Consider the following 115,343-nt stretch of genomic DNA (forward strand, 5'->3'; position numbering starts at 1 on the left):
GGAACTCCGGAAGCGCTGGACCCTGCAGCCCAAGCCCGCCGCTCCGTTTGACAAGCCGGCGAACCGCAATGCGGTGGAGGATCTGCCGCTGTTGTATGAACTGATCACACTCGCCCTGCAGACGGACAGCACGCGCATCGCCACGCTGGAGATCGGGGGCGATTTCATGCCGCAACACCTGGGCATCAAAAAGGATTACCACGGTCTGTCCCACCACGGCAATGACCCGGAGGCGATCGCGAACCTCATCGCCCTGGAGCGGTACCAGATTGAGCACTTTGGCAAATTCGTGAGCCGCCTGTCCAAGGTAAACGACGGGGATCGCACCCTGCTGGACTCCACCACGGTGCTCTTCGGCAGCGGCATGGGGGACGGGAACTCACACAAGAACTCGGATCTTCCCATCATCCTTGCGGGCGGCGGCTACAAGCATGGCGAGTACCGGCAGGTGCCGCGTGAGGGAATCAACAAGGTGCCACTGTGCAATCTCTTCGTGGATATCGCGCAGAAGATGGGCGTGGAGACCGACCGCTTTGGCAGCAGCACTGGCCGTTTTGCTTAATGCGCGTTTTTCATTCCCTCTGTCTCCTCGCCGGAGTGTCGGCGATGGCTTTCTGTGGTGCGGCTGCGCAAGGTGACGACAAGCCACCGGCTCCCTCACCGAACCCGCAGCCTGCGGCGAAACCGGAGCCGGCCCCCATGCCTGTACCTGCGCCTGCGCCTCAGCCCCCGGCCGCAGTGGCCCCGGCACCCGCACCCACTGCTGTCGCAGCACCCAAGCCGCAGCCTGCCCTGACCCCACCTCAACAGGTGAATCATTTCCTGGGCAAGTACTGCATCGAGTGTCATGACTCCAGCATTCAGAAAGGCGACCGGGATTTCGAGTCCTTCAGCCTGCCCTTGAAGTCCGTCGCCGACCTGATCTCGGCCAAGGAGATCATCGATCAGATCACGCTGAAGGAAATGCCGCCGAAGAAGGCGGACCAGCCATCCGACGAAGAACGTCTCGCCATGCTGCGTGCGTTGCGGGAGGGCACCGTGGCGGCGCGCAGCAAACTGGAAAGCTCCGGCTCGCGCACCGTGATGCGGCGGCTTTCCAGCCGCGAGTATGAAAACACCATCGCGACGCTCTTCGGCCGCCGCGTGGACACGCTGGGGCTGACCGCTGATTTCCCGAAGGAGAAAACGAGCCGGCACATCGATACGATCGGCCAGACGCTGGTGACGTCCGGGTTTCTGGTGGACCAGTATTTCCAGGCGGCCAACCGGCTGGTGGAGACGCGGCTGGGCAAGCCCGTGATGGAGCCGAAGGAGTGGCGCTTCAACGGCCACTTCGTCCAGTACGAGGAACTGTATGGCTCCCACAAGGATGCCTTCAATTTCGGTTTCCTGAACCTCTATGAGCAGCCGAACACGGACACCCGCCAGGGCGGCTATGGTCATATTGAAGACTTCCTGAAAGGCGTGCCCGTGTCTGGAATGTACGACATCGAAGTGGAGGCACAGGCCAGGCACCGCGACACGCACTACGATCCCGCCATCTTCGGCATCGATTTTTCTGAGCCGTTCATCCTGGGCATCGTGCCCGGGGATGTGACCAAGGGCCACATCCACTATCCCCAGGCCATCGAGCCCGTGCTGGCGACGAAGACCGTGCCAGATGACAAACCGACGCGGCTCTCTTTCCGGGTGTGGCTGGAGGCGGGGCAGACACCGCGCTTCATCTTCCCGAATGGTCCCTATGAGTCGCGCGCCTCGGTGATCACGATCAACCAGAAGTACAAAGACGAGTTCAAGGAAAAAATTCCAACCTCCCTCGTGGGCCGCGCCCACATCCTGCGGGAGGGCAAGCTGCCGCACATCCGCATCAGTGAGGTCAAGATCAAGGGCCCCGTGACGGAGAAGGGAGGCAGCGCGGAAGAAGCCGCCGTCTTCGGAAATGAAGGGTTCAAGGAAGATCGCGCCATGGATCAGCTCTTTGCCTTTGCGGAGAAGGCGTATCGCCGGCCATTGGCCGACAGCGACCGCAAGCCGCTCCGTGCGCTCTATGAAAAACGCCTGGGGGAAAAGGCCGCCCCCCGCCAGGCTGCGCTGGATGTGGTGAAGCTCATCCTGTGCTCGCCGTCTTTCCTCTACCTCAGCGAGATCACGGATGAATCCTCGAAGGCATTGAAGCCCTACGATCTCGCCTCCCGCCTTTCCTTCGCCTTGTGGGCCGGACCGCCGGACCGGGCGCTGCTCGACGCTGCCAAATCAGGGCAACTCACCCAGGATGCCGAGCTGAAAAAGCATGTGCAACGCATGCTCTCCGACGAGAGAAGCACCGCGTTTATCAATGGTTTCCTCGACAGCTGGCTGAGCCTGCGCGACCTGGGCAGCCAGCCGCCGCCGCGTGAGACGAACCGCTCCTACTACGCCGAGAATCTGCCAGATTCCATGAAGACGGAAGTGCGCCTCTTCTTCCGTGATCTGCTCAAGAACAATGGTTCTGCGGCACAGTTCATCAGCGCGGACTACACCTTCGTGGACAAGAAGCTCGCGAAACTCTACGAGTTGCCCGAGGCGAAATCGCTGCGTCTTGCCGATGGTTTCAAGAAGGTCAGCCTTCAGGGCAACCAGCATCGCGGCGGCCTCATGGGCATGGCCGGCGTGCTCACCGTGAGCGCCAACGGGGTGGAGAGCTCCCCCGTTACCCGCGGCGTCTGGGTCAGCGAGAACATCCTTGGCATTCATCCCCCTCCGCCGCCGGATGAAGTGCCCGCCATCGAGCCCGATGTCTCCGGGGCCACCACCATCCGCGAGCGCCTTGCGAAGCACAGCACCGACAAAACGTGCGCAGAGTGTCATCACAAGATCGATCCCCTCGGCTTCAGCCTGGAGGCCTTTGATCCCATTGGCCGGTGGCGTACCACCTATCCCAAGCCCAAGAAGAAAGACGCACCTGCACCTGTCATCGATACCACAGGGGAGTTCCCCTCTGGCGAGACCTACCAGGACTTTGCAGGCTTTAAAGAAATCCTGCGCAAGACCCGGGAAGATCTCTTCATCCGCCACCTCATCGGTGAGATGCTCAGCTACAGCACCGGCCGTCTCATGGAATCCACCGATGACTTCGTCATTCAGGACATTCACGACAAGGCGAAGCAACAGGGCCTCGGCCTGCGCGCGATCATCGCAGAGTGCCTGACGAGTGAGATCTTCCGTTCGAGGTAAAGCTCGCTGCGCGAGAGACACAAGACGACAAGATGCCAGACACAAGACCTGAGCTGGCGCGGGAGGACGCGCACAGCAAAAGGGAAGGACATTCTTGTCCCTGCCCTTGGTCGTTCTGACCGTATGGGACAAGGTCCACCCCAGCAGGCGTTAAGGGGGGGGCAGAGATCCTCCGATTTAACGGGATAAAGTGCAGGAACTAACTCGGGTTGAGTCAGTGCTGTCCCGTCATGGACAAAACCGCCAAACCGAGCACCTATCCAAAAGGATAATAGATTGCAAAAGCTATAATACCCATCAAAACAATGTTTTCGATTTTTGATTGCGCATTTGTTAAATACATCGTTAAAAATAACAAACTCATGCATCATAAATTCTGCATCATGCTGGCGCAAGTCAGCCGCGATCTGGTAAATGAGACAAGAAGTGGCGTCTGTTCCTCGAATTCCCGTTCTCTGGAGAAGGGCATGCCTCTGCGAACTCTTTACGGGAGCGGAAGGGGCATGTCGGTGGCATCGCTTCTGAATGGTGCGATTGCTGGCCTCACCATGCTCACGATGGGAAGCTGCTCCCCCAAGTCTGAGCGTGACACGAACGTCCTCTCCAAGGCGGAGCCGTCAAATGTCGCAGCAGCCCCTCAGCCACTGACCCAGGGATCAGGGGCCACAGCGGCCCCCGTGTTCGTGGTCCAAACCTCACCCTCGATGACGTCTCGAACCCTCGAGGCAAGATCCAGCATCATCCCGGGCCGCGAGGCTAAATCTGGTAGTAAGACCTTGAGAGCCCAGGATGTGAAAGCCGACCAGACCGTGCAAGTCTCTCCTGTGGTGCTCGACAAGCAGAATCGTGAGTTGATGGACGCACTCACTGTGAAGCCCCGCTAGTCCTGAGGCAAGCCCACCCCCAATCCCCCCGAAAATCCGTCATGAAACATCGCCTGCTATTTTTTTTCGATATCGATGTTAATAGGGTTCGCGTGCCCTTTCTCGCATGTCACGTGGGCGCAGGCTCCCAATCATGCGCCCGATGCCCTTGGGATTGTGCCTGACTACCTTGGCGTGTATTATAGTGACAGCACCAGCGACGATGTCACCAGCTTCGACGGGGTGGACGCGGACAGTTCCAAAGACGGCGAATTTGCAACTTCTTCCGCGGGGACCTATTGGTTCAAGAGACACACGCCTGATACTCCCTCTGGGGCGCTGCCTCTGGATGAAGTGGACATTTTTCTAAAGGGGAGCAATGGGAGCTGGACCTACCAGACGACCCTCCAGCCTCCTCTGGCGGCGGGCAGCACCTCGGGTTTTGGGACCAGCATCACCGCGGATGGTTCGCGGATCTACATCGGCGCGCCAGGGGCTCTCAATGCCTCGTCTGTGGCGAGTGGCGCAGTGTACATCTACGAACTCAGTGGCAGCTCGTTGTCCCTGGTGGATACCGTCGAACCGACCGGTGGCGTGGCGGGCGATCAATTCGGTTTTAGTCTGGCAGTGGATGGCACCAGGATGCTGGTGGGCTCCCCTGGGCGGGACCGGACCACGCCCTACACCATGACGGATGCCGGGGCTGTCTTCTTCTATGAATACAGCAGCTCCTCCTGGTCCGTGGTGCATACGGCGTGGAGTCTTGCCGGGCATCAGGACGGGCGTTTTGGTTTTTCTGTCGCGCTGAATGGCCGGGTGCTGGCGATTGGTGCTCCCTATGAGCAGGGTTGGATCACGGTCGGCAACACCACGTATGTGATGGGGGAGGGGGGCACCATTCACGTGGGCCAGTGGGATCGTCCCAATGACCTGCTCGGCTTTTACAATCTGTTTTCCCTGTTCTCCCCGGTGCAGGCCCAGGTCCAGGGGCTGGGGGGATCACACTTCGGCTGGTCCGTGGCGGTGGATGACAAGTTGCGGGTGGCGGTGAGCATGCCGGACTCCTCATGGGTTCCTACCGACAACATGACGGGATGGGATTCCGGCCTGGTGATGGTGATGAACTGGAATGGCTCGGTTGACAATTACTCATTCAATATCAACGGCTTCTCCCACGGGGCCATGGTGCCGGGGGACCGGTTTGGCGAGTACCTGGAGACGGCTAATGGTTCGATGGATTTCGGTGTCAGCACCTCGATCCGTGACACGGACAACCGGGCGATGCACTATTATGCGGTGGCGGCGGTCCAGTTGCAGCCGGGGGTGCCGGGCACCCCTTTCCGCGTGGGGGATGTGTTCGGCATGGATATCGATCTGGACCCGCTTACTTTTTCGATTCCGACCCTGGACAATCCCAATGGCACGCATTTCTCCCTGACGCCTGGCGGTGAGCTCCTGGCCGGAGAGAGTCTGCAATGGGTGGCGAACGGGCTGCAATCTCTGACCTTGAGCGTGGCGGACGGTGATGGGGCTCACACGGAGAGAATGTTCACCCTGGACGTGAGCGGGGCGTCTCTCGATACGGATGGGGACAGGATGCCTGACTGGTGGGAGACGGCCCACGGCCTTGCCGTAAATGATCCTGACGATGCCGGTGAAGATCCGGACGGTGATGGGTTGAGCAACCGCAGTGAATTCCAGGCAGGGAGTGATCCTGTGGATTACTACAGCCAGGGCGGGGCGCTGATCGTGCCGGTGCTGGAGATTGTTTCCGGCAACCACCAGCATGCCAATCCGCTGGACTTCACCAGCAGCCCTCTGGTGGTGAAGGTGAAAAACCTGGCCACGGGGGTGGAGTTGGTGAATGCCCCGGTGGAGTTCGCCGTCACGGAGGGGGACGGCAAGCTGGCCCCGACGAGTGCGGGAACTCCCACCCTGAGCGATGTGCTGGAGGTGCGAAGCAGCAGTGCAGGCCTGGTGGAGGCCTGGTACAAACAGCCGGAGACAACGGTGCCTGAGGCGCAGATTACTGCCAGCTCAGGCACGGGCTCTCCCGTGGAGCTGAGTGTGTACGCCACCATCATCACGGGCAGTCCGAATCCCCTGGAAGCCACCGTGACTGCCAACAGCACCAGCGGGCCCAGGACGGTGACGCTGACGAACCGCGGGACGCAACCGTTGGATTATAACATCGAACTTCTGAAGACGGAGGTGCCCGGTGGGGGTGACTACCAATACAGGGACTCTGATGCGCCGGGAGGGCCTGTCTTTGCCTGGAATGACATCCGCACCACGGGCACCCACCTGGTGGGACTCTCCAGTGAGGACGATTCCTCTGCCCCGGTGGGTCTGAGTTTCCCGTTTCCGTTCTACGGCCAAACGTTCGCAGAGCTCCATGTGGGGAGCAATGGCTATGTCACGTTTGGCAGTGGTGCCTCGACGCCTTCCAACGGGGCGCTTCCCAATGCCTCACTTCCGGTCAATCTCATCGCCGCGCTTTTTGACGACCTTCATCCGGGGAGCCATGGGGACATCTACTACCAGGACAATGGCACGGAGTTCATCATCCAGTTTGAGGAAGTGGCCTTTTACAGTGGATCGGGCAATGCCACGTTCCAGATCGTGCTGAAGCCGGATGGTGAGATCCTGCTGTACTACAAAACGCTGACCGGCGCTGTGGATGCGGCCACGGTGGGGGTGCAGAACCTGCTGGGGGATCAAGGGCTCACGGTGGTGTCAGATGCTGCGTACCTGAAGGACAGCCTGGCTGTCTCCATCAAGTCCCTGGCTCCGTGGCTGGCGGTGAGCCCTCTCTCTGGCCAGATCCCGGCGGGCCAGAGCGTGAATGTGACGGCCACTTTTACAGCACCGCCTTATGCTGCGGTGCCGCTGGAAGGCACGATCAGGGTGGCTCCTGACGCTCCGGGTGAGGATGCACTGCATCTGCCGGTGGTGCTTTCCGTTAACCCGCGTCCGGTGGTGCAAATGCTCGCGCCCCCCGTGGGCAAGATCTATCTGGAAGGCGCCAACATCCCGTTGTCTGCCTCTGCCGTGGATGAGAGCGGCGTCATCACAAAGACGGCGTTCTACTCAGGGGCGACGCTCCTGCAGGAGCTGACCTCCCCGCCGTACCAGTGGACGTGGAGCAGCGTGCCTGCGGGCACCTACAGCGTGACCGCGCGTGCTTATGATGACCTGGATGCGGAGGGCGTCTCTGCGCCGCGGACGGTGATCGTGCAGGCAGACTCGGACTCTGACGGTCTGGGGGATGACTGGGAGGTGCTCCACTTTGGGGGGCTGGGTGAAGATGAGACGGGGGACTATGACAATGACGGGGCGACGAATCTGGAGGAATTCCAGGCAGGTACGAACCCGGCCAGCGAGGACTCTGACGGGGACGGGATCTCGGATGGTGATGAGCTCGACCACGGGCTGAACCCGCTGCTGGCGGATGCCTATGATGATGAAGACGGGGACCGCTACCCCAACATCTATGAACTGCGCAACGGCAGTGATCCCAATCTGGCTTCCTCTGTGCCTGTGCCGCACTATGTGGTGGATGCGCTGGGCGGGGGCAGCCACACGACCATCCAGGAGGCGCTGGATGCGGTATCCCAGGACTTCCAGATCGTGCAGGTGGTGCCGGGGGTGTATACCGGGACGGGGAACACGTCCCTGTATCTCTACAACTACAGGACGCTGCTGATCTCAGCGGAAGGGGCCGCGGAGACTGTTGTTGACGGTGAGAACCTTTCCCCGGGGCTGACCATCGGCAGGGAGTCTGTGGTGGACGGGTTCACTTTCAAAAATGCTGCGGGCTACTCTGGGGCGGCGCTGAACATCAGCTACGCCAATGCCTGGATCACCGGATGCGTCCTGGTGAACAACCATACCAACGCCAATGGTGCGGCGGTCTATGCGAGCGGGGGGGATGTGGTGATGGTGCACTGCACGCTCACCGGGAACTCCACGGCTGCGGGCGGGGAGGCGGTGCATGTGTACGGTGGGAATCTCACGCTGGCGAACTCGATCCTCTGGAACCCCGGCAGCGGGGTGGAGCTGACCCTTGGCTATGGCAGCGCCACGGTCACGCACTCCTGCGTCCGCGGTGGTCATGCGGGCGCGGGGAACATCAGCACGGATCCGCTGCTGCGGCCGGACGGGCACCTCAGGGCGGGGGCTCCGGGGATCAATGCTGGAGAGCTGGTGAATTCTTCGAACTATGACATGGACGGAGAGCTGCGCCCGGCGGGCGCGGGGGCCGACATCGGGGCGGATGAGTGGGTGGATACGGACAACGACGGCATGGCAGACTGGTGGGAGATCAAGCACTTCACCGATCTGAGCCGGAACGGCCTGGGAGATGCTGACGGCGATGGGCTGGCGGATGCGCAGGAGTACAACTTCTCCGGCAACCCCAACGTGGCGGATACCGACGGGGACGGGGCCGGGGATGCCGCGGAATACACCGCGGGCAGTGACCCCAATCACTCTGATACCGACCGCGACGGTATGCCCGATGGCTATGAGCTCACGCACAGTCTCGATCCGCTGACGGATGACTCGTTTGCCGACAAGGACGGGGATCGCGTGCCCAACCTCTGGGAGTACAAGCGCGGCCATTCCCCGAGCAATGCTGCTGACAAGCCGGCGGCTGATGCCGTGGTGGCGGCCTCCGGGGGCACGCACACCACCATCCAGAGCGCGCTCAATAGTATGACCTCGAACTGGAGCACTCCGTACTACAGCATTGTGCGGGTGACTCCGGGCGTGTACCAGGAGCAGATCTCTGTAAACGGGGGGCAGAAGATCCTCCTGCTGGCGGATCTGCAGTCTGCTCCGGTGGAGATCCGCGCCAGTGCCACCGGTTACCAGGCGGTCTCGCTTAATGGCGAAGCCGTGGTGGATGGATTCCGCATCACCCGCACCAAGGATGTGGACGGCGATGACTTGAACGGCTACACCGGGGTGACGGTATCCCTCTCTGAGCCGGACGATCAGGCGAGGCTGGTGAACTGCTTTATCAACGGGCACGGGAGCGCAGGTGAGGCGGCAGTCCACCTTGGCCAGGGCCGTTTGGAGATCTCGCACTCCACCCTGTACAACAACAAGACGGGGGTGGATGGCTCCATCCTCTACGCGTCCTACAGTGCCTCTCTGCGGGTGGTGAACTCCATCGTGTGGAACCCCAATGCGGCGGGATATGCTGAGATCGCCAAGGACTCCACTGGGACGGTTTCTGTCATCGGCTCGGTGGTCCGGGGCGGCTCCTTCGGTGGGGCGACTGCGGATCCCCTCATCAATCCCCGGGGGTATCTGACGGGCGCGTCCCCGGCGGTGGATGCGGGCTCAACCACAGCCGGGGTGCTGCGGGACATCCAGGCTGAGACCCGGGCCTCCTCCCCGGACGCTGGTGCCGATGAATGGCGGGATGCTGACAGCGATGGCCTGCCAGACTGGCTGGAGGCGCTGGGCGTGACGGACCCCAACGGGGACAATGACGGAGACGGTCTGACCAACCTGGACGAATACTCCCTGTATGGGACGGATGCGCTGCTGGCAGACGCGGACGGGGACGGGCTGGACGACAGTGACGAGATCCTCGCGCAGACCAGCCCCTTTGACAGTGACACCGATTCCGACGGGATTCCTGACGGCTATGAGTCGGTGCATACCTTGGACCCGCTCCTAGATGACGCCCTGGCGGACAAGGACGGTGACCGGGTGCCGAACCTGTGGGAGTACAAGCGGGGCACCTCTGCCAGCAACGGCAGCCTGCGCCCGGCGGATGACTATGTGGCGGCCCAGGCGGGTGGGGGCTCTCACACGACGATCCAGGCGGCGATCAACAGCACGACGATCAGCTTCAGCAACCCGTACTACAGCATCGTCCGTGTGAAGAGCGGGGTGTACCAGGAGAGCCTCAGCATCACAAGCGGGCGCAAGGTGCTGCTGCTGGCAGACCGGGAAACGGTGCCGGTGGAGATTCGTGCGACGACGGGAGGCACCTATGCGGTGAGCCTGTACGACGAGTCGGTGGTGGACGGTTTCCGCATCACCCGGGTCAATGACGTGGACGGCGATCCCTACAACGGACTGAGCGGCGTGCTGGTCTCACTTTCCCCTGCGCAGGTCCGTGCCCGTCTGGTGAACTGCTTCATTCACAACCATGGCGCCAATCAAGGAGGCGGCGTCTATGTGAGCAACGGGAGATTGGAGGCGGAGCATGTGTCCATCTACGGCAACAAGACGTCCAGCCAGGGCCGTGGCATCTATGTGGGATATTCCTCCAGGCTCAAGCTGGCGAACTCCATCGTCTGGAATCCCGAGGGGTCTGGCACGGCGGAAGTGTACTCGTCCAATCCCGCCGCGGTGTCGGTGGTGAACTCGATCATTGCGGGTGGCGAGCATGGCGGCCTGGGGGTCAATCCTTTCCTCAATCCCAAGGGGTATCTGAAGATCGCTTCACCTGCGGTGGGTGCGGCGGCGGGCTCCTCCCTCGTGAAGGACATCCAGGGGGAATCGCGCTCGGGAGTTGCCGACATCGGCGCGGATGAGTTTGTCGATTCTGACAATGACGGTCTGCCGGACTGGCTGGAGGCGCTGGGCGTGACGACGCCTGGGGGTGACCCGGATAACGATGACCTGGACAACCTGACGGAGTACAACCTGCATGGCACGAACCCGCAGGTGGCGGATACGGACGGAGATGGCCTGGATGATGGTGACGAAGTGACGGCCGGGACTGGACTGCTCGTGACTGACACCGATCTGGACGGCATGCCGGACGGCTTTGAGGTGACCCACGGGCTGAACCCGCTGGACTATCGCGACGCCCTGGATGACAAGGATGGCGACCGTTTGCCCAACCTCTTTGAGTATGTGCGCGCGAAGGACCCGAGCAGCGCCGGCAGTGTGCAGGCGGCGGACTTTACCGTGGCCCCCACGGGCGGCTCGCACACGAGCATCAATGCGGCAATCAACACGGCGTACAACACCGGAGGCGACTGCAAGATCATCCTGGTCAAGAAGGGCACGTATGCGGAAGACGTGTATCTGAGCGGCAAGCGCATCCTGCTGCTGGGTGAGCAGGGGCACACCCCACCGGTGGTGTCATCTGATTCAGGAGACTACAGTCTGACGATCGTGGAGGACGGCTGCGTGGTGGACGGTCTGGTGCTCACCCACTCTGCCGTGGCGACCAGCAGCGGCGGGGTGAATGTGTCCGTCGGCACGCATCAGGGGCATGCCAGGCTCGTCAACACCGTCATCCGGGGGAACCGCAGCCTTTCTGGTGCGGGCATCCTGGTCTCTGAGGGGCTGGCCACGGTGGATCACTGCACCGTGGCGGGCAACACAGGGCTGCCTGCCTCCTCCGCCACCCAGGGCTGGGGCATTCACATCGGCACCGGGGCACTGCGCCTGCGCAACTCGATCGTGTGGAATCCTGCGCTCCCGGCTGCCCACCCGCAGATCTACAAGAGCGTGGGTGCATCGTGTGAGGTCTTGAACTCCATCGTGTACGGTGGTGGATGGGGCGGCCTGCCTGCTGATCCGGTGCTCACCCCCGCGGGCTTCCTGCGCCATGGCAGCCCGGCGATCAACACGGCCAGCACGCCGGTGCTGCCGGTCTCTGCCAAGGACATCCATGGTGAGGTCCGCGGTGCGAACCCCGATCTGGGCGCAGATGAGTACGTGGATTCCGACACGGACCATCTGCCTGACTTCTGGGAGATGGCTCACCTGGGCAGCCTCGCTGCCAATGGCGCCACCAACAGTGATTCCGACGGGCTGACCAATGCGCAGGAGCTCGTGTACGGCAGCCATCCCGGCCTGACGGACACGGACGGTGACGGGGTGAGCGACTCTGTGGAGTACGGGGCGGGCAGCAATCCCGCGGCATCAGACACCGATGGTGACGGCATGACGGACCTGTATGAGGTGACGCACGGACTGGATCCGCAGGATTCGCGGGACGCGCTGAAGGACAAGGACGGTGACCGGATCCCGAACATCTATGAGTTCCAGCGCGGGACGCAGGCCAGTGTGGCCGGCAGCCTGCCTGCGGCGGATATTACCGTGAACCCGGCCTTTGTGACGGAGAATGCCACCCAGAAGAAGACGATCATGGCCGCCGTCAATGCCGCCGATGCGGCGAGCGGCACGCACAAGATCATCCTGGTTAAATCTGGAACCTACGATGAGTCCGTCTACCTGGGGACCAAGGCCATCTTGATCCTGGGTGAGGCGGGGGCCACGCCGCCGACGATCGCCAACTCCAGCAGCTCTGCCAGCCTGAGCCTGCAGGTGGAGCACGCCGCCGTGGACGGTCTCGTGATCTCTCATGACCCCGGCGCGTATGAGGGGCGTGGCGTCTATGTGTACCCATCGGGGAACAGTGACCAGGTGCGGGTGGCCAACTGCGTCATCAAGCAGAACTTCTCCCCCAACGGGGCGGGCATTTACCAGGCTGCCGGGGACCTCCTGGTGCAGCACTGCACCCTCTTCAACAACGAGAACACTTATCAGTACGGGGGTACGGGCATCCATGTGGAAGGTGTGGGCAGGCTGCAGCTGCTCAACTCCATCGTCTGGAATCCTGAGTACGACCCGGAGGAAATCCAGGTTCATGCCGCCAACGATCTGGTGGAGATCGAGGTGAGGCGTAGCATCATCCTGGGGGCGGAGCACGCTGCCTCTGGTGCGGACCCCCTGCTGGACAGCGCCGGGGTCCCGGATCCCGCCAGTCCGGCCGTGGATGCGGGCGTGGTTACTGCGGCGACCAAAGTGCTGCGTGACATCACGGGCAAGCTGCGGGATGTGCCGCCAGATCTGGGTGCCTTTGAAGCCTCTGTGGACACGGACACCGACGGCCTCTCTGACGCGTGGGAGACGGCCCACTTCGGCGGGCTGAGCCAGACGGGCACCGGGAATGACGACAATGACGGACTGGACAATCTGGGCGAAGCCGCCCACGGCACGGATCCGGGGCAGGCGGACACGGATGGCGATGGCTTGAGCGATGGCAATGAGGTCATCCTGCACCACTCTGACCCGGCCCTGGCCGACACGGACGGAGACGGCATCCCGGATGGCTATGAAATCGCCCACGGCATGAACCCGCTGGTGAACGACAGTTGGATGGATGATGACTTCGACGGGCACAGCAACCTGGATGAGTACCTGGTGGGAACGGATCCCCATGACGCGGCGTCCGTCCCTGCCGCGGTCACCTACAGCCGCCCGGTGCAGGGTGAGAGCAATGTGCCTGTGGACAAGGTGCTGGTGCTCGGGCTGAGCCGTCCTCTGCCCGTGGGCGCGGTGGCGCCTGACTTCCTGCTGAAGCGCTCTTCAGACGGGCAGGTGGTGACCGGATCCTCCCAGATCCTGCATGGGCGCCAGCTCGTGGCCTTCGTGCCTGATTCCCCGCTGGATGTCAATACCATCTATGAATGGGAGGTGGCGCCTGATCCGGCGAACGACTTCCTGGTGGCGCCCTTCGGGCCGCAGATCTTCGAGACCAGCGCCAACAGCACGGCGGTGAGCAAGCCGGAGGTGCTGGAGGCCCTGCCCGGGCCGGACTACATCAATGTGTCTGCCGCAGCCGTTGTTTCCACGTACTGGAGTGAGCCTCTGGATGCGGCGACGGTGTCCAGCAGCACCTTCACGGTGTATGATGACCAGCAGAACGTGGTGCCGGCTACGGTCACCTATGATCCCTACTGGTACCGTGTGGATGTGACGCCGGTGGCGGCGATGACCCTGGGCAAGGCCTATGAAGTGGTCGTGGAGACGGGGGTGAACAACCTCAGAGGTGAGCATATGGCCGCGGAGCATCGCTGGAGCTTCAAGACGGTGGATCCGCCGCTGGTCCCGCCGCTGACGGGGCCCTATGTCACCTCCACCTACCCGGTGAACCGCTATGTCAATGTGAGCCCGCAGCTCACCGTGAAGCTGACCTGGAGTGAGGCCATGGACGCCTCGACCCTGACCAGTGCGAATGTGAAGCTGATCACGGGGTGGACGGGGCAGACAGTGCCCGCGGTTCTGAGCTACAACAGCCTGCTCAACCGGCTGGACATCATCCCGCTGGCCCCGCTGGTGGAAGACACGGCCTACATTGTGCGCGTGAGCTCAGAGGTGAAGAGCCTGGCAGGGGCGAACTTCGAGCAATCCGGGGATTGGGAGCTCCACTTCCGGACCAAGGCGGCCAGCCAGGGCACCGGTGGCTCTACTGGCGGTGGCACCGTAGGAGGAGACGGCAGTGGCGGCCAGCCTGGCAATCCGCCCGGCAGCGGCAACCCAGGACCCGGGGGACCGGGCGGTGGTGGTGGCAGTGGTGGCAGTGGTGGCAGTGGTGGAGGCGGCGGTGCTGGCGGCAATCCGAATCCCGGTGGCCAGGGGAATCCCAAGCCGAGTGATGAGTACAAGGTGAAAGTGACCTGGGGCGATGACAGCGGCAGCCAGTCCGAGTCTTACTCTGTCACGTTCAAGGGGGGCAAGACCCTGGATGGGTCTAAGCCGGGCTACCTTTCCAAGGAGACAGTGACCCTGAATCGCAAGATCTCTTATGAAATAACGCTGAACCACAAGAGCACGACTCTCAAAGAAGGGCCGGACTATGACGGGACCCTGTATGTCGATGTGTTGACCTCGGAAGGTGGCAGCACGCTGCCGAACCCCCGGGTGGTGAAGGTGGATCCAGACCGGTTGCTGACCTCGTTCTCAGACAGCGCCGACTTCAAGAACAAGAAGGCCTATCTGCTGTCCGCAGATGTGACGAAGGTGAGCTTTGGCGGGACCAATTATCACGAGCTGAAGTCTGACAATGGCACGACCACCTACAGCGCGCCTCAATGGGTGGATGGCAATGCGGACGGAGTCGCCGCTACGGGTATAAGTGCCGCCGGAGGGGACAAGAACTATCCCGTGGCGTACACCCGCAATACCAAGCCGCAGGTGGGGGCTGAGCTGCAGATCAAGGACCTGCCGTCTGGCCAAACCGTGAAGGTGAAGGCCACGTCAGCCCAGGGCCTGCAGATACCTGAAACCACCGTCACGCCCGGCAGCGGAGGCACGCTCAATCTGGCCCTTACCACGGCACAAAACAACCTGACGAACTCCATCCAATACCACAGTGCGGACGCGGGTTCCGCATTCAAGATTGACTGGGAAATCAAGGTGGGGAACGGGGACTGGAGCGCGATCGGCAGCACCAAGCACACGGTCTATATCGTGATGGCAGACCCGATCAAGACGGCGGCGGCGGAGAAGAGAGAAGGCTTCTTCAACATCAGTTGCCGCAATGCGCAAGGCAAGGGGGCGAACGCGCAAGCGGTGGTGGATGCCATCTATGCGGACTTCACGGATCGAGATGTGCAGACCGTGAAACCTGGCACGGGTGAGCTAAGCGGGACTGTCATGAAGTATTGGGGCAATCCGGCCACCGTCACGCCCAGTCCTTTTGACTTGCTAAGCACAGGTGATGGGAAGTGCGGTGCCTGGGCCACGCTCTTCATCAATCTCTTGCGAGCTCAAGGGATCGACTCGGATATCTGCACCGTCACTGCGCCCACGCCAGATTTGAACAAACTCCAGGCAGATCTTCTGGCTCATAGTGTACTCCCGAACGGAACGCCTATCAAATGGGAAGCAATCATCCTGGTCAAGGACTGGACGCTAAATGCGAACCCCTTCACTCCGACAGATGGGAACGGTGTGGCAGGGCAGGGGAATGGCAATCCTCAAGCCATTTTCGCCAATCACGATATTGTCAAATACAATGGGAAGTACTACGATCCCTCCTATGGTCCGGCAAACCCCTATCCAAGTGTGCAAGATTGGGAGGACGCTTCGTTGGATGCATTCGGTGCCTTAATCACGGTGCTGCCGAGTGGGCCAAGTTTTATCTGGGTGTGGAAAGCCGATCCAAAAAGCACAAAAGAAGTAGGGGAACCTACAGTAAGCTACTAACATGAGAACTGCCATTTTGCTCCTGCTCCTGCTGATGTCCGCGTCCAGTTATGCGAAAGATATCAAGGAATTGCCGCTGGGTAATTCTGCCAGCATGGTCCTGCAGTCGGAAGAAGCCGACCAGAAAACCACCTACAGCCTGCAGCTTCGCCGGGAGGGGCGTGCTCCTGCTGAGTTCTGGAGAAAGGAAGTGGGGACGGAGAAGGTTCCCGGGAAGCTTCAGGAATGGGTGAAGATGGTCGATGGGATCGATGCGAATGGCAGGGTGACCGTGCTGGTGCAGACCTATGTTGCGAGCTTTGTGCTGCTCCAGGGTGGAGAGAACGGCCAGGTGGAAAGTGAAGTCTCATTCCTTTCCGGTGCCCTCGAAGCTGCTGAGAATTCTGTGGCAGGCAGTATCAAGCTCAAGTCTCCCACTGAGGTGGTCATCACCTCCAGAACCTATCCGACCCCGGTGACTGCCACCATCACTCCCAAAGGAGAGCTGCTGGTGGATGGCAAACCGATGGTGCAAAGTGGCGGCACGTTGACGGTTGGCGGTGGGGAGTCGCAACCAAGCGCGGCAGCAGCTGATGGAGTTGCCACAGGTGCTGCGGTACAGGGTAAGGCTTCCTCTGCGGCTGGTCAGAAGGGGATGCAATCGCAAGCGACAGCTCCCGAGGTGAATGGCCTGTCGTACACGCGATGGGGGATCGGGGCAGTAGTCGCCTTGCTGGGCCTGGGGGTGTTGCTTTGGCTGGTGAAGAGGTAGAGTCTCTGTGATGGGGTGAGGTCTGACCAGATGAGGCTTCCGGGTGTCGCTGCGAGGAGGTGCGGACTGGTTTCGCATTAGTCTTATGTGCCTCTGACCGCGTCGGGCGGTGCCACATAGGGGCAGGCAAATCCTCCAACATACGAGTGTGACCACGCTCACCAAGGATCCTTGTTAAGATATGAAGTTTGCGATTTTTGCAGCTTTGTTCTTTGCCTGTGCTGAGTGTGTGGCCAAAGATATTGTCGAGAAGAAGCTGACTCCTGCTTCCCAACTGGTCCTGCAGTATGATGAGACGGATGCGAAAACCACCTACAGGTTGCAGCTGCGAAAATCCGGCCAACTGCCGGTAGAGTTCTACTTCAAAGAGGTCGCCAAGGAGGCGGGGAAACACTCGGAATGGCTCAGCCTTCTGGATGCGCTGGAGTCAGACGGGAAAGTCACCGCCCTCGTGGCCACGGGCATTGGGTCATTCATCCTCTTGCAGGGGGCGGAGAATGGGAGACTGGAAAGCCAGCAGTGGGTCCACTCCCAGGCACTTGCGATGACCTTGAATTCAGGTGATGGAATCGTGCGCCTCATCTCGCCTCACGAGATTGTCTTCCGCCCGCCTACGTTCACGGAGTCTGTCACGGCGATGATCATGCCAGACGGGGAATTGCATGTGGATGGCAAACTTTTTTGGCCCTCTGGCGGCCCGTTGAAGGTTGGCAGCGGGGCATCGCAATCGGGCACCGCAACACCTGACGGACCAGCCACGGGTACAGGTAAAGGTGCGCAGACGCAGACATCGGCCCCAGTCCCCGCGCCCGAGGCCCGGGCGCGCAAGGAGATCGTGCGCAGAATCAATGGCGGAATCATCAAGGAGGTCCAGACGCATAAAGACGCCGAGCACTATGTGGCCACGCTTTACTGGATGCCTGATGGGGGCGTGCCGGTGGTGATCGATCGCTCTGAACGAAGCCTCAAGTTTGATCCGCACTGGACCTTGCGAGCGGGCTACTTTGAGGGAAACCGGATCGCGCTGTGGAGAACCAAGGCCACAGGCATGACGGAGTATTGGGGGTTCACTGAGAAAGAGGGAAGGTGGCAGCTGACCGACCGTGCCTTTTTGGGCACCACTTCCGGAGAGGGTTTTGACAATGCACAATTTACCTCGGTTCGCAGGCTTGAATTTCTAAATGGCAACAAGGTATCCGTGCGGTTTGAGATTACGGAGCAACCGCGCAGTGGGGATGCCGTTTACCGCAAGGTGATTCGCAATGGGGTGGAGTGGGCAGCCCCGGGGACTTTCGTGGGTACAGAAACGGAGGAATCGCTGGCCGCTCTCGCAGCGAAGTCCAGCCCCCATGGCGAGCTGCTGCTGATTATCAAAGGGGGAATGATCGTCCAAACGCGGGAACCGAAAGGCGGTGACCGGTATGTTACCACGCTCTATTGGCAGGTCGATGGAGGGGATCGGGTCGTCGTCGATCAATCGGAGCAGAGTGCGAATGAAGAAATGCGATGGACGCTGGACGCTGGCTACTTTGACGGGGAAAACATTGCGCTCTGGAGGGGCAACGCTGGCGGCATGACGGAGTACTGGTGTTACACCAAACAAAAGGACTCGAAGTGGAAGCTGACCAAGCGGGCCCAGTTGGGCTCGTTCGCGGGAACGGGCATTGATGATGCGCGATTCAACTCCCTGAGGGCCATTGAACTCCTGAAGGGAGATGTGGTGAAGGTGAGGTTCGCGGTGACGGATACTCCGAGGGGTGGAGATCCCGTCTATCGCAAAGTGCTTCGTAACGGCGTGGAGTGGGCACCCAAAGGATCCGCGATCGGCACGGAGCTTCAGGATCTGGCTGAGGTGCAGAAGCGAAAGACAGGAATGGTGCCCTCTGATCAGCATCAACCCAATAACCGGTCACGCCTCCCTTGGGTGGCTGGGGGAGTGGTGGTGCTGCTGGGTGTGGGATGGTTGCTGTGGAAGGTCGTTAGGAGGTAAGGGGGCGGGTTCTTGGTTCTTTTGTTGCGCGTCATGTCATGAACCCGGAGGGTTCGCCATGCGTAGCCATGGGTCGGCCGAGTAGAGCGAGGACTACCCATGGCGGACAGAGTCTGCGTGGTGGGTTGGCGGGAATGGCGTCAGGGGGGTGCCATGCGATGGGCCTACCGCTTCGCGGTAGATCGGCAGGCGGGTGTGTCCAGTGGTAGCCCTCGCTATGCTCGGTCAACCACTGGCTATTCATGGTGAACCCTCCGGGTTCGGAAAATGCGGAATGCGAAATGGGGAGTGCTTGGTTTTTGATTGAGAGGTCCGCATAGCGCAGCGTACTGTTGCTGGCATCCAGTGGCTTGCGATTTTGACCGCCCTGCTCTTCGCCTGTGCTGAGTGTGTGGCCAAAGATATTGTCGAGAAAAAGCTGTCGTCTGATTCCCAACTGGTGCTGCGGTAAGATGAGACGAATGCCAAAACCTCGTACACGTTGCAGATTGTCCGGTGGTCGTGTATCCAAGAATACTGACAAGGGGGGGGCTCCCTTTTGAGCGCCGTTGTTTCAGCAGGGTGCTTGTCCGGCCGAAATCCTGGACATGACTTGCGGAGGTTGAACCTTGTCTTTCGGCTCCTGCCTGACTATGGATCACGATGGAATCGGTCCTCCCTCAAGTCATCATCCACACCGACGGCGGCTGCCTTGGCAACCCCGGCGTGGGTGGATGGGCGGCGGTTCTGGAGTCGTGCGGACGTCGCAAGGAGATCAGCGGGGGTGAGCCAGCCACGACGAACAATCGGATGGAGCTGCGCGCGGCCATCGAGGCGCTCTCCCACCTGAAAAAAACCTGCGCTGTGGAGATGCACACGGACTCCCAATACGTCCGCAACGGCATCACCAAATGGCTGGCGGGGTGGAAGAAAAACGGATGGAAAACGGCCAGCAAGCAGCGCGTGAAGAATGAAGATCTCTGGAGCACACTCGATGCCGCGGCACAACGGCACCAAGTGAGCTGGCACTGGGTCAAGGGGCATGCCGGGCATGATGACAACGAACGCTGTGACCAGCTCTGTGGGGAGGCGATGGAGGCGGTCAAGAAACAGCACACCCGCCAGCAACTTGCTGCTGCGCTGGTGGCTTTTAAAGACACCGGGAGGTGACCATGAGCACGACGAGATTCCCGATGAAGCTTCGCGACATCCGGTCCGCGGGTCGGACGTTCTGGCATCTCGGCATCCTGTTGTTGTGGGCGCTCATCATTGGCCTGGATCTGCTTCACGTCCGGTTTCCGTCGGATGAGATGAGCTCGCTGCGAGATGGCCCGGAAGCGAACAAGCTTCACAGTATCAAACAAGCGCTGGAACAGGCGGCGTCCATCTACCGCACTCGCGACATGAGTGTCCCGACAGATCGGGTGATCGGGATCTGGCCGGATTTCGACGCGACCAAGCTCGGTGGGAAGCCAATCTTTTCAGGTGCAGATCCCCAGTCGATAACGGACCCCCAAATCAGGGCTGCTTACGTGCAGGCACTGGTGGATCATGAGAAGCTCTTGAGCCGGCTGCCCATCGAGCTGCACAAGCTTCAAGAAGGGGACCATTGCGCGAGCGGGGCATTGCGGATCTTCCAAACTTCCTCGGACCCTGCGAGTTTGATGAAAGCTGTCGCGAATCAAATCGAATCCATGCCGGAGGCTACCTGGATCAAGGAGCGCTTGAGCAAGGTCATGTTTCTCGGAAGCCCCTCCAAGAAGCCATCAGCGTCTGCTTCAGACACAAAAGGGTAGAAGATGAAAACGCCGCGCACTCGAGCTTTGCTCTGGGCTGGAACAATCACCGTCGGAGGCGCGGCAGAACCGGCGGCGTGCCAGGGGTGCTCTATGATTTCAAGCAGGATCGCAAAGGGAAACCGCAGCCCTACAACGCCAACGGATACTTCCAGCTCGTGAAGGCGTTCGCGGACAAGAAGTTTGGAGCCTCGGAGATGAAAGGTTATTTCCAAGCTCCGCAGCAGATGAACTTCACCTTCCTGGCCGTGCCCTTGCTGGCGGCAGAGGAGGGGCCCAAGGCCTTCGCCGTGGAGAAGGACGTGCAGCCCCGCGGCTGGCTGGTGCACTACACCGGCATGGTGACCCCGCCGGAGAACGGGGAGTGGCGCTTCGTCGGTTACTTTGATGATCTGCTGGCCGTGTACATCAACGGTGAGCCGGGTGATGGCTTCTCGCCCTCATGGTTGACGCCGGTCAGGCCGGGCATGGAGTGCAAGCATACGGTAGTACGAAAGTAACCACGGCGGAGCCAAAGACCCCGTGACCCTCAAGGATACGTTGGCAAACCCAGGGCCCCTCGACAAACACTTGCCGCACGCAGCGCCACCAATTTTGGGGTGCTCAGGGTCTTCGGGGACGGTGCGTGATTGTGTGAAAGTTCCGCCCCTGCCTCCGCCGTAATGCAAGCCGTGGTCCTATTGCAGCAATGGCTCTTGATCGAGGGGATGAAACTGGCGCGCAGCGCCCTCTTCCTGGGGCTGTGCGTCACGGTGACAGCACGCGGGGCCGAGACAGCACGCGGGGCCTCATCTCCGGATGACAATGGGGGAATGCCGCAGCCTCTGAAACAGGAGCTCTTCGAGGGCCTTCTCGCGAATCCGCCTTTCACCCGCTCCTTGGGGTTGTCAGATACGTTGATTCTCACCGGGGTTGCCCGCTTCGACAGCGAGGTGTTTGCCACCCTCCTGGACACGAAGACCATGGAATCCCAAGTCGTCTCGCAGAAGCCCAATCGGGAAGGCTGGCAACTTATTGGCATCGGCGGCGATCCCGCCCTGATGCACACCTGGTCGGCCAAGATCCAGATCAAGGGGGGCGAGGTCGCGGTGATCCGCTATGGGAAGCCGCCACCCAAGCCCAAACGGCCTATCGGCGGTGGAGGAGGGTTTGGTGGCGGCCCGGGTGGATCCCCGGCTCCGCTGAGTCCGTCTGAGCAGGCGGAGGCCAAGCAAGCCGCCGTAAACTATCGCGAAGGTTTCTCCTCGGACGGGTATCCGCGTCAGCCACCGCCCGAGATGGTGGAGAAGCTCTCCCGCATGAGCGTGGAGCAGCGCGAGGCGATCAACCGCGAGATGATCGGCATCCGCAATCGCGGTATGAGCATGGAGGAGCGTCGTCGCATCTACGAGGACATGGTGAACCGGACGAGCCGCGGTGGACGGTGAACTGATGCAAAGGATGAAGGATTGACGCCCGTGAGACGTTCATGAGGGGCGCGCCGTTCAGGTGCGCCTGATTCCCCGGCCGCCTCTGACCACCACCCCTGCTACCCCGGGAGACTGTCGTTCGTCCCATCCTTCCGCCGGTCAACACCCCACCACCACCCACTGTTGTACCGGAAGGCTTGTGCTTATGCCTCCGTTCACATGAAAACCTCTCTACTGACTCTTTTGGCGACGGTCTGCTCCGTTGCTGCCGCCGCCCCCTCTGAAAGACCCAACGTCGTGGTCATGCTGGTCGATGACATGGGCTGGTCGGACATTGGCTGCTATGGCGGCGAGCTGAAGACACCAAACCTGGACGCTCTGGCCAAGGGAGGGGTGCGTTTCACCCAGTTCTACAATGCGGCACGCTGCTGCCCCACGCGCGCCTCCCTCCTCACCGGGCTGTATCCGCACCAGGCAGGTGTGGGCCACATGACCGATGAACGGCGCGATGAGAAGGGCAACGCTCTCCCAGGATATTCAGGCCGGCTCAATGACACCTCCGTCACCATTGCCGAGGTGTTGGGCCAGGCGGGCTACTTCACCGCCATGACGGGCAAATGGCATGTGGGCCAGAACTTGGGAGTGGTGCCAGACAAGCGCGGATTCCAGCGCACTCTGACGGCCGCCGCCGGTGGCTTCTACTTCCCCGAGGCCAAGAACGCGCGCCTTTTCTACAATGGCGAGGAGGTTGCCAAAGACAAAGAGGGCGGGCCAGTGTCCAAAGAATGGTACTCCAGCGATCTGTGGGCAGACTTTGGTCTGAAGTTCGTGGATGAGGCGCTCGCCGCGAAGAAGCCGTTTTTCCTCTACACCGCCTTCAATGCCCCGCACTTCCCGTTGCAGGCTCCGGAGGAGGACATCGCCCGCTGGCGTGGCAAGTTCAAGGCAGGCTGGGACAAGCTGCGTGAGGAGCGCTATCGTCGCCAGATCGCCGCTGGGCTCATCGATGAGAAGTGGCCGCTCTCTCCCTGCCCCGCAGAGGTGCCTGCGTGGGAAAGCCTCACGCCGGAGCAGCAGGACCGCTATGACCACCTCATGGCCATTTATGCCGCCGTCATCGAGCGCATGGACCGCGCGGTGGGGCAACTGGTGGATGGGCTGAAACAGCGCGGCCAGCTCGACAACACGCTCATCCTCTTCCTGAGCGACAACGGCGGCAATGCGGAGGCTGGTGTGCCGGGGCGCTCCAACGGAAAGAATCTGGGCAGTGCGGACTCTGACGTCTTCATCGGCCAGTGCTGGGCCACGCTCAACAACACCCCGTTTGTGCGCTACAAGCACTACACGGACGAGGGCGGCATCTCCACACCGCTGATCGCCCATTGGCCGGGTGGCATCCCTGCGGCACGCCGTGGCGTCCTGGAAAAGCAACCCGGCCACTTGATCGACATTCTCGCGACGGCGGTGGATGCCTCCGGCGCGGAGTACCCGAAGGAATTCAACGGCAAAGCCATCACCCCCAAAGCGGGCATCAGTCTGCTTCCGGCGCTGAAAGGCGAATCCCTGGCCCGCAGCCAGCCGATCTTTTGGGAGCATGAGGGTAATCGTGCGGTGCGTGACGGTGATCTCAAGCTCGTCGCTCTGGAGAATCAGCCCTGGCGTCTCTATGATCTGGCGGCAGATCGCAGTGAGCAAAACGACCTCGCGGCCGCACGGCCCGACGTGGTGAAGGCCCTTGCGGACAAGTGGCAAACCTGGGCGGCAAGCTCGAATGTGCTTCCGTTGGGAGGGTGGCGGGCTGGCCCGCGAAAGAAGGGGCCCAACCGTTTCACCCTGAAGAGCGGTGACCACCTCGATGGTGAGAAGGCCCCGGGCGTGGCGGGCAGAGGGTTCACCCTCACCGCGAAGTTTGAGGCGACAGATGGCGACAGTGAGGGCGTCCTCGTCGCTCATGGCGGCACGGCCCACGGATACTCTCTCTCCTTCCAGCAGGGCAAGTTGACGTTCGCGGTGCGCCGTGATGGCAAAATCACCCAGGTGGGCGTGCCGGAAGCCGTCAAAGGACCGCAGACCGCCGTCGCCACCTTGGGAGCGGATGGAGCGATTTCGCTCTCGGTCGGCGGGAGTGTGGCCACTGCGAAAGCAGAGGGCGTCATCGCGGCCAATCCCAAGGACGGTCTCGATGTTGGCAATGACCTCGGTGCCCCTGTGGGGCCCTATGCGAAGGCGGCTCCCTTCAAGGGCAAGATCGACTCCGTAGAGATTGTGATTTCCAGGAACTGACCGGCCACGGATTGGCGGGGGTCCGGGCAGTCTTCCCGCCGGTGCTCTGCAACGGGTGCCGGCGGTCCAGGGGCTTGGCTCCCCCGACATTTGTTGGGGGTAGAACATCTGGCGGAGGTTCGTAGGAGAAAGCGTCCCATTTTCCTGCCGTGTTTACGAAATACCTCCTGCCGTCCTCCCTGCTGATCCTGTGGTGTGCTCCCTCAATCTCCGCTGCTCCTGACAGCCCAGATCCGGTCATTGTCTCAAGCCTGGCTGAGCTCTCCCAAAAGGCGGCCGAAAGCGGCCTGGGGGTGAAGATGACACCCGGGGTGTATCGCCTGGCGGACTACCTCCCTCTGGCGACCATGCGGGAGCGGGCCCAGCGGAAGGCATGGCAGTTCATCACCTTCAGCGGGAGCAACAACACCTTCGACCTCACCGGCGTGACCATTGAGCTGGACACGTCGTTGAGGGCGGCCCTCCGTTCACCCATTCACACCGATGAGTTCCTCATCAACGGCAGCAATGTGACTCTGAAGGGGCTGACGATCACCAGCGTGGGTGATGGCAAGGCGAATGGCGGGGCAGTGCTGGGCGTGGCAGGTCAGGGCACCACCCTGCGCGATTGCACCATTCACGTGCAGGGGTCAGCGCCGTACGGCTATGGCGATCTGTTCGGCAAAGGGGGGCTCAAGCACAGCGGGGTGCATATCACCGGCAGCCAGACCACCATCATCGGCTGCAGGATCTACTCGCGCTCCTTCGGCCACGGCTTCTACCTGCAGGAGGATTGCCATGACGTCCGCTTTGAGGACTGTCATGTGGAGGGGGTGATGCGATCAACTGACGAGATGCTGAAAGAGACGGACGGCCTCGCGGTGAAGCGCAACTTTCAGACCGTGATCAAAACGCATGCTGGAAACTACCAGATCCTTCCGGGTTATATGAAAGCACTGGGGGAGGACGCCTTTCGCACCTATGGCCAGCACAGGAATCTGACGGTGAAGAACTGCACTGCAAAGAACATGCGTGGCGGGTTCGAGCTGCGCACCCAGACCGCGCCCCGGGTGGAGGGTTGCACAGCGCTGGGTTGCGAGCGTGGGTTTTGGGTGTCCACCGGAGCGACCCTCCTGCAATGCAAAGGCGATGTGCAATACGGGCCGCTGCTCTTCGTGGAAGGCGATGACGCCACAGTGGAAGTGAGCCTGGTGCCCTCGGACGACAGCAACATCAAGGTGCACCAGACGGCCGCCATCTACGGCCGCAGAAACAAGATCACGATCACCTCCCTGGGCGATCCGGCGCTCCTCCCGCCCATCCTGCTTGGCTTTGCGCCTCCCGGCATGGGCACCGGCTTGTCTCCAGTCAGTGAGCGGGATGCGCGCGAAATCGTGCTGTGCAATGAGACTGCCCTGCCGGTGGTCATCGGATCGCGGGCGGCCAAGTGCGAGGTGGCCACGCGGGGACCGGTGTTGGAGAACAAGGGCAAGGACATCAAGATCACGAGCCTGAGAGAGATCCAGGCGGCTCCGGGAGAGCGGTGAGCTTGCCGAGAAGCGGCGCAGAGGCCGGGGGCGCTGGGTGTCGGGCATTGTCACCTGATATTCGGCCAAAAAAGGAAGCGATTGAGCGCGTAGTCTCGAGTCGCCTTGTTTGTCAGGTGGTCCGGCAGTATCATCCCGGCCCTTTTCCGCTCCCCCAGCCTCATGTTCTGCTTCCGATCCGCGCTTATACTTGCTCTACTGGCTCTCTCTTCGCTCCCCACGGTGCGAGGCCAGACGTATTGGGATGCCAACGGAGACGCCGCTGGCTCAGGGAACCTCGGGGGTGTGTGGGGGACGGATGCCTTCTGGTCGAGCAACGCCAATGGCCTGACGGCGACAGGCGCGTATGTCTCTGGGAGTCAGGTGGTGTTCTCCGCAGGCACGGATGGCGTCGGCACTTACACCATCACCCTGTCCAGCAACCAGAGTGCTGCCGGGCTCAATTTTCAGGAGGGGCATGTCACCCTGGCACCGGCCACGACGGTGGACTTCGCCTCCACCCAGGTGCTGACCCTCACGGGAGCGGTGCCCGGTGTGAACGTGCAGAACATGGATTCGGTGATCTCCAGCAGGCTCACCTCGTCAGGATTGACCAAGACCGGGCTGGGCAAGCTCACGCTCAACTACGGCACCTCGGGCAGTGCCAGCTACTTTAACCTGGCGGGTGGTGCCATCACAGTGAACGCGGGTACGCTGGAGCTGGCCGGCACGGGTACCAGCGCGAACCAGCTGAATGCCGCCAATGGCATTGTAGTGAACTCCGGCGGCACGTTCCTGTGGAGCAGCGGGGTCAACAACATCAGCGATGGTGCCAAGTTCACCATCAACACCGGCGGCACGTTGATCACGAAGGTCAACGACCAGATTGGCACCTTCGAGGGGAGCGGTCTCATCTCCGTGCAAAACGGCTCCGTCAATCTCTCCATGGGGGCCAACGTGACCACCTTCTCCGGCCTCATCACCGGCAATGGCACGCTACAGGTGAACAACTCGACGGGCAGCCTGACCCTGACCAACGCCAACACCTTCTCCGGGGGAATCACCTCCCAGACCACCATCACGAACTCCGGTAGCATCCGGTTGGGGCACAATCGGGCGGCGCAGAATGCCACACTCAGGCTCAACAACTACGACACGTCGAAGATCAACATCAGCTTCGCCACCGGCATCGGCACCTTTGTGACAGGCGGTCTGGAGGGCATCAGCAAGCTGCTGCTGCAGGACACGACTGGTTCCGCCATCACCTTGCAGGTGGGAAACAACGATGTCTCCACGGTGTACCGGGGCGCTCTCAGCGGGAGTGGCGGCCTCACCAAGATCGGCAGCGGTACCCTGACCCTGACCGGGGAGTTTCTCACCGTCACCGCCACGACGGGCGGAGTCCCGACCACGTTGACCTCGCCCGGTGCGGCTTCGCACACCTACACCGGTGACACGACCATCCTCTCCGGCCCGCACACCAACGGCGGCGTCAGCTCCACCAGCGTCAGCACGTTGAAGCTGGACTTCAATGCTCTGGCAGACGTGTCCGCCGTCAGCGGAAGCACCACCTATCTGACCACCGCGACGGCAGCGACCTCGAACATCGTAAGCAGTTCCAGCCGCCTGGTGCTCGGGACCGGGAGGCTTTGGGTGGCGGGAAACAACGCCGGCGGCACGGCCAGCCAGACCTTCAACAACACCCGGCTTCTGACCGGTCGCAGCTATGTGACCGTGACCCAGGGGACGGTGGCCGGCCCCACGGTGGTGAATCTGGGCACCATCACCCGGGAGGTGGTGGGCATTCTGGAGTTCACCCTGCCCACAGGCACCCAGAGCCTGACCAACGGTATCACCACCACCACGGCCAACGGTGCCAGTGGCATCCTCGGTGGCTGGGCCATCGTTGGCAACGAGTGGGCGGTGAAGAACACCGCGGGGAGTGACATCGGAAACGTCGTTGCTGCCGGCGCAGGGGTGTACACCGCCTATGCAGGCGGCGATGTGGCGGGCACAGCCATCACCAATGTGTTGATCAATGACGCGTCCACCACCGTCTCCACCGGCACCGGCACCACGGATGTGAACACAGTCATGGTCAGAAATCTGGCCGCGGACAATAGCGTGGTGAACCGCACGATCGACATCGCGGCAGGGGAAACCCTCCGCCTGGGGGAATCTGGCAGCATCTGGAATCAGGGGGGCGGGACCCTGGCGATCGGGACTGCCGCGAATGTGGGTGTGCTCACGGCTGGCGGTGCGGATAACACGGCAGGGGAGATCATTCTGCATCAGACGGGTGCGGGCGAGGTCACCCTGCGGTCATCCATCCGGGACAACGGCACCGGTGCGGTCACGTTCATCCGCACCGGCGCGGGCGGGCAGGTGGTCATCTCCGGGGTGAACAACCACACGGGTGGCAGTGTCTTCACGCAGGGCCGCACCCGGGTGGACAATGTGGGCGGTCTGGGCTCCGGCCGGGTCACCGTCACGACTGGGGGGCAGCTCTGGATGAATGCCTCGGGCACGTACGCCCAGGCGTTTTCCCTCTCGGGTTCAGGTTATGGGGAGTCGGGCATTCCTGGTGCGCTACGCCTCGCTGGCGGGCAGGTGCTCAGCGGCATCATCACGCTCACGGGTGACACACGCATCGGGGCTGTGAATGCGAGCTCCGCCAGCACCCTGTCGGGCAAGATCACCGGGGACTATGCCCTGGATCTCTCTGGCGGCGCCAGTGGCACCAACATCATCGTGCTCAGCAACACGACGAATGATTTTACCGGGAACCTATCGCTCAACACCAATCTCAACGGCACCACCGCCTTTAACGCCGCGCTGGTGACCGTGCGGCTGGGTGCATCTGAAGTCATCCCCAACGGCTTTGGTAAAGGCAATGTAGTGCTGTCCGGTGGCTCCTCGGCGGTGACGCTGGATCTCAACGGGTTCAGTGAAACCATCAACAGCCTGATTTCCTATGGCACGCACGCCAACACCTTTGTGACCAACAACGCCACGGGCACCACCTCCACCCTCACCCTGGGGGACAACAACACAAGCACGCTGGTCGCCACGAATGCCGCCTACAGCACCTACTTCGGCGGGGCCTTGAAGGACGGTCTGGGCATTCTGGGCCTGACCAAGGTGGGAGAGGGCACACAGACCTTGAGCGGGGCCAATACCTACTCTGGCGTGACCCAGATCAACAAGGGCATCCTCCAGGCCGGGGCGGTCAACACGCTTTCCGCGAACTCCGATGTGGTGCTGATGAATGATGCCACCGTGATTCTCGCTCTAACCAACGGCATTGCGGATTTTTCGCAGGTCATCAAGTCCCTCTCAGGAGGTGGCAGGGTCAACCTGGGCACCATCGCCGCCGCCGACACGGTGGCAACGCCCGGCACGCGCCTCACCACGGGCAGTGCCGCAGACACCACGTACTCCGGCCAGATGGTCGGTGCGGGTGGTCTGGTGAAGCAGGGCGCAGGCCGCTTCACCCTCACCGGGGCGAATACGTATGTCGGCACCACCACCATCACGGCAGGGAATCTGCAGGTGGGGCTGTCAGGAGCGGGACAGACGGGCACGGGGCAGGTCACGGTGAATGCGGGGGCCACACTCTCCGGCACCGGCGTGGTGCAGGGGGCCACCACCGTTCAGGGCTTGATCAGTGCCGGGGACAATGGCGGTCAGGACCTGGGCAAGCTCACCTTCAGCAATGCGACCTCCGGCAGCCTGGTGCTGGCAGGGGGCGGCTCCGCGCTGGATCCGCGCGTGCTCTTCACCCTCGGTGGTGCCACCGGGAATGAGGCCGATCCCATGGATGGCATCCAGACCACAGGATGGCTCAATGGCGGGACCGGCAACCACGACCATGTGGAGGTGCAGGGTTCTTTGACGCTGACGAGCGGCAGTGTGATCAAGGTGGTGCTGGCCGATGCCTACACCCCCATGTGGGGAGATGTCTTCAACCTCATCGACTGGGCGACCGTGACGGGTGCGCTCAATGCCGGAACCTTCAATGTTGCCACCGACTTGAATCTCCAGGTGAGTGACACCATGACGGTCAATGGTTGGTACTGGGAAACAAACCAGTTCCTCACAGATGGCATCATTTATGTGGCTCCGGAGCCTGCGCGGGTGATGCTCATCTTGTTGGGCATGGGGTTCAGTGTGATGGGGCGTCGTCGCCGGAAAAAGGTGTCAGCCCGAACGACTCTCGAGCCTGGCATAGTAAAGGAGGCGGGGGTTCCCAGCCCCGCTCAGTCGAGCGTCTCGTGAGCGACATCGCCGGGAAACTCGGGGAGCGCAGGCGGCCCGCCTGCAGCTCACTCAGTCACCCTCACGCAGAGCGCACTCTATAGCTCCGACGCTGAGTTCCCGGCGAGCCGACTGCGCTCCCCAAGGCATTAATGCGTTGGCATCAGTCGAAGCTTGGGGGGCGCACGCACCTGCAAACTTCACACGTCAGGGTGCCGCAGAGGCAGCGGCTGATTTACCTTTATCCTTCGCGAACTGATCCGTGCCATACACCGCCATTTCGTTGAAGGACCAGAAGCAGCCTTTGTCGGAACCCGTCTGGGTGATGCGCACAAAGCGGGTGACGGTGTTGGGCGGGAATTGGACGGTGGTCATGGCCGCGCCTTTGCCGGAGACCACGGGCTCGGACCACTTTTCACCGTCGGTGCTCACCCGGACCTCATATCCACGGGGGTAGTCGTCCTTGGAGGCCAGGGAGTCGAGGGTGATCCTCGTGAGCAGATGGTCCCGCTGCATGTCGAACTGGAACCACTGGCCGGGCTGCTGCGGGGTGCCGGTGGACCAACGGGATTTGGCATCGCCGTCCCACGCGTGTTTGGTGTCCTTCTCCTTGAGGGAGGCGCTGAAGGCCCAGGCCTTCATGTTGTCGCGCGGCACGGTCAGATAGGGCCCCAGCTCAGCCAGGGTGTAGGGTTCCAGTCGGTCGGACTCGGCGCGAATGGCAGCCACCTCCGCAGGGGTGATGGTGGGCGCGTTGTTGCCGAAGTTGTTGCGGATATAGGTAAGAACCTCCGCCACCCATTGGTCATCGTTGGCCTTCATCGGCACCATGGCACCAGGGTAGGTCTTGCCATCCACTTCGCCCATGAGGCCATGCAGCAGGATGCGCACGAGGGCATCCGGACTGCCTGCCACGCGCGGTGAACCGGAGAGCGGCGGGGCGAGATGGAGACCATCGGAGGTCACCACGCCCTTGCCGTCCGGGCCATGACAGGCAAAGCAGATCTGGGCATAGTGCTCGCTGCCCTTGCGCATGAGCGCCATGCCTACCGGATCGATCTTGACGGAGATGCCGCTGGGTCTGGCCGGATCGAACTGCAGGCCCTGTCTGGCGGAGGCGGTGATGATCTCGTTCCAGGGATGCGAAGTGGCGGCCGCCTGCATCGCGGTGTGTCCGCCTTTGGCAGGAACGTAGCGCAAGGAGTTGACAGCTTGAACCACCACGTCAGGGGAGGGGTCTTTGACCATCGCCTCCACCTGGGTCAGCACTTCCTTGTCGGCCTTCTGCAGATAGCCTTCGCTGATGCGGATGGCCGTGGCGCGCACGCGTTCATCTTTGTCTTTGAAGGCGTCCATGAGAAGCTGCCGGTCCGTGGCACCCAGGCCGTCCAGCGTCCAGAGGGCGTGCATGCGGCCCAGAGGCTCCTGGCCCTTGTGGACGAGTTCGGTGAGGGCCGGGACCACGCTCCGGTCTCCTTTGAGCACCAGGAGCTTCTGCGCGGTGTCGCGCCACCAGCCGTTGGGGTGGGAGAGATGGCGGACCAGTTCAGCCGGTTTTTCCTGCAGCATGCGAGGCTGTGCGCCCGGTTGGTGGTCCTTGTGCACCAGGCGGTAGATGCGGCCATGGCCCACATACTTGTCATAGCCTTCGTTCACGATCGCGCTGTGCAGGTAGCCGCCCTGGGGCACCCAGGCGCTCTCCTGAATGACGCCGTGGTGCATGTCCACGATGTACAGGCAGCCATCGGGCCCGGTGGCGGTCCACACCGGGCGGAAGGCCAGGTCGGTGGAGGTGATGAACTCGTCGCCCGGGGTGGCATTGGTGAGCACACGCTTGCCATCCACGTTGTTCACCTTGGCCCGGCGGATGAGGCGACCCACCGGCTCCGGCAGGATGTAGTCGCCCCGCATTTCCTGCGGCAGTTGATCACCGCGAAAGATGGACTGCCCGCAGCAGGCGCTGAAGTGATTGAGCGTGCCCTTGGTGTTGTGGATGCGGTTGAGGCCGCTTTGGGTGTCCAACGTCTGCACGCCGGGGAAAGTCTCGGCAAATCCAGGCTCGGTTTCGTCTGGCAACGTCAGGCTGCCGTAGGTGGGAAACTGCTGGAAGCCAAAGGCCGGGTTCTCCCCGCCGGCAGCAGAGCAGAAGAAGCGCCCTTCATCGTCCATGGCCAGACCCCACTGGGAGGTGCGGCCGAAGATCTGCACGGGCTCCATGGCATTGCCTTCGCGGGTGAGTCGGAAGCGGCGGGAGAGATTGCCGCTGTACAGGTGATTGTCGATGCCCCACTGCAGCGCGGTGTCCTGGTGCTCCAGGTTGTTCTTGGTCGGTTCCCCGTTGTAGAACTCCTTCTTCTCATCTGCGATGCCGTCGCCGTTGGTGTCCTGATAAGTGGCGAACTTGCCGGTGTAGGTTTCGGCAATGATGACGCGCCCGTCCAGGGGTAGGACCATGCGCGGCAGCACCAGCTTGTCTGCGAAGACCGTGGATTGGTCGAGGATGCCGTCCCCGTTGGTATCCGTGAGGCGGGACACCCGCGAGACCGGTTCGTCCTGGCCGGTGGCCTTGAGATCATGCATGTAGCTGCGCATCTCCGCCACATACATGTGCCCGTCTCCATCCCAGGTGCAGAGCACGGGATGCACGATGGTGGGCTCTGCGGTGACGAGTTCAAGGCGATAACCTTCCGGCACTTTGATCCGGTCCATGGCCTGCTGGGTGGTGAGATCCATCATAGGCACCTTGGGCACGCCACCGGGGAAGTTGCGGCTGGTGCGCTCCTCCGTGGGGAAGTCCTGAGGAATGGCCGTCGGGCATTTGCCGGTCACCAGCCATTCGATGGAGCGCAGGAATGTCGTTTGAAAACCAACACAGGCCAGCGGGCCGGAGCTGTCTCCCACGTGGCCCATCACATTGGTCATGACTTTGCCCTTGCCGTAGGGCACCCACCAGAGCACGGGCTCATGCTTGCCTGTGCCACCGTACTTTGCGTCATCGAATGCGCTGAGGAGGATGTTCACGTTCTCGGCCGGTCCGCGCTGGCCGTGGTAGAGCTCGTCCTTCACATGCTTCCAAACACGGGGCATGCCTGCGGTGACGGGGTGTTGCGCATCGCGCACGGTGACCTGCCAGTCCCACTGCTTGCCGTGGCCGGAGGAGCGGCCTTTGCCCGCGGGCTCGCGCACCACAGTGCCGTCATCTTCCAGATAGAGCCCTGCACCATAGACGGTGTGACGCCAGAGGAGGCCCACCATTTTTTCGTATTCCTTCCAGCCGGTGAAGCTGTTGTTGGCGGCATGAACCAGGGCCACGGAGCCGCCTTCAGCGACATATTTCTCAAAAGCCGTCTGCACCCGCTGCGGCCACATGTCCCCGTTGTAGTCGAGCACGATGCACTGGTACTTGTGGAACTGGGGATCCCACTTGTCCCACTCCGTCGCAGGCGCGCCTTTGGCAGGCGTGTTGGATTCTCCGGCGATGAATCCTGGCAGTCCATTCAGGAGGGTCAGCAGGAATTCATTGCCGATCTTCCAGTCGTGATTGTTCTGTCCTCCAATGACGAGCACGGAGATGGCATCCTTCGATTTCGCGACGGTCGTAGCCGGAGCGGGCGCGGAAGGTTGTGCGGCAAGAGGGTGCGCGAGCGGAGTGGACGTCAGCAGCAGCACAGCCAGCCGGAGGCCTTGGGTGAATGACGGTAACTTGATCACGGAGATGAGGAGCGGTGGTTGAACTGAAGCGCGATGGTCCCGAAAAGCCGGGGGTCCTCATTCAAGTTGCACGCACTCCCTCGGCTCGTCACTTCCCGCCGTATCCCCTAAAGCGGGGAGGTCATCCCCTGCCCGCGGAGGGTCAGGATTCGCCGGAAATATGCTTCGCCACCGCTTCGGTGCGGTTCTTTACCCGCAGTTTCACGCAGATGTTTTTGACATAGGTGCGCACCGTTTCGGTGCCGATGCCCAGCTTGTCCGCGATCTCCTTGTAGATGTATCCGGAGGCCAGCAGCTCAATGACCTCCCCCTCGCGCGGCGAGAGTTTTTCGCTCTCGTCCACCGGTTTCGTGGGCCCGCGAAAGTACTGCACCACCCGGCGGGCGATGTGGGCGGAGAACTGGGCTCCACCCGAGTGGACATCACGGATGGCCTCGAACAGTTTCTCCGGGGCGCTCGATTTTACGAGGTATCCGCTCGCCCCTGCTTTGAGGGCGCGGAAGATGCGTTCGGCATCTTCATAGACGGTGAGCATGATGAACTCCATGTCCGGCAGGCGCTTCTTGAGCACCGCCACGCATTCAATGCCCGACATCCCTGGCAGTTGAATGTCCATCAAGACCACATCGGGTGGGTTGGTGGGGATCTGGCGGACGGCTTCTTCCCCAGACTTCACGGCGTAGAGGCACTCGATATCGCGGGCGCTTTTCAGCACCAGGAGGAGCTGCTCGCGCAGCCCTGGATCATCCTCCACGATCACGACCGTTTTCTTGTCTTTCATCAGCTTAGGTCGCAGGAGAAGAGGATGGTGATGACCGTCTGGAGGGCCTGGCAGGAATGGGCACTTCGAAACGGACGGTGGTGCCCTTGGCGGGCGTGCTGTGGAAGGTAACGGTGCCTCCCAGGGGATTCATGCGGCGCTCCATGTTGTTGAGACCGTGCCCTGGTGTCGTGTTTGCGGAATCGAATCCGCTCCCATTGTCGGTGATGGTGATCGTGAGGGTCGGATCGGTGAACTCCATGCGCACGGTGATCTCGGTGGCCGCAGCGTGCTTGATGGCATTGTGCAGGGCTTCCTTCACGGCCAGGGTGATGTTGTGACGCACCTCACTGGTGACGCGGCGTTGGCCCGGCACCTCGCAGGAATGAATGCGGCAGCGGATCCGTGCGGTGTCGCAGAAGTTCTGCGTGAGCTGGCAGATGTAGTTCACCAGCGCCTCCAGGTGATCGTGCTCGGGATTCACGGTCCATACGGTTTGGTAGAGTGCGCCCACCAGCTCGCGAGCCATGGCGGAGATGCGTTGGAAGCTCTCCCGCGAGGACTCGCTTTGGGGCTCGTTCTCGGCGAGCCCGCTCATGAGCGAGATGTGAGTGAGCCTCGCCCCGAGGTCGTCATGCAGATCCCGCGCAATCCGCAGGCGTTCCAGCTCGACCAACCGCTCTTGCTCGGCCCGGGCGAGGTGTTGGCGGATGCGCCGCCGGATGACGGCCCGGCATGCCCACCAGAGCACCAGCCCGCCGGTGATGGAACTGCTGATCCAAAACCAGACGCTGCGCCACAACGGTTTCAGCACCACAAACTGAAGCTGGCGGGGCCCTTGGAGGGAGTTGCCCGTGGCATCCAGTTCATCACTCCAGAAGGTATAGGTACTGGCATTCAGCCGACCGTAGTTCACATCAAAGCGGTTGCCCATGCCGATGTTGTACATCTCGGACCACTCGACGGTGAGGGTCTCGCCGGGAGTGACGCGTGGTGCCCCCGTGCGTAGAAGATTCCACTCTGCATGAGCTCCAGCATCATCATCCAGGATGCACAACGCTTCTCCCGCAGGGGTGGTCACCAGCCTGGCCATGGAAGGGCGGGTGCCGCTCCGCGTCCAGCCAGTGGCGAGGGAGTGCTGCTCATCAAGACCGGAGGCCGTTTCATAGACGAGCCTTGCTGTCGGCTTGGCCGGGCTCGAGAGCTTCAAGTCTCGAACGGCATAAAGTCCCATGGCCGTGGGAGGGCCGGACGAGGAAATAGCCACTGTCACGGTGGCGGCATCCGGTGGCACCCGTAAGGATTCCCGTCGCAAGGTGAAGGTGGAGGTCCCGGTCTCACCCCGCCATCCTGCACTGATGCCGTCCACCGGGAAGAGGCGCTGCCCCACCTGGTCTCCCGCTGCATCGGCGAACCGTACGATGAGGCACATCTCGCTCTCGATCTGACGCCAGGATTCATCCACTCCATCCAGTTTGAAGCGAATGCGGCGGCAGTTCTCTGGATCCTCCTGGGCGGATTTGCCAAGGCGGAAGCTGACCGTTTTGGCGAACGCCGGAACTCGAAAGCCAGTTGGACCCGCAGAGAACGGTTTGCCATCCACCAGCAACACCACCGGGGCGGGGTTGGGGAGGTATTCAGCATGGACTGCGGGCAGGGCCAGCGGCGAGACCAGGTAACCCCAGAGGATGGGTGCCATCCGCCACGGACCCCCACGCCGCTGGAGTGAGGCGGGTTGGGGGAGAATGGAGAGACGCGAAGGCACCACAGACGCTACTGTATCTGGAAGCAGTCTCAAATGCGAGGTTGGGTGCAGGGGGAGGACGGGGAGGTTTCGTGAGCTTGCCTCAAGTGGCAGGGGTTTTAGTGGGGTGTTGACTACGTTAGGCAAACGAACCAACCGCGCGATTGGGGGGCAAGGAACCACTTTGAGGTGCCCGCCACAGACCGAAGTTGATCCCAGTATGGGATCTGTAGCACAGCCCAAGGTTGGACGAGTCCCGCAAGGCGGGACGAGTCAACCTTGGGTAACGCCGAAGGAGATGATCAGGTGGGAAGGCCGGCAGCATTCGCTTCCTCCCAACCGCCTTCAACACCTCCACGTCAGCGCCTCAGGTTCCTTGGCTGGCGCAAATTTTCCCGTATGGCATGTCCGCCGCGCGGAATGCAGCCGCATACCCAACGGGATATCAGTGCCGCCGGGTAGTACCTTCAACCGTCTCCCGACACCCCACTCCTACGTCCCGCAAAAGGTCTGGTAATCACCAGAGGGCGAGCCTGCGAGGTACTCCTCCGGAGGCGGCTGCACGTGTTCATACGGCTGCGCCAGCACGGCCAGCAGGCGCTCCAGCACTCCCAGGTCCTCACGCTCCACGGCGGCGGTGAGGGCTTCCTCCACCTTGTGATTGCGTGGGATGGCCACCGGATTGTGACAGCGCATGATTTCCTGAACCGCTTCTGCCGTCTGCGGCTGGCGGGTCAGACGTTCCTGCCAGCGCTGGTGCCAGGCGAGGAAGTCCGGGTCGGCGGAGAGTGATGCGGAACCTGGAGACGACAGAGCCCGGAAGGTGTTCGTGAAATCGGCTTGAGTTTCCTGCATCCATTTCAGAAGGGAATCGATCAAGGACAGGTCATCCCCTTCCTCTGTGAGGAGGCCGAGCTTGCCCCGCATGCCGGTGAGCCAGTGCTGCTTGTAAATGGGCTCGAACCCGATGATGGCATCGTTGGCCAGCTCCACCGCCTTCTCTTCGACGGGATCCAACAAGGGCAGAAGAGCCTCGGCAAACCGGGCCAGATTCCACTGGGCGATGAAGGGCTGCCTGCCGTAGGCGTAGCGGCCCTGGTGATCGATGGAGCTGAACACCGTGGCGGGATCGTACGCCTCCATGAAGGCGCAGGGTCCATAGTCGATGGTCTCGCCGGAGAGGGCCATGTTGTCCGTGTTCATGACGCCGTGGATGAAGCCCACGTGCTGCCAGCGGGCGATGAGGGCGGCCTGGCGCTCGATCACGCCCTGCAACAGGGCCAGATAGGGCTGGGCGGCGTTTGCCGCGTCCGGGTAGTGCCGCTGCAGAGTATGGTCTGCGAGCGCCTGGAGCAGCGCCTGTTCGCCACGTGCGGCGGCGTACTCAAAGGTGCCGACCCGGATGTGGCTGGCCGCCACGCGGGTGAGGACGGCTCCGGGCAGCATCCCATCGCGCCGCACCAGCTCTCCGGTGGTGACCACAGCGAGGCTGCGTGTGGTGGGGATGCCCAGGGCGTGCATGGCCTCGCTGATGATGTACTCCCGCAGCATGGGGCCCAGCGTGGCCCGGCCGTCCCCGCGGCGTGAGAACGGTGTCTGGCCGGAGCCTTTGAGCTGGATGTCAAAGCGCTGCCCCTTCGGGGTGATCTGCTCGCCCAACAGGATCGCGCGGCCATCTCCCAGCATGGTGAAGTTTCCGAACTGGTGGCCTGCATAGGCCTGCGCCAGGGGCTGTGCTCCCGGTGGCAGGTCGTTTCCGGAGAACCACGATGCGTGGTCCAACTGAGCTGCATCCAGCCCCAGAGATTCGGCCAGGGCACGATTCAGGATCACCAGCTTCGGCTGCCGCACCGGCGTGGGCTGGAAGGCGACGTGAAAGGCCTCGGGAAGTTGGGCATACGAATGTTCCAGGTGCCAACCGGCGGTCAAAGAGCGGGTGGAGGAGGCGGATTCGGGGCTGGGCATTGATCGGAGGAGGGGGCAGGATTGGGCGGCGGCAAGCGTGCTGTACGCGAGAGAACTTACGCCGCCAATGGATAAGCGGGGACTGCCGATGGCGTCGGGCCGGATAGAGGCCCCTGAGATGGTCCGTTTGTAGCACGGTGCTCTTTCTGAAGCTCAAGATGACTGTTTCCGAGATTTTTCAACGTGGCATGAAGGCCAGGCTCCTGCTCAGTGTAGGCCTGGCGATGTCATGGGCTTTTCCGTGTGCCGGGCAGGAGATCGCCTCCGCGACCCCGGCAGGGGCAGGTGCGGGGGCTCCTGCTGCCAAGGCTCAAACAACTGCCCCTGCGCCAACGCCCAAGCCTGTCTCCGCGCTCGCTCCCGCTCTGTCGGCAGAGGATGCGGAACTGGTGGCGCTCCAGGCCGAGATCAAAAAGTCGTTCCGCGAGAGCGTCACGCCTTTCGTCAAAAACTACTGCCAGCAATGCCACGGGAACCGCCGTTCCAAAGGAGGCATCAATCTTGAGGTTGCCTTGAGGAATCCCGGCGGAGTGGCGTTTAGCAAGCACTGGAAGGCGGCCATCGCCACGGTGAACAGCAAGGACATGCCGCCAGATGATGAAGACGCCTTGCCGAGCGATGCCGAGCGGCAGGCCTTCGTGGACTGGATTGCCAAGCTGAAATTCCTCAGCCCCAAGGACCCCGGACCCTTTGTGATCCGCCGCCTCACGAAGGTGGAGTACGGCAACACGCTGCGGGATCTCTATGGCGTGGATCCGGCCATCGCCCATGCGCTGCCGGATGAAGTGTTCGGCGAGGGGTATATGAACACCCTCTCACCGCTCCATCTGGAGGAATACCTTGGGATCGCCAACGAGGTGCTGGACAAGGTGCTCGCGCCTCTGGACGCGCCGCCTACGGAGATGCAAAAGCGCCTCTTTGGCGATGCTCCGGCACCAGGGGCGGACCCGCGCGCCGCTGCGCGGAACGTGGCGCGCTCGCTGGCTCGCAACGCCTTCCGCCGCCCGCCCACCGAGGCAGAGCTGGACACGCTGGTGGCCGTGTTTGATCTGGCCACGCAGAACAAGCTGGCTTACCCCGCCGCGTTGCGCCTCATGTACAAGGCGGTGCTGGTGTCTCCCCAGTTCCTCTTCATCACCCCGGCGACAGAGGCCCCGGCGGGGAGCAAGATCGTGCCGCTGGATGATCACCAGCTCGCCTCCCGTCTCTCCTACTTGCTGTGGGCCACCATGCCGGATGCGGAGCTCATGGAGCTGGCAGACAGTGGTAAACTCCACGAACCCGCCGTGCTCAAGGGGCAGGTGAAGCGCCTCCTGCTGGATCGCCGGTCGCGGGCCCTGTTCGATGGATTCGGTGCCCAATGGCTGCAGCTTGGGGAGCTGGAGAGCAAAACCTTCGACACCACGAAGTTCCCGCTGATGACGGGTGAACTACGGGCCGCCATGTATGATGAGGCCCGTCTCTTCTTCGAGAGCGTGGTGCGGGAGAATCGCAGCGTGGTCAGCCTGGTGGACAGTGACTACACCTTCCTCAACGGCACTCTGGCCAAGCTGTACGGCATGGAGAAGACCGTCACCGGGCCGGAGATGCGCAAGGTGAAGCTGACGGATGCAAACCGCGGCGGCATCCTGGGCATGCCCGGCGTGCTGGCCACCACTTCATTCCCCAACCGCACCAGCCCGGTGAAGCGCGGCGTGTGGGTGCTGGAGCAGGTGCTTGGGCAGCATGTACCACCCGCTCCGCCCAATGTGCCGGCCCTGGAGAAGCAGGACCAAAAAGCGGTGGCCAACATGACGCTGCGTCAGCGCACGGAGATGCACCTGACCAACTCCGTGTGCGCGAACTGCCACAAGGTGCTGGACCCCATTGGATTCGGCCTGGAGAACTTCGACGCCATCGGCCGCTGGCGGGATCAGGATGACACGGGCGGGGCCATTGATGCCGCGGGAGAACTGCCTGGCGGCAAGCGCTTCACGACCCCCAAGGAACTGAAGGGCATCATCGCAGCCCGCACCGATGACCTCGCGCGGAATCTGACGGAGAAACTGCTGGCCTATGCGCTGTGCCGCCAGATCGAAGGCTATGATGACATCGTGGTGGACCGCCTCATGGAGACCATCGCCAAGGATGGCTACCGCATGCAGACGCTCATCACCGAGGTGGTGACGAGTTATCCTTTCCTGAACCGCCGCGTGCAAAATTGACCCCGCCCAACCCTTCCCCCACCTGCTATGAGAAACCGCTTTCTGATCGACCGTCGCACCTGCTTGAAGGGGCTGGGTGCCTCCCTCGCGCTGCCTCTCCTGGAGACAATGGGCTGGGCAGATGCCCTCAAGGGCAAGGCCGCGTACAAACCCCCGGTGCGGATCGGATTCATGTACATGCCGCATGGGGTGATCATGGATCAGTTCTGGCCCGCGAGCCCGGAGAGCTTTCTCACCGCCCCGCCTCCCGCGCTGGAGTCCCTGCGGCCAGTGCTGGACCAGTGCTTGTTGATGAAAGGGATCTCCGGCGTGCCCATCGCCCCGTTCAACGGTGCGCCTCATGCGCTGGAGCTTTCCACCTGGCTCACTGCGACCCTGCCCGATGCCAACCGCCGCAACCAGATCAACATTGCCATCTCGGCCGACCAGATTGCCGCCAACTATGTGGGCGGGCTCACGTCGCTGCCCTCCCTGGAGCTGGCCACCATGCCGCAGACGCACAAGGAGAACCAGGAAGGCCTCAATGAGGGGTACTACTCGCATTGTAGTTTCCGCTCACCCACCCAGGCTGTGCCGGCGGAGATCAACCCGCGCAATGTGCTGAACCGCCTTTTCAAGAGCAACGACTTCAGCGGTCAGGGGCGGGGCGGGCGCGGTGCCGGGCAGTCGGATGCGCTGGACCGCAGCATGCTGGATCTGGTGATCGGCGGTGCCAAAGACCTGCGCCGTACCCTGCCGCAGAACGACCAGCACAAGCTGGATGAGTACCTGGACAGCGTGCGTTCCCTGGAGCGCCGCATCGCCTCCATTGAGTTCCGTCAGAAGGAGGCCGCGCTGGAGAAGGCGGGTGTCAGCACCAGGCGGCGCAACGATGCCGACTCCCCGCCCATCGAGATCAGGATCCCGGAAGGCGACCGGCGCAGCGAGTACATGCAGGTCATGTGTGACCTGAACGTCCTGGCCTTCCAGACAGACACCACCCGGGTGAGCACCTACATCGGCTCCACCCCCAACGGCGTCTCCTACCCCGAGCTCGGGTTCAAGGACGAACACCACTCCCAGACCCATCACAACAACCAGGGCGACAAGGTGGGCAAGGTGGCCGCCATCACCGCGTTCAACATCTCCCAGTTCGCCCACATGGTGAAGAAGATGGCCAGCCTGAAGGAGGGCGACGGCACCCTGCTGGACAACTGCATCATGATGTGGGGTTCCGGCCTGGAGGATGGCAACAAACACTCCCGCGAGAACCTGCCCTTCATCATCGCCGGCAAGGGCGGTGGCTCCATCAACACGGGCCGCTTCCTGGCCGATACCAAGGGCAACCAGGGAGACCTGCTCACCACGCTGCTGGCCTGCGCGGGCGTGCCGCTGGACCGGCCCATCGGCATCGCGACCAAGCAGATCACGGAGATGATGGTGAAGGTGTAGAGAAAGGAGAGGGGAACTGGCGCGTACCTACACGCCATGAAGCGTTTCCTCCTCCTTCTCGCGGTCCTGCTGGTGCCGCTGGCGATCCGTGCCACCGCCAGCGCCGCCCCTCCGGCCAAGCTCAAGATCTACCTCCTGGCAGGCCAGTCCAATATGGAAGGGCACGCCAGGGTGGAGACCTTTGACTACATCGGGGATGACCCCGCCACCGCACCGCTGCTCCAGCAGATGCGGGGTGCAGATGGCAAGCCAACCGTCTGCGACCATGTCTGGATCTCCTATTTTACCGGCACTGGTAACTCGAATGGCGAAGGCTTGGGGAAGCTCACCGCAGGTTATGGCTCGCGACAGGACCCCGCGAAAGATGGCGGCAAAATCGGGCCTGAATTCACCTTTGGCCTGACCCTGGACAAGGCGCTTCAGGAGCCGGTCCTCATCATCAAAACGGCGTGGGGCGGCAAGTCACTGTACCACGACTTCCGCTCTCCAAGCTCCGGGGTGTACTCGCGCACGGCCAAGGACATCGAGAAAGGGCAGCATGCCGAGGCCCAGTCCGGCGAGTACTACCGCCTCATGATCGGGCACGTGAAGCACGTGCTGTCTGACCTCAAACGCGTGTGCCCGGCTTATGATGAAAAGCAGGGCTACGAGATCGCCGGGATGGTCTGGTTCCAGGGCTGGAATGACATGGTGAACCGCGAGGTGTACCCCTTGCCGAAGCCGGGCGATGCCACGCCGCGTTACGCAGAGTACAGCCGACTGATGGCCAACTTCATTCGCGATGTGCGCAAGGACATCAACGCCCCCCAGATGCCCTTTGTCATCGGGGTGATGGGCGTTGAAGGAAGCAAGCCGAACGAGCACATTGCCGCCTTCCGCGAGGCCATGGCGGCTCCAGCAGCCCTGCCAGAGTTCAAAGGGAATGTCATCGCCGTCCCAACCGCGCCATTCTGGTCGGAGGAACTGGGGGCCATTGCCAGCAAGCGTGATGAGGTGCGGCAGATGGGCTATTACCTGAAGACGAAGAGCGCCAAACACGCGAATGCGGATGGCTCCATGAGCGAACCGCAGCAGCGGGAGTACTTGAAGAAGTTCGAGGCGGATCTGATCTCGCCTGCGGAAGAGGCGCTTTGGAAGAGAGGGGCCTCCAACGGAGGGTATCACTATCTCGGCTGTGCCAAGACCTTCGCGTTGATGGGCAAGGCGTTCGCGGAGGCGTTGTTGCGGACGGGTGGCCAGCATTGAGTCAGCTGAATGTAGTCCAGAGCTTTAGCTCGGTATGGAGATACGGGAGCCGTTCGACTGACGCGCTGGAGTGCTGGACTACTTTGCCTGCGAGTCCTCTCGTTTCGTGGGTTGATGCGGGCAGAACGAAATTTTCTTCGCGGGGCGTGGGAGTTCGGGCGAGGGCCGCGGACTCCCCTACATCCAAACCCGTACTCGAACCGAACTTGTGCTCGGAGAGCCAGTATTCTTATACTCGACCTGCTGCCGCATGCCCCCTGATGCCATGAAACTCCCCCGGCCCCTGCTCAGCCACGGATTGGCGTCTGTCGGTCTGCTCGTATTTGCATTTGGCTTCCAGCTCCAGGCCGCTCCGCCTGTGGCGGTCAATGATTCGGTGGTGATGCATCACCTGCAGAAGGCGCGGATCGCAGCGCTGGCGAACGATACCGGGAACGTGAGCAGTCCCACCGTCGCCATCATGCAGGCTCCGCAGTGGGGCAGTGCCGTTGCGGACAGCAGCGGTCGCATTCTCTACACGCACCAGTCAGGCACCCCGGCCAGCGACTCATTCACCTACCGGGTGACCAGCGCTGAGGGCACGTCGAACGCGGCCACGGTGACGGTGGCCTTCTCCAACAGCCTGCGCATTTCTGGCGGCTTCAATATTCCTGCCACGCCGCCCCCGTTGGCCGTGCAGCTCACACCGGTGGTCACAGGGTTGGCCTCGCCTACGGCGATCGCCACACCACCCGGGGAGACGCGGCGGGTGTTCGTGTGTCAAAAAGGAGGGCTGTTGCGTTTGGTTCAGGACATAACGGCATCCACGCCAGCCGTGTCCACCTTTTTGAATCTTGCCAATGTGCTGACCCTGCGGGGCGAATCTCTCAGCACCACCAGCGAGCAGGGCCTCCTGGGTCTGGCCTTTCATCCCAACTACGCGACGAATCGATACTTTTACCTCTTCTATTCTGTCACCGCCGGCGGCATCACCTACGAGCGCGTCTCCCGCTTCACCACCAGTACGACAGATCCGAATCTGGCGGACGCCGGTAGCGAGGTGGTGCTCATTCAGCAGCGGGATGATGCCTCCAATCACAATGGCGGAGATCTCCACTTCGGGCCGGATGGGTATCTGTACATTTCCCTGGGGGACGAGGGCAATCAAAACGACTCGCTCAACAACAGCCAGACCATCACGAAGGATTTCTTCTCCGCCGTGGCGAGGATTGATGTGGACAAGAAACCCGGCAGCCTGCCGCCCAACGCCCATGCGGCGGTGGTCCTGACGGGAGGGGTGGCGGGCTACGCCATTCCTCCGGACAATCCCTATGTGGGGGCGACTACCTTCAATGGGGTGACCATCGCCAACACCTCAGCGATTCGCACGGAGTTCTGGGCGGTGGGCTTTCGCAACCCGTGGCGCTTCTCCATTGACTCTCTGACCGGTGAACTCTGGCTGGCGGATGTGGGGCAGGACACCTACGAGGAGATCGACATCGTGGCCAAAGGAGGCAACTACGGCTGGGCCTACCGGGAGGGGGCACACAGCGGAGCCAAGTCGGGCCAGGCCCCGGTGAATTTTGACTCCTTGTACCATACACCACCGCTCTATGAGTATGTGCACACCGGTGTGAGCGGCGGGGACGCGAACTTCAAGGGCAACTCCGTCTCGGGCGGTGTGGTGTACCGTGGTACGCGCCATTCCAACCTCATCGGCGCTTACATCTTCTCCGATCACGTGTCCGGACATATCTGGAGCCTGGTACGCAATGCAACGGGACCCCCGACCGTCACCCGCATCGCGGGCGAAGGCAATGTCGTGGCGTTTGGCAAAGATCCTTCCAACCAGGATGTGCTGCTGGTGGACCACAATGACGGCCGTCTGCTGCGCCTGACCTCCACTGCAGGCACGGGCACCTATCCAGACACGCTGAGTGCCACGGGCCTCTTTGCGGATCTGACCGATCTGTCTCCCTCACCTGGTCTGTTGCCCTATGTGCCGAATCTGGCCTTCTGGAGCGATCATGCGGTGAAGAGCCGCTGGTTCAGCATTCCCACCGCTGGGGTCGCCATGACCTGGAGCCGGGACGGGCAGTGGACCTTCCCCGACGGCCAGATCTGGGTGAAGCACTTCGATCTGCCGCTCAACCGTGATAATCCCACTACGAAGAAGCGGCTGGAAACACGGGTGCTGGTGAAGAACGCCTCAGGGGCTTACGGCGTGAGCTACCGCTGGAACGATGCTGGGACGGAGGCCACCCTGGTGCCGGATGCGGGTGTGGAGTTTGATGTCAACATCACCGTGGGAGGCAATCCGGCTGTGCAGCGGTGGCGCATTCCCAGCCGCGCCGAGTGCATGATCTGCCACACCTCCCAGGCAGGGCATGCGTTGTCCTTCAGCACCCGCCAGCTCAACCTTTCCCAGACGGTGAACGGCTTCAGCGGGAACCTGCTCACCCTGCTCAGTGGCGCAGGTTATTTCACCAATACCCCGGAAGCGCCCAATGTACTGCCCCGGCACGTGCGCCTTGATGAAGTCAGTCAGCCGGTGGAATCCCGCGTCCGCAGCTATCTGGCGGTGAACTGCGCCTACTGTCACATGGCGGGGGGCTCTGCGGCACCCGCCGCATGGGATGGCCGCATTGAACTGGCATTGGACCAGACCGGGCTCATCAACGGCACTGCTGTGAACAACGGCGGCAGCACCGCCAACAAGCTGGTCGTGCCGGGAGATACCGCTCACTCCGTGCTGCTCAATCGCGTGGCAGTGACCAATGGCTTCACCCGCATGCCCCCCATCGGCAGCAATCAACTGGACACCCAGGGGATTGACCTGCTCACCACCTGGATCAACAGCAGCCTGCCCGCCCGGCAGACCTTTGCGGACTGGCGGTTGCAGCAGTTTGGCTCATCGAACTCCACCAACGGCGACCCGCTTGCCGACCCGGACAATGACGGCGTGAACAACAAGGCCGAGTATCTGGCCTCTACCTCGCCTCTGGATGGAGCAAGCTTCTTCAAGGTGGAACCCGCCGTGACCGGCCCCGCCGGAGACACCATCACGGTCACCTTCAGCGTCCCGCCCAACCGCTCCGCTGTGGTGGAGACCTCCACGAACCTCTCCGACTGGTTCTACTGGGACGTGCCCGGCAACAGCGGCCTTCCCCAGGCGGGCGGACCAGTGACCCTCACCGGCCCCGTTGAGGGCAGTCGCCAGTTCTTCAGGGTGAGATTGAGGGAGCATTGAACGGCGGGGGATTTGCATTCGAGCCTTGGAGCAAAGGGGCGCGCTGGGCCGGTTGCAGGCTTATGCAGACTGGATGGGGCGTGGGATCCGGCGGCTGGCGAAGGGTTCGAGGCGTCACGAGGCCTGGCAAAAGCGATGTCATGTGCTGTCTGACATTCACGGCAAGATGCCGCGAACAGCACGCAAGGATGCGTGCGCTCCCCGAGCTTCCCAGGTATAGGTCGTTTTGAGAACTGTCAGACCGCCACAATTCCAACACCTGTTCCCAACGTAGACTCGCTGGAGACTCGCCAACGTTGGGCTTGTAGCCCCATCCTCTTCGAGGAAGAGCTTCGACTGAGTGTCTTAGGGGTGAGCTGCCATGTATTCCACCAGCAGATGCGGTGTGCCAAAGCAGATCGCGGCTGCATAGATCGCATCAAACCAGACAACGGACAACACGGCCCCGAGGAAGATGAGGCCACATATGGGCGTGGCGAGCAGTCGCAGAGCCCAGCCGGTGTCCGGTGCCTTGATGGATTGCCAGAGGCTGCTTGCATCGCCCGTGCTGGGGAAGGCATGCATGCCGACGGAGATGCCGAGCCAGCCGAGCAGCATTTCGATGAGGCCAGGCTCCACATTGCCAGCGGCTCCCAGACCGACGGGAAAGGCGATGGCTATCGCGAGAAGGGTATTGACCAGAAACGGGGCGACCGAAATGAAGAAGTGCTTCCACGGGCCGGAGGGGCGTGCGTGAATCACATACCCAGAGGGGTTCTCCATCTGGAAGTACTTCACATCCAGCACCGGCGTGTCCGTCAGGCGGCATGCCAGCTGGTGGGCGGCCTCATGCACGACCACACCAGGAAAAGTCAGGGCGGCGATGATCGGGGCGGGAATAAAGATCATGGGAGAGATGAGGCTGGAGGGGGTTAGTCCTGCAAGGTGCGGTTGGAGGTTGCATTCTTGGCCTCCCTTTTCAGAGCGAACTCCAGCGCATCGCCAACCTGATTGGCCTTGTCCATCTGGTGCTGGGACACTCTGCGACCTTCGAGTGTGTTCATCGTCTCAATGGCTTCGCGCAGGTGATGGCTTTTCACGCAGGCCTCCGCAAAGCGCAGCTGCATGTCCGTGTCATCGCGATGATTGATGGCGAGGGGCTTGTATGAGGCGTAGGCCGCATCCCAATCATTGCTCTGTGCGTATTGACCCGCTCCGGCGTAACTCATGGCTGCCTGCCATTTTTCCGGGATCTGCACCAAGGCGGCAGCCAGCAAGGCGACGACCAAAGCGGCGCAGACCTTCACCCATATGGGGAAGGGAAAACGGACCATCGCATGACGGCACGGCTCGCAGACGGGCAGACGCGTGCGGTCGCTCAATTGGGGGTTGCCGCAATTGGCGCAGACCGCCGGGTCGGTTTGGTCAGCAGGGGGAAGAGGGGGTGGAGCGTCCATGGATCCAGATCGTGGCCGCCATGCTGCTTCATGGCGCAACGGAGGCAAGTGGAAAAACTAGTCTGCGCGATTATGTCAGGAGCGCGTTCATGTCATGGATTATTCATGCCGAAGGCATCATAGGAGGTAGGGGTTGAGCGTAGCGATACCCCTGGAGAGCAGACCCAAACAAGGGCACCGTGAAAGGGTGGCAGCAACGTCGCTACCGTAGAGAGCCTTTCTGGCATCCCTTCAGGATGCGGGTGTATTTGTGGCTTCCCGGGGGCTGGACTCGTCGAACTCGCCCGGCCCCTGGCTACCATCTGGGAGGCCTTCGGCATGGAAACAATCTAAGAGGCGCGGAGGCTCTGAAAGGATGACTTGTTGACCTCCACCCCTGAGAGGTAAGCGTGGTATTTCCCAACGTAGACTCGCTGGAAGCTCGTCAACATTGGCTTTTCGAGGGAAGAGGAATTACTCCGAAGGAGTTTCGGCGGTCTGACTCTGACCTGCCGGATCTGGTGGCGGAGAGACGCCTGAGCAGCTGGCGGCCCACAGCGGGCCGCCAGCTCAGAAGGGCCATCACAAGAACATCCCGCCAGAGGCTTCCACGCGTTGTGCATTGACCCAGCGTCCTTCCTCAGAGCAGAGGAAGGAGATGACGCCGCCGATGTCATCGGGCACACCGACGCGGCCGAGGGCGGTCTGGGAGGCGAGGAAATCACGCAGGCCGGGATGGCTGAGGGCGTCTTTGGTGAAGTCAGTCTCGATCGCTCCGGGTGCCACAGCGTTGGCGTTGATTCGGCGCGGCCCCAGCTCCTTGGCCAGGTAGCGGGTGAAGACCTCGATCGCCCCTTTCATGGAGGCATAGGCGGCATAGCCGGGGATGGAGAAGCGGGCGAGACCCGTGGAGGTGTTGACGATGCGGCCGCCATCAGCAATGAGCGGGAGCAGTTTCTGGGTGAGGAAGAACACACCCTTGAAGTGCACATTCATGAGATCGTCAAAGTCGGTCTCCGTCGTCTCCGCGAAGGGCGAGGCGCGATCAATGCCGGCGTTGTTGATGAGGAAGTCGAAGTCCTTCCGCTGCCAGACTTCATGGAGCACTCCCTCCAGGGACTGGCTGAAGGTTTCGAAGCCCGCGGTCATTGCCACGTCGATTTGCAGGAGGGCTGCCTTCCGGCCGAGCGTCTCGATCTCAGCTTTCACGGCTTCGCCCTCCGTCTTGCCCTGGCGGTAGGTGAGGATGACGTCTGCACCGTCGGAGGCGAGCTTGAGGGCGGTGTTGCGGCCCAGGCCCCGGCTGCCGCCGGTGATGAGGGCGATCTTTTGGGTGTGTTTCATACGCCCTATCAGTGCCCCCACCCGGCGTCTCGCTCCATACCTGGAACTCCGGGAGATTTGCCTGATCCTCCAATGGGAGGGGTGGGCGGCGTATTTTGATTGGAGGCTGACCAGGCCTACTTCATCTTGTCGCCGTCGCTCTTCTGTTCCGTATGATCGATCTTTCCGTTCCGTGTTCAAACCCGCGCCTCATCGCCCTCTTGTCCGAGCTGGCAGCGGGGCAGGGGTTTAGTGATTCTCGGCTGCCGGAGGTCAGGTTCATGCGCTCCACCCAGCATGTGCCGAACAGCCCCATCGTCTATGATCCCAGCATCGTGATCATCGCCCAGGGGCGCAAGACCGGCACCTTTGACGGGCGGAAGATCATCTACGACCCCAGCCACTATCTGGTGCTGGCGGTGCCTCTGCCTTTTGAGTGTGAGACGGAAGGCAGTCTGGGCGAGCCATTGCTGGGCGTGTCTATCGCGGTGAAGCCCGCGACGGTGGCCGAGTTGCTCCTGCAAATGACCTTCATCCGGGACGAGGATGTGGCCCCCCATGCCATTGATTCCGCCGGTCTTGATGAAGCACTTAGCGAGGCCACGGTACGCCTCCTGGAGAGCTTGCGAACTGAGGAGGATGCCCGGATCCTGGGGCCGCAGCGGGTGCGGGAGGTGGTTTACCGGGTGCTGCAGGGGCCGCTGGGGCACTGTTTGCGTTTGCTCGCGGCCCCGGACAGCCACTTTGGCCAGATCAGCCGCGTGCTGAACCGCCTGCACCTTGACTACACCCAGAATCATGATGTGACGTTCCTGGCTCAGGAGGCGGGCATGAGTGTCTCCACCTTTCATGCCCACTTCAAGGCGGTGACCTCGTCCTCCCCGTTGCAGTACTTGAAGAACATCCGTCTGCACAAGGCCCGGCAGCTCATGGTGCATGAAGGGGCCAACGCAGGGGTGGCCGCCCTGCAGGTGGGCTATGAGAGTGCTTCCCAGTTCAGCCGGGAATTCAAGCGTCTGTTTGGCGAAGGCCCCGCCGCTGAAGCGGAACGGCTGAGGAAAGCCCTGGTCCGCCTGGCCTAGTGAAGGGGGCCCTCTCCCGCCAAATGCCTCCCGGCCAGGAGGTTGCACCTGGCGTTGTCAGGGATCTGCTTGTGTGCAGGCATTATTTTTGCCATATTTCCGGCTTATGTGGCAGGCGGCGCGTGGTTTCTCGCGGAGATAATCTTTGGGTACCAGGTCTGCTGGCTGGGGCGATGGCCCGGTCCGGTCCGCATCGTGTGGTGCTGCCCCAGTGTTTTTCGTTCTCTTATCGTCCTGTTTCCTTCATCTATGAACTGGTTCACCAATCTCAAGACGCGTGCCAAACTCCTGCTCGCCTTTGGTTTCATCTTGTTGCTGCTGGTGCTGGTGGTGGGGGTGGCCTTTCAGGCGCTGAAGGCCGTGCGGCTCGACTACAATGTGGCGGCGGATGTGGCGCGGCTGGAAAGCAACATCAACGCCCAGCGGGGTGCCCTGTTGTCGATGATGCACGAGACGGACCGTGCGGTTCTGGACGCTGAGCTTGCCACGCTGAAGACCCGGAAGGAGCTGAACTCCCAGATCATCACCGCACTGAAGGAGGTGGCCCGTGACAACCCCGGGCTTCTTTCGCGGATCAATGAATGGGTGACGCAACGCGATGACTACAACAAGCTCCGGGACGAGCAGATCATTCCCGCTCTCCTCTCCGGGAAGGTGGAGGAGGCGCGTGGGCTGGTGATGGGCACCCAGTCAGACCGCTATGAACGCATGCGTACCCTGGGGGAGGAGGTCTCCAACCTGGCGCGTGCCGATGCCGACTCCCGGGTGCATGACGCCATGCTGACGGTGATCACGCTGGGCATTGTCGCCCTGCTGGTGGGACTGGTGCTGGTGGGGGTGTTGAACCGTCTCATCGCCATTCCGCTGGGCAACATCTCCCGGGCGGCGGAGCAGATCGCCCTGGGGGATTTGGACGTGGTCACGGCCATGCCGGGACGCACCGATGAGGTGGGCCTGCTGGGGGCCTCCTTTGACCGTATGACGACATCCCTTCAGGTGATGGCGCGCGGGGCAGAGCAGGTGGCATCAGGTGACCTCACGGTGGCCATCCAGCCGCAGTCTGCGAAGGATGTGGTGGGCAATGCCCTCGCCACCATGGTGCAACAGCTCTCCGCGCTCATCAGCCAGGTTCAGAAGTCTGGCATCCAGGTCACCACCTCTGGCACCGAGATCGCCGCCACCGCCCGCCAGCAGCAGGCCACGGCCAGTGAGATCTCCTCCACCACCACAGAGATCGGTGCCACCGCAAAGGAGATCTCCGCCACGGCCAAGGAACTGGTGAAGGCCATGAAGTCCGTCACGGAGACGGCCGAGGAAACAGCCACCCTGGCCACCAGTGGCCAGACCGGGCTCACTCGCATGGAGGCCACCATGATGCAGATCATGGAGGCCTCCGGCTCCATCAACGCCCGGCTCGCTGTGCTCAGTGAGAAGGCGGGGAACATCAACAAGGTGGTCACCACCATCACGAAGGTGGCGGACCAGACCAACCTCCTCTCCCTGAACGCTGCCATCGAGGCGGAGAAGGCGGGCGAGTATGGTCGCGGCTTCGCCGTGGTGGCCACAGAGATCCGTCGTCTGGCAGACCAGACCGCAGTGGCCACCTCTGACATCGAGCAGATGGTCAAGGAGATGCAGTCCGCTGTATCTGCTGGCGTCATGGGCATGGACCGCTTTTCTGAGGAAGTGCGCCGCGGCGCGGAAGTGGTGGATCAGGTGGGCACCCAGCTCACGGAGATCATCGAGAAGGTGCAGACGCTCACGCCCAGCTTCGAGACCGTGAATGAGGGCATGCAGTCCCAGTCCCTGGGCGCGCAGCAGATCAGCGAGGCGCTGGTGCAACTGGGTGAGGCGGCGCAGCAGACTGTGGAGTCCCTGACGCAGTCGAACCTGGCCATCCAGCAGCTTACGGATGTCACGGCTGCCCTCCAGAGCGGGGTGTCACGGTTCAAGGTGACAAGCTAGGCAATCGTGGGAGGTGTGGTCATGTTGCTTCTCGTCTTCCAACTGGGTCAGCACCGCTTTGCGCTGGATACGCGCCAGGTGGCGGAGGTGCTGCCCCTGGTGCAGCACCGGCCCCTGCCGCAGGCTCCGGCCGGAGTGGCGGGTGTCTTTGCCTACCATGGCCGTCCTGTGCCGCTTATTGATCTGGCAGCCATCGCCCTGGGGGAACCCTCCCAGCAGCGCATGAGCACCCGCATCATCCTGGTGAATTATGAGGATCGAGGGGAGAGCCACCTGCTCGGCCTGCTGGCAGAGAAGACCACCGAGACCCTCCGTCGCACTGAGGCCGACTTTGCCACGACGGGCGTGACGCTCGACTCCGCCCCCTACCTCGGGCCCGTGACGCATGACGCCCGCGGCATGATCCAGCGGGTGGAGGTGTCCGCCCTGCTCTCTGAGGAGGTCCGTACCGTGCTGTTCCGGCAACCGCTTGAAATCCCCTGATGCCCCACAGCCACAATCATATCACGAATCTCCTGAAGGAATCGATCGGCGTGGATGCCGCCACGATGGGGAAGTCTGTCGTGACGAATGCCGTGCGCCAGCGCATGGCCGCCTGTGGGTTGCAGGAAACAGGGGCCTACTGGAACTTGCTGCGCCGTTCGGATGAGGAGCTGGCCCAGCTGGTGGAGCTGGTGGTGGTGCCGGAGACCTGGTTCTTCCGTGATCCGGCGGCCTATGCCGCGCTTGTGCATCATGTACGGCAGGAGTGGGGGCCCGCCCATCCCACCGGGCGGCTGCGTGTGCTCAGTGCCCCATGCTCCACCGGAGAGGAGCCCTACACCATCGCCATGGCACTGCTGGATGCAGGCCTGCCAGCGATGCGGTTTCAGATCGATGCCATCGACATCAGTGAGCGTGCCCTCGCCCGGGCGCGCCGGGCTGTCTATGGCCGCAACGCCTTCCGCGGCAGTGACGTCGGTTTCCGCGAACGGTACTTTCGGGAGGAGCAGGGGCTGCACCGTCTCACGCCGCTGGTGCGGGAATGTGTGGATTTTCGTCAGGCCAACCTGGTGTCCGATGACCCGCTGCCGGGGGCCGGCAGCTATGATGCCATCTTCTGCCGGAACGTGCTCATCTACTTCGATGCGCCGACCCAGGAGCGCGTGATCCGGGCGCTTGACCGGCTGCTCGCACCCGAGGGCCTTCTCTTTGTGGGTCCTGCGGAGACCTTTCTCACCCGCAGTGCCGGTTTCACCTCGGTGGATTTTCCCTCCGCGTTCGCCTGCCGCCGTGCGGCCAGGAAGAGCGGGGTCCAGCTTTCCGGGGCTGCTGCCAGCGTGTCGCCCGCCTTCCGTCCGTTCACGATGCCTCCCCCAGGCCGGGGTGAGCCCCGGAATCCCGTGCCTGCCAGGGCGGCAAAGCCTGCCGCCAGGAAGTTGGCTCCTGCACCCGCTCCCGTCCCGGCTGCCCCTGCGCCGTCAGGGCCGGCCACCGCTCTCGCGGCCATCACCCGGCTGGCGGATGGCGGCCATCTGGCGGAGGCCCTCACCGCATGTGAGGGGCATCTGCGTGATCACGGCCCCTCAGTGGAGGCGTACTACCTGCTGGCGCTCATCCGCGACATGCTAGGCAGCCATGCCGAGGCCGCCAAATGCTACCGCAAAGTGTTGTACCTGGATCCCAACCATTCCGAAGCCCTGCTGCACCTCGCGCTGCTGGCAGAGAACCAGGGCGATCTGGCAGAGGCCCGCCGCCTGCAGCAACGCGCCCGCCGCAGTGAGGAGGTGGCCCGATGACCCGGCCGCCCGCAGATGCGCCCGCACCGCCCCCGGCTGGCGGCGGCACCTCAGGTGCCCAGTTCCTGCTGGATCGTGCCCCGCCGGAGGACTACCTGCGCGAGTGGACGGAGCGGATCGCCAGTGAAAAACGGGCGGCCGATACCGGCACCACCTCCGCATTGATCTTCCGCATCGGCGTGGAGTGGCTGGCCCTGCCCACGCAGATCTTCCAGCAGGTGGCAGACCAGTGCCCGGTGCACAGCCTGCCGCACCGGATGGACGGCATCGTCCGCGGGGTGGTGAACATCCGCGGGGAGCTCCTGGTGTGTGTGTCCCTGGGCTCGGTACTAGGTATTGACAAAGAGCCTGCCACCGTGAGTGAGGGGGGGCGCCGGGTCTATCCCCGGCTCCTGGTGGCCAACCGCGGCGGCAACCGCCTGGCGTTTCCCGTGGATGAGGTGCTGGGGGTGCACCGCTACCATCCCGGCGTCCTGCGCCCCGTGCCGACGACCCTGGCGGAGAGCCGTGTTTCCTATACCCAGGGACTGCTCCCCTGGCGGGACCGCACCGTGGGCTGCCTGGATGACGAGCTGCTCTTCTACACCCTCAACCGGAGCCTTTCATGAGCGCAACAGATGGCGGTGACCTGGGCGACTTCTCCCTGGCGGATCTCTTCCGCATGGAGGTGGAGACGCAGACGGCCGTGATGACGGAGCACCTCCTGGCGCTTGAGCGCGAGCCGGAGGTTGCCCGCCACTATGAGGAGCTCATGCGCAGCGCGCACTCTCTGAAGGGCGCAGCTGGCATTGTGGACAACAAGGCTGCGGCACGCATTGCCCACAGCATGGAGGACTGCTTCGTCGCGGCGCAGCACGGCCACATCACCCTGCCGCAGGAGCGCATTGATCTGCTCCTGGACGGCGTGGACCTGCTCTCCCGCCTGTCAAAGGTGGCGGAGGACGATCTGGAGCGGTGGCTGGTCACCCATCATCGGGAGATTGCGACCTTCTTGGACTCCCTCGCCTCCTCCCTCAAGGTGCCGCCGGGCTCTGCGGACCCTGCGCCGCAAGCCCCGGCAGCCGGTGAAGTTGTTTCATCGCCTCCCGCTGAGCCGGTCGAAATTGCGGACGACCGGAGTGCAGTTCAAGGAAACACCGCCACCGGCGCCGGGCGCGGGGCGGATGCCGCCGTGCGGTCCCTGCGGGTGACGGCGGAGAACCTCAACCGCCTGCTTGCATTCGCCGGGGAATCGGTGGTGGCCTCCCGCTGGGTGAACACGTTCGCGAGCGACCTGCTGCGGATGAAACAGCTGCAGAACACGATCAGCCAGACCGTCGCCAACCTGCGTCAGGCGCTGGCCGGTGCCGGCTTGGATGAGCGCGTGCAGGCCCAGTGCATGGAGCTGCAGCGCCGCACCGGGGACTGCCTGGATCTGCTGACCGGGCAGCTCACGGACCTGGACCTGTTTGACCGCCGCTTCTACAACCTCTCCAAGCGCCTCTACCAGGAGGTGCTGGACTGCCGCATGCGCCCTTTCTCAGATGGTTTGCAGGGTTTCCCCCGGCTGGTGCGGGATGCCGCCCGCTCGCTGGGCAAGGAGGTGCGGCTGGACATCGTGGGCGGCTCCACCCCGGTGGACCGTGAGGTGCTGGAGCGCGTGGAGGCCCCGTTGGGCCATCTGCTGCGCAATGCGGTGGATCACGCCATTGAGTTGCCGGCGGACCGGTTGCAGGCCGGGAAACCCGCCTTGGGTACCATCCGTCTGGAGGCGCGCCACAGCGCCGGCATGCTCATGATTGAGGTCACGGATGACGGTCGCGGCATTGATCTGGAGATGATCCGCTCCGCCGTGGTGCGGAAGAATCTCACCACCGCCGCACTCGCCGCTGAGCTGTCTGCCGCGGAGCTGCTGGAGTTTCTCTTCCTGCCCGGCTTCAGCATGAAGGACACCGTCACCCATCTCTCCGGCCGCGGGGTCGGGCTGGATGTGGTGCAGGCCATGGCCAAGGAGGTGGGCGGGGGAGCCCGGATTTCATCGAACCTCGGCAGCGGCACGCAGTTCCAGCTCCAGCTGCCGCTCACGCTTTCCGTGCTGCGCACGCTGATCGTGGAGGTGGGCGGGGAGACGTATGCCTTCCCGCTGGCCCGCATCGCCGGGGCCTTGAAGGTGCCGCGGGATCAGATCGAGTCGGTGGAGGGGCGGGAGCACTTCCGCTTTGGCGATCAGCAGGTAGGGCTGGTCACAGCGCACCAGGTGCTGGGCGTGCCGGACGCGCCTGCCGCCGAAGCAGAGGTGCCTGTGCTGGTGCTGGGGGACAAGAACAGCCGCTACGGCGTGGTCATTGATCGCTTTCTGAACGAGCGGGAACTCGTGGTGCTGCCGCTGGACCCGCGTCTGGGCAAGATCAAGGACATCAGCGCCGCCGCCCTCATGCCGGACCAGTCGCCCGTGCTCATTGTGGATGTGGATGACATGGTCCGTTCCATAGAGCTTCTCGTCTCCGGCGGGCGGCTCGCTCATGTGTCCCGTGGCGATGCCACGCAGGGCCGGAAGTCCCGCAAGCGGGTGCTCGTGGTGGATGACTCCCTCACCGTGCGGGAGCTGGTGCGCAAGCTCATCAGCAGCAAGGGGTATGTCGTGGAAGTTGCCGTGGACGGCATGGACGGCTGGAACGCTGTACGCACGGGGAACTACGATCTGGTGGTAACAGATGTGGACATGCCCCGCATGGATGGCATTGAACTGGTGAACCTCATCAAGAAAGACACCCGCCTGCACTCCCTGCCTGTCATGATTGTTTCCTATAAAGATCGAGAGGAGGACCGACAGCGCGGCCTGGAGGCCGGGGCGGACTACTACCTCACGAAGGGCAGCTTCCACGATGAGACGCTGCTCCGCGCCCTGCAAGACTTGATCGGGGAGGCCGGCGCGTGAGGATTGCCATCGTCAACGACATGGCCATGGCGGTGGAGGCCGTCTCCCGCGTGCTCACCAAGTCTGGGGAGCACCAGGTGGCATGGATTGCCCGGGATGGAGCGGAGGGCGTGCGCCGCTGTGGGGAGGACCGTCCCGACCTCATCCTCATGGATATCTTCATGCCTGTGATGGATGGCGTGGAAGCCACCCGGCAGATTATGGTGCAGTCGCCATGTCCCATCCTCATCGTCACCGCCAGTGTAGAGAGCCACACGTCCAAGGTGTTCGAGGCGCTCGGGGCCGGGGCCCTGGATGTGGTGACCACCCCGGTGCTCGGGCCGGATGGCCGGGGGGACGGTGGACCTGCCCTGCTGGCGAAGATCGGCGTGCTTAGTCGTCTCATTACCGGTCGTGCTCCCAAGGCCCATGCCGCCCCGCCCCCAGAGACGCCAGCGCTGGCTCTGGCGCAGAACCGGCTGGTGGTCATTGGAGCCTCTGCGGGTGGTCCCGCCGCCCTGGCGGAAGTGCTGGGAAACCTCCCCCAGGACTTTGCCGCCTCCCTCATCATTGTGCAGCATGTGGATGCCCAGTTCTCCGGCCTCATGGCCAAGTGGCTGCATGGGCAGGCCCGCATCCCTGTGCGTCTGGCGGAGGATGGCGACCGCCCGGAGCCCGGCGTGGCCCTCCTGGCAGGCACGAACGATCACCTGGTCTTCGACGGGCCCCGTCTGCTCTGCTACCATTCTGAGCCGCGCAACTGCTCCTACCGCCCCTCCGTGGACGTGTTCTTCGAAAGCGTGGTCCGCCACTGGAAAGGCGAGATCGCGGCCGTCCTGCTCACCGGCATGGGCCGGGACGGGGCCAAGGGGCTGAAAGCCCTGCGGGACCGCGGAGCATTCACCATTGCGCAGGATCAGGCCAGCTGCATTGTCTATGGCATGCCCAAGGCGGCAGTGGCGCTGAATGCCGCGGTGGAGGTTCTCCCTCTGAGCCAGATCGGCCCCCGCCTGACCCGCCATTTCCCGCACGTCAAAACTCCCTCCCCCGCCTGATGAGTACTGAAGCTTCCCCACCAGAGAACTCTGATACGCCCCCCCCCACCGGCACCATCACCGTGCTGTTGGTGGACGACCAGCGCATCATCGGGGAGGTGGTGCGTCGCATGTTTCTGGACCAGCCGGACATTCGCTTCCACTACTGCGCAGATGGCACCCAGGCCGTGGCCCGGGTTCAGGACATTAATCCTGATGTCATTCTCCAGGACCTCGTCCTGCCGGAGATCGATGGCGTCGAACTCGTCCGTCAGTACCGCGCCCAGGAGTGCTCCCGCACCACCCCGGTGATCGTCCTCTCCGCCGCCGAAGACGCAGCCACCCGCACCCGGGCCACCGAAGCCGGGGCCAACGAATTCATGGTCAAGCCTCCGCCCAAGGCCGCTCTCATCGAGCGCATCCGTGCCCTGCTGGGGTCCGCGTGAGGGAGGAAGGTGGTAGTTTCGGGCAGCCGGAATTTATCTGACGAGAAGCCGCGTCTCTTCAGGCGTCATCCGGCCCGTTCGTTGCGGCGAGCTGAAACCATTTCCCTTTGACAAAACAGACAGGTCTGTCTATGATTTTGGCATGTCAGATGCCCGCAACCAGATCCTCAGCACCGCCGCCATGCTGTTTGCGGGTCGCGGGTATGAGCTGGTGGGCATCAATGAGATCATTGAGAAGTCCGGCGTGGCCAAGGCGACGTTCTATGCACACTTCAAGAGCAAGGAGAAGCTGTGTCTGGAGTGGCTGAAGGCTGATGCCGCAGAAACAGCGGCAGCGCACGAGAAGCTCCTGGCGGATCCCCGGCCCCCCGTGGAGAAGGTGGTGAAGAAGTTCGATGGACTGCGCCGGTATGTAAAGAGCTCCGACTTCCGAGGCTGTCCGTTCTCGATCACGGCATCGATGCTGGAAACATCCAGCGAGGTCCGGGAAACCATCCGTCTGCACAAGGCAGGCAACCGGGAGTTCTGGCAGCGCCTGGCGGCGCAGGTCAGAGGCGGCGCTTCGGCAGAATCGCGTCTGCTCGGTGACACGTTGTTTCTGCTCTACAGCGGGGCGGTGATGGAGTCCCAGAATGCCCGCAGCACCTGGCCGGCGGAATCTGCCAGGACGGCTGCGCTGGCCTTGTGCGAAGGGCTTCCGGCATGAGCAAAAAGAGTTTTTTCATTGAACATAAAACAGACAGACCTGTCTGTACGTATTAAGCCCTCAAGATCAATCTCAACTGCGAAAGCACCAAAAGCATGAAAGCCATTGAACTCAGTTCCCAATCCTTTGACCGCACGCTTGCCTCCACCTCCCAGCCGGTGCTGGTGGACTTCCACGCTGAGTGGTGTGGACCTTGCCGCATGATGAGCCCGGTCATCGAGCAGGTGGCGGGTGAACAACAGGGCAGAGCGGTGGTGGCCAAGGTGAATGTGGATGACGCTCCTGACCTGGCACAACGCTACGGCATCAGCAGCATCCCTACGCTGATCGTCTTCAAGGACGCGCAGCCCGTGGCCACGGTCCGCGGCGCGCAGTCCAAGTCGGCGATCGAATCCCTGATCGCCCGCGGTGCCTAAACTACCCATCCCACCGTATCAGTCCCCATGAAAGCACCTGATCTCACGCAAGCCCCGCCGCGCAGCCCGCGAGTTCGCCTGGGTGGATACACCATCCTCCCGCGCATCCTCGACAAAGCCCGTGCGGCGATTGCGGGCACTCTTGGGGAGTACCGCTACGGCAACCCCACGGACTGGCACTTCTACCGCTTCACGGGCATCGATCCCGATGCCCTGCTCGAGAGGGTGAAGGCTGGCGGCGGGGACTGGGCGATCCTCCAATGGGTGCAGGAAACGGCACCCATCAAACGGAGCCCGTTCGAAATCGCCCAGTGGGCGGCCTGGACGGAAACCTTTGCCTACCATGGCGCAGAACGCCGTGACTGGTTCACTGCCGAGATCCGGCGGCTGAATCCGGAGCGGGATGACATTGCCACCGTGTTCGACCGCCTCGATCTAGACGACTATGTGGCCTTCGGCGGCGAGGCCTGATCTGAAACTCTCACCTGTATCCCTGCCATGGCTGAACGATATCGTGAAATGGTCAGCACTCCCGCCGTGCTGGAGGCGCAGCAGCATTACTTTGGCAAGGCCCGGGTGCCTGCCCCTGCCGGCCAGGATGATCGCCTGACCCGTGAGGAGGCGGTGTTCATTACCACCCGGGACAGCTTCTACATGGCCAGTGTGACTGAGACTGGCTGGCCGTACCTGCAACATCGCGGGGGTCCTCCAGGATTTCTGAAGGTTCTGTCTCCCTCAGAGCTGGCCTTTGCGGACTTCCGCGGAAACCGGCAGATGCTCAGCACCGGCAATGTCTCGGTGAACGACCGGGTGAGCCTGTTCCTGATGGACTACCCCAACAAAGAGCGTCTCAAGATCATGGGCCACGCCCGGGTGCTGGACGCCCGCGAGCATCCGGATCTGGTGGAAAAGGTGGCCCCACCCGGCACGGCCGCCATCACGGAGCGCGTGTTCGTCATTCAGGTTGTTTCCTTTGACTGGAACTGTCCGCAGTACATCACCCCGCGCTATACGGCTGAGGAGGTGGAGGCGGCAGTTGCGCCGATGAGAGCCCGCCTCGCTGAACTTGAAGCCCAGCTCGCAAGTCAACCAAAAGTAAAATCATGAATCCAAGACCTCCCCTCCCTCCCTTCACCGAAGAGTCTGCCCGGGCCAAAGTCCAGGCCGCCGAAGACGCCTGGAACAGTCGTGACCCGGAGCGAGTCTCCCTGGCCTACACGGAGGACACCGAGTGGCGCAACCGTGCCGAGTTTGTCAACGGCCGGGCGGCGGTGGTGGAGTTCCTCCGCCGCAAATGGGCCCGGGAGCTGGACTACCGGCTGAAGAAGACCCTCTGGGCCTTCACCGGGAACCGCATCGCCGTGCGCTTTGAGTATGAGTGGCACGACGACAGTGGCCAGTGGTACCGCAGCCACGGCAACGAGAACTGGGAGTTTGATGAACTGGGGTATATGAAATATCGATACGCGAGCATCAATGACCAGCCCATTGCGGAGGCGGAGCGGAGGCTTTGAGGTCGGCGCGTCGGTCGGGGGTGGACGGCTGCTGTGCATCCGGAAGAACTGCCTTTCAGACGCGAACACTGCACTCTCTCATCCAAAAGGAGGAGGCGCTTCCCATCCGTCTGGCGGGCAGTAAATCCCCCCGCCCGGGCGATAGCGGACGAGGCAGTCGTGGAGCAAACTAGACGCGGTAAACTGAGGTCCCACCTCCCCGGGAAGGGAATGACAAAATGACTGTGAGCACCACCGACAAAAGCCTGCTGACTGCGGACAACTGCACGGTGAATTTTATCACCTTGGCGGGAGGGCGTGATGCCGCATCCTGGCTGTCGAGGGCGTTTCCTGAAACTCCGGTGATCTCGCGTGCCCGCACCCATCCCCGGGACTGTCCCAGGTTTCAAACGGCGCTCCCGTTTGTGCTGGAGCGGCAACGTGACTGTTGCAACGATCCCCACGGCGATGCGGTGAGGTCTCTCTTGGCCAATCAGGAGAGGCGGCTGCCTGTCCCCCGTATCTGATTTCTGACTCCATTTCCAGAACACTCCTTCAATCGAGCGAACAAAACCATCAACGATCAATCCATCCATCCACCATGAGCAAGTTCATCACCAAAGACGGCACGGAAATCTACTACAAGGACTGGGGCAAAGGGCCGGTCATCACCTTCAGTCACGGCTGGCCGCTCAGTTCTGACGCGTGGGAGGCGCAGATGTTTTTCCTCGCATCCCATGGATTTCGCTGTATCGCGCACGACCGCCGCGGGCATGGACGTTCCAGCCAGCCTTGGGATGGCAATCACATGGACCAGTATGCTGACGATGTGGCGGAGCTGTTTGAGCTGCTGGACCTGAGAGACGTGGTGATGATCGGTCACTCTACAGGCGGCGGGGAAGTGGCCCGCTACATCGGCCGCCATGGCACGGCACGGGTTTCCAAGGCTGTGCTCATGGGAGCGGTGCCACCGATCATGCTCAAGACAGAGGCCAGTCCCGGCGGTCTGCCCATGGAGGTGTTTGACGGCTTCCGCCAAGCCTATCTGGCTGACCGGGCGCAGTTCTTCCTGGACGTGGCCAGCGGTCCCTTCTTCGGCTTCAACCGTCCGGGGGCCAAGGTTTCGCAGGGCCTGATCCAGTCCTGGTGGGCGCAGGGGATGATGTCCGGGCACAAGAACGCGTATGACTGCATCAAGGCTTTCTCCGAGACGGATTTCACAGAAGATCTGAAGCGGTTCGATGTGCCTACTCTCATCGTCCACGGGGATGACGACCAGATTGTCCCCATCGGTGCCTCCGCTCATGAGGCGGTGAAACTCATCCCAAACGCCGAACTCAAGATCTATCCCGGCGGCACCCACAGCCTGGGAGACACCAGCAAGGATCGGCTCAACGCCGACCTGCTCGCCTTTGCGCAGAGCTGAGATCGCTCTCCGCCCGGAACTTTCTTTCATCCGATTACCATCTCATGCCCACTTCATCCAAGCTGTCTGGCAGGACTGCCATCGTCACCGGAGCCTCCAAAGGCATCGGTGCCTCCATAGCCAGGCACCTCGCCGCAGAAGGCGCGTCCGTCATCGTCAACTACTCGTCCAGCAAGGAGGCTGCGGATCAGGTGGTGGCAGAGATCATCGCCGAAGGCGGCAAAGCCGCAGCCGTGCACGCCAACATGTCCAAGCAAGCTGACATCGAGCGGCTCTTTGCCGAGACCAAGGAGCTCTACGGCCAGCTCGACATCCTGGTGAACAACGCTGGGGTGTACGACTTTGCGCCGCTTGAGCAGATCACTGAGGAGCACTTCCACAAGATGTTTAACCTCAACGTGCTCGGGCTCATCCTCGCCATGCAGGAGTCGCTCAAGTACTTTGGCGGGGATGGAGGCACCATCGTGAATGTGAGCTCGGTGGTGGCGACCTATTCCCCGCCCAACTCCGGCGTGTACAACGCCACGAAGTCTGCTGTGGATGGCCTGACTCGCACGTTCTCCAAGGAGCTGGCTCCCAAAAAGATCCGGGTGAACTCGATCAATCCGGGGCCCATTGAAACGGAAGGCGTGCATGCCCAGGGGCTGACTGACAAGTTCCGGGAAATGGGGGCGGCGCTGCCCTTGGGGCGTGTGGGCCAGCCTGCGGACATCGCCACCGGCGTGGTGTTCCTCGCTTCCGACGACTCGTCCTGGATGACGGGAGAGACTCTCTACATCACGGGCGGTCTGCGGTGAGTTCAGGAGTCAACGCAATCTCTTTCAACATCAAGCAGAAAGGGCAATGACATGGGACTTACCACATTGGGAATCATTCACACCGCCATCAGTCTGGTGGCGGTCTTTGCCGGGATCTTCGCCTTCATCAGGGACCGGCAGATCATCACCGGCAATACGGTGGGCCAGATTTACCTCTGGTGTACCGTTCTCACCTGCCTCACAGGATTTGGCATCTTCCAACATGGCGGCTTTGGGGCTCCTCATGCACTCGGCATCATCACCCTGGTGGTGCTGCTGATTGCCTGGGGCGCTGGCACCCGCGGCTGGTTTGGCAAGTCCGGCAAGCTGGTGGAAGTGGTGAGCTACTCCGTCACCTTTTTTTTCCACATGATCCCGGCCATTACAGAGACCACGACGCGTCTGCCTGCGGGCAATCCGCTGGTAAAGGATCGTGAGGGGCCGGAGCTGCAAGCCGCGGCAGGCGTGTGCCTGGTGCTGCTCTTGATCGGTGTCGTTTTACAGGTCCGGCGTTTGCGACGCAGGACCCTCCCTGGCGTGCGCTGACCTTTCTCGGGCAGGCTCAGGCCTGCCCGCTTCGCATTGGGGTGGTGACAGCGCTCTTGGCGGGATTCAATACTGCGGGGTGGGAGTGACTCAGCGAGGCTGCATACCCCGAGGGGGACAGTTTGGCTGTCAGTCCTGCCACCACGGCGATGCAACCCAGATGCACCAGCCAGCCTGCGGTGAAGCCGTCTGTAGAGTCGTGCAGCACGGCAGCCAGCCATGGAGCAATGGCGGCGAGAAAAAACCCGCCTCCTTGCATGACGGCACTGAGGGCAGCGGCGTGTGCGGGACGGTGGTCATGGTCCAGAGCCACCACCATAAAGAGGGCGAAGAATCCGCCCAATCCTGCGCCGCCGACTGCGGCCCAGAGCTTGGGGGAGAGGTCAGGCCATGCTGCCAGGCCGGTGAAAGCAACAGCCTGCAAGGCCAGTGAAAGCCAAAGCCAGGTGCGGCGGTCGAGGTTGCGACGCGCAAGAGTGGGTAGCAACAGGGCGGCCGCTGCTTGGGAAAGGGTCATCACGGCCACCAGACTGCCGCTGCCCGTCGCACTCCAGCCATGGGTCTGGTAGAACGGGGCGAGCCAGGCCACCAGGGACGAGTAGCCGCCGTTCACCAGACCAAAGCAAAGCATGAGCAGCCAGGCGCGCGGACAACGCAGGAGAGGCGCAAGAGGAACCAAGCGGGTCCTTGCGCAGATATCAGAAGCCGGCAGGGCAATCCATGCCAGCCCCAAGGCCAGCAAACAGGGCAGTCCCAAGACGGCGAGGGCGAGGCGCCAGTCTCCCAGAGCGTGTGCCAGCAAAGGCGAAAGCTGTGCACCCAAGGCACCGCCACCCATCATGGCAGCAGAGTAGAGGCCCATCACCGGGGCCAGCCAGAGGGGCATTTGCGACTTGATCACAGCGGGGAAAACCGCCTGCACCACGGCCACACCCAGCCCGCACAGGGCGGCGGTGCCAATGAGGGTGAGCCCACTGTGAGCCTCAAAGCGCAAAAGAGAACCCAGCCCAAGCATGGCGAGAGCGATCAGGATGGCGCGCCGCGAGCCAAGCTTGCGGGCCACCCAGGGTGAGGCAAAAGCGCCGGCCCCCATGAGGGCCACTGGCAGAAAGGTGAGCCAGGCCATGCCCTGTTGGGAAAGGCCTGTGCTGCGCTGGATGTCCGCGGCCAGCGGGCCGGCGGCGGTGAGGAAGGAGCGCAGATTTACACCCGTCAACACCACCGTGGCCAGCAGCAGAAACGTGCGGGCCGGGCGGGTGGTCAAAGTTGTTTCCGCGTGAGGGCGCATCACGGGGAGGTGGTGATCTGGATGCCCCGGGCAGTGGCCCATGCCTCGTAGGGATGGTGCCCCGTCAATTCTGTAGGGAAGTGCACCAGGCGGAGATGGCGCAGGCTGGTCGGCAGGCCCAGCTCCTCATAGAGGCAGGTGGTGGAGAGTCCATAGGGCTCCGCCTCCGGGTTGGTGAAGGCGTAGAACACATCCGTGACACCTGCCATCCGCATGGCGGCCAGGCACATGGGGCAGGGGTGACCGCTGGCATAGAGGGTGCAGCTCTCCAGCAGCGGAGACTGTAGCACCTGGCTGGCGGCGCGCACCGCCAGCATTTCTGCATGCGCGGTCGGGTCGTTGGAGAGGTGTGTTTCATTGACCCCCCGGGAGATGACCCGCCCGTACTTCACCACCACGGCACCAAACGGCCGGCCACCCTCAGAGATGTTGGCCACAGCCAGATCAATCGCTTCCTGGAGAAAGGCGGCCGGTGCGACAGAGGTGGGGGTGACAAAAGTCGTCGTCATGATTTTGAGCAAGGCGCAGCGATGACCTCAGCGACCACCGGCGGCCAGCAGCAGTCTGGCCATTTTCGTCTGCCCACGCTGGGTCGCGTGTTTCAAAGCCGTGACCCCCTCGCCGTCAGGAAGGTTCACATCGGCCCCTGCATCCAGCAGGAGGCGGGCGATTTCTACATAAGCTGCGCTACCATCGCCAAAGATCACTGCCAGGAGCAGGGCGGTCCAGTCGAGCCAGTTGATGTGATTCACCGCGACCCCGCTCTTGAGCAGCAGCCCGACCGTTTCCACGTCCCCTCGTTCCGTGGCGGCCATGAGGGCGGTGCTTTCAAAGCGGTCGGTGCTGTGGACATTGGCTCCATGTTGGAGCGTCAGCGCCAGGAGATCCGGCCGACCTTGGGAGGCGGCCGTCATGAAGGGACTGGAAAGCACCGCGTCCCGGGCGTTCACGTCCGCTCCGGCTTCCATCAGCAGGCGGGCTGTTTCCACATGATTGCCCTGCACGGCTGCGAGGAGGGCGGTGCGACGTCGATGGTCACGTGCCTCCAGCGGCACTCCTTCATGGAGGGCTGCCAAAACCGCCTTGCTGTCGCCCCGGTCAGCTGCCGCGACGAGTCGCACCGCCGATGAAGAATCGGTGGTGGCCGAGGCATGAGCGGAAAAAGGGTCCGAGATCATAGCACAGAGCGGGAAGCAATGGTGACCAGGACGGCAGAGGAATAGGGGTTTGGGAGTTCCCGTACCGTTTCGGACACTACTCAAACGGCTTAGTATTTGGAAATTAAATCATGACATGCTATCTATTGCATTTGTGAATGTCTCCCTGCTCGACCCGGAGCTGCTCCGCACGTTTGTGTCGGTGGTTGACTGCGGCAGCTTCACGGTCGCGGCGGGGCGCCTGAGTTCCACCCAGTCCACCGTGAGCCAGAAGATCGCCCGGCTGGAGGAGCAGGTCGGCCATGCGGTGTTGGACCGGAGCCGTCGCGATGTGCGTCTGACAGCGGCCGGCGAGAGGTTGATTGGTTACTCACGCCGCCTGCTGGCGCTGAACGAGGAGGCGGTGGAGGCCCTCTCCCGCGGGGTGGTGGAGACCACCATCCGCCTGGGAGTACCGGAGGACTTCGCCGCCGGGCGGCTCACCGGTATGCTGGTGGAATTCACCGGCAGGCACCCCAACTTGAAGCTGGAGATCACCAGCGGTCTGAGCCGGGACCTGCGACGGCTGTTTGAGCGAGGTGAACTGGATTTGGGCCTCATCAAGCAGCGCAAAGGGACTGAGGAAGGCGTCCAGCGGTGGCGGGAACCGCTCTGCTGGGTGGACAGCCGGGCGAACCCAGCTTTTGACCGGGATCCGGTGCCCTTGGTGGCGTTCCCTCCCCACGGACTCTACCGGGATGACATGATCCACACGTTTGAGACTCTGGGGCGAAGCTGGCGAATTGTCTATTCCAGCTCAAGTCTGGCGGGCATTCAGGCGGCCGTGGCAGATGGGCTGGGCATCAGCCTGTTACCAGTACGCACCGTGCTGCCCGCGCATCAAGTCTTGGGAGAGGAGCATGGGTTGCCATTGATCGACAACATGGAGATTGCCACCTACCACCGGACGGATGCCGGGGAGTTGATCACTGAACTGGCGCATCAGCTCTCACTGCTGATCTAGGCCTGGTAAAAAGAACGCCCCGCCGGGGTGCGAATCCAGCGGGGCGCTGCGCCTGTCAGAGTGAGGAAGCTGGGCGGACGGTCCTGTGGGGCCGGCCACCCATTCTGGCGGACGAATTGTTGTCAGCGACTAGGCCTTGAGCCAGCCGTCGCGATAGGAAGCGCGCTTGATGAACTTGTTGGCCGCGTCGTCGTTGGTCACCTTCATGGCGTCCTTGTCCCACTGCACGGTCTTGCCGGAGCGGATGGCGAGGTTGCCAAGGAGAACAAACTCCGTGAGCGGGCAGGAGTAGTCGAAGTTGGAGCTGGGGGTGCCGCCATTGACGATGCAATGAGCCCACTCGCCCTGCGGATTGTTCGGCTTCGGACTGCGGGCCTCAGTCTTCTTGATGGTGCCGGCGGCCATGGCTTTCTTGGTGTCCATGAACTTGGCGCTTGGGTAGATGGAGGGGCTGGCGCAGTAGGCGTCGCCTTCGTACACCACGGCTTCCGTGCCCTGGAAGATCATGCCGCTGCTGGCCTTCTTCCAGCCGTCTTCACTAAGGTCGGCCATCATTTCTGGTTTGGCAGGCTTGTTGGCCTGGCCGTCCTTGACGCCATCCTGCCAGCTCACCACGAGCGGCTCGGGGTTGTTCTTGCCGGGAGCGAAGTGGTACTTCAGGCTGCTCCAGGTCGGGGCGCAATGTTCGCTGACCTCACCGCTCTCCACCTCGATCTTCACCGGGATGGCCTGGCCGAGGATGCTGAAGGTGGCGTCCATGATGTGGCAGCCCATGTCGCCCAGGGCACCGGAGCCAAACTGCCACCAACCGCGCCAGTTGAAGGGATGCACGCTCTTGCCGCGCTTGTTGGGCTGGCCGGTCGGGATGTCGAATTCAAAGTAAGGCTCGCTGGCCTCGCTGGAGAGCCAGAGGTCCCAGTCGAGCTCTGCCGGAGCCGTGGCGGCGACTTTCTTGAGGGGGCCTTGGGGCCAGATGGGGCGGTTCGTCCAGAGGTTGATGCCCTTGAGGGTGCCGATCGCGCCCTGTTCGATCCATTCCTTGGCGAGGCGCTGGCCTTCCATGGTGCGGCCCTGGTTGCCCATTTGGGTCACCACGCCAGCAGCCTTGGCAGCCTTGTGCAGTTCACGCACTTCCCAGATCGTGTTGCAAAGGGGCTTCTGCACGCATACGTGCTTCTTGTAGCCGAGGGCCCACATGGCGGCCACGAAGTGGGTGTGGTCCGGGGTGCTGATGACGACGCCGTCGATGTCTTTGTGGTTCTCGTCCAGCATCTTGCGGAAGTCTTGGTAGAGCTTCGGCGCGGTGGAGGGAGCCGTCTGGCCAGCGTCGGTGAAGTACTTGGCGTGTTTGGCGGCAGCTTCTTCCACGCGCTTCTTGTCCACGTCCACGAGGGCTACGATGTTGTGGTCCAGAGCGATGGCCTGGGTGTCAGACTGGCCTTTGCCAAGCGCACCGATCACCGCGATGTTGAGCTTCTTGCTCGCGGTGTTTTGACCGTGGAGGAGCAGGTTCGGGAAGGTGAAGGCGCCCCCGGCCAATCCGGCGGTCGTCGTGAGGAAGCGGCGACGATTCAGTGCTTTGCTTGACATGTGTGTGGTTTGGTTTGGTTTGACGGTGAAAAAGTGTGCAAAAACGGTCAGAAAAAGATCAAAAGCCTAGGCGAAACAAACGGGGCTGACCAGAGGTTATTGCGCGCCAGACCGTGAAAAATTGAGGATTATCGGGGCATCTTTGTCTGGGGATGCCGTCATTTGCCCAAGATTTTGCATGGTAAAAATTCGCCAGGTGCCGGACAGAGTATCGTGCCACCCTGCCGCTTTGGTTGGCGGGAAATTCAATCCGTCCCAGCCTGATCAGCGCACCTTCATCTGGAATGTTCCCCCCATTTGTGGGTCGCTCCGCGAGAACGTGGATTTGCAGGTGAGAGATGTGGGAGAGTATGGTAATTTCAAGAAACAATGAAGCATCAAGTTCTTTTGGCTGAGGGAGTTACAGAACGCTGCCGGGTGACTGGTGAATGAACATGAGCGGGCTGTCCTATCTCTCCGTCTTGATCCTCCTCCTGACGGCCATCTTGGTCGGATTGGCGGTGTGGGGTGTCCGCATCTGGCGCAAGCGTCAGGAGGACGCTGTTGGCCGTCGGCGTGAGCAGTTCTCAGATGCGTGGCTCCAGGAGTTGCTCCCGGTGCTGGAGGGGCAGAGCCAGATCGCCGTCCTGCCTCTTCCCGGGACGGCGGAGGAGATGCGCGAGGCCCTGCATTTGATCCTCGAACTCCTGGAGCGCGTGCGTGGCCAGTATCGCGACCGGCTTCGACTGGTATTGGACCATCTCGGAGCGGAGGCCACCGCCTTGCGCGATCTGGTGTCGGGCCCGTCGGAAGCCAAAATTTCCTCATGCCGTCTGCTGGCGCTGACCCAGGCGGATTCCAATGTGGATCTCCAGCTCTCCCGGGCATTGTACGATGCTGATTGGAAGGTGCGGCTGGAGGCTGCTTACGCGCTTTCCGTCCGCCAGCCGCTGGGGCTTGCTTTGGAGTCCCTGCTGTCTCCCTTGCGGGCGACACCTGCCTTTGACACGGAACTGGCGCAAAAGGTAGTCAAGCAGTTCGCTCCGCTACCCGGCCGTGGAGATGAACTGGCGCGGGCTCTCATGGGTTCAAGGAATCCGCAAGAACGAGTGGTCCTGCTCGCGGGAATTGCGGATGCCGATGATCTGATGCTGGGGGATGTGGTGGCCTGGCAGCTCTCAGACTATTCTTCAGCTGTACGACTGGAGGCCATCCGGACCCTGGAGCGCATGGCAGATCCCGTGCAGATCATGAAGGTGACGTCTCTGACGGCAGATCCTGAACCGGCGGTGCGGCAGGCAGTCGCGGCCTATGCCGGCTCCATGGGCGGTGGGGCAGATGCACAACTTGCTCTCCAAGCCCTGGCAAACGACTCCTCCCCAGAGGTCAGGCGGGTCGCAGAGGCTGGACTCAGGCGTTGGCAGTCGGGAGGGCGTGTGACCGGGGCGACCGACGTCCATACATGAAATTCGGTGGCAGCCCCCTCCTCGTTTGAGGGGTGGCGGTCTCGGATTCGAGGATGTAACATACCTGGTTTGATGACAACTTCTACTTCGATGACACATACAGTGCTTCTGGCCGATGACGATCCGCTGCTCCATCGTGTGGTGGGCTTCAAGGTGGCCCAGCAGCAGTGGCAGCTGATATCTGCCTACAATGGCGCAGAGGTGATCGAGCAGGCGCGGCTCATGCGACCGTCTGTGATCATTCTGGACGGCATGATGCCGGTCATGGATGGCTTTGAGGCACTGCAGGAATTGCGTCGTGACCCCATCACCGCGTCGATCCCGGTGCTCATGCTTTCCGCCCGCAACCGGGACGCCGATGTGGTGGGAGCCCTGGATCAGGGCGCGAATGATTACCTGACGAAGCCGTTCAGTCCGGCGGAACTGGTGGCCCGGGTGAGCAGACTCATTCCGGGAGGTGCTGTTGCATGAGGGGGGCTGCGCCCCCGCACCGGTGAATAAGTTGTTTCCTTGAGTCCGCGCCTCATGAGGCCTGGGCCGCAGAGGGGTAGCCGAGTTCGTGCAACCGGTTTTCGAGCCGGGCGACGGCTTCGTGGAGCTCCGCAAGAATATCAGCCCGGTCGGCTTTCTGAATGGTATCGAACTCCGCACGCTGAAAGAGGGCGGACAATTCGGTGAATCCCATGGTAGCTCCGGAGCCCCGGCCCAGGTGGGCAGCCTGCTGCCAGGAAGTATTGGCATCCTCACGGAGGGCAGCATCCAGCTGGTCAAGCACCTCCGTCATCTGCTCTGCGGCCATGCGCACAAGCTCGCGGTCAAGACTGCGGTCCCCCGTCAGGCAGTGCTTGAGCTGGGTCTCATCCACCACCGGAGGCTGGGAGTGGGGGAGGGTGTTGTTTCCTGCGCCAGCTTCCGGTGCAGCGGTCGTCGGCGTGCCCGGGGCGAGCCAGGCCAACAGGGCCTGCTGCAAGCGGTCCACCTCCACCGGCTTGGGCAGGTAGCCGTCCATGCCTGCCTCAAGACAGAGTTCTGCATCCCCCGCCATGACGTGGGCCGTGACGGCGATGATGGGCACGCGTTTCGCTCCTGTGAGGCTCTCCCACTCGCGGATCTTTCGGGTGGCCTCGAACCCGTCCATGACCGGCATCTGGCAGTCCAGCAGGATCACTTCGTGGCCCCCTTCCCTGGCAAGCTTCAGGGCCTCAGCACCGTCGGAACATGGGGTGACTTGCATCCCCAGGTATTCGAGCTGATTTTTCAGCACACGCTGGTTCACCGGGTTGTCATCCGCCACCAGGATCCGGGCAGAAGAGAGCTCCAGGCGATCTGCCAGCTTTGCGGCGGGGGGCACAGGAGTGCCGGAAAGGAAACCGTAGAGTTCTGAAGGACGGAAGGGGTACGTCAACAACCCGGCAACGCCGATCTTCTCCACGAATTCATCATCTAGGCCCTCACCATCCGACATGAGGTAAACGGGGCACCGGGTCCACCCTGATTTCTGCCGGAGTACTCGCACCGTCTCCTGCCAGCTCTCCCCCTGGGGACTGCCCACTACTACTGCACATAGTGGAAGCGGCTGGCCGTCTGAATCGACCCCAAAGGAATCCGGGAGGTCTTTGGTGCTGGTGGCGATGACGGGATGCAAGCCCCAACTGCTCGCATGGGTGCGGACGGACTCTGCCGTCAGCGCCCTGTTTTCCACTATCAGTAGGGCCCCTGGCACCAGTTTCTGTGCGGCGGCTGGTTCAGCCACTGCTTCGAACACCACAGTGAACCAGAACTTGGCCCCTTGCCCGGGAGTGCTCTCCACATTCAGGGTGCCGTTCATTCGTTGCACGAGCTCTTGGGAAACGGCCAGCCCCAGGCCGGTGCCGCCCTGACGCCAGCCCCCTTTGCTACTGGCCTGGGCGAACGGCACAAAGAGACGTTGTTGGGCTTCGGGCGTGATGCCGGGTCCGGTGTCGCGTACATCGATGCGGAGGCAGATGCGGTTCTCTGACTCCATCTGACGCCGGCGCATCACGTGAATTGAGACACTGCCGGCATTCGTGAACTTTACAGCGTTAGAGACAAGGTTTTGCAGCACCTGCCGGAAGTGTTGCCGGTCTCCCATGACCTGCGCAGGCAGATCGGGCTCCAGATGGGAGGTCAGCTCCAGGCCTTTCTTTGTCGCACGATCTGCATAGTGCGTGAGCACATCCTCCACGATCGCTGAGGGCGAGAAACTCTCGGTGACGAAGCTCATCTCTCCCGCCTGGAGTTTGGAGAGGTCCAGGATGTCATTGATGATCGCCAGCAGCGTCTTTCCAGAAGTGCGGATGGTTTCCACGCCATCTCGTTGTCTGGCGGAGAGAGACGTGTCTCGAAGCAGCAGATCGGCTGCTCCCAGCACCCCGTTCATCGGAGTGCGGATCTCGTGACCCACAGAGGCCAGAAAGACTGAAGTGGTCTTCACGGAATCGAGCGCCGCATCACGGGCTTCCGCCAGCCTCGCCTCGTATCGCATGCGGTTGCGACACTCCCGGAACACGATGCCAGCCCCGGCCACCACCGCAAGGAGTCCTACCACGCAGGAGATGCCAGCTATGCGCTGGAACTGGCGACGCTCATCCAGAAACCGGTCCCGACGGGTATCCAGGAGCTGGAGCTCTGCTGTCTTGACCCCGGAGATCTGGTGGTCAAGTTCAAGGGACTTTCCCGCGCTCTTCTCCAATTGGACGGCCAGCGTGGTGCTGCCGATGGTGTCTGCATTGTTGACGTTCTCATCCAGAAGATTGAGGTGCTCTGCGAGCACTTGGCGGAGGGGTTCCATCTTCAAGGACTGGAGCGGATTGTCCTTCACCAGGCGGGCCAGTGTTTCCAGCGCCCGGGGGGCGTCATGGCGGTGCAAATGGTAGTCACTGAAGCAAGCTTCGCTCTTGGTCAGCATGAAGGCGCGTTGCGTGCTCTCAGCTTCACGTGCCAGGTAACGTACTGCATCCACCTGGCTGAGCACTTCGTGGGTGTGCTCCACCAGCCTGTAGCTGGCCATCTCTTGTCTGGCTTGGTGCAAAAGTACCCCACCGAGCAGGAGAGGCACGGACACAACGATCAAAATGCCTGTCGCCAAGACAAGCCATATCCAGGCGCTGACGCGATAACTCACCGGGCGAATCTACCCGGATGCCCTTTCCAGTCAATTTCCCGAGGGACCAGTGAGATACGCAGGAAATCCATCCCGGGTGTTAGGAAGGAATGACCTTCTATTGCCTGGCATAAATATTTTGGATTGTAAAACCACCAAACTTTTTGCGTTATTGAATCAATGAAAACCACCCTTCCCCTGAGTCGCCTGTCTTTCGTTGGACTGGCTGTGATGATGATGGCCGCGCTTGCCGGCTCGTGCCTCGCCCAGCAGCCGGACCGTAAACTGGATCTCTTGAAGAACGGCTCGTTTGAAAAGGGTCTGGAGGGATGGCAAACCACCAGCCACCGCAAGAACAGCAAGATTGAAATCGACAAGGTGGAGCTCTACAAAGGGCAGCCGACGCTCAAGATCGATAACTTGGGAGCGGATGATTCCCTGGTGATGCAGAAGGTGACCGTGAAACCTGTGACCCGCTACCGCCTCACGGGTTTTGTGAAGACCAAGGACATCAAGCCTGGCGAGAAAGAGGCCACGGTCGGGGCCAATGTGTGCCTGCGAGGTGGGTTCGAGCGCTCAGAGAACGTCATGAAGACGCGGACCTGGGGGCGGTTGACGCTTGAGTTTGAAACGGGGCCAAAGACCGAGGTGGAAGTCGGGCCGCGGTTGGGCTTCTTCTCCTCTGTCGTGACCGGTACCGCATGGTTTGCCGATTTGTCGCTGGTGGAGTTGGGGCCGGCGCGGCGGTGAGGGGCAATGGATTTAGGTGAGAGTCTGGGAATGGGTGTCCGCGATGCCCGGTTCCATGCCTGAATGCCCGGAGTGTGACATGCCCAAGGTGGACTCGATCAAGGTGGACTCGATCAAGGTGCTCGTCGACCCTTTGGATGTGTTGCAAGTTCTGCGAGTAAGGCCCCTCCACGGATTGTCCTCGAACCGGAGGGTTCACCATGAATAGCCATAGGTGAAACGAGCGTAGCGAGTGCAACCCATGGATGGTTTGCGCAGCTTCTACCGCGCAGCGGTAGGCCCATTGCAACCACCGCGATCCCCGACGCCCTTTGCGCAACAATTGTGGTTGAACAATCGAACGTGATTGGCCTACCGCTCCGCGGTAGAAGCTTCTGGTCGGGCATCCATGGGCAGACCTCGCTACACTCGGCCGGCCCATGGCTACTCATGGTGAACCCTTCGGGTTCGAGGAATCCCGTCTGCGCCACAGTAGGTAGGCAATCATGATGAGACTCGTGTGCTGACGGGGACAACCATGAATGAGTTGGGTGTAGCGAGGATCGGCAACGGCGCGTCAGCGTCTTGGAGTACGGTGGCTCGACACCGTTTTCTGGCCGCGATGCGATGTGGTCACGATGTGACAGCGAAGCGAAGCGGGTTCTCCCGTTCGCTTGCAAGGCGTCAATCCAACCCTAGATCTCTCACGAAGTCGGCCTCTGGAGTGAACACGTCCGGGGAGACGCCGATTTGCCCGAAGACGATGGCTCTTAGCTTCTGCATCACCTCCCCCTCGTTTGGATTCAGGCCCATCCCTCGCAACGCCCGGACAATGAGATCGCGGAAACTGCCGACGGTAGTGATCTTCGACGCATCCTCATCGGAGATGACGATGTCGAACTCCTTTTCCACCGCCATGACAAGCTCAACGGAATCCAGGCCCATGTGGCATGGAATGCGGCGGTCCTGGTGGCCGTCAAGCAAACGTTTGGCAACAGATTCCCTTTTCGTGTTGAGGGTTGGAGGCGATGAGTCAATCCACCCCTGAAGCGGCCAGTCACGATTCAGTGGACTTTCTCTATGGGCGTGCAAATTTGAGGAATGAAGCAGAGTTTGTCAGGGGCGTTTCTTGCCAGATTGGTTCGATCTACCTATTTAGTGGCGGGTTTCATGGCGATGATGAGTGCGTCCGCTCTTGCGCAGGCCACCCCTGTAAAGATGCCGCTCTCCACAGACCTGATGAGGACCTATGGTGCCTGTCTGAGCATGAGATCCACGATCAAGCTGATCAAACAGCAGTACCCCGCGCTCGGGCTGGAGGCTGATGCGGCCCAAGTTCATTGGGATGCGGTTTTTAAGGTTTGTGAGGACAATTTGGATGTGAGGCTGACCGAGAAGTTCGGAGACAGGTGGGTGACAGCCAGACCTACCATCGAGCAACAGGGGCAGGCGGCGATGAAGATTCTGCAGGACAATATGACCGAGGACCTTGCGCGATCCGTCATCCGGGAGACCCACCTCCGCGGCACCACCCTGGCAGATTCGCCCGTCCGGATGCTTCTCCTGGCGTCCCATCCCGATTTCATGAAGCAACCCGAGGAGGAGATTCAAAGAGGATTCGTGACGCCGTTCATCACCCAGGGGCATCAGAGAGCAAACGGGGTGAAACTGAACCTCAAAGTCCCCATGAGCTGGAAACCGGCAGAGGGCGACCGGCCGCATATCGTCCAGAAGTGGACCTCCGATGCAGGGCATGGGTCGGACACCATCATGTTGCAAATCGGACCTGTCAGCGCCGCTCTGGATGACCAGCCCAAGGAAGTTCTCTTTACCGAAGACTTTGCACGGCCGTATTTCGGGCAAGCGAAATTGAATGTCTCTGACTTCAAGACGATGAAGCTTGAGGCGAGGACAGCGGGATGGGTGAAACTCGATGGCGTGCTGGAACGGTTGGACACCAGGATCGAGACGTCGGGAATCACCTGCTACTTCTTGTCTGGGGAGAATCTCGTCGCGATCCATCTCTCCTGTGTGGCCAAGGCAGGATCGGGCACGAGTGAGAGCGGGAGGAAGAAAATGGAGCCGCTCTTCAAGTCCGTGTTGAACTCAGTGGTTCTTTCGGGTGGTCGCTGAGGTGCCGGGAGCAACTGCCCAATTTGTTAAGTCCAAATACTATGCCTATTCGACGCCTTCTGCCGTTGTTGTTCCTAACAGGAATGTCCACCTCCATGGTCGTGAGTTGTGCCTCCCTTCCATCCAGTCCTTATGTGATGCGCCAGCACAATCTCAAGCCTGGGGAGTTGAGAGGAACTGTTATCGTCCAAGTCACGAGCAATTCGCTGTCAGCGCAGGAACTTCAAGACACGACTTCGAGGATTAAAAACAGGTTTGCGCAGGCAGGAATGCAGCCCGTCTCGAAATTGGCCCGTACAGACTGGACGTTGATCGTAACCCATCAGGTTAAGCCCGTCGCCATGCCTCCAGGAGCCGATGGCTCAGTGCCCTCCACTCCGCGGGCTCTGAAAGGCAGCTATGAGCACAGCATGACATGCTTCCTTTTTGAGAAGGGGCAGCCTGACACGCGTTGGGGCGTGAGCACGACCTTGATCCAGCCCCATCAACAGAGCGCAGATGTGGTGGCAAAGCTGGTGGATGCCTGCATCACGGACCTACCGGGCGAGGTGACACGTTAACAGCGGGCGGGTCTGGGCTTACGGTCAGCGCTGGGAAGAGGTGAGAACAAACGGAGCAGCATGCCTGATGGCGAAATGCCAGCCGTGATCTTCAGCCCAGTCCCGTAGGAGTTGCCGCTGATTCAGATTCATCGCCGTCACGGGATTCTGCGTCTTGAGGTACTGGACGTAGAATTCCCCCATGAATTTGATGGTGGAAAGATCTGAAATCGACCACAACGTGGTCATCACATGCTGCGTGCCGGCTTGTAAGAGAGATTGCTGTAGGCTTGATGCACCCATGCCCGGCATGTCGAGGCCTGCATTTGTTTCACAGGCGCTGAGTGTCACCAGTTGGGTGTTGCGTAGATCGAGCTGGGAGGCGTCGACCGCAGTGAATATTCCGTCGTTGTCGAAGGCGGGCACCTGATTGGCGCGCCAGAGACTGAATGAAGTGGAACCCCCGGCGAGGGCAAATCCACTGCGAAACTTGCTGTCTGCAAACGGAGAGTTTGTAGGTCCAAGATTCTGCTGGATGGTTCCATCAGCATCACGGAGAAAGAAACCGTGCGTAGCCAGATGAAGAATCCGTGGAGATCCAAGTGTGCGAAGCGCTTTTTCGCTGGCGGCAGTTCCTTCGAGGGTTCGTGTCTTCCAGCCTGCATGGCTAAAGAGCTCACCAAATACTTCGGCTTCAACGCTAGAACCCAGCAATTGAGGAAGGTAGACATTCTCAGTTGCAGCGGCCAGGGGTGGCCTGCCAGGTCGGGCGCAATTCTTGGGCGCAAGGTCAAAGTAGTCTGGATTGCCAAAACAGACGGCGGTGAGGGAACCGTCGCTTGGGAGTGGTTTTTTTAACAGGTCCCGACCGCTGACAAGATGCTGAAGAACATACTTCTCACACAAGAACTTGCCGTTCTGATCGATCAGTGCGGCGAAGGGGACGCCGTGCAGAAAGGAGTCAAGGGACAGAAACAGCGTGTCAGTTCCAGGAGGGAATGAACTCTCAAGTGGAGCCACCACCGCGGTGTATAAAGCCTGGGCACAAGCCTTCGTCCGCTCATCAAGTTCAGTCTTTGGCGTGTCTTTAGGTGGGTGTTTGACAATGCCTGTCAACATGTGACGCAATGTCGCAGTCTCCTCGTTGCTGCTCAGGCGCACCATTTTTGGTTCTTGCCCGGGAGCGATGACAACGGCTGCGAAGCTGCCTTCCAATTTCTTTGGCTTGATAGCGCCGGTAAGAGGGATCTCATGATCGACGAAATACTCCACCAAAACGGAATTGGAGGGGAGCTTTGCGGCAACCGACGTGGCATTGACGGATTGCAGATCAAGCAGGGGTGGCCCGTTTTTGAGTTCGGCATTGAGAGCTTTTTCAGCGGCCTCAGCCTCTTCATGGGCGGCTTTGATCTGATTCGACGAAGCTCCGGTCTGGTGAAGTGCAGCAAGGCGGTTTAAAGCTTCTCTGTTGGCTTGCTCCAGCAGGCGAACTTTTTTGCTTCGGTTGGCCGATAGAGCTCGTGCCCGGCGTTCGCGAAGCGCGGAGGAGATGCTGCCCTTATAACGAAGCACCTCACGAGCGGCGAATTGAGGCGAATGCAGTTTGGGCCCCAGATTGGCTTGGTATGCCATTCGGATGGACGATTCGAGCTGCTCCTCTGAACCAAATTTGAGGATGTCCTCCCACCATTGGCAATGATAAGCAGCCGTCAGTTCCGCCAGTTGAATAGCCTCGTCCAGTTTGCCTGACTCGGCGAGCAACGCGCAAAGATTGCTCCTGGCTGTATTCAAACCACCTTCATCGCCGCGAGTTTCTGCCAGGGTCAAAATACGACGGCCAATGGATTCTGCGGCGTCCAGGTTATTTGAACGACATTCCAGTCCAAACAGCGACGAAAGGGGGCTGATCAAGTAGGGGCTCTGGATTCCAAAGATGGATTCGTAGCGGGAGACGGACTCTTCGAAATGCTTGCGGGACTTGTCGAGATTTCCTTTTGCAAACAAGATATCTCCCAGTTGCAGGTCGATCAGTGCCATCGAGTGAGGGACGGCCTTGTTCTGCTCTGCCACGGCCCTGGCGCGCAGTGTGATGGATTCCGCTTCAGCGAACTTCAATTGTCGAAGATGCACTTTGCCCAGGAGGAATAAGGCCGTGTAGTGGTCCTCTGTGGGAAGGGCGGGAAGCGCGTCGTAGATGGTGATCGCGCCCTTCAACCGTTCTTCGGCACGATCATTGTTATTGAGTTGCACATAAACTCTCGCTAGTTGCAACTGATTCGAGGCCAGGATGGGGTCTTTGGAAACACCCATTTTTGTCCATAGTCCAATGCACTCGAGATATCCAGCCTCCGCAAGGTCCAATTCATCCAGGTCGTAGTGGGCTTTTGAGCAATCGCTCAGAATGCCAACATAGAGTCGTGATGCCTTGCCCACCGATTTCTCTGCAAGGCTCAGAGCTCGCTGATAAACCTTCACAGCTTCGGGCCGCTTCCCCTGCTTGACGTGCAGATAGCCGATGTACTGAAGTGTGGACGCGGCATAGGAGTCATCCTTGTCAGGTCCGGATTCCACCGTTTTTAGAGCTCGTTGCAGATAGGCAAGCGCCTCATTGTACTTTTCCTCCATGAGGGCGATGCGACCCAGTCCCTGCAGATTCATGGAGTTCCAACGGTCTTCGGGTCCAAGTGTCTTCTTCGTCAACTTGGATGCGGCTAGAAAGTTTTCTTTCGCCTTGTCGAACTGTCTTGCTTTGAAACAAGCGTCGGCCAGAACGGTCAAGGCGAGGCTCGTATCGACTGTGGATTCACCGGCCACACGTTTGGTACGTGCAACAGTGGCTTCTGCCAGTTTGATAGCCTCGGAGTGGCGTCCACCGGCAGACAATGCGAGAACTTTATCCTGGTCCGCATTGGCTTCAGCTCTGAGGGCGTCGAGGTCTGCTCCCGCAGCTTGGAGAACACAAGGGCTGACGATGGCGACTTGAAGACACAGGAGGGAAACAACGACCTGCTGCTTGAATGGATGCATAGGCGACAGTTGGCATGGACGCCAATGTCAAGCCAGTTATTTTTCCAATAGGGTGTAAAGCGATGGGTCGGGCTGCCATTCGACACGCACGCTGCATTTTGCTGACCCACGCCGGCTCGATGGTTATCTCCGTCGCGGCAGCATCTTTGGAGTACGGTGGCTCGACACCGTTTTCTGGCCGCGATGAGGTGCGGTCACAATATGACAGTGAAGCGAAGCGGTGGTTGGAGTGGTGGTCGTCAATCGACGCCCAAGTCCCGGATGAAGTCGGTTTCAGGTGTGACTTGGTGTGGGGAGACGCCAAGCTGATCCGCGATGATGTCCTTGAGTTTCAGCCAGACTTGGTCAGCGTTGGTCTGGATGTTTTGGTTCCGCAGGGCCCGGAGGATGAGATCCCGAAGATCTCCCGCTGTCTTCGCTGTGGAGGCGTCCTGATCAGAGATGGCGATGCCGAACGCTTCCTCCACCGCCATGACGAGCTCAACGGAATCCATGCCCATGGGGTATGGAGTGGTGCAACGGCGACAGGCAGTCAAGGCCGATCCGCCGTCCCTCCGGGACGGGATATCTACTATCCTCTACACCGGTGGTTCTCGGCCTGATGACAGGCCTTCACCACCGGCTACAGTCCAGCGTCCCTCCGGGACGAATTTCAGATGTTTGCGAGATGCAAGAGAAAGAGGGGGTGAGTCACTACGCAAACACCTCTTTTACCACATGGCCGAACACGTCCGTGAGGCGGAAGTCACGGCCGGCGTAGCGGTAGGTGAGCTTCTCGTGATCCATGCCCATGAGGGCGAGGATGGTGGCATGGAAGTCGTGGATGTGAACCTTGTTCTCCTGGGCGAAGTAGCCGTAGTCATCGGTGGCACCGTAAGTGGAGCCAGCTTTGACGCCGCCGCCGGCGAGCCACATGGTGAAGCCTTCGGGGTTGTGGTCGCGGCCATCGGTGCCTTGGGCGGTGGGGGTGCGGCCGAACTCGCCTCCCCAGATGACGAGGGTGTCTTGTAGCAGGCCGCGGGAGCGGAGGTCCTTCAGGAGGCCGGCGATGGGCTTGTCCACCTCGGCGGCGTTTTTGCTGTGACCCTTGTAGAGATTCCCGTGCTGGTCCCACTGCACTTCGCTGTCGCTGTGGGTGACCTGGACAAAGCGCACGCCGCGTTCGATGAAACGCCGCGCCATGAGGCACTGACGGCCGAAGTTGGAGGTGACGGGGTTGTCCATCCCGTAGAGCTTCTTGGTCACCTCCGTTTCATTGTCCACGTCCTGGGCATCGGGCATGGCCATCTGCATGCGGAAGGCGAGCTCGAAGGAGTTGATGCGGCCTTCCAGTGCCTGATTGGGGCCAGTGAGTTCCAGATGCTCGTGGTTCATCTGGGCCAGCAAGTCGAGCTGCTGGCGTTGCAGGCTGGCGCTGAGCTGGGTATTGCGGATGTGCTTGACCATGGCCTGGTCGGAAGGCACGGCGGCATTGCCGATGGGCGTGCCCTGGCACCAGGCGGGAAGGAAAGCGGCCCCCCAGTTGTTGACGCCGCCATGGGCCAGTGTGGGGCAGATGGTGATGAAGGCGGGCAGGTTGTCGTTCTCGGTGCCGAGCCCATAGGTGATCCATGAGCCCATGCTGGGGCGCACCTGGACATCACTGCCGGTGTGCAGCTTGAGCAGGGCACCGCCGTGAGCGGGGTTGGTGCCGTGCAGGGAGCGGATGACGCAGAGTTCATCGGCACACTGGGCGACATGAGGGAACAGCTCGCTGACGGGCAGGCCGCTCTGGCCGTACTGCTTGAACTTCCAGGGGGACTTCAGGAGCTTGCCTGTTTCCGCGAACTTGACACGCGGTTGGGCAAAGGGATAGGCTTTGCCGTGGTCGCGGTCGAGCAGCGGTTTGGGATCAAAGGTGTCCACGGCGGAGGGGCCGCCCTTCATGAACAGGAAGATGACCCGCTTGGCCCGGGCAGTATGATGCGGCAGCTTGGCCGCGAGAGGGCTGACCGGGGCGGAGGCACCCTGAGACTGCTGGGCGAGCAGGGAAGCAAGCGCCAGATGGCCAAAGCCTGCGGCGCTGCGCTGCAGCATGGCCCGGCGGGTGAGGGGGGAGGCAGGGAAGGGGTTCATCGCAGGTACATGAATTCGTTGGCCGACATGAGGGTGTGGCAGAGCAGCGTCCACGCTTCAGGGGTGTCACCCTGCTGGCGGACGAAAGTGAGCGCGCGGGTGACGTCGTGGGGCGAGGCCGGGCGACCGTACAGGGCGACGTACGCGTCTTGAACCCGGGCCTCGGGAATGCCGTTGTCCGACAGCAGCTTCGCGCAGAGCCTCTGAGCCGACTGGGCGGCGAAGGGCGAGTTCATCATGATAAGCGCTTGCGGGGCCACCACGGTGGCATTGCGGCTGCCGGTGGGCATGGTGGGATCCGGGTAGTCGAACTGCTCCAGTAGATCGAAGAGGTGGTTCCGGATGATGGGGATGTAGAGGGCGCGCCGCAGAGCCTTGTACTGGGTGGCGTCTTTGGACGTGTGGTTGAAGACGAACTCCCGGTTGCGCAGCGGCACGGTCTTGCCACCGACCTGGGCAGAGAGGGAGCCGCTGGCAGCGAGCATGGCGTCGTGTATCTGCTCGGCCTCCAGACGCTGCACATGGGCGCGCCATAGGAGCTTGTTTTCCGGGTCGAGCATGGCGGGAACCACACCCGAAGAGGGCTGGCCTGCACTGGGGTGGGTGGAGGCCATCTGATAGGCGCTGGACTTCATGAGCACGCGGTGCATGTCTTTGATGCTCCAGCCGCTTTCGATGAAACAACGGGCCAGCCAGTCGAGCAGGGCGGGATGGGAAGGTTTGTCACCCAGGATGCCGAAGTTGTCCGTGGAGCCGACGAGCCCACGGCCGAAGTGCCAGCGCCAGAGTCGGTTGACCATGACCCGGGCGGTGAGGGGGTGCTCGCTGCTGGCCATCCAGCGGGCCAGCTCCAGACGGCCGCTTTGTTTGGCAGAGAGAATGGGCTTGGTGAAGGAGGTGCGCATGACCTCTGGGAAGCCGCGCTCCACCTCGGCTCCGAGGGTGAGATAACTGCCGCGGATGTGAATCGGAAGGGTCTTGGTGATGGCGCCGTCGCGTACGCCCATGAGGGAAGGGGGATCGGGCGTCTTGTCCTCGAGAGACATGAGGTCGTCCTTCATGACTTCGGAGGTGGCCAGCATCTCGCCGTCGAACGCATCGGCATCCTTGTCCGGGATGACGAGCAGGCCGGCCACATCATTGAGGGCGGCATGCGCCTCGGCCAGATCCGGCTCCACCGGAGCGGTCGCCTTGGGATCTTTGGCCTTGGCAGCGGTCAGGGCTGCCGCCGAGCGCGTGAATACATCTCCGTAATATTTTCTGATTCCCTCCTGGTCACCGGCAGCAGCGAGTTCACGCCAGCGGGCGTAGAAAGGGTGCTCTGGAGTGCGGGTGAGATACTGGCGGGCGGTGAGCAGGTAGCGGGGGCGCAGCTTGCGCTCTGCCGCAAGTTTCTGCACCTGGGCAAAGTTTGGGTCGTCCGGCAAAAGTGCGGCCGCGGCGAGGTATTCGGACGCATTCGTCTGCAACTCCTGCTTCAGCTTCGCGCGGGTCTCATTGGAGAACTTGGCAACCTTGGACCGCTGGGCGGCCACCTCTGCCTCGTACTTTTTCTTGGCGGCCAGTTCGTCCGGTGTGGCGAGTGAGTGCTCATACCAGAACTTGATGGCTCCCAGCTTCTCGTCCGCGAGGCTCTTCGTACTGCGGAAGATGGCGGCCAGGGCGTAGTAGTCCTTGTTGGTGATGGGATCGAACTTGTGATCATGGCAGCGGGCACAGCCCAGGGTCATGCCCAGGAAGGCCTTGCCCAGGGTGTCGAGCTGCTCATCGATGATGTCCATCTCCAGCTTGCGGACATCGGGCTCTGCGAGCACCCGGGCCCCGAGGGCGAGGAAACCCAGAGCGGTCAGCCCCTCCCGACGTTCCTCTTCCGTGCGGGCAGGCAGGAGGTCACCGGCGATCTGCTCGACCAGGAACTGGTCATAGGGCTTGTCCTCGTTAAAGGCGCGAACCACATAGTCCCGGTAGCGCCAGGCATGGCCGTAGGCCACGTTCTCATCCATGCCGTTGGAGTCGGCATAGCGGGCCACATCAAGCCAGTGGCGCGCCCAGCGTTCGCCGTATTGAGGGGAGGCCAGCAGGCGCTCCACCACCTTGCTGAAGGCGTCGGCGGAGGTGTCGGCCAGGAAGGCGTCAATCTCCTGCGCCGTAGGTGGCAGGCCGGTGAGGTCAAAGGTGGCACGGCGAATGAGCGTCCGCTTGTCGGTGGCGGGGGCTGGCGCGATGCCCTGTTTCTCGAGTTCAGCCAGGAGGAAGGCGTCGATGGGTGATTTGACCCAGGCGGTGTTTTGCACTGGTGGAGGTGTCGTCTCGGCCAGCGGGGTGAAGGACCAGAACTTGCGGCCTTCCTCCATGTTGATGCTGCGATTCACCCCACCATGCGCTTGTGCGGCCGCGGCGGTCTTGCCCTCCCGGGGATCGGGTGCGCCCATGGCCACCCACTTCTCCAGATCCTGGATCTGGGCAGGCGTGAGGGCATTCTTTGGAGGCATCTGGAGGTCGCGGTTCTTGTATCGAACCGCCTCGATGAGCTTGCTCTTCTCCAGATTGCCCGGGACCACGGAGGGGCCGGCATCGCCACCGATGAGCAGGGCTTCGCGGGAGTCCACCGCCAGCCCGCCCTTGGTCTTCCCGGCTTCGACAGAGTGGCAGTCATAGCAGGCGCTCACCAGGACGGGGCGGATCTTCTTCTCGAAGAACTCCATGCCTTCCGCAGTGGGAGTGGCGGCCACCAGCGGGCTGGCGAGCAGGAGACCTGTGAACCCGCTGCTGAGAGCGAGGTGGAAGTGGGAAGGGCGTTTCATCAGGGGCATGGGAGGGGCCGGAGATGGGGTTTCAGGAAACACAATTCAATCAGTCACTCCGCGAGGGCGCGGATCTCATCGGGATGCAGGGCCGCGGTGTAGAGGCTGAACTCATCCATGCATCCGGCGAAGTTCCGCACCGGTTGCTGGCGTTTGTCCGGGGAGGGGGTCCAGTTGCCGAGCTCCATCATCACTGGGGTGAGTTCCGTGGGGGTCTGCACCGGGTGTTTGGACAAGATCCCGCCGTTCAGGTAGAAGGTGACCTCGCCACCCGGCAGGTCATACACCACGGCCAGATGCACCCACTGGCCGAAGCGCTCCGGGGTGAATATTACCGGGGTGATGTAGTCATCCGAGCGGACATCCGGGTGTTTGCCGGAACCCACGCCGAGGCACAGGGAGCCATCGTGCAGGATCTGCCAGTGCATATGACCTTCCGCAATGCCCTGGCTCATGCAGAGGGAGCTCTGGCGGACATTCAGCCCGTGAAGCTGCACCCAGGTGGCCATGGTGACCTGACGATGGGAACCGGGCAGGCTCAGGCGTACACGATCACTGACACTGCGGAATTGCAGCGCCTTCTTTTCAGGCCAGCGGCCCTGGGTCCAGATGCAGCCCACGATGGTGCCGGGGGCGATCTCCTGGCCGAGCGCGGCGGAGTTCTTGAGCGAGCGCGATCCCTGGGGATCCTGGAAATCAAGCCTCAGCTTGAGACGCGGATCGAGGTTCCATTGACGGCCCTGATCTTCCCAACGAGCCAGGGCCAGCCGCTGGGACTCGTTCATGCGGGCGTCCAGATCACGGCTGAAGGCGAAGGCCACATCACTGGCGGGCAGGTGGCGGGCAGGTGTGCTTTTCTCGAACCCGGCGGCCTCACCAGTGGTGAGCATGCGCACTTGGGCCTTGGGTTGGTGCAGCTCCACCTCGCCCTTGAACACGTGCACTTCTGGCGTGGCGCTGTTGAGATCCAGACCGAAGTCCGTGCCGAGATCCACGACATCGCCATTGGGCGTGCCGAGCCGGAATCCTCGCGCCTGGGGCGGCACGTGGGCACTGAACCGACCGCTGACGCAGTAGGCCTCACCGGCAGAGACGAGCTTGATTTCCGCCGGGCCTTCCACCACCAGCCGGGCACCTTGGTAGAACTCCAGCTCTGCAATGCCAGCCTTGAGCTTGAGCCAGCCGGGGGAAATGGGGGCATTCAGGGCGGGGGCAGACCTCGCGTCCACCCACTCCAGATTCACGCCGCGGGTCAGCAGCGCGACGGAGGTGGTGGTGACCTCATCTTCATCCTTAGTTGGGGCGGTAGTTACTGCCGGAGTCGGGGTCGGGCGGGCTGGCTGACGCAGCACGTTCACCACCATCACCAGGATGGCGAGCAGGGCCGCCAGCGGCAGAAGCCAGGTCAATCGTGCCCGAACGGGGCGAGTTGGAGCGGCCGCCACGGTGGCGGTGAGGGCGGGCTCCTCCTCCACCCGTTGCAGCTCCTGCTGGGACCAGGAGAAGAGTGCCGACTCCACATCCTGGAAGGCATACCACTGGCGGCGGGCCTCGGCGGAGTTCTTCAGCATGTGGCTGAGCTGCGCGTGGTCCTCTGCGGAGATGTGGCCGTCTGCCTTCGCCATGAAGAGGCGGTGCAGTTCGGCAGAGTCGAAATCGAGGTCAGGATTCATGGTCTTCGGGTCACGCCTCAGGTGCGGTTTTCCGGTTCACGCAATCCGCCAGCAGACGGCGGAGGGTGTTGAGCTTGTTGTAGAGGGTCTGGGGAGCCCGGCCGAGGCGCTCCGCCAGCACGGCCAAGCCCACGTTCTTAAGATAGAATTCGCGCACGAGATCGCGTCCCTGGGGTTCCACCTCCTCAATGCAACGCTCCAGGGCGGCCAGGCGCTGCTCGCGATGCTGGAGGTCGGTGGGGCGTTCTTCCGCGAACCTTTGCAACAGCTCGTCGTCGAAGTGCAGTGGGGAGCGCAGGGCCATGCGCTGGAAGTTCTTGGCCTCGTAGAAGGCAAAACTGCTCGCCCAGGCAAAGAAATCGGAACCCGGGGTGAAGTCGCCAAACTTCCGCCACAGGGTGAGGCTGGCGCGTTGCAGCACGTCCTCTGCATCCGCCCGGTTCCCCAGCATGACGAGCAGAAAGCCGAGCAGGCGCCCATGGGCACCGTTGAGCAGGGTGATGAACTGCTCGCTCAGCCCGGGATCGGGCGCTGGTTGGGGGGCGTCACTCATGCTATCTGCCAAGTAATGTGCAGGCTGAACGGCTTTTACCGAAGATTGATAAAAAAATGATTCTCTGCATGGGTTGATGGAAGTTGCCTGAAAAGAGCGGCGTAAGGAGTTGGCATTCCGGTCTCCTGCCCGGCTCTGTCCCAACTCCGATGAGCGACTCCCCCCTTCTTCTGACCCTTGCTGAGCTGGTCAGCATCAACAGTGTGAACTCCTCCTACGAGGGCGGGCCGGGCGAGGCCGAGCTGGGGGAGTATGTGCGGATGTTTTTCGAGCATCGGGGCATTGAAACGTGGGAGCAGGAGGTGTTCCCGGGGCGGAACAACGTCATTTCCCGGCTGCCCGGACGCGATCCTGGGCGGCGCATCGTACTGGAGGCGCATATGGATACCGTTTCGGTCAAAGGCATGAGCATTCCGCCCTTTGAACCTCGCGTGGCGGAGGGGCGCATGTATGGCCGGGGGGCGTGCGACACCAAGGCGGGGCTGGCGACGATGATGCATGCGCTGGCGGATCTGAAGGCGGAAGGGATCACCCCGCCATGTGAGGTGTGGCTCGCCGCGGTGGTGGATGAGGAATACTCCTACCGCGGGGTGGTGAAGCTCTGTGAGGGAATCACTGCCGCAGCCTCCATTGTGGCGGAACCCACGGAACTGAGGGCGGTCATCGCGACCAAAGGTGTGCTGCGCTGGCGTATCGTGGTGCGGGGAAAATCCGCGCACAGTTCCAAGCCGCATCTGGGTGTGAATGCCATCCACCACATGTCGCGGGTGGTGCTGGCCCTGGAGGAGATGCATGGGCGCCTCGCAGAGAACGCAGCGCATCCTTTGCTCGGCACAGCCACGAGCAACGTGGGCGTGATCACCGGGGGCACGCAGGTGAACTTCGTGCCGGATCAATGCGCGATCGAGATCGACCGCCGGCTGCTGCCTGGGGAGAGAGTGGAGGAGGTGCTGGCCGTTTATGAGACGCTCCTGGGGGAGCTCCGACAGCAATATCCAGGTCTGGATGTATTCATGGAAGCCCCGATGCTCACCGATGAAGCCCTGGAGACGCCGGAAAGCGAGGATGTGGTGCAGGTCGCATCCGGCGTGCTGGCGGAACTGGGGCTGAATGCGAGCCCCTGCGGTGTGTCTTTCAGTTGCGATGCCAGCAAGCTCGCACGGGCCGGAGTGCCCACGATTGTCTTCGGGCCGGGCAGCATCGATCGCGCCCATGCCGCGGTGGAATATGTGGAGCTGGACCAGGTGCAGCTCGCCCTGGAGTTCCACAAACGCTTCCTGAAGTCCTTTGTCTGATGCTATCGTTATTACCTGAAATCTTGTCATCAACCTTCAACACCATGAGCTCATCTCCCGTCCTCCCAACGTCCTCCACCCGGCGTCAGTTTCTTGTCACCTCCCTGGCTGCAGCCGGAGGCGTGCTCACCGCGGAGGCGGCCAGTCCTCCGGGAGACATCGACGCGCATGTCCACGTCTGGACGCCGGACACGGAGCACTACCCGATTGCCAAGGGTTTCACCAAGAAGAAGGACATGGTGCCGGCCAGTTTCACCCCGGAGCAGTTGTTTGCTTACACCGTGCCGAATGGCGTGGCGCGGGTGGTGCTCATCCAGATGAGCTTTTACAAGTACGACAACCGCTACATGCTGGACACGATGGCCCGTCACCCCGGCGTGTTCAGCGGGGTGGGCATTCTGGATCATGATGCTTCGGATGCGAAGGCAACGCTGAAGGCGCTGGTGAAGCAGGGCGTGCGCGGGCTGAGACTGTATGCCAACAAGCCGGATGTGGAGGCGTGGCTGAGCTCACCCAATATGCACGCCTTGTGGACCCAGGCGGCAGATCAAGGGGTGGCCATGTGCCTGTTGGCCAATCCAGACTCACTGCCCGCCATCAAACAGCTGGCGCAGAAGTTCCCCAAGACGCGGGTGGTGATCGATCACTTCGCCCGCGTCGGGATGAAGGGGCCGGTGCAGGAGGCGGACCTGGAGAATTTGTGCCGCCTGGCAGAACTGCCGCAGTGCTACGTGAAGACCTCGGCCTTCTATGCCCTGGGGGCGAAGAAGCCGCCCTACAAGGACCTGGCCCCGATGATCAAGCGTTTGCACGGGGTGTACGGAGCCAAGCGGTTGATGTGGGCCTCGGATTGTCCTTATCAGGTGGAAGAAGGGCAGAGCTACCAGGCTGCGATCGAGCTGGTGCGGAAAGGGTTGGATTTCCTGAGTGCGGACGACAAGAAGTGGATGTTGCGTGGCACGGCGCAGAAAGTGTTTTTCAGTTGAGTGAGGGAGCAATCCGCAGTCCAAGATAGTTGCATTGAACCCGGAGGGTTCGCCATGAATAGCCATGGGTGAAACGAGCGTAGCGAGTGCAACCCATGGTATCGTGATCGTTGTATTCTACCGCGGAGCGGTAGGCCAAAGTGTCCAATGCAGTGAGGACGTGTGGCGCGGGAAGGGCGGGGTGTACGATGGGCCTACCGCTCCGCGGTAGCAGGCGGCTCACCGTTTCCCACGGGTAGTCCTCGCTCCGCTCGGCCGACCCGTGGCTATTCACGGCGAACCCTCCGGGTTCATGAGACAATGAAATGGGGTGGGAATGGGTGTTGCGCAGGCTCCGCCGTCCCTCCGGGACGAGCTTCGGAGGGGTCGGTGAAAGGGTGGTCAGGTAGTTTCGTGTGCCACACAGGCCCTCACTTCAGCAACCCACACCCCAACCTGTACCCCTCAAGTCTTTGGTCTTCAGTCTTCCAGTCTTCTGTCACTCTTCACACCTTCCGCAAGATGGTCTCCAGCACGCGCAACAAATTTCCCACATCTTCCTGGGTGTTGTACCCATGCACCGCAATGCGGATGCGTCCGGCCTGGTGCATGATGTGGATGTGCTCGTGCTCCAGGGCGGCGTGCAGGATGCTACAGTCGGGGTGTTTGAAGGCGACGATGCCGGAGGGATTGTCTGAGCGCCAGGGGCAGAGGGGTTGCAGGCCCCGTTCTTTCAAGCCTGCCTCCACCTCGGCGGTGAGAGGGTCGGCATGGGCGACGATGTTCTCGATGCCCACGTCTTCCAGATAGCGGAGGGAGGCGTTCAGCGCGTACAGGGAGACAAAGTTGGGCATGCCCACAGAGAAGCTCGCGGCGCCTGTCTTCGTATCGGCGCGTTCAAAGCGGTCGGCGTCGAATGCGTTGCGCAGGTGGTACCATCCACCGGCGTGGGTGGTGAGGCGGCCAGCATTGCGCTGGGGAATGCCAATGATGCCGCCGCCGTGGATGCCCAGGGTCCACTTGTGGGTGCTGGAAATAACGATGTCCGCATCCACACAATCCAGCATGACGCGACCAAGGGCCTGGGTGACGTCCACCGAGATCAGGGCCTGCGGGGCGAGGTTCCGCACCGCATCACAGAAGGGGCGCCAGGCCAGGCGGTGGCCGTTGTAGAAGCTCACCAGCGACACCTGCACGAGCCGGGTGTGTTCGTTGAGCAGGGGCAGGAGATCCTTCACCTGCAACTCGCCATCGCGCGCTTTCCACAACTGTGTCTGCGGTGACTCGATGGCGGTCAACCAAGGGGTGGCTCCGGCAGGGAAGTCCAGATCTGTGACCACCACTTCATCGGTGGCTCCAAGGTTCAGGGCGGAGGCGAGGAGGTTGTACGCCTCGGAGCTGCACGAGCAGAAGGACACTTCAGAAGGTTCCAGCCCGATCATGCGCGCGGAAATTTCGCGGCAGGCTTCCACCTGGGCGAAGTGGGCATCCCGCCCCTTCATGCCGCGTTCCTTGTCCCGCCAGTAAGTCTGAATGGCCTCGCCCACACACAGGGGCGGGATGCTCTCAGCGGCAGTGTTGAGGTAGGTGATGCCCTCCAGGGCGGGGAAATCACGACGACGGGTCGAATCGGTGAGCATGATCGTTTACTTGGAAGTGACTGGAGACTTGCGCCAGAGAAACATCAAGGCCAGCACACCCAGCCAGGGCGCCAGACCCGCAAGCACGAGGCCCGCATCATAGCTGCCAGTGCGGTCCACGACCATCCCGAAGAAGCGGTGCATGGGCGAGGTGACGGCCCAGACCCACATGCTGAGGATGCCAGTGAGACGTCCGACGTGATCGGCGGACAGTTCCTGGACAAAGCTGTAGTAGCACGGGAACAGCGCCAGGGCCCCGGCACCGATGAGCAGGAGCACACCCAGCAGCAGCCAGCCCTGGCCCAGCCAGGGGATGAAGACGCTCAATGAGGTGAGCAGACACGCGCCAAAATACACCTTCCGCCGGGCACCATGAGGATCCGTCAGGCCGCGGCGGACCAGCCAGAGGGACAGGAGGCCCGCGAGGAAACAACCCATGTCGGTGGCGATGAAGTAGGCGGAGTTGAAGTTGAGCGAGGCCGTCTCGCTGTAGCCCCGGCCGGTCTGCAGGAACTTCATGAGCCACACGCGGTAGATGTGCCACACGGTCTGGGCACCGAGAATGAGGATGGCCACCGACCAGAAGGGGCCACTGCGCAGCACCGTCCAGATGCTGGTGGCAGGCTTGGCGGAGGGCTGGGGCGAAGCTGTGGATGGGGACACCTCCAGATCCCGTGGACGCAGCATCAAAAACCAGAGGGCGATCCAGGCAAAACCCACAGCCCCCACGACGATGAAGGTGGTGCGCCAGGAGCCGGGTTGATCCGTGAGCAGCAGCTTCATCACCTGCGGCGTGATGACCGCGCCGATGGAGGCCCCGCTCTGGAGAATGCTGTTCCCCATGGTGCGGTCTTTTTCATTGAGCACGGCGAAGGTGGTCTTCAGCGCACACGGCCAGTGCCCGGCCTCAAAGAAGCCCAGGAGGGCCCGGCAGATCAGCAGGCTTTCATGGCCATTCACCCAGCCACTGGCCATGCCCATGAGGGACCATCCTCCCAGTACCATGGGGTACAGCCAGTAGATGCGAAGCCGATCCGCCAGAAAACCAAAGACCAGGGAGCCGATGGCAAATCCCCAGCCGAAAACCACCTCCAGATCCCCATATTGCCCCTCGCTGAGCCCCATCTCCCGGGTGACCCGCACGGAGGCGACCGCAAGCGTGACGCGGTCCATGTAGTTGATGGTGGTGGCGAGCAGCAGCAGGCCGGTGATCCACCAGCGCCAGGAGGAGGAACGGAATGACAATGAAGGCATGAGAACGTCTTGAGGGGGAGTCTGGGTGGAGAGAAGAAGGCGCGTCAAGCATATCGGCGGTCCCGGGGATCATGTTTCCCCGGCCCGGTCAGCCCGTCACAATACTATCAGGATTGCGGACTATCGTGGGGAGGGCGGTCGCCACGTAACATTTTCACCAGTATCCATCCCGAAAGGTGAATGAATCGGCGCAGGCGTGGCGCGTTTGGTTGCTACAGGGCAAATGCCCTGATTCATCGCTTCCGACGCCATGTCCTCCCTACGCTCGCCCTCCCGTCGTCACTTCTTGAAGTCATCGTTCCCCTTGATCTTGTCCTCCGCGGTACTGGGCAGGGCAGGTGCCGTGGGGCCCAACAGCAAGATCGGCCTGGCGTGTATCGGCACGGGTGGCCAGGGGATGGCCAATCTGCGGTCTTTCCTCACTGATGAACGGGTGCAGGTGGTGGCGGCCTGTGATGTGGATGTGGCGCACCGGGAAGCCGCCGCCAAACTGGCGAAGCTGACTGCAGGCGATCTCTACAACGACTACCGCGAGGTGCTCAAGCTCCCCAAGGTGGATGCGGTGATGAACGCCACGCCGGATCACTGGCACGCGGGAGTGGCCATCGCGTCAGCGAAGGCGGGCAAGGATCTTTTCTCCGAGAAGCCGCTGGGTGCGAGCATCGCGGAGGGGCGCGCCATTTGTGATGCCGTGGAGGAGCACAAGCGGGTGTTGCAATGCGGTACCTGGCGTCGCTCCGGACTGAAGCCGCGCATGGCCTGTGAGCTGGTGCGGAATGGTTATATCGGCGAACTCAAGGATATCGAGGTGGGGGTGCCGGGCAAGTTCGCCATCCGGGGTGGCTTCACCGGCATGGAGGCTCCGCAGGAAGTGCCGGCGGGTTTCGATTACAAGCTCTGGCAGGGGCCCTTGCCAGAGCGGCCTTACACGGCAGCGCGCTGCCATTTCAACTTCCGCTGGATCAATGACTATGCGCCCGGCTACATCACGGACTGGGGCGCGCACTTCCTGGATGTGGCCCAATGGGGCGCGGGCATGGATGAAACCACCCCTGTCGAGGTGGAGGCGCGGAACGTGAAGCGCCGTGCTCAGGGGCTCTATGATGCCCCGGAGGAATACGAGATCGTGTACCGCTATGCCAACGGGCTGAAGGTGCGGATGGTAAGCACGACAGATGCGGCCATGTACGGGGTGAAGTTTGTCGGCACCCAGGGCTGGATCTTCTCGGAAAATGAGACGCTCAAAGCCAGCTCCATCGACATCCTGCGCACGAAGCTGAAGGACTCCGACGTGCGGCTCTTTGAGTCGAAGAATCACCACCGTAATTTCATCGACGCCATGCTCTCGCGCGGCCAGACTGCGGCGCCGGCCCCCATCGCCCAGCGCACGGCCACGGTGTGCTACATGGGCAGCATCGCAGCTGCTCTACAGAGACCGCTCAAGTTTGATCCGGCTGCGGAGAAGTTTGAAGGCGATGCGGAAGCCAATGCCCTGCTGGCCAAACCGGTGCGGGAGGGGTGGACGGCGTGAGGAAGCGTGGTTTCATCGGCTCCCTGGTCAGCCTGGTGATGCTGCTGCGGGTGCTGCCTGCGGCAGATTCGCTCCAGCTCACACTGCCACCGGTCTGGTACGGCACCCCGGGCGTGCCGGTGAGCCTTTACTATGACAACGTGGTGCTTACGGAGCATCCGGAAGCGTTGCGGTTCGAGGTGAAATGTGACCTCGGACAGTCCGAGGCTCGTCGGTGGACAGTGACGCCGGAGGACAAGGACGTGGGCGAGCACGCGATGGAGGTGGTGGTGAGGGATGCAGCGGGCAAGGAACTGGAGCGGGGCCAGACGCGGCTTCGCGTGGCTCCGCGTGATGCAGGGAAGGGGCGGGAGTTGAAGTTGCTGATCGTGGGCGACAGTCTCACCGCCGCCACCGCCTATCCCAATGAGATCGCCAGGCTGCTCTCGTTGCCGGAGAATCCTGGCTGGAAAATGTACGGTCAGCATCGACCAGCATCGGCCCAGCCGGGAGTCGCTCATGAGGGCTACGGTGGCTGGACGTGGGCGGCGTTTCTCACCCGCCACGAACCCAAGGAGGAACGCACGCCTGATGGCAAAGGCTGGAAGAAGCGGAGCAGCCCCTTTGTGTATCTCGATGGCCAGGGCAATCCTGCTCTGGATGTGGCGCGCTATCTCAAAGAACAGGGCGGGGAAGAGAAGCCGGATGTGGTGACCTTTCTGCTCGGCATCAACGATTGCTTTGGTGCCAAACCAGAGAATCCGGATGCGACCATCGACACGATGTTCACCAATGCAGAGAAGCTCATCGCAGCCTTTCGGGTGGCTTCACCCCGCACGGTGATTGCCATCGGGTTGACTACGGCTCCTAATTCCCGCGAGGGGGCATTCCAGGCCAACTACAAAGGCAAGTACCCGCGCTGGGGATGGAAACGCATCCAGCACCGGCTGGTGCAGCGGCAGTTGGCCCAGTTCGGCGGGCGGGAGAAGGACGGGATCTACGTCGTGCCCACGGAGCTGAATGTGGATCCCGTGGAGGGGTATCCGGCGGACAATGCCGTGCATCCCAATGCTGCGGGATATGCCCAGATCGGCAGCAGTTTCTACAGCTGGCTCAAGCATTGGATGTCTGGGCCCCAGTGATCGGCGAGGCAGCCTGCGGATCTGCCTTTCAGCAACCGGAGGGTTGTGTATCATCGCGGGATGGCGCTCCCTCTGGCTCTTCGGTTGCTCTGTATTCAGGCCATCCCCATGGTGTTGATGGGGCTCGGGGAGCCTGTGCAGGCGCAGACGCAGTCACTGGAGCAGCGGCCGCGCCTCATCATCGAGACGGATGCCGGAGGAGATCCGGATGATGAGCAGTCGCTGGTGCGTCTCCTGGTGTACGCGAATGAGTTCGACATCGAAGGCATCATTGCCAACCGCAAGGAGGCCCGGGAAGGGGAGAACAAGAACCCGGTGCGAGATGGTCTGGGGATTGTACGGGCCACGGTGCGTGCTTATGGCGAGTGTCACCCCCATCTCGTGGTGCACGATCCGCGCTTTCCTTCGGCTGAAGCATTGCTCAAGACCTGCGTACCCGGCTATCAAGACACGGACGACGGGGTGAACCTGATCATCGCGGCCGTGGACAAGGATGACCGGAGGCCGGTGTGGTTCTCCAACTGGGGAACGGACCGGGGCAGTGCGGAAAGCTGCCTGAAGCGGGCCCTGGACAAGGTGCTGAAGGAGCGGCGGCAGGAGGGGTACGCCAAGTTCAAGAACAAGCTGCGCCTAAGCTCAGCCGACCGGTTCGCGGAACATACCTCCGCGTTGAAGCCGGCCTTCCGCAGGTGGATCGATACCAGCCAGCCTGAGCAGGGCGGTAAGAGATGGTATCATCAGTTTTCCCGCATCACGGCCCGGGCCGGCGGCTTCGACATCCAGCGGGATGTCATCCAGAATCATGGTCCCTTGGGGCGGCAGTACCCGACCAACACCAGTCTGCCGCAGAAGGAGGGGGACACCTCCCTGTTTCTGTACCTGGTGCCCAATGGGCTCTCCGATCCCAATGAGCCCGGCTGGGGAGGCTGGGGTGGGCGGTTGGGACAGAACCCCAACCACCCGGACAAAGCGTACTTCTGGGCCAATGTGAAGGACACATGGCAGGGCTCGACCCATCGTGATCAGACGCTGGTCCGCTGGGCCGCGGACTTGCAGAATGACTTCAAGGCTCGCATGGACTGGTGTGTGGCGGATGCTTATGACAAAGCCAACCATGCCCCCATCCCGGTCCTGAATGGGAACGAGGGTAAAGGCGTGATGCATCTGGTGGTCCGGGAAGGGGACAAGGTGGAGCTGAGCGCCACGGGCACCCGGGATCCCGATGGGCAACCCCTTCGCATGGAATGGATGGTCTATCCTGAAGCCGGAACGTATCGCGGCGAGGTGGTGCTTTCAGCGACGGAAGGCGGGCAGACAAGTTTCATCGCACCCAAGCCCGATCAGAATGAGGCTTGCACGATCCATGTCGTGCTGCGGGTGCAGGATCAGGGGGCACCGCCATTGTGTGCCTATCGTCGGGCCGCGGTGGTCGTGGAAACACCGCCTGCTCCGACGACTGGTGTGTTTCCAGGCAGTGAATGGGAAAGGGCAACCCCGGAGTCGCAGGGACTGTATGGGGAGCGACTGACTGAGGCGGTGCGCTATCTGGAGAATTCCCTGGGACAGGACGGGGTGAGGGAGTTGGTCATCATCCGGCATGGAAAGATGGTCTGGAAGGGCAATGACATCGGCAAGGTGCACGGCACGTGGTCGCTCACGAAAAGCTTCACCAGCACGGTGATGGGACTGCTGGTGGACGATGGCAAATGCACGCCTGACACCCGCGTGGCTGAGGTGTTGCCGGAGATGGCTGCGCTCTATCCAGATCTTACGCTGCGCCACTTCACCACCATGACCTCGGGCTATCGTGCGCAGGGGGACGAGACGACGGGCAGCTACAAGCATGGCCCGAGCAAGACTCACTTTCTCCCTGGAGAGCCCCTCTTTCGCCCGCCCGGCAGCCAGTTCGCCTACTGGGACTCCGCGATGAATCAGTTCGGCCACGTGCTCACCCGTATTGCCGGGGAACCCATGGCGGAGGTTTTCATGCGGCGCATTGCTGATCCCATCGGCATGCATCAGGGCCGCTGGAAGTGGGGGGATTTGGGACAAGAGGAAGGCATCCTGGTCAACTGTGGTTCAGGAAACCGCGGGCAGTCGGTGCAGATCAGCGCCGGTGAGTTGGCGCGCTATGGCTGGTTGATGCGGAACGGCGGGCGCTGGGGCGACCAGCAGTTATTGAGCGAACGGTGGGTGAACGAGGCCACCAGGGTGCAGGTGCCAGCAGCATTGCCATGGGGGCATCCCGAAGGCAGCGCCGATGGACAGGGTTGCTACGGCTACAACTGGTGGGTCAATGGTGTGCAGGCGGACGGTTCTTTGAAATTCCCCCATGCCCCGGTGGGGGTGTATTGTGCGGCCGGACACAACAACAACCGGTGTTTTGTGATCCCTCAGTGGGACATGGTGATCGTCCGCTTGGGGCTGGACGGCGATTCTTCGGACATGGTATGGAGTGATTTCATCGCCCGGGTGGGCGAGGCGGTGGAGAGGTGATTTTGGAGGCGGCAGGTTCCGGTGCATAGCCATGGGGGTGATGATGGCGAATGGGTTGAGAGCAGATGCCCCCGGCTTTCACACCTGATCCTCATCTCCATCCTACCCAACGTTGACTCGCTTAGGGCTCGTCCAACGTTGGGCTGTGCTACATATCCCTTTCAGGGATAGAGCTCCAAGCTTCTGGCCACGAAATGATTGCATCGAACCAGGATCCCCATCTTGTAAATCTAAGCAAAATCTTGTTAATCCTGTCTCTGCGCCCGCGCCCATTCCAATCCCGGCTGGTCCACGCGGAACTGCACCACGCGTCTTTGATCCGCATCGGTCACGTACACGGTGCAGCCGTCCGGGCCGCCGAAGCACAGGTTGGTGGGGCTCTTGCCCAGTACATCAATCTCCTGCAGCACTTCGCCCTGCGGGCTTAGCTTGACCACAGTGCCTTTGCCGTGCCGGGTGATGTAGAGGTTCCCTGCCACATCGCAGCGCATGCCGTCGAAGCCGTGATCGGGAAATTCCTTGAGCAGGCGTTTCTCGCCCAGGGTGCCGTCCGATTGAACGGGGAAGGCCCAGACCTTGCGCTGCACACTTTCGTTCACATACAGCGTTCTGCCATCGGGGCTGACGTCCAGGCCGTTGGTGGTGCCCATGTTGCTGGCCACCTTGGAAGCTTTGCCTTCCCGGCTGATCCGCCAGAGCTGCCCAGTGCCATCTTTCCAGGCGGGATCGCTGGCATAGAAGTCTCCTTCGGTCGTGATGGCGATATCGTTGGGCTGGTTCATGCCCGGTTCATTGGCCAGGACGGAGACGGCCTTGCTGGTGAGATCCACTTTGAGGACATTGTGCTTCGTGTAGTCGGCCACAAAGAACGATTTCCCATCCCGGCTGAAGCGGATGCCGTTGCCAATGCTCCCTTCAGGAAGTTTTACGAAGATCTCGGCCTTGCCGTCCGGGCTTACTTTCCCAATCGAGCCCTGCTCCTGAAAGTTCACGGCATACAGATTGCCTTGATGATCGCAGGCCGGACCTTCAATGCCATCGGTGAAGCCATTGGGCGCGGTGAGCGGCGTGGCTTTGAAGAGTCCTCCGGTGGAGGTGGCGGCCACCGTTTGTTTCCTCTCCCGCATCATCTTGGCCAGGTACTTGGCCGTTTCGTCTGCGATCACCTGATAGCCCGCCTGATTGGGGTGGCGGTCGCCATACCATCCCGGCAGGTCGCCCAGGTGGGCATCAAGCTGGTTGTCCATCACCACCACAGATTTGCCATTGATGAAGGGCTTCACCAGTTCCTTAAACTTCTCCGGCACCTTTTCGATCGGGTAACGCCGGTAGTTCAACATGTTGGGGCCCTTCTTGAGTTCAGCTGCATAGCGGGGGTAGATGTCGAAGAGCGGCAATCCCTCAGCCTCAGACACCTTCTTGTTCAATTCATTGATCTGGGCCACGCGTCCTTCTTCCCCATAGGGGATCACGGTCATGACAATGATCACGGCTTCGGGATGATCCCGCTTGAGGCGTTGGATGAGTTCATGATAGTCCTTCGCGAAGTTTTCCGCGAACCCCTGACGCCTGGCCTGGTCGTTGATGCCATAGCGGATGAAGATGTAGTCGGCACCAGGGATCCTCGCGACCTCCTTGTCATAGCGGCCGGAGTCCAGCAGCCGCTGGATGTACTCTCCACTGAGTCCCAGGTTGATGACGTTCACGGGTTGGAGGTCTTTCTCTGCCGCCAGGAGGATGCGGATCACGTCTTCAAAGTGGGGGCCCTGAGGGCGGAGCATTTTGGGGATCTTCGCCTCGGTGGTGCTGTCACCCACCAGCAGGACCTGGCGTTTGCCTTCGTGGAGGGCATGGGCCGGCGTGAAGCAGGAGAACAGGAGCAGACCTGCAGAGAGCGGGAGATGGAGCAGCGATTTCATGGCGAAAAAACAACGCGACAAGAAACCACGGGTCACTGCCAGCGTCACCGCAGGCAATGTCAGGATGTGGTGAATATGTGACAAAAGGAGAGGATCGGTCGGCTAATAGCTCGTAAAAATTATATTAAATATAGTCCTTGCTTTCACGATCCTCGGGGGTAATACATTCCCCTATAGACCAATAGTTCATTTCGCTAAAAACGTGAGCCTGCGCCGCAGAGAGATGACTCCTCTCGCCTTCGTCGGTGGCCCACCCTTCATCGTCCTAGGGTGATACCCCTGGGCTACGGCACCCTATTGCCGTGGTTGCCAACTTCCGACGCCATGAAAACTTGTCACACGGTCCTCCATCTCTGCGCCTCGGCGCTGTTCCTGCCGCTTGGGCTTGCGGCTCAAGACAATCCCCAGCCCCCTGTCATGGACGCCACTGCCCACCGACAGGCGGTGGAAGGGGCCCGCAAACGACTCCAGAACGCCTGGCGGGAGTTCGGAGAGCGAAATGCCCGCGGGGAAATGGCCCCGGACATCTTTTCTCTGCGGGTGCAGCCAAAGATCCTCACCACCGGGGAGGTGGAGGGCCTGATGAAGCAGGCCCAGGCAGCGACATTCCCCGAGCCGGATGTGGTTCGATCCGTCAACGGAAAACTCAACGTCACGCTGAATGTCTTCAAGGCCCGCAACCAGATCGGTTCGGACCCCGTGTACCTGCGGTCCTACAACGGGAAGCTGGTGGGCCCCACCCTGCGCTGCCGGCCGGGGGACACGCTCTACATCACGGTGAGCAACAACCTCGATCCCGAGCCCGGCATGGCGGATGTGATGAACACGCTGCATGGGTTTAACACCACCAACCTGCACACGCACGGGCTGCACGTGTCGCCCTCTGGAATCAGTGACAACGTGTTGCTGGAGATTCCCCCACGCTCTGAGCAGAAGTACGAGATTGTCATCCCGAAAGACCACCCTGCAGGGACCTTCTGGTACCATGCCCACAAGCACGGCTCCACGGCGGCCAATGTGGGCAGCGGCATGTCCGGAGCCCTGATCATTGAAGGCGGGCTGGACACGGTGCCTGAGATCGCCCGTGTCCCGGATCGCGTCATGGTGCTGCAGCAGATCCCGTATGTGAACAATGCCAGCAAGCCGGTGTGTCCCGCGATTCCCAAGGACACCAACCTCACGGTGGGAGTGATTGAGGCGGAATATGCGGACTGCAGCTTTGGTCCCCGGACCTGGGACAAGCTGGGGCGCTACACCACCATCAACGGCGTGAAACTGCCCGTGATTCGTATGCAGCCCGGCTCCGTGGAACGGTGGCGCTTGATCGACAGCGCCATTCGGGAGGTCATCCAGCCGGAGCTGGTGCGCGTGGATCATAGCGGGCAGAGTGCCCCCTCGCGTTTGAACTTTCATGAGATCGCCGTGGATGGACTCGCCCTCGGGCGTGTCGCCTCACGTCCCAAGCTGGAGCTCTGGCCCGGCTACCGCTCGGACGTGCTCATTCAGGCACCGCCGGTGGCGGGGGTGCAGTATGTGTTGCGGGATGGCCGGGTGCCCGGAGGCGGCGTGGTCATTCCCGAGGAGCGGCGCTACCTTGCCGTGGTGATCGTGGAAGGCCCCCCCAATCCGATGCCGCTACCCACGGATGATGCGGTGAAGCGGTTCCGGCTGCCATCTATCGATCCGAAGCGGGTCACAGCGCGCCAGGCTGCGGCCTATGGCATCATCCCCAAGGGCGACGGGGTGGTCTTTACCATCGACCGGCAGCCGTTTGACTTCGACGAAGCGCGTCAGAACACCCTGGGCGAAGTGCAGGAGTGGACGGTTATTTCCAGGAACAATGTGGGACCGGTGAGCCATCCTTTTCACATTCATGTGAATCCATTCGAAATCTTCTCCATCCTGGATGATCAGAGTGTGGAACAGCTGGATCGCGATCCCAAAACCGGGGCGGTGCTGCCGGTATGGAGAGACACCATCATCCTGAATGAAGGGTGGAAAGTAAGTTTCCGCACGGAGTACACCGACTTTGACGGCGTCTTCGTCCAGCACTGTCACATCCTCGACCACGAGGATGAAGGCATGATGGAGCTGGTGGAAATTTCCAAGCCGTCGGCAGCCGAGCCCATGGCTGATGCGGGAGCGATGGAGCCCAAACGGCTGGGTGCGCCGTATCCTGCGCCCGCCTGGTCCCTGCCGGATACCAGCGGCAAGATGCAGAAATCAGCGGATCTTCTCACCCGACCCACCGTGCTTTTCTTCTATGAGGGCTTTGCCTGCCTGCGCTGCAACGAGCAGATGACCGCGCTGGTGGAGAAGGCAGAGGCCTTCCGAAAGCAGGGAGTGCAGGTCATTGGCATCAGCACCGATACGGTGGCGGATTTGGGCAAGGCCCTGGAGGGCACGCCCTGCCCGTTTCCGCTGCTGGCAGATCCTGAGATGCGTGTCTTCCGCTCCTATGGCTGCTATGCCGACGGACCCCTGCACGGACTCTTCGTGCTGGATGCCGCGGGCCGGGTGCACTGGCAGAACGTCTCCATGACCCCCTACATGGATGTGGACACCCTCCTGCGTGAGACGGGACAGGTGGCTGCGCCCGCCCGTTCCGGGGCGGTGGCCAGCCGCCAGCCCTGATCTCTTCTCCGGAGAAGCCGTTTTTCAATCTGTTATAACCACGAACTCTATATTCCTCATGTCCCCTCCCACCACCTCCCGCCGTCAGTTCCTGGTCACCGCCGGTGCGGCTGCCGCCTCTGCCGGCTGGTCCTTTGGCCAGGAACCTGCCCAAGCCGCCACGGCAAAATACCACCGGCTCAATTTACAAAACCCTGCGGCTGCACCTTTCCTGGAGAGCTACAAGAAGGCCATCACCGTCATGCTGCAGCTCCCGCCCTCGGATGCGCGCAACTGGTACCGGAACGCCTTCATCCACACGCTGGACTGCCCGCATGGGAACTGGTGGTTTGTCGTGTGGCACCGTGGCTACACCGGCTGGTTTGAGCGCACGGTCCGCGAGCTCAGTGGGGACCCCAACTTCGCCTTTCCTTATTGGGACTGGACGGCGCTGCCGCAGGTTCCGGACTCTTTCTTCAATGGTGTGCTGGACCCCAACAATCCTGCCTTCATTGCCAGCTACAATGAGTTCTACTCGCAGCTCTCCAATCCCATGAGCGCGCTCTGGAACTCTTTCTCCACGGCTCAGCTCCAGCAGATGCGGAACCGGGGCTTTCAGTCCGTGAACGATGTGTGGCAGGCGGTGCGGGACAGCCCCATGTTCTTTCCCCGTGGCCGGGCCCGCACGTTGACGAGACAGAACCCCGGCTTTGATGCGACCACCCGCCGGGCGGTCTCCATCGGGACCATCCGCAACGCTCTTGCGCCGACGGACTTCATCACCTTTGGCAGTGGCAAGACCGCCAACCACAGTGAGAGCGCCACCCAGGGCATCCTGGAAAGCCAGCCGCACAACAACGTGCACAACAACATCGGCGGGTTCATGCAGGACCTGCTCTCTCCCACCGACCCGGTGTTCTTCGCCCACCATTCCAATATTGACCGGCTCTGGGACGTGTGGACACGCAAACAACAGCGTCTTGGGCTGCCTACGCTACCCACAGGGGCGAACCTGCCGCTGTGGGCCAATGAGCCTTTCCTCTTCTTCATCGGGCCGGACGGCAAACCGGTGGCGAAGAACAAGGCGGGTGACTACGCCACGATCGGAGACTTTGACTATAACTACGAGCCTGGCTCCGGTGAGGCGGTGATTCCAGCTGCCAGCCGCCCTGGCGAAATGAACAACAAGGTGTGGCTGGGCACGCTCGGGGCTGCAGTGCCCAACTTTAGTGCCTCCGCCCGCGCTGATGTGATGGTGCCTGAAGCCGTGCCGGAGGCCGCCATGAAGGCGGATGGTCCCGCAGTTTTCGCCAAGATCACCATTGCGCCGCCCATGGATGTGGCCGGGGTGGAGTTTCACGTGCTGGTGAATCCGCCGGAGAATGTGAGCCATGTGGACTTTGATTCCCCAAGTTTCGCGGGAACGTTCAGCGTCTTTGGCAAACAGCTCGGCGGGCATAAAAATCAGCCCCTGAGCTTCCTCATGCCGCTGACCGAGGCGGTGAAAAAGCTGCAGGAGACCAACGAACTCAAGCCTGGCCAGCCGCTGCGGGTGCAGGTGGTGGCAGAAAGGAAAGGAGTAAATTTGACGCCTTTGCAGGCCAAGGTGTCAGAGATCTCAGTGGGCACCTTCTAATTTGGGGGCTCACCTCTCTTAAACTCGTGTGCCGGTATGTGGATGCAAACTCCTCTTCTCAAGTCCCTGTTGGGGCTCGGGTTGGTTTGTTTCCTCATTCCGGCATGCGGGAGGGCAGGTTCTGAAAGCCCCGCCAAAACCGTGAAAGAGTCTGCTCCAGACGGAAAAATGCTGCTCGCCCTGCCCCGGGCGAGGGAGGCGGATGAAGCCGTGGCGGTGCGCATTACGGTCGGTACTCTGGCCAAAGGCGCCCGCATCATCGTGAAGACGACTGAGGGCGAGGTAGTCGGGGCGGTGGTGCCGTTCGGCATTTTGCCGGGCCGGAAGGCGGGCTCGTTTATGGTGCCCGTGCCGCTGGCGGCCGTGAAGGACGGCAAGGTGAGCCTGCAGCTGGAGGTGGAGGAGTTGACGGGAGGAAAAACCCGTGCCCCGACGAAAACCGAGGTGGAGGCGGCGAACCTGGAGCTCATGCCGGTGAGCGGCACGCCGGAGTAGGGAAGAGACCAGCGAGGGAGCCTCTGAATGACACCGGGCTTTCAGCCCTCAATTTCTATTAAATTCCTAGTACCTGGGGCGGTGCACCAGGCTGGAATGAGGCCGGGCCTTTGGCCCTCATGATTCGCGCTGCAATGCGAGAATGCCCAACCAGGCTTTGCTTGCTCGTGTTGATGCCCTTCCCGGAGACTGCAACTTTGCTAACCAGACGTTTCCTCGTCGTGGAATGTGGCAATGGCATGCAAATGCGTTCGTTGATCGGATTGGCTGCAAACTGGGCAACTGAGGGCCAAAGGCCCGGAATCATACCAGCCCAGGGCAACGCCCTGGGTTCAGGATTCAAAAGAGGATGTTTAAGGGCTGAAGGCCCGGATTCATTCAGGCACATGCGTCTTCCGAAATCCTTGCGTATCCCAACTGCTACTTCATCACCAGGATGAGGGCGAGCCCTCGGCCCTCAGTTTTGACACCTCACGTCAGCCCGCGATACTTCGCCACCGCCTGGGCGCGGGAGCGCACGTGGAGTTTTTCATAGATCCGGCGGATGTGGCTGTTCACTGTATGGGTGGAGATGCCGAGCTGGTCGGCGATTTCCTTGTAGAGAAATCCCTTGGAAAGAAGGTCCAGCACTTCCCGCTCCCGCTCCGCCAGCGCGCTCATCTCTGGATCTGGCGGGGCGGTGGTGGCCGTGTCCGTGACACGGTGGAAAAAGCTCACCACCTGCCGCGCCACCTGGGGTGACATGGGCGAGCCTCCTGCATGTGCCTGTACGATGCCGGCCACAATCTCCCGCGGAGGGGTGCGCTTCAGGAGATAGCCGCAAGCGCCGGCCTTGAGCGCGTCAAAAATGAGCGGGCTCTCCTCATACATGGTGAGCATGAGGCAGAGCAGGCCTGGGGTTGTCTCCTTGATCCGGGAGACAAACTCGATGCCGCTCATGTGGGGCAGGTTGATGTCCACCAGCACCAGATCCGGGGCCGCTCCCGGGAGCTGTTGCAGCGCCGCCTCTCCGGTGGTGTAGTGGGCCTCGCAGCGGACTTCCGGGCCCAGGCTGAAGTAGCGCTGCAGCGTCTGGGCAAACGGCAGGTCATCTTCGATCATGGCAATGCGCACAGGCATGGACTGGGTGGGGTGGTCAGGGGTGGTGGAGGGGCACTTGCAGCGTCACCATGGTGCCTCCCTCCGGGCGGGACTGCACGCGGCAATTGCCGCCAATGGCGGCCAGACGGGACGTCATGTTCTGGAGGCCGTCCTTCCCGGCCCCCGTCTGCATTTCTGGCAAACCACGGCCGTTATCCGCCAGGCGCACCAGGAAGTCGGGCTCATGGTAGCGGAGGATGATGGTCACCTGGGATGCCTGGGCATGCTTGGCGACATTCTGCAGCGCCTCTTTGAAGGCGAGCAAGAGTTCATGGCGGTGGTGAGAGGCCACAGGGATCTCCGGCCATTCGGCCGGGACATCCTGCCGGAAGGTGATTCCCAAAGGGGCCAGGTATTCACTGGCGATGTGGCAGAGGTAGTTGGCGAGGCTGGGCAGCGTGTCATTGCGCGGATTCACTGCCCACACGGCTTCATCCAGCTCAGAGATGGCCGCGCGGGCGGTGTCGCCCAGTTGCTGCAGTTTCTGGCCCGCATCTCCTGGCAGGGGATGCTCCGCGGCGAAGATCTCATGCATGACCATGAGCTGGGTGAGGCGTGATCCTACCACGTCATGCATGTCCCTGGCGATGCGGGCCCTCTCATTGTCCAACTCCTGACGCTGCTCCAGCTCGGCCACCTTCGTCGCCATGCGCCGGCGGGCAATGCGCCATGCCACGAGACTGGCCAATGCCACGCTCAATAGCAGCGCCAGGACTCGCACGAGCGGCCGTTGCCATAGTGGTAGTGGCACCATGAGAGGCACGGAAAGTTCAATGTCATTCCACTCCAGATCCGTGTGTCGCAGACTCGCCTGAAAGAGGTACTTGCCCGGCGGCAGCGCGCGGGACTCCACCACGCCCGAGTTCGGCACGGGCAGCCATTCGTTGCTCACCCCGGCAATGCGCCAGCGTCGGCCCAGAATCAAGTTTCCTGGCAATGTCGGGTTCTTGATGACGAAGCTGAGCCAGGGGGCTCCCGCGGGAATGTCGAATGAACTTCCAGGCGGCAGTTTGTCATTGCCAGCGGTGACATCCACGCCGGGTGAGACGAGGGACTCATAGACTTCCACCTCGGCCAGCTGCGGAGAGAAGGCGACCGGGCTCTGGCTGGAGAGACGAAGATAGCGACCGCGGAACTCCCCTTTTCCCGCGACGGCCCGCACCACATCCGTCTGCCCGGGTTCGGGGTATGAACCATCTGGGCGATGCAGGGCCGTCCATACCGGCTCCACCCCGGGCTCGGGAAGCTGGTCATAGAGCTGGAGGAGGACTTTGGAAAGCCGTTCTGTGGCGCGTCCATCTGCCCGGTTGCGCAGACAGATGTGGTCCAGTCTGGCCACACGGCGCAGGTCGAGCTGGAAGTAGAAGGTATTGCCCAGGTCCGGGGCGGGCGGGTGCGCCATGGTCCCGGAGAGCCCGTCAACCAGGTGCTCCGGACGTTGTCCCGATCCCAGGGGGTGCGATGAAATCACAGGGCATCCCAGGGCGATGTTGGTGGTGCTGACCTCCTTGCGCTCGACGCGGATCTCCGTGAGCACAGCTTCTCCAGCCACGCCCTGGCCGGGGTACACATCCAGCCGCATTCCAGTGACTCCCGGCGGGATAAGCGGTGTTTCCACAAGATACACCGGGGTTTGCAGCACCCCGGTCACCTGAAGCCGGCCATCGTCGCGGATGATCTCCCCTTCTGTGGAGTTGTACCATGTGGGGGCCACCCTCTCCCATCTCCCGGAAAGGGAAGGTGTGGCATCACGCGTGATCGAAAGGCTGAAGGCACGAAAAGCCGAGTCCGTATGCCCGGAGAGAAATGAGAGCCAGATGCGCAAGCGCCCAGCGGGCTGAACGGTCTCGCAGGCAAAGACAGCGGAGTGCACACGGTCCGTCTGCCCTGGCACCGCCCAGCCTTCCAGGCCTGCCTCGATGCCATCCACTGATTTGGCAAGTTGAGCGGAACGGGTGTTCGTCGATGCTTCCACGGCCCGGAGCGTTACTTTGGCGGCAGGCAGGCAAATCGGCAGACCGGCAAGACCAAGGGTCAGACAGAGCGCCATACCCCGGCGATGGCGGGAAAAGCGGGCGGCATACGGGAGACGGCGCATCACGGTGGTGTGGAACATCATGGCACAGGCGCTGCCGGCCGTCACCCCTCGTTTGGCTGTGTAGCGAGTTCTCGTCACAAGACGTGACCGTCACGGTGCCCTACGCTTGGTGACGATGTCTTCAGTTGTCTTTGATCCTATTCACGAATCAAAACGGAACATGCTGGTCGCCGGATGGGGCTGGGCTCTCGGCGGGGTGTTGCTGGTCGCAGTCGCTGGCTTGTCTCTCCGCGAGGAAGTGGCACAGGATGCGCAGCCAGAACATCCCGTTTCACCCTGGGCGCTGGTCTGGCGGGATGAATTCGACGGCCAGGTGCTGGATGCTACGAAGTGGGCCGTGCGTGCCCCTGGTCTGAGGGAGAGCGCCATGATCAGTGCGGAGAATGTCTCCCTGGATGGTGCTGGCCGTCTGCTGCTCACCACGACGGAGAAGGACGGTGTCATTCACACGGGCATGATCGGGTCCCAGGGCAAGTTTTCCCACACGTATGGACGCTGGGAGGCCCGGATCAAGTTTCACGCCATGGAGGGACATCACGGCTCCTTCTGGTTGCAGCCGGAGCGCCGGGAAAAGGATGTGGGAAATAACCCGCATCTCACCGGGGCGGAGATCGACATCATAGAATGGTTCGGCGCGGGTCGCAAAGATGGCGGCGCTGCCTCGAACGTGTACTGGCCCGGGGAGGCCGGTCAGCACCTGCACGATGGCGGCCCGCTTGATCTGACGCCCGTGCTCAAGGATGGCCGCAACCTCAGTGATGACTTTCACGTGTATGCCGTGGAGTGGACGCCGGACGAGTATGTCTTCTTTATTGACGAACATGAGGTCTTCCGCACCCGGGCAGGCGTCTCACGGCAGCCCCAGTACGCCATCCTCAGCCTGCTGTGTGCCGACTGGGAAGCTCCCAGGTTGGATCGCAGCCGTCTGCCGGAGAGCATGATGGTGGACTATGTCAGGGTTTACCGGATGAGGACAGCGGCGGTGGCCGTAGGGCCGTCCCCGCGGGCAGGAGCTCCATCCCCTGTGGCGAATTCTCGCTACATCACGTCCCGAGAATAACCCCTACCATGGCACGGTAATTTCACCCTCCCAGCCTATGCAGCCATCACGTCCTGCCTCCTTTAAAAGAACATCTCGTCGCGGGATTGCGCTGATCATGGTGTTGATGGTGCTGGTGCTCATCACGGTGTTGGTGGTGGGGTTCCTCTCGCTGGTGACCACGGAGCGCCAGGCGTCATCAGGGTATGCAGAAGGCAATCGCTCCCGCATGCTCTCGGACTCGGCGATCAATCTGGTCATTGGTCAGATCCGGCAGGCCACGGAGACGCTGAATGCCGATCCGGCCAACCCTAAAACCTGGGCCTCCCAGCCTGGAATGATCCGGGTGTATGGCAGCACTGGCGGGGCGGGCAATGGCCGCACCCCATTGAGCGCCGCCTACAAGCTCTACTCATCAGACCAGATGCGGGTCACCACCTTCGGCCAATCGGAGGCAAATGCAGAGGCGCCGCCTGCCAGTTGGTCCGCGCAGCGGGCCTTGTACACCGACCTGAATGAGCCGGTGGAAGCCCAGGGGCGCAAGCACTACCCGATCCTTGAGCCTCCCGCGGTGGGAGAGGTGGAGGGGTACGAGGTGGTCAACGCTCCAGGCACTGGGGGCAGTGAGCCCGTCATGCCCGTGAAGTGGCTCTACCTGCTCCGTGATGGAACGGTGGCTGCTGCCAAACCTGTAGCGGGCTCCGACTCCAAAGTAACAGTCGCGGGGGCCAGCGCTGACAATCCCGTGGTGGGACGCCTGGCGTTCTGGACAGATGATGAATCCTCCAAGGTCAACATCAACACCGCGAGTGAAGGTGTCTTTTGGGACATCCCACGGGCCAATACCGTGGCGGAGCGCCGGCTGGGCAACTATCTGCCGGCGCGGAATGAATTCCAGCGCTACCCCGGGCACCCGGCGACCACGAGCCTGAGTGTGGTTCTTGGAAAGTACTTCACCTCAGGTGGTGGGTCCACCACCGGCAACACCACGGACGGAACCTCCCAGTATGGCCTCTACTACGATCTCGCCCCTCGCGTGGCCACCGGCGGCTCGCTGGATGGCACACGCACGCCCTCCGGTGCGATGGTGATCACCAAGGATCAGGACCGCCTCTATGCCACGGTGGATGAGTACTTCTTCAAGAATGCTGCGCTTGCCAATGGGCGGCGGGAGGTCAGCAGTGCGCGCCTGAACCCCGAGGTGCTGGCCAAGACCCAGTTCTTCCTCACCGCCCAGAGCCGGGCCCCGGAGGTGACCCTCTTCAATACACCCCGCATCAGCCTCTGGCCGCTACAGGCGGTCCAGCCCGCCGGGAGCACGACCGCCCGCAATGCGTATGACAAGCTCATCGCCTTCTGCACGAGCCTGGGCAAGGACAAGGCGCTGCCTGCCACCTACCCGGCTGACCAGGCCACCGGTTATTCCTATGCCTTCCAGCGGAAGCAGGTGTGCAAGCTCCTGGACAGCGGCAGCGGCAACATGGCCGGATGGACCAGCGGAAACCCCACGGCAGACTATGCCCAGATAACCCGCAACCAGACGCTCTACGCCTATCTTCAGCGGCTCACAGGCAGGGAGATTCCTGGCTTTGGGCAGAGCTTTCTCGCGAAGTATCCCAATGATCGCGACCAGATCCTGACCGAGTGCTTCGACTACACGCGCAGCCTGGTGAATGCCATCTCCACGCCACGGAAGAATCTCACGCCGCACTATTCCTATTCACCCCACTACATGGCGTTTGGGACGGTGTCCCCCACCAAGATAGGTTCCACCATGGGGCAGGGCCGCTTCTTCACCATTGCCCAAGCAGCCCTGCTTTTTTATCCCACAGAGGTGGATGTGAATCCGACAGACACTACGGATGTGCAGACCCGGAAAATGAGAGCCCGGCTCATCATCCAGCCGTATTGCGTCTCGCCAGGTGCCAGTGCGTTCAACCAGGCCTTCCGCGTGCGCGTCACCGGAATGGGGGGCTTTCAGGCAGACTCGGCCAATCTCGGGCTGAATGCTGCGTCATCAGGCAACTCACTCAATATGACGTTCAACGAAGGTTACTATGCGAGTGGATCGGACTTTGGCCCCGCAAACAAGACCGCGTTGCCCACCTTCAACGCGCAGTTTTTCGCATCATCTGCAGCGGGCGTGAGTCGTCCGCATGCTGCCGGCTCGGGGGCGAACCAGTTCGACGTGTGGGCCTCGGTGGCGGACATTGATGTGGCGGGCAAGCAGACGTTTACATTCACGGGCGGCACCATCACCGTCGAAGTCTTCCCGCCAGATTATTCGGCAGTGGTTCAGACGTTGAAGATCGAGCTTCCCGGTCAGACGCTGCCCGTCCCCAAGCGTACTGGTGGACTGCAGGACGCAGGCAAACAAGCGGTGTCCGGAACGCCCAACCGGTACACGCTCGACTACCGCAACCGCTTTGTCGCAAGCTTTGCCAACCAGAACACGGCGGACTCCCTGTATGGCCGGGGGGAGAAGTTCGCCACCATCCTGATGGACAACATGATTTATCCCGGCGACACCGTGCATGCTGCGGCGGTGAACCCGGCAGGAAAAGCGAGGGGCGACCTGCGGATGATTGCCTACCGGTCCGATGTGACGGCGGACTACTTCGCTTCACAACCCAACCGCAACGGCGCGAGCCTGCGCGTGGGAGTCTGGACAAACAAGGGTCAGTTTCGCAAAAGCTGGACGGAGTATTTCAAAAACTCAGAGGCTGGCGGCAAGCTGGTCGCCAATCTGAGCTACCCCGAGACCGCCGTGCCGATGGTCCCTCCCGGACTCAATGGTGCGTTGAACCAGTACGACGCACCGGGTGACTGGGACACGGGCTACGACCTCCAGGAAGACGGCCCCTATGTGAACAAGGCCGATGAAGCCTCGACAACCCTTGGCTACTTCAATCGGGGCACAGGTCTTGGTTACGTCTCCGCAGGTGGGGAGTCCGGCGGGTATGGCAGCCAGGGTTCTGAGGTGGACAACATCACGTACTCGCCCAACCGGCAGATCGCCTCCGCAGTGATGTTCGGCTCACTGCCCACCGGGGTGAATGGCAAGACTGCGGGCAGGCCAGAACCCTGGCAGACGTTGCTCTTCACCCCACAGCCTGCGGCAGGCACCCAGCACTATGGTCTCCGCTTCCCGCAGGATCATCTGTGGCTGGACCTCTTCTGGATGCCCATTGTGGAGCCCTATGCCATCAGCGAGCCCTTCTCCACGGCCGGCAAGATCAACATGAACTATGAGATCATGCCCTTCCGGCATGTGAAACGTCGCACGGCCCTGCATGCCCTGCTCAAGGGCACGAGCATGACAGCCATCCCGGATGCAGAGGTGGGCAACTACAAAGCCCAAACCGGCACGACCTACGCAGCAAACTACCGTCTGGAGATTGATCCCGATCACCTCAACGGCACGCTCAAGGGGTTTGAGAACCGGTTCGCGTCTGGAGACATCTTCCGTTCCGCCTCAGAGATTTGCACCATCTCCCTCGTGCCCAGGACGAATGTGGGACCGCCGTCGTATCCAGCCGCCAGCTACAGCACCATGGAGACCTGGTGGGAGAGCCATCGTCTCACAGGTGACAATCTGCGTGAATCTCCTTATAACCAGCTTTATCCCCGCCTCACCACCCGGTCGAACACCTACAACATTCATCTGCGGGTGCAGTCCCTCAGGAAGAGCCGGGCGGGTGATCCGTCGGAATGGGATGAAGACCTCGACCTGGTGGGCAGCGAGTACCGGGGCTCCTGCCTGATCGAGCGCTATGTGGATCCGAATGATCCTGAGCTGCCTGACTTCGCCTCGCCCAATGACCTCAACGCCAATGGCACCGCGGACAACGAGGAGACTCTGGATCAATACTACCAGTACCGCATTGTGCAACGCCGCCAGTTCTCTCCATGAACCCTTTTGCCCCCCATCATCATACCGTTGCTGATCTGGATGCCGATCGCCCTTCGCGCGCGTGGCTGCTCCGTCTGATCGCCAAACGCCCCCGACCTCAGGTCTTGAGCCTTGAGGCTTCAAGCCCTGCGTCTCCGCGAAGCGGCCGCGGCTTCAGCCTCGTGGAGGTGACCCTCGCCATGGCCATCGTGTCCTTTGGCGTCTTGTCTGTCGTCTCCACCATGCCGGGCGGCATGGAGATGCTGCGCAACTCCGTCAACGACACGGTGGAGTCCCGCATCGCCCAGGAAGTGCTGGCCAAGCTCCAGGGCAGCGACTGGTCGGACACGGCCAATCTCGCCAGCTATGATGGGAGTCTGTGCTACTTCGACGGACAGGGCAATGAACTGACGACCCTGGGCGGATCGGAGCCCGGCTGGACGGTGTACACGGCGAGGATTGTTGTTTCCAGCACCCCGCCGGCGCTGCCGTCCCCGACGGCGGCTCCCAGTGACTACCTCCGGCAGGTGCGCATCTTCATCACCGACCAGCCGGCCTCCAGTGCAGACCGCTTCACCAACGCCCGGAAGCACCGCCAGGTCTGCACCCTGGCGGCCAAAACCAGCCGGTAAGCAGCTGCCATGAACCCTGTGTCGCCATCTCCCTCCTGCTACCGCGGGGCCGCCTTCACCCTGGTGGAGGTGCTGCTCAGCATCACCGTGTTGAGTCTTATCATGACCTTGCTGGTCAACACCCTGACCGTGACCCAGCGGGTGTACACCGGGGCGCAGTCCCGGGTGGAGCAGTTCCGTGAAGCCCGGGTGGCGTTTGAGTCCATCACCCGCCGTCTCAGCCAGGCCACTCTCAACACTTACTGGGATTACAATGATCCCAACGCCCCCACCCGGTATGTGCGCCAGTCCGAGTTGCACTTCATCTGCGGTCCGTCAGCCACGTTGCTCAACCAGTCCGGCCTGGGGCCCAAGCTGGGGCATGCTGTCTTTTTTCAAGCTCCGATGGGAGTTGCTGACGACCAGACCTACCGTGAGCTCAACAGCAGCCTTAATTCCTGGGGATTCTATCTGAGCTTTGAGGAGGACACCCAGTTGGGCACGAAGCCGTCTTTCCTGGGCACCCGGCTCAATCCACGACGTCGCTGTCGGCTGATGGAGTTCCGCCAGCCCACCGAGCGGCTTCAGGTGTATGCGCCGCCTGGCGGAGCGCCCTCCGGATTCAAGGGCATGAACACGGCTCCCTTTGCTGCGACCACCGCCTGGTACAACAATCCGGAACTCGTGCGGGACACCAGCGTCACACCGGCGCTGCTGCAAAGCCGTCCCCTGGCCGAGAACGTCATCGCGCTGGTGTTCAGCCCGCGCAGTCCGGTGCCATCCGGCATCAGCAGCGCGAAGGATCACGACATCGCTCCAGACTATTCCTACGACTCCCGTCGTTTTCTTTCGGATCCAGCGTCACCGGTTGCTTCCGTTTCGCGGCACCAGCTCCCTCCCACCGTGCAGGTGACCATGGTGGCTCTGGACGAGGCTTCCGCATCCCGCTACGAGAGGGAGGGCGGATCCACCGCGGAACTCGTGAATGCTGTATGGTTTAAGGAAGCAACCCAATACGAAGCCGACCTGCAGGCACTCACCGCACGTCTGTCCTCGCTGAAGCTGGATCACCAGGTCTTCACGACCACGGTGTCCATCCGCTCGGCCAAATGGAGCACCAACCGCTGATCATGCCCCCCGCTCGCACCTCCCGCCCGTCTGCCCGCCACCGTTGCGGTTTCACATTGATGGAACTGCTCATGGTGATGGTGATCATCTCCCTCTTGCTGGGCCTGGTGGCCCCGGTGGCCAATCAGGTCATCCAGAGCAACCGCCTCGGCTCTGCGGCCTCCAACCTCGCCAACCAGATCAACCTTGCGCGGATGACCGCCATCCGGCTCAACAAACCGGTGGAGGTGCGCTTCTTCTCCTATGCGGATGCGCAGGCGCCTGGCTCTGCGGCGGGATACCGGGCTGCCCAGCTATGGGTGGGAAGTTCCCCGTTCCAGCCGATGACCATCTTTGAAGACGGCGTCATTATTGCCACCGGCACTGCGGAGGCCTCGTGGTCCTCGTTGCTGAACCCCACCTACAACGCCGGGGCCGGGGCGGATCCCCCGCCTGATTTAAAACTTGCCCGCGCCGTGCCCGGCTCAGCGCTCAAGGTTTCAACCTTCCAGTTTCAGCCAGACGGCTCCACCAACCTGGGGGGCAGCGGTCACTGGAGCCTGACGCTGGCGCAGGAGTCTGACCTCGCGGGGGATGCCCTGCCGCCCAACTTCATCACCCTGATGGTGGATCCCGTGAACGGCAGCGTGCGCATGCTGCGGCCGGACTGAACATCAGACCCCATTCCCTCTTTCCAGCATCTCCCGGCAGCGGGCGGTGGCCGGTGAAGTTATGTCGGTGAACTGCCGTCATCGTGTCCGGGTGTAGCGAATACTCGCTACAGGGCGCTGCTGGCAATCCCGGCTGCCGTGGAGCAGAGGTGTCAGGCTGAATGGGGTTCAAGGAAAGTCAGCTAAAGTAAAACCATCAACTGCAATGATCCATCCCCTTCGATTCCGACCCGATCCCGTATTTCGTGCCGGCCTGCTGGCCCTCTCCGCTTTCGCCTTGTTCGGCTCATTGAAGACTGCCCATGCCCAATGGAGCGGCGCGGCAGGAAATGGCATCTACAATGACGTCAACAACTGGACGGGCGGCTCCATCAACGGGGCCTTCACGACAGTGGCACCTCCCGCCTCGCTGCTCTTCGATGCGGACATCACCACCAGCATCAACATCCAGATCGACACCGCCGGCGCTGGCACGACCCTCGCTGGCAGCGGCGGCACGCGTACCATCACGCTCAATGGCAATCTACAGGCCAGCGGCACCGGGGTGGATACCACCATCACGATCGCGAACTCGCTCATTCTGGATCTGAACGGGGCCACACGCACCTTCGGGAACACCTCGACGACGGGTGTCTGGAACATTGACGCCAAGATCACGGGCAATGCAGGGGTCATCCTGGGTGGTGGCACCGGGACGGTGAACCTCAACAACACGGCCAATGACTTCACGGGCAACGTGACTTTCAACCGTCGCGGAGGCAATTTCACGTCCATCGCGGATGCGGGTGTGGCCAGCGCCCTGGGAGCGGGTTCCTCCATCACGGTCAATGACGGGGTCAGTTTCGGGTCGCTCAACTATACAGGTGGAGCCGCCTCATCGAATCGCAGTTGGACCTGGAACAATGGCGGCAGCAGCTATGCGTTCAACCAGAATGGCTCAGGTACCCTGACGCTGACCGGAAACTGGAATTTCACGAGCGGCACTGCCATCACTTTTGGGATCAATGCC

The 115,343-nt window shown here is 61.8% G+C and carries 77 protein-coding genes (2 of these 77 running past the window's edge); 53 read left to right on the top strand and 24 right to left on the bottom strand.

Features of this window, described 5'->3' with window-relative positions:
- The 13 genes from VSP_RS00865 to VSP_RS00925 form a co-directional block, all read left to right on the top strand.
- Nucleotides 1-562, top strand: the end of a protein-coding gene (locus tag VSP_RS00865; protein ID WP_009958091.1) for a DUF1552 domain-containing protein. The gene continues 710 nt to the left of window position 1, outside the view; only the last 562 of its 1,272 coding nucleotides appear in the window; the start codon falls outside the window, past its left edge; its stop codon occupies nucleotides 560-562.
- Nucleotides 563-699: 137 nt separating this feature from the next.
- Complete coding sequence (locus VSP_RS00870; RefSeq protein WP_157210663.1) at nucleotides 700-3,213, top strand: DUF1592 domain-containing protein; 2,514 nt, start codon at nucleotides 700-702, stop codon at nucleotides 3,211-3,213.
- 362 nt (nucleotides 3,214-3,575) lie between these two features.
- Nucleotides 3,576-4,097, top strand: a complete 522-nt coding sequence (locus tag VSP_RS00875; protein WP_157210664.1) for a hypothetical protein — start codon at nucleotides 3,576-3,578, stop codon at nucleotides 4,095-4,097.
- Nucleotides 4,098-4,253: 156 nt separating this feature from the next.
- Nucleotides 4,254-16,049, top strand: coding sequence for an Ig-like domain-containing protein (locus VSP_RS00880; RefSeq protein ID WP_009958096.1), 11,796 nt, complete (start codon nucleotides 4,254-4,256; stop codon nucleotides 16,047-16,049).
- Between the two features lies 1 nt (nucleotide 16,050).
- Entirely contained in the window at nucleotides 16,051-16,800 is a 750-nt protein-coding gene (locus VSP_RS00885) for a hypothetical protein (protein ID WP_009958097.1), read from the top strand.
- 181 nt (nucleotides 16,801-16,981) lie between these two features.
- A complete protein-coding gene (locus tag VSP_RS00890; protein ID WP_009958099.1) occupies nucleotides 16,982-18,790 on the top strand; it encodes a hypothetical protein in 1,809 nt (602 codons plus the stop codon).
- A gap of 642 nt (nucleotides 18,791-19,432) precedes the next feature.
- Nucleotides 19,433-19,939, top strand: coding sequence for a ribonuclease HI (gene rnhA / locus VSP_RS00895; protein WP_009958100.1), 507 nt, complete (start codon nucleotides 19,433-19,435; stop codon nucleotides 19,937-19,939).
- 2 nt (nucleotides 19,940-19,941) lie between these two features.
- A complete protein-coding gene (locus VSP_RS00900; RefSeq protein ID WP_029190075.1) occupies nucleotides 19,942-20,565 on the top strand; it encodes a hypothetical protein in 624 nt (207 codons plus the stop codon).
- 86 nt (nucleotides 20,566-20,651) lie between these two features.
- Complete coding sequence (locus VSP_RS00905) at nucleotides 20,652-21,065, top strand: PA14 domain-containing protein (protein WP_009958102.1); 414 nt, start codon at nucleotides 20,652-20,654, stop codon at nucleotides 21,063-21,065.
- Nucleotides 21,066-21,227: 162 nt separating this feature from the next.
- Nucleotides 21,228-21,992 (top strand): hypothetical protein, encoded by a 765-nt coding sequence (locus VSP_RS00910; RefSeq protein WP_009958103.1) that lies wholly within the window; start codon nucleotides 21,228-21,230, stop codon nucleotides 21,990-21,992.
- Between the two features lie 201 nt (nucleotides 21,993-22,193).
- Nucleotides 22,194-24,257 carry an arylsulfatase gene (locus tag VSP_RS33270; protein ID WP_009958107.1) on the top strand — a complete coding sequence of 688 codons (2,064 nt, stop codon included), beginning with the start codon at nucleotides 22,194-22,196 and terminating at the stop codon, nucleotides 24,255-24,257.
- A 149-nt stretch (nucleotides 24,258-24,406) separates the two neighbouring features.
- Entirely contained in the window at nucleotides 24,407-25,783 is a 1,377-nt protein-coding gene (locus VSP_RS33275) for a right-handed parallel beta-helix repeat-containing protein (protein WP_009958108.1), read from the top strand.
- Nucleotides 25,784-25,945: 162 nt separating this feature from the next.
- The gene (locus VSP_RS00925) at nucleotides 25,946-30,040 is read left to right on the top strand and encodes a beta strand repeat-containing protein (protein ID WP_009958109.1); all 4,095 of its coding nucleotides are present in this window, start codon (nucleotides 25,946-25,948) and stop codon (nucleotides 30,038-30,040) included.
- 186 nt (nucleotides 30,041-30,226) lie between these two features.
- On the opposite strand, the gene VSP_RS00930 is transcribed toward VSP_RS00925, so the two are convergent.
- The 4 genes from VSP_RS00930 to VSP_RS00945 all read right to left on the bottom strand — a co-directional run bounded on the left by VSP_RS00930 (nucleotide 30,227) and on the right by VSP_RS00945 (nucleotide 38,199).
- Complete coding sequence (locus VSP_RS00930; protein WP_009958110.1) at nucleotides 30,227-33,730, bottom strand: DUF7133 domain-containing protein; 3,504 nt, start codon at nucleotides 33,728-33,730, stop codon at nucleotides 30,227-30,229.
- 142 nt (nucleotides 33,731-33,872) lie between these two features.
- Entirely contained in the window at nucleotides 33,873-34,511 is a 639-nt protein-coding gene (locus VSP_RS00935) for a response regulator transcription factor (protein WP_009958111.1), read from the bottom strand.
- 4 nt (nucleotides 34,512-34,515) lie between these two features.
- A complete protein-coding gene (locus VSP_RS00940; protein ID WP_009958112.1) occupies nucleotides 34,516-36,189 on the bottom strand; it encodes a sensor histidine kinase in 1,674 nt (557 codons plus the stop codon).
- A gap of 537 nt (nucleotides 36,190-36,726) precedes the next feature.
- A complete protein-coding gene (locus tag VSP_RS00945; RefSeq protein WP_009958114.1) occupies nucleotides 36,727-38,199 on the bottom strand; it encodes a protein adenylyltransferase SelO in 1,473 nt (490 codons plus the stop codon).
- A 188-nt stretch (nucleotides 38,200-38,387) separates the two neighbouring features.
- Here VSP_RS00945 and VSP_RS00950 point away from each other — a divergent pair, with 188 nt between their 5' ends.
- From VSP_RS00950 to VSP_RS00965, 4 genes are all read left to right on the top strand, one after another.
- On the top strand, nucleotides 38,388-40,403 hold the full coding sequence (locus tag VSP_RS00950; protein WP_198141286.1) for a DUF1592 domain-containing protein: 2,016 nt from the start codon (nucleotides 38,388-38,390) through the stop codon (nucleotides 40,401-40,403).
- A 27-nt stretch (nucleotides 40,404-40,430) separates the two neighbouring features.
- Nucleotides 40,431-41,834 (top strand): DUF1552 domain-containing protein, encoded by a 1,404-nt coding sequence (locus tag VSP_RS00955; RefSeq protein ID WP_009958117.1) that lies wholly within the window; start codon nucleotides 40,431-40,433, stop codon nucleotides 41,832-41,834.
- Between the two features lie 36 nt (nucleotides 41,835-41,870).
- The gene (locus VSP_RS00960; protein WP_009958118.1) at nucleotides 41,871-43,079 is read left to right on the top strand and encodes a sialate O-acetylesterase; all 1,209 of its coding nucleotides are present in this window, start codon (nucleotides 41,871-41,873) and stop codon (nucleotides 43,077-43,079) included.
- 265 nt (nucleotides 43,080-43,344) lie between these two features.
- Nucleotides 43,345-46,308 (top strand): PQQ-dependent sugar dehydrogenase, encoded by a 2,964-nt coding sequence (locus tag VSP_RS00965; RefSeq protein ID WP_157210668.1) that lies wholly within the window; start codon nucleotides 43,345-43,347, stop codon nucleotides 46,306-46,308.
- Nucleotides 46,309-46,653: 345 nt separating this feature from the next.
- Here the strand turns inward: VSP_RS00965 and VSP_RS00970 are convergent, their stop codons facing one another.
- The 3 genes from VSP_RS00970 to VSP_RS00985 all read right to left on the bottom strand — a co-directional run bounded on the left by VSP_RS00970 (nucleotide 46,654) and on the right by VSP_RS00985 (nucleotide 49,067).
- A complete protein-coding gene (locus VSP_RS00970) occupies nucleotides 46,654-47,196 on the bottom strand; it encodes a metalloprotease family protein (RefSeq protein WP_009958120.1) in 543 nt (180 codons plus the stop codon).
- Nucleotides 47,197-47,219: 23 nt separating this feature from the next.
- Nucleotides 47,220-47,621, bottom strand: coding sequence for a hypothetical protein (locus tag VSP_RS00975; protein WP_029190078.1), 402 nt, complete (start codon nucleotides 47,619-47,621; stop codon nucleotides 47,220-47,222).
- 684 nt (nucleotides 47,622-48,305) lie between these two features.
- Nucleotides 48,306-49,067 carry an SDR family NAD(P)-dependent oxidoreductase gene (locus VSP_RS00985; RefSeq protein WP_009958123.1) on the bottom strand — a complete coding sequence of 254 codons (762 nt, stop codon included), beginning with the start codon at nucleotides 49,065-49,067 and terminating at the stop codon, nucleotides 48,306-48,308.
- A gap of 152 nt (nucleotides 49,068-49,219) precedes the next feature.
- On the opposite strand from VSP_RS00985, the gene VSP_RS00990 reads away from it, so the two are divergent.
- From VSP_RS00990 to VSP_RS01070, 16 genes are all read left to right on the top strand, one after another.
- The gene (locus VSP_RS00990) at nucleotides 49,220-50,128 is read left to right on the top strand and encodes an AraC family transcriptional regulator (protein ID WP_009958124.1); all 909 of its coding nucleotides are present in this window, start codon (nucleotides 49,220-49,222) and stop codon (nucleotides 50,126-50,128) included.
- Between the two features lie 249 nt (nucleotides 50,129-50,377).
- A complete protein-coding gene (locus tag VSP_RS40475) occupies nucleotides 50,378-52,093 on the top strand; it encodes a methyl-accepting chemotaxis protein (protein ID WP_009958126.1) in 1,716 nt (571 codons plus the stop codon).
- A gap of 21 nt (nucleotides 52,094-52,114) precedes the next feature.
- A complete protein-coding gene (locus tag VSP_RS01000) occupies nucleotides 52,115-52,576 on the top strand; it encodes a chemotaxis protein CheW (protein WP_009958127.1) in 462 nt (153 codons plus the stop codon).
- Complete coding sequence (locus tag VSP_RS43565; protein ID WP_009958128.1) at nucleotides 52,576-53,871, top strand: CheR family methyltransferase; 1,296 nt, start codon at nucleotides 52,576-52,578, stop codon at nucleotides 53,869-53,871. The genes VSP_RS01000 and VSP_RS43565 overlap by 1 nt, the downstream gene beginning before the upstream one ends.
- Nucleotides 53,868-54,479, top strand: coding sequence for a chemotaxis protein CheW (locus VSP_RS33280; protein ID WP_009958129.1), 612 nt, complete (start codon nucleotides 53,868-53,870; stop codon nucleotides 54,477-54,479). Before VSP_RS43565 ends, VSP_RS33280 begins: the two co-directional genes overlap by 4 nt.
- Nucleotides 54,476-56,788, top strand: coding sequence for a hybrid sensor histidine kinase/response regulator (locus VSP_RS01015; protein WP_009958130.1), 2,313 nt, complete (start codon nucleotides 54,476-54,478; stop codon nucleotides 56,786-56,788). Before VSP_RS33280 ends, VSP_RS01015 begins: the two co-directional genes overlap by 4 nt.
- On the top strand, nucleotides 56,785-57,822 hold the full coding sequence (cheB, locus tag VSP_RS01020) for a chemotaxis response regulator protein-glutamate methylesterase (RefSeq protein ID WP_009958131.1): 1,038 nt from the start codon (nucleotides 56,785-56,787) through the stop codon (nucleotides 57,820-57,822). The genes VSP_RS01015 and cheB overlap by 4 nt, the downstream gene beginning before the upstream one ends.
- The gene (locus VSP_RS01025) at nucleotides 57,822-58,247 is read left to right on the top strand and encodes a response regulator (protein WP_009958132.1); all 426 of its coding nucleotides are present in this window, start codon (nucleotides 57,822-57,824) and stop codon (nucleotides 58,245-58,247) included. The genes cheB and VSP_RS01025 overlap by 1 nt, the downstream gene beginning before the upstream one ends.
- Before the next feature lie 142 nt (nucleotides 58,248-58,389).
- Nucleotides 58,390-58,953, top strand: a complete 564-nt coding sequence (locus tag VSP_RS01030) for a TetR/AcrR family transcriptional regulator (protein WP_009958133.1) — start codon at nucleotides 58,390-58,392, stop codon at nucleotides 58,951-58,953.
- 95 nt (nucleotides 58,954-59,048) lie between these two features.
- Nucleotides 59,049-59,369 carry a thioredoxin gene (gene trxA / locus VSP_RS01035; protein WP_009958134.1) on the top strand — a complete coding sequence of 107 codons (321 nt, stop codon included), beginning with the start codon at nucleotides 59,049-59,051 and terminating at the stop codon, nucleotides 59,367-59,369.
- Nucleotides 59,370-59,396: 27 nt separating this feature from the next.
- Nucleotides 59,397-59,840, top strand: a complete 444-nt coding sequence (locus tag VSP_RS01040; protein ID WP_009958136.1) for a DUF5069 domain-containing protein — start codon at nucleotides 59,397-59,399, stop codon at nucleotides 59,838-59,840.
- 27 nt (nucleotides 59,841-59,867) lie between these two features.
- On the top strand, nucleotides 59,868-60,476 hold the full coding sequence (locus VSP_RS01045) for a pyridoxamine 5'-phosphate oxidase family protein (protein WP_009958138.1): 609 nt from the start codon (nucleotides 59,868-59,870) through the stop codon (nucleotides 60,474-60,476).
- Nucleotides 60,473-60,883 carry a nuclear transport factor 2 family protein gene (locus VSP_RS01050; protein ID WP_009958140.1) on the top strand — a complete coding sequence of 137 codons (411 nt, stop codon included), beginning with the start codon at nucleotides 60,473-60,475 and terminating at the stop codon, nucleotides 60,881-60,883. Before VSP_RS01045 ends, VSP_RS01050 begins: the two co-directional genes overlap by 4 nt.
- Nucleotides 60,884-61,463: 580 nt before the next feature.
- Entirely contained in the window at nucleotides 61,464-62,288 is an 825-nt protein-coding gene (locus tag VSP_RS01060) for an alpha/beta fold hydrolase (RefSeq protein ID WP_009958142.1), read from the top strand.
- A 44-nt stretch (nucleotides 62,289-62,332) separates the two neighbouring features.
- Complete coding sequence (locus VSP_RS01065) at nucleotides 62,333-63,085, top strand: SDR family NAD(P)-dependent oxidoreductase (protein WP_009958143.1); 753 nt, start codon at nucleotides 62,333-62,335, stop codon at nucleotides 63,083-63,085.
- Between the two features lie 51 nt (nucleotides 63,086-63,136).
- Entirely contained in the window at nucleotides 63,137-63,631 is a 495-nt protein-coding gene (locus VSP_RS01070; protein WP_009958144.1) for a DUF2306 domain-containing protein, read from the top strand.
- Between the two features lie 16 nt (nucleotides 63,632-63,647).
- On the opposite strand, the gene VSP_RS01075 is transcribed toward VSP_RS01070, so the two are convergent.
- The 3 genes from VSP_RS01075 to VSP_RS33285 are packed head-to-tail and all read right to left on the bottom strand — an operon-like array spanning nucleotide 63,648 to nucleotide 66,097.
- On the bottom strand, nucleotides 63,648-64,919 hold the full coding sequence (locus VSP_RS01075) for a cyanate transporter (RefSeq protein ID WP_009958146.1): 1,272 nt from the start codon (nucleotides 64,917-64,919) through the stop codon (nucleotides 63,648-63,650).
- Nucleotides 64,919-65,428: a nucleoside deaminase gene (locus tag VSP_RS01080; protein WP_009958147.1), complete on the bottom strand. Its 510-nt coding sequence runs from the start codon at nucleotides 65,426-65,428 to the stop codon at nucleotides 64,919-64,921. The genes VSP_RS01075 and VSP_RS01080 overlap by 1 nt, the downstream gene beginning before the upstream one ends.
- Before the next feature lie 27 nt (nucleotides 65,429-65,455).
- A complete protein-coding gene (locus tag VSP_RS33285; protein ID WP_009958148.1) occupies nucleotides 65,456-66,097 on the bottom strand; it encodes an ankyrin repeat domain-containing protein in 642 nt (213 codons plus the stop codon).
- Nucleotides 66,098-66,212: 115 nt separating this feature from the next.
- On the opposite strand from VSP_RS33285, the gene VSP_RS01090 reads away from it, so the two are divergent.
- Nucleotides 66,213-67,079, top strand: a complete 867-nt coding sequence (locus VSP_RS01090) for a LysR substrate-binding domain-containing protein (protein ID WP_009958149.1) — start codon at nucleotides 66,213-66,215, stop codon at nucleotides 67,077-67,079.
- A gap of 129 nt (nucleotides 67,080-67,208) precedes the next feature.
- Here VSP_RS01090 and VSP_RS01095 read toward each other — a convergent pair whose 3' ends face one another.
- A complete protein-coding gene (locus VSP_RS01095) occupies nucleotides 67,209-68,669 on the bottom strand; it encodes a Gfo/Idh/MocA family protein (protein WP_009958150.1) in 1,461 nt (486 codons plus the stop codon).
- 434 nt (nucleotides 68,670-69,103) lie between these two features.
- Between VSP_RS01095 and VSP_RS38735 the strand changes: the two genes are divergently transcribed.
- Both VSP_RS38735 and VSP_RS01105 read left to right on the top strand, forming a co-directional pair.
- Nucleotides 69,104-70,114, top strand: coding sequence for a HEAT repeat domain-containing protein (locus VSP_RS38735; RefSeq protein WP_157210669.1), 1,011 nt, complete (start codon nucleotides 69,104-69,106; stop codon nucleotides 70,112-70,114).
- A 90-nt stretch (nucleotides 70,115-70,204) separates the two neighbouring features.
- A complete protein-coding gene (locus VSP_RS01105; protein WP_009958152.1) occupies nucleotides 70,205-70,585 on the top strand; it encodes a response regulator transcription factor in 381 nt (126 codons plus the stop codon).
- Between the two features lie 52 nt (nucleotides 70,586-70,637).
- Here VSP_RS01105 and VSP_RS01110 read toward each other — a convergent pair whose 3' ends face one another.
- Nucleotides 70,638-73,145: an ATP-binding protein gene (locus VSP_RS01110; RefSeq protein WP_009958153.1), complete on the bottom strand. Its 2,508-nt coding sequence runs from the start codon at nucleotides 73,143-73,145 to the stop codon at nucleotides 70,638-70,640.
- A 273-nt stretch (nucleotides 73,146-73,418) separates the two neighbouring features.
- On the opposite strand from VSP_RS01110, the gene VSP_RS01115 reads away from it, so the two are divergent.
- Complete coding sequence (locus VSP_RS01115; protein ID WP_009958155.1) at nucleotides 73,419-73,988, top strand: carbohydrate binding domain-containing protein; 570 nt, start codon at nucleotides 73,419-73,421, stop codon at nucleotides 73,986-73,988.
- Between the two features lie 663 nt (nucleotides 73,989-74,651).
- On the opposite strand, the gene VSP_RS43765 is transcribed toward VSP_RS01115, so the two are convergent.
- Nucleotides 74,652-74,912 (bottom strand): acyl carrier protein, encoded by a 261-nt coding sequence (locus tag VSP_RS43765; RefSeq protein ID WP_009958156.1) that lies wholly within the window; start codon nucleotides 74,910-74,912, stop codon nucleotides 74,652-74,654.
- Nucleotides 74,913-75,233: 321 nt separating this feature from the next.
- On the opposite strand from VSP_RS43765, the gene VSP_RS01130 reads away from it, so the two are divergent.
- Nucleotides 75,234-76,100, top strand: a complete 867-nt coding sequence (locus VSP_RS01130; RefSeq protein WP_157210671.1) for a hypothetical protein — start codon at nucleotides 75,234-75,236, stop codon at nucleotides 76,098-76,100.
- Between the two features lie 341 nt (nucleotides 76,101-76,441).
- Nucleotides 76,442-76,660, top strand: coding sequence for a hypothetical protein (locus VSP_RS33305; protein WP_029190082.1), 219 nt, complete (start codon nucleotides 76,442-76,444; stop codon nucleotides 76,658-76,660).
- Between the two features lie 24 nt (nucleotides 76,661-76,684).
- Here VSP_RS33305 and VSP_RS01140 read toward each other — a convergent pair whose 3' ends face one another.
- The 6 genes from VSP_RS01140 to VSP_RS01175 form a co-directional block, all read right to left on the bottom strand.
- Nucleotides 76,685-79,666: a CHAT domain-containing tetratricopeptide repeat protein gene (locus tag VSP_RS01140; protein ID WP_009958159.1), complete on the bottom strand. Its 2,982-nt coding sequence runs from the start codon at nucleotides 79,664-79,666 to the stop codon at nucleotides 76,685-76,687.
- A 239-nt stretch (nucleotides 79,667-79,905) separates the two neighbouring features.
- Nucleotides 79,906-80,166, bottom strand: a complete 261-nt coding sequence (locus VSP_RS43890; protein WP_009958161.1) for a phosphopantetheine-binding protein — start codon at nucleotides 80,164-80,166, stop codon at nucleotides 79,906-79,908.
- A gap of 193 nt (nucleotides 80,167-80,359) precedes the next feature.
- Entirely contained in the window at nucleotides 80,360-81,781 is a 1,422-nt protein-coding gene (locus VSP_RS01160; RefSeq protein ID WP_009958163.1) for a DUF1501 domain-containing protein, read from the bottom strand.
- A complete protein-coding gene (locus VSP_RS01165) occupies nucleotides 81,778-84,585 on the bottom strand; it encodes a PSD1 and planctomycete cytochrome C domain-containing protein (protein ID WP_157210672.1) in 2,808 nt (935 codons plus the stop codon). Before VSP_RS01165 ends, VSP_RS01160 begins: the two co-directional genes overlap by 4 nt.
- Before the next feature lie 53 nt (nucleotides 84,586-84,638).
- Nucleotides 84,639-86,258: a LamG-like jellyroll fold domain-containing protein gene (locus VSP_RS01170; RefSeq protein WP_009958165.1), complete on the bottom strand. Its 1,620-nt coding sequence runs from the start codon at nucleotides 86,256-86,258 to the stop codon at nucleotides 84,639-84,641.
- A 10-nt stretch (nucleotides 86,259-86,268) separates the two neighbouring features.
- A complete protein-coding gene (locus VSP_RS01175) occupies nucleotides 86,269-86,811 on the bottom strand; it encodes a sigma-70 family RNA polymerase sigma factor (protein ID WP_009958166.1) in 543 nt (180 codons plus the stop codon).
- A 149-nt stretch (nucleotides 86,812-86,960) separates the two neighbouring features.
- Between VSP_RS01175 and VSP_RS01180 the strand changes: the two genes are divergently transcribed.
- Entirely contained in the window at nucleotides 86,961-88,106 is a 1,146-nt protein-coding gene (locus VSP_RS01180; RefSeq protein WP_009958167.1) for a M20 family metallopeptidase, read from the top strand.
- A 44-nt stretch (nucleotides 88,107-88,150) separates the two neighbouring features.
- A complete protein-coding gene (locus VSP_RS01185; RefSeq protein ID WP_009958168.1) occupies nucleotides 88,151-89,092 on the top strand; it encodes an amidohydrolase family protein in 942 nt (313 codons plus the stop codon).
- Between the two features lie 485 nt (nucleotides 89,093-89,577).
- Here the strand turns inward: VSP_RS01185 and VSP_RS01190 are convergent, their stop codons facing one another.
- Both VSP_RS01190 and VSP_RS01195 read right to left on the bottom strand, forming a co-directional pair.
- A complete protein-coding gene (locus tag VSP_RS01190) occupies nucleotides 89,578-90,711 on the bottom strand; it encodes an aminotransferase class V-fold PLP-dependent enzyme (protein WP_009958169.1) in 1,134 nt (377 codons plus the stop codon).
- Between the two features lie 6 nt (nucleotides 90,712-90,717).
- On the bottom strand, nucleotides 90,718-91,965 hold the full coding sequence (locus VSP_RS01195; protein WP_009958170.1) for an MFS transporter: 1,248 nt from the start codon (nucleotides 91,963-91,965) through the stop codon (nucleotides 90,718-90,720).
- Between the two features lie 250 nt (nucleotides 91,966-92,215).
- Here VSP_RS01195 and VSP_RS01200 point away from each other — a divergent pair, with 250 nt between their 5' ends.
- Genes VSP_RS01200 through VSP_RS01210 form a run of 3 tightly spaced genes read left to right on the top strand, consistent with a single transcriptional unit; the run spans nucleotide 92,216 to nucleotide 97,113 of the window.
- Nucleotides 92,216-93,496 (top strand): Gfo/Idh/MocA family protein, encoded by a 1,281-nt coding sequence (locus tag VSP_RS01200; RefSeq protein WP_029190085.1) that lies wholly within the window; start codon nucleotides 92,216-92,218, stop codon nucleotides 93,494-93,496.
- Complete coding sequence (locus tag VSP_RS01205; RefSeq protein WP_198141288.1) at nucleotides 93,493-94,617, top strand: SGNH/GDSL hydrolase family protein; 1,125 nt, start codon at nucleotides 93,493-93,495, stop codon at nucleotides 94,615-94,617. The genes VSP_RS01200 and VSP_RS01205 overlap by 4 nt, the downstream gene beginning before the upstream one ends.
- Nucleotides 94,618-94,677: 60 nt before the next feature.
- Nucleotides 94,678-97,113 (top strand): nucleoside hydrolase-like domain-containing protein, encoded by a 2,436-nt coding sequence (locus VSP_RS01210; protein WP_009958175.1) that lies wholly within the window; start codon nucleotides 94,678-94,680, stop codon nucleotides 97,111-97,113.
- Nucleotides 97,114-97,358: 245 nt separating this feature from the next.
- Here the strand turns inward: VSP_RS01210 and VSP_RS42875 are convergent, their stop codons facing one another.
- Nucleotides 97,359-99,032, bottom strand: coding sequence for an SMP-30/gluconolactonase/LRE family protein (locus tag VSP_RS42875; RefSeq protein WP_009958176.1), 1,674 nt, complete (start codon nucleotides 99,030-99,032; stop codon nucleotides 97,359-97,361).
- Between the two features lie 324 nt (nucleotides 99,033-99,356).
- Here VSP_RS42875 and VSP_RS38745 point away from each other — a divergent pair, with 324 nt between their 5' ends.
- The 3 genes from VSP_RS38745 (at nucleotide 99,357) to VSP_RS01235 (ending at nucleotide 103,776) form a co-directional block, all read left to right on the top strand.
- Nucleotides 99,357-101,666, top strand: coding sequence for a redoxin domain-containing protein (locus tag VSP_RS38745; RefSeq protein ID WP_009958177.1), 2,310 nt, complete (start codon nucleotides 99,357-99,359; stop codon nucleotides 101,664-101,666).
- 58 nt (nucleotides 101,667-101,724) lie between these two features.
- Complete coding sequence (locus tag VSP_RS01230; RefSeq protein WP_009958178.1) at nucleotides 101,725-103,281, top strand: tyrosinase family protein; 1,557 nt, start codon at nucleotides 101,725-101,727, stop codon at nucleotides 103,279-103,281.
- Nucleotides 103,282-103,422: 141 nt separating this feature from the next.
- A complete protein-coding gene (locus VSP_RS01235) occupies nucleotides 103,423-103,776 on the top strand; it encodes a hypothetical protein (RefSeq protein ID WP_029190086.1) in 354 nt (117 codons plus the stop codon).
- A 471-nt stretch (nucleotides 103,777-104,247) separates the two neighbouring features.
- Here VSP_RS01235 and VSP_RS01240 read toward each other — a convergent pair whose 3' ends face one another.
- Together VSP_RS01240 and VSP_RS01245 are read right to left on the bottom strand one after the other, a co-directional pair.
- Nucleotides 104,248-104,895: a response regulator transcription factor gene (locus VSP_RS01240; protein WP_009958180.1), complete on the bottom strand. Its 648-nt coding sequence runs from the start codon at nucleotides 104,893-104,895 to the stop codon at nucleotides 104,248-104,250.
- Nucleotides 104,896-104,911: 16 nt separating this feature from the next.
- Nucleotides 104,912-107,092 carry an ATP-binding protein gene (locus VSP_RS01245; protein ID WP_157210674.1) on the bottom strand — a complete coding sequence of 727 codons (2,181 nt, stop codon included), beginning with the start codon at nucleotides 107,090-107,092 and terminating at the stop codon, nucleotides 104,912-104,914.
- 37 nt (nucleotides 107,093-107,129) lie between these two features.
- On the opposite strand from VSP_RS01245, the gene VSP_RS01250 reads away from it, so the two are divergent.
- From VSP_RS01250 to VSP_RS01275, 6 genes are all read left to right on the top strand, one after another.
- On the top strand, nucleotides 107,130-108,074 hold the full coding sequence (locus VSP_RS01250; RefSeq protein WP_156345441.1) for a glycoside hydrolase family 16 protein: 945 nt from the start codon (nucleotides 107,130-107,132) through the stop codon (nucleotides 108,072-108,074).
- Nucleotides 108,075-108,111: 37 nt separating this feature from the next.
- The gene (gene vccA, locus VSP_RS01255) at nucleotides 108,112-111,966 is read left to right on the top strand and encodes a Verru_Chthon cassette protein A (RefSeq protein WP_157210675.1); all 3,855 of its coding nucleotides are present in this window, start codon (nucleotides 108,112-108,114) and stop codon (nucleotides 111,964-111,966) included.
- Nucleotides 111,963-112,577: a Verru_Chthon cassette protein B gene (gene vccB / locus VSP_RS01260; RefSeq protein WP_009958188.1), complete on the top strand. Its 615-nt coding sequence runs from the start codon at nucleotides 111,963-111,965 to the stop codon at nucleotides 112,575-112,577. The genes vccA and vccB overlap by 4 nt, the downstream gene beginning before the upstream one ends.
- Nucleotides 112,578-112,586: 9 nt before the next feature.
- The gene (gene vccC, locus VSP_RS01265; RefSeq protein WP_009958189.1) at nucleotides 112,587-113,684 is read left to right on the top strand and encodes a Verru_Chthon cassette protein C; all 1,098 of its coding nucleotides are present in this window, start codon (nucleotides 112,587-112,589) and stop codon (nucleotides 113,682-113,684) included.
- Between the two features lie 2 nt (nucleotides 113,685-113,686).
- On the top strand, nucleotides 113,687-114,334 hold the full coding sequence (gene vccD / locus VSP_RS38750) for a Verru_Chthon cassette protein D (RefSeq protein WP_157210676.1): 648 nt from the start codon (nucleotides 113,687-113,689) through the stop codon (nucleotides 114,332-114,334).
- 205 nt (nucleotides 114,335-114,539) lie between these two features.
- Nucleotides 114,540-115,343: the 5' portion of a beta strand repeat-containing protein gene (locus VSP_RS01275; RefSeq protein WP_009958191.1), read on the top strand. Its footprint extends 1,839 nt past the window's final position; only the first 804 of its 2,643 coding nucleotides appear in the window; its start codon is at nucleotides 114,540-114,542; its stop codon lies off the right edge, out of view.

The sequence above is a fragment of the Verrucomicrobium spinosum DSM 4136 = JCM 18804 genome (assembly GCF_000172155.1).
GTDB lineage: Bacteria > Verrucomicrobiota > Verrucomicrobiia > Verrucomicrobiales > Verrucomicrobiaceae > Verrucomicrobium > Verrucomicrobium spinosum.

Bases quoted from the DNA above. Each gene is read 5' to 3' on its own strand.
- VSP_RS00870 (WP_157210663.1), top strand. From the start codon at position 700: ATGCCTGTACCTGCGCCTGCGCCTCAGCCCCCGGCCGCAGTGGCCCCG.
- VSP_RS00875 (WP_157210664.1), top strand. From the start codon at position 3,576: ATGCATCATAAATTCTGCATCATGCTGGCGCAAGTCAGCCGCGATCTG.
- VSP_RS00885 (WP_009958097.1), top strand. From the start codon at position 16,051: ATGAGAACTGCCATTTTGCTCCTGCTCCTGCTGATGTCCGCGTCCAGT.
- VSP_RS00890 (WP_009958099.1), top strand. From the start codon at position 16,982: ATGAAGTTTGCGATTTTTGCAGCTTTGTTCTTTGCCTGTGCTGAGTGT.
- rnhA (WP_009958100.1), top strand. From the start codon at position 19,433: ATGGAATCGGTCCTCCCTCAAGTCATCATCCACACCGACGGCGGCTGC.
- VSP_RS00900 (WP_029190075.1), top strand. From the start codon at position 19,942: ATGAGCACGACGAGATTCCCGATGAAGCTTCGCGACATCCGGTCCGCG.
- VSP_RS00910 (WP_009958103.1), top strand. From the start codon at position 21,228: ATGCAAGCCGTGGTCCTATTGCAGCAATGGCTCTTGATCGAGGGGATG.
- VSP_RS33270 (WP_009958107.1), top strand. From the start codon at position 22,194: ATGAAAACCTCTCTACTGACTCTTTTGGCGACGGTCTGCTCCGTTGCT.
- VSP_RS00925 (WP_009958109.1), top strand. From the start codon at position 25,946: ATGTTCTGCTTCCGATCCGCGCTTATACTTGCTCTACTGGCTCTCTCT.
- VSP_RS00935 (WP_009958111.1), bottom strand. From the start codon at position 34,511: ATGAAAGACAAGAAAACGGTCGTGATCGTGGAGGATGATCCAGGGCTG.
- VSP_RS00940 (WP_009958112.1), bottom strand. From the start codon at position 36,189: ATGGCACCCATCCTCTGGGGTTACCTGGTCTCGCCGCTGGCCCTGCCC.
- VSP_RS00945 (WP_009958114.1), bottom strand. From the start codon at position 38,199: ATGCCCAGCCCCGAATCCGCCTCCTCCACCCGCTCTTTGACCGCCGGT.
- VSP_RS00950 (WP_198141286.1), top strand. From the start codon at position 38,388: ATGAAGGCCAGGCTCCTGCTCAGTGTAGGCCTGGCGATGTCATGGGCT.
- VSP_RS00955 (WP_009958117.1), top strand. From the start codon at position 40,431: ATGAGAAACCGCTTTCTGATCGACCGTCGCACCTGCTTGAAGGGGCTG.
- VSP_RS00960 (WP_009958118.1), top strand. From the start codon at position 41,871: ATGAAGCGTTTCCTCCTCCTTCTCGCGGTCCTGCTGGTGCCGCTGGCG.
- VSP_RS00965 (WP_157210668.1), top strand. From the start codon at position 43,345: ATGAAACTCCCCCGGCCCCTGCTCAGCCACGGATTGGCGTCTGTCGGT.
- VSP_RS00970 (WP_009958120.1), bottom strand. From the start codon at position 47,196: ATGATCTTTATTCCCGCCCCGATCATCGCCGCCCTGACTTTTCCTGGT.
- VSP_RS00975 (WP_029190078.1), bottom strand. From the start codon at position 47,621: ATGGTCCGTTTTCCCTTCCCCATATGGGTGAAGGTCTGCGCCGCTTTG.
- VSP_RS00985 (WP_009958123.1), bottom strand. From the start codon at position 49,067: ATGAAACACACCCAAAAGATCGCCCTCATCACCGGCGGCAGCCGGGGC.
- VSP_RS00990 (WP_009958124.1), top strand. From the start codon at position 49,220: ATGATCGATCTTTCCGTTCCGTGTTCAAACCCGCGCCTCATCGCCCTC.
- VSP_RS40475 (WP_009958126.1), top strand. From the start codon at position 50,378: ATGAACTGGTTCACCAATCTCAAGACGCGTGCCAAACTCCTGCTCGCC.
- VSP_RS01000 (WP_009958127.1), top strand. From the start codon at position 52,115: ATGTTGCTTCTCGTCTTCCAACTGGGTCAGCACCGCTTTGCGCTGGAT.
- VSP_RS43565 (WP_009958128.1), top strand. From the start codon at position 52,576: ATGCCCCACAGCCACAATCATATCACGAATCTCCTGAAGGAATCGATC.
- VSP_RS33280 (WP_009958129.1), top strand. From the start codon at position 53,868: ATGACCCGGCCGCCCGCAGATGCGCCCGCACCGCCCCCGGCTGGCGGC.
- VSP_RS01015 (WP_009958130.1), top strand. From the start codon at position 54,476: ATGAGCGCAACAGATGGCGGTGACCTGGGCGACTTCTCCCTGGCGGAT.
- VSP_RS01025 (WP_009958132.1), top strand. From the start codon at position 57,822: ATGAGTACTGAAGCTTCCCCACCAGAGAACTCTGATACGCCCCCCCCC.
- VSP_RS01030 (WP_009958133.1), top strand. From the start codon at position 58,390: ATGTCAGATGCCCGCAACCAGATCCTCAGCACCGCCGCCATGCTGTTT.
- trxA (WP_009958134.1), top strand. From the start codon at position 59,049: ATGAAAGCCATTGAACTCAGTTCCCAATCCTTTGACCGCACGCTTGCC.
- VSP_RS01040 (WP_009958136.1), top strand. From the start codon at position 59,397: ATGAAAGCACCTGATCTCACGCAAGCCCCGCCGCGCAGCCCGCGAGTT.
- VSP_RS01045 (WP_009958138.1), top strand. From the start codon at position 59,868: ATGGCTGAACGATATCGTGAAATGGTCAGCACTCCCGCCGTGCTGGAG.
- VSP_RS01050 (WP_009958140.1), top strand. From the start codon at position 60,473: ATGAATCCAAGACCTCCCCTCCCTCCCTTCACCGAAGAGTCTGCCCGG.
- VSP_RS01060 (WP_009958142.1), top strand. From the start codon at position 61,464: ATGAGCAAGTTCATCACCAAAGACGGCACGGAAATCTACTACAAGGAC.
- VSP_RS01065 (WP_009958143.1), top strand. From the start codon at position 62,333: ATGCCCACTTCATCCAAGCTGTCTGGCAGGACTGCCATCGTCACCGGA.
- VSP_RS01070 (WP_009958144.1), top strand. From the start codon at position 63,137: ATGGGACTTACCACATTGGGAATCATTCACACCGCCATCAGTCTGGTG.
- VSP_RS01075 (WP_009958146.1), bottom strand. From the start codon at position 64,919: ATGCGCCCTCACGCGGAAACAACTTTGACCACCCGCCCGGCCCGCACG.
- VSP_RS01080 (WP_009958147.1), bottom strand. From the start codon at position 65,428: ATGACGACGACTTTTGTCACCCCCACCTCTGTCGCACCGGCCGCCTTT.
- VSP_RS33285 (WP_009958148.1), bottom strand. From the start codon at position 66,097: ATGATCTCGGACCCTTTTTCCGCTCATGCCTCGGCCACCACCGATTCT.
- VSP_RS01090 (WP_009958149.1), top strand. From the start codon at position 66,213: ATGCTATCTATTGCATTTGTGAATGTCTCCCTGCTCGACCCGGAGCTG.
- VSP_RS01095 (WP_009958150.1), bottom strand. From the start codon at position 68,669: ATGTCAAGCAAAGCACTGAATCGTCGCCGCTTCCTCACGACGACCGCC.
- VSP_RS38735 (WP_157210669.1), top strand. From the start codon at position 69,104: ATGAGCGGGCTGTCCTATCTCTCCGTCTTGATCCTCCTCCTGACGGCC.
- VSP_RS01105 (WP_009958152.1), top strand. From the start codon at position 70,205: ATGACACATACAGTGCTTCTGGCCGATGACGATCCGCTGCTCCATCGT.
- VSP_RS01110 (WP_009958153.1), bottom strand. From the start codon at position 73,145: ATGGCCAGCTACAGGCTGGTGGAGCACACCCACGAAGTGCTCAGCCAG.
- VSP_RS01115 (WP_009958155.1), top strand. From the start codon at position 73,419: ATGAAAACCACCCTTCCCCTGAGTCGCCTGTCTTTCGTTGGACTGGCT.
- VSP_RS43765 (WP_009958156.1), bottom strand. From the start codon at position 74,912: ATGGGCCTGGATTCCGTTGAGCTTGTCATGGCGGTGGAAAAGGAGTTC.
- VSP_RS01130 (WP_157210671.1), top strand. From the start codon at position 75,234: ATGAGATCCACGATCAAGCTGATCAAACAGCAGTACCCCGCGCTCGGG.
- VSP_RS33305 (WP_029190082.1), top strand. From the start codon at position 76,442: ATGCCTCCAGGAGCCGATGGCTCAGTGCCCTCCACTCCGCGGGCTCTG.
- VSP_RS01140 (WP_009958159.1), bottom strand. From the start codon at position 79,666: ATGCATCCATTCAAGCAGCAGGTCGTTGTTTCCCTCCTGTGTCTTCAA.
- VSP_RS43890 (WP_009958161.1), bottom strand. From the start codon at position 80,166: ATGGGCATGGATTCCGTTGAGCTCGTCATGGCGGTGGAGGAAGCGTTC.
- VSP_RS01160 (WP_009958163.1), bottom strand. From the start codon at position 81,781: ATGAACCCCTTCCCTGCCTCCCCCCTCACCCGCCGGGCCATGCTGCAG.
- VSP_RS01165 (WP_157210672.1), bottom strand. From the start codon at position 84,585: ATGAAACGCCCTTCCCACTTCCACCTCGCTCTCAGCAGCGGGTTCACA.
- VSP_RS01170 (WP_009958165.1), bottom strand. From the start codon at position 86,258: ATGAATCCTGACCTCGATTTCGACTCTGCCGAACTGCACCGCCTCTTC.
- VSP_RS01175 (WP_009958166.1), bottom strand. From the start codon at position 86,811: ATGAGTGACGCCCCCCAACCAGCGCCCGATCCCGGGCTGAGCGAGCAG.
- VSP_RS01180 (WP_009958167.1), top strand. From the start codon at position 86,961: ATGAGCGACTCCCCCCTTCTTCTGACCCTTGCTGAGCTGGTCAGCATC.
- VSP_RS01185 (WP_009958168.1), top strand. From the start codon at position 88,151: ATGAGCTCATCTCCCGTCCTCCCAACGTCCTCCACCCGGCGTCAGTTT.
- VSP_RS01190 (WP_009958169.1), bottom strand. From the start codon at position 90,711: ATGCTCACCGATTCGACCCGTCGTCGTGATTTCCCCGCCCTGGAGGGC.
- VSP_RS01195 (WP_009958170.1), bottom strand. From the start codon at position 91,965: ATGCCTTCATTGTCATTCCGTTCCTCCTCCTGGCGCTGGTGGATCACC.
- VSP_RS01200 (WP_029190085.1), top strand. From the start codon at position 92,216: ATGTCCTCCCTACGCTCGCCCTCCCGTCGTCACTTCTTGAAGTCATCG.
- VSP_RS01210 (WP_009958175.1), top strand. From the start codon at position 94,678: ATGGCGCTCCCTCTGGCTCTTCGGTTGCTCTGTATTCAGGCCATCCCC.
- VSP_RS42875 (WP_009958176.1), bottom strand. From the start codon at position 99,032: ATGAAATCGCTGCTCCATCTCCCGCTCTCTGCAGGTCTGCTCCTGTTC.
- VSP_RS38745 (WP_009958177.1), top strand. From the start codon at position 99,357: ATGAAAACTTGTCACACGGTCCTCCATCTCTGCGCCTCGGCGCTGTTC.
- VSP_RS01230 (WP_009958178.1), top strand. From the start codon at position 101,725: ATGTCCCCTCCCACCACCTCCCGCCGTCAGTTCCTGGTCACCGCCGGT.
- VSP_RS01240 (WP_009958180.1), bottom strand. From the start codon at position 104,895: ATGCCTGTGCGCATTGCCATGATCGAAGATGACCTGCCGTTTGCCCAG.
- VSP_RS01250 (WP_156345441.1), top strand. From the start codon at position 107,130: ATGTCTTCAGTTGTCTTTGATCCTATTCACGAATCAAAACGGAACATG.
- vccA (WP_157210675.1), top strand. From the start codon at position 108,112: ATGCAGCCATCACGTCCTGCCTCCTTTAAAAGAACATCTCGTCGCGGG.
- vccB (WP_009958188.1), top strand. From the start codon at position 111,963: ATGAACCCTTTTGCCCCCCATCATCATACCGTTGCTGATCTGGATGCC.
- vccC (WP_009958189.1), top strand. From the start codon at position 112,587: ATGAACCCTGTGTCGCCATCTCCCTCCTGCTACCGCGGGGCCGCCTTC.
- vccD (WP_157210676.1), top strand. From the start codon at position 113,687: ATGCCCCCCGCTCGCACCTCCCGCCCGTCTGCCCGCCACCGTTGCGGT.